The 111,449-nt window shown below is 68.9% G+C and carries 117 protein-coding genes and 1 pseudogene (1 of these 118 running past the window's edge); 60 read left to right on the forward strand and 58 right to left on the reverse strand.

The genetic code is table 11. The features are described 5' to 3' along the window. A partial coding sequence (locus NAM01S_RS22500) for a DUF6542 domain-containing protein (RefSeq protein ID WP_157107856.1) occupies window positions 1-697 on the reverse strand: 697 nt, incomplete at its 3' end. A gap of 211 nt (window positions 698-908) precedes the next feature. Next, on the reverse strand, window positions 909-2,072 hold the full coding sequence (locus NAM01S_RS22505; RefSeq protein ID WP_067788350.1) for a DNA recombination protein RmuC: 1,164 nt from the start codon (window positions 2,070-2,072) through the stop codon (window positions 909-911). A gap of 281 nt (window positions 2,073-2,353) precedes the next feature. Between NAM01S_RS22505 and NAM01S_RS22510 the strand changes: the two genes are divergently transcribed. Beyond that, window positions 2,354-3,541 (forward strand): exonuclease SbcCD subunit D, encoded by a 1,188-nt coding sequence (locus NAM01S_RS22510; RefSeq protein WP_067788352.1) that lies wholly within the window; start codon window positions 2,354-2,356, stop codon window positions 3,539-3,541. A 127-nt stretch (window positions 3,542-3,668) separates the two neighbouring features. After that, entirely contained in the window at window positions 3,669-6,818 is a 3,150-nt protein-coding gene (locus NAM01S_RS22515) for an AAA family ATPase (protein ID WP_067788353.1), read from the forward strand. Window positions 6,819-6,968: 150 nt separating this feature from the next. Here the strand turns inward: NAM01S_RS22515 and NAM01S_RS22520 are convergent, their stop codons facing one another. The 6 genes from NAM01S_RS22520 to NAM01S_RS22545 all read right to left on the reverse strand — a co-directional run bounded on the left by NAM01S_RS22520 (window position 6,969) and on the right by NAM01S_RS22545 (window position 14,150). Further along, on the reverse strand, window positions 6,969-7,289 hold the full coding sequence (locus NAM01S_RS22520) for a type II toxin-antitoxin system Phd/YefM family antitoxin (RefSeq protein WP_067788355.1): 321 nt from the start codon (window positions 7,287-7,289) through the stop codon (window positions 6,969-6,971). 159 nt (window positions 7,290-7,448) lie between these two features. Further along, window positions 7,449-8,999, reverse strand: a complete 1,551-nt coding sequence (locus NAM01S_RS22525; protein WP_084483190.1) for an MFS transporter — start codon at window positions 8,997-8,999, stop codon at window positions 7,449-7,451. Between the two features lie 279 nt (window positions 9,000-9,278). After that, complete coding sequence (locus tag NAM01S_RS22530) at window positions 9,279-9,791, reverse strand: methylated-DNA--[protein]-cysteine S-methyltransferase (protein WP_067788357.1); 513 nt, start codon at window positions 9,789-9,791, stop codon at window positions 9,279-9,281. Between the two features lie 34 nt (window positions 9,792-9,825). Further along, window positions 9,826-11,442: a DNA-3-methyladenine glycosylase 2 family protein gene (locus NAM01S_RS22535; RefSeq protein WP_067788358.1), complete on the reverse strand. Its 1,617-nt coding sequence runs from the start codon at window positions 11,440-11,442 to the stop codon at window positions 9,826-9,828. A gap of 186 nt (window positions 11,443-11,628) precedes the next feature. Next, entirely contained in the window at window positions 11,629-11,808 is a 180-nt protein-coding gene (locus tag NAM01S_RS22540; protein ID WP_067788589.1) for a YbdD/YjiX family protein, read from the reverse strand. Between the two features lie 62 nt (window positions 11,809-11,870). Next, window positions 11,871-14,150 (reverse strand): carbon starvation CstA family protein, encoded by a 2,280-nt coding sequence (locus tag NAM01S_RS22545; RefSeq protein WP_067788360.1) that lies wholly within the window; start codon window positions 14,148-14,150, stop codon window positions 11,871-11,873. Between the two features lie 274 nt (window positions 14,151-14,424). On the opposite strand from NAM01S_RS22545, the gene NAM01S_RS22550 reads away from it, so the two are divergent. Next, on the forward strand, window positions 14,425-15,714 hold the full coding sequence (locus tag NAM01S_RS22550) for an ABC transporter substrate-binding protein (RefSeq protein ID WP_067788591.1): 1,290 nt from the start codon (window positions 14,425-14,427) through the stop codon (window positions 15,712-15,714). Between the two features lie 58 nt (window positions 15,715-15,772). After that, window positions 15,773-16,738 carry a carbohydrate ABC transporter permease gene (locus tag NAM01S_RS22555; protein ID WP_067788362.1) on the forward strand — a complete coding sequence of 322 codons (966 nt, stop codon included), beginning with the start codon at window positions 15,773-15,775 and terminating at the stop codon, window positions 16,736-16,738. On the opposite strand, the gene NAM01S_RS22560 is transcribed toward NAM01S_RS22555, so the two are convergent. Beyond that, window positions 16,699-17,130 (reverse strand): hypothetical protein, encoded by a 432-nt coding sequence (locus tag NAM01S_RS22560; protein ID WP_067788364.1) that lies wholly within the window; start codon window positions 17,128-17,130, stop codon window positions 16,699-16,701. The two genes, NAM01S_RS22555 and NAM01S_RS22560, sit on opposite strands and share 40 nt — an antisense overlap. Before the next feature lie 21 nt (window positions 17,131-17,151). Here NAM01S_RS22560 and NAM01S_RS22565 point away from each other — a divergent pair, with 21 nt between their 5' ends. Next, on the forward strand, window positions 17,152-18,048 hold the full coding sequence (locus NAM01S_RS22565; protein ID WP_255284327.1) for a carbohydrate ABC transporter permease: 897 nt from the start codon (window positions 17,152-17,154) through the stop codon (window positions 18,046-18,048). A gap of 180 nt (window positions 18,049-18,228) precedes the next feature. On the opposite strand, the gene NAM01S_RS22570 is transcribed toward NAM01S_RS22565, so the two are convergent. Together NAM01S_RS22570 and NAM01S_RS22575 are read right to left on the reverse strand one after the other, a co-directional pair. Beyond that, window positions 18,229-18,648 (reverse strand): VOC family protein, encoded by a 420-nt coding sequence (locus tag NAM01S_RS22570; RefSeq protein WP_067788365.1) that lies wholly within the window; start codon window positions 18,646-18,648, stop codon window positions 18,229-18,231. Between the two features lie 10 nt (window positions 18,649-18,658). After that, window positions 18,659-19,495, reverse strand: a complete 837-nt coding sequence (locus NAM01S_RS22575; RefSeq protein WP_067788595.1) for an AraC family transcriptional regulator — start codon at window positions 19,493-19,495, stop codon at window positions 18,659-18,661. A gap of 174 nt (window positions 19,496-19,669) precedes the next feature. Between NAM01S_RS22575 and NAM01S_RS22580 the strand changes: the two genes are divergently transcribed. From NAM01S_RS22580 to NAM01S_RS22590, 3 genes are all read left to right on the forward strand, one after another. Continuing rightward, a complete protein-coding gene (locus tag NAM01S_RS22580; protein WP_067788367.1) occupies window positions 19,670-20,590 on the forward strand; it encodes a quinone oxidoreductase family protein in 921 nt (306 codons plus the stop codon). A gap of 119 nt (window positions 20,591-20,709) precedes the next feature. Beyond that, a complete protein-coding gene (ychF, locus tag NAM01S_RS22585) occupies window positions 20,710-21,789 on the forward strand; it encodes a redox-regulated ATPase YchF (RefSeq protein ID WP_067788368.1) in 1,080 nt (359 codons plus the stop codon). A gap of 379 nt (window positions 21,790-22,168) precedes the next feature. Continuing rightward, window positions 22,169-22,777, forward strand: a complete 609-nt coding sequence (locus NAM01S_RS22590; protein WP_067788370.1) for a hypothetical protein — start codon at window positions 22,169-22,171, stop codon at window positions 22,775-22,777. Window positions 22,778-22,832: 55 nt separating this feature from the next. On the opposite strand, the gene NAM01S_RS22595 is transcribed toward NAM01S_RS22590, so the two are convergent. From NAM01S_RS22595 to acpM, 3 genes are all read right to left on the reverse strand, one after another. Continuing rightward, window positions 22,833-23,063, reverse strand: a complete 231-nt coding sequence (locus tag NAM01S_RS22595) for a DUF6400 family protein (RefSeq protein WP_372511624.1) — start codon at window positions 23,061-23,063, stop codon at window positions 22,833-22,835. 176 nt (window positions 23,064-23,239) lie between these two features. Further along, complete coding sequence (locus tag NAM01S_RS22600) at window positions 23,240-23,674, reverse strand: SRPBCC family protein (protein ID WP_067788374.1); 435 nt, start codon at window positions 23,672-23,674, stop codon at window positions 23,240-23,242. Between the two features lie 47 nt (window positions 23,675-23,721). Next, window positions 23,722-24,027 carry a meromycolate extension acyl carrier protein AcpM gene (acpM, locus tag NAM01S_RS22605; protein ID WP_067788376.1) on the reverse strand — a complete coding sequence of 102 codons (306 nt, stop codon included), beginning with the start codon at window positions 24,025-24,027 and terminating at the stop codon, window positions 23,722-23,724. A gap of 135 nt (window positions 24,028-24,162) precedes the next feature. On the opposite strand from acpM, the gene NAM01S_RS22610 reads away from it, so the two are divergent. The 6 genes from NAM01S_RS22610 (at window position 24,163) to NAM01S_RS22640 (ending at window position 28,234) form a co-directional block, all read left to right on the forward strand. Then, window positions 24,163-25,131 (forward strand): MerR family transcriptional regulator, encoded by a 969-nt coding sequence (locus NAM01S_RS22610; protein ID WP_218018440.1) that lies wholly within the window; start codon window positions 24,163-24,165, stop codon window positions 25,129-25,131. Window positions 25,132-26,049: 918 nt separating this feature from the next. Further along, window positions 26,050-26,307, forward strand: coding sequence for a type II toxin-antitoxin system Phd/YefM family antitoxin (locus NAM01S_RS22620; protein ID WP_067788379.1), 258 nt, complete (start codon window positions 26,050-26,052; stop codon window positions 26,305-26,307). Next, window positions 26,300-26,569 carry a Txe/YoeB family addiction module toxin gene (locus NAM01S_RS22625; protein ID WP_067788381.1) on the forward strand — a complete coding sequence of 90 codons (270 nt, stop codon included), beginning with the start codon at window positions 26,300-26,302 and terminating at the stop codon, window positions 26,567-26,569. Before NAM01S_RS22620 ends, NAM01S_RS22625 begins: the two co-directional genes overlap by 8 nt. Window positions 26,570-26,802: 233 nt before the next feature. After that, complete coding sequence (locus tag NAM01S_RS22630) at window positions 26,803-27,207, forward strand: hypothetical protein (protein WP_067788383.1); 405 nt, start codon at window positions 26,803-26,805, stop codon at window positions 27,205-27,207. 108 nt (window positions 27,208-27,315) lie between these two features. Then, on the forward strand, window positions 27,316-27,522 hold the full coding sequence (locus NAM01S_RS22635) for a hypothetical protein (RefSeq protein WP_067788385.1): 207 nt from the start codon (window positions 27,316-27,318) through the stop codon (window positions 27,520-27,522). Between the two features lie 136 nt (window positions 27,523-27,658). Beyond that, window positions 27,659-28,234, forward strand: a complete 576-nt coding sequence (locus NAM01S_RS22640) for a dihydrofolate reductase family protein (protein ID WP_084483193.1) — start codon at window positions 27,659-27,661, stop codon at window positions 28,232-28,234. Between the two features lie 114 nt (window positions 28,235-28,348). On the opposite strand, the gene NAM01S_RS22645 is transcribed toward NAM01S_RS22640, so the two are convergent. The 3 genes from NAM01S_RS22645 to NAM01S_RS22655 all read right to left on the reverse strand — a co-directional run bounded on the left by NAM01S_RS22645 (window position 28,349) and on the right by NAM01S_RS22655 (window position 30,384). After that, complete coding sequence (locus NAM01S_RS22645; RefSeq protein WP_067788386.1) at window positions 28,349-28,531, reverse strand: DUF6011 domain-containing protein; 183 nt, start codon at window positions 28,529-28,531, stop codon at window positions 28,349-28,351. Between the two features lie 327 nt (window positions 28,532-28,858). Further along, complete coding sequence (locus NAM01S_RS22650) at window positions 28,859-29,173, reverse strand: hypothetical protein (protein ID WP_067788388.1); 315 nt, start codon at window positions 29,171-29,173, stop codon at window positions 28,859-28,861. 236 nt (window positions 29,174-29,409) lie between these two features. Then, window positions 29,410-30,384: a helix-turn-helix transcriptional regulator gene (locus tag NAM01S_RS22655; protein WP_067788390.1), complete on the reverse strand. Its 975-nt coding sequence runs from the start codon at window positions 30,382-30,384 to the stop codon at window positions 29,410-29,412. A 135-nt stretch (window positions 30,385-30,519) separates the two neighbouring features. On the opposite strand from NAM01S_RS22655, the gene NAM01S_RS22660 reads away from it, so the two are divergent. The 6 genes from NAM01S_RS22660 to NAM01S_RS22685 all read left to right on the forward strand — a co-directional run bounded on the left by NAM01S_RS22660 (window position 30,520) and on the right by NAM01S_RS22685 (window position 34,410). Next, entirely contained in the window at window positions 30,520-30,915 is a 396-nt protein-coding gene (locus NAM01S_RS22660; RefSeq protein WP_067788601.1) for a RidA family protein, read from the forward strand. A gap of 79 nt (window positions 30,916-30,994) precedes the next feature. Further along, window positions 30,995-31,471, forward strand: a complete 477-nt coding sequence (locus NAM01S_RS22665; RefSeq protein WP_067788392.1) for a DUF488 domain-containing protein — start codon at window positions 30,995-30,997, stop codon at window positions 31,469-31,471. 712 nt (window positions 31,472-32,183) lie between these two features. Beyond that, complete coding sequence (locus tag NAM01S_RS22670; RefSeq protein WP_067788394.1) at window positions 32,184-32,576, forward strand: hypothetical protein; 393 nt, start codon at window positions 32,184-32,186, stop codon at window positions 32,574-32,576. Next, entirely contained in the window at window positions 32,566-33,555 is a 990-nt protein-coding gene (locus tag NAM01S_RS22675; RefSeq protein WP_067788396.1) for a hypothetical protein, read from the forward strand. The genes NAM01S_RS22670 and NAM01S_RS22675 overlap by 11 nt, the downstream gene beginning before the upstream one ends. Beyond that, window positions 33,552-34,037, forward strand: a complete 486-nt coding sequence (locus NAM01S_RS22680) for a roadblock/LC7 domain-containing protein (protein ID WP_245910056.1) — start codon at window positions 33,552-33,554, stop codon at window positions 34,035-34,037. The genes NAM01S_RS22675 and NAM01S_RS22680 overlap by 4 nt, the downstream gene beginning before the upstream one ends. 1 nt (window position 34,038) lies before the next feature. Further along, the gene (locus NAM01S_RS22685) at window positions 34,039-34,410 is read left to right on the forward strand and encodes a hypothetical protein (protein WP_067788398.1); all 372 of its coding nucleotides are present in this window, start codon (window positions 34,039-34,041) and stop codon (window positions 34,408-34,410) included. Window positions 34,411-34,516: 106 nt separating this feature from the next. Here NAM01S_RS22685 and NAM01S_RS22690 read toward each other — a convergent pair whose 3' ends face one another. Beyond that, window positions 34,517-35,128, reverse strand: coding sequence for a class I SAM-dependent methyltransferase (locus tag NAM01S_RS22690; protein ID WP_067788604.1), 612 nt, complete (start codon window positions 35,126-35,128; stop codon window positions 34,517-34,519). A gap of 17 nt (window positions 35,129-35,145) precedes the next feature. Then, the gene (locus tag NAM01S_RS22695; protein ID WP_067788400.1) at window positions 35,146-36,192 is read right to left on the reverse strand and encodes an NAD(P)/FAD-dependent oxidoreductase; all 1,047 of its coding nucleotides are present in this window, start codon (window positions 36,190-36,192) and stop codon (window positions 35,146-35,148) included. A gap of 79 nt (window positions 36,193-36,271) precedes the next feature. Between NAM01S_RS22695 and NAM01S_RS22700 the strand changes: the two genes are divergently transcribed. Together NAM01S_RS22700 and NAM01S_RS22705 are read left to right on the forward strand one after the other, a co-directional pair. Then, entirely contained in the window at window positions 36,272-36,865 is a 594-nt protein-coding gene (locus tag NAM01S_RS22700) for a helix-turn-helix domain-containing protein (RefSeq protein ID WP_067788402.1), read from the forward strand. A 360-nt stretch (window positions 36,866-37,225) separates the two neighbouring features. Further along, window positions 37,226-38,014 carry a hypothetical protein gene (locus NAM01S_RS22705; protein WP_218018442.1) on the forward strand — a complete coding sequence of 263 codons (789 nt, stop codon included), beginning with the start codon at window positions 37,226-37,228 and terminating at the stop codon, window positions 38,012-38,014. Window positions 38,015-38,029: 15 nt separating this feature from the next. Here the strand turns inward: NAM01S_RS22705 and NAM01S_RS22710 are convergent, their stop codons facing one another. From NAM01S_RS22710 to NAM01S_RS22725, 4 genes are all read right to left on the reverse strand, one after another. Continuing rightward, window positions 38,030-38,890 carry a prolipoprotein diacylglyceryl transferase gene (locus NAM01S_RS22710; RefSeq protein WP_067788404.1) on the reverse strand — a complete coding sequence of 287 codons (861 nt, stop codon included), beginning with the start codon at window positions 38,888-38,890 and terminating at the stop codon, window positions 38,030-38,032. Continuing rightward, on the reverse strand, window positions 38,887-39,444 hold the full coding sequence (locus NAM01S_RS22715) for a hypothetical protein (RefSeq protein WP_253798383.1): 558 nt from the start codon (window positions 39,442-39,444) through the stop codon (window positions 38,887-38,889). Before NAM01S_RS22715 ends, NAM01S_RS22710 begins: the two co-directional genes overlap by 4 nt. Window positions 39,445-39,568: 124 nt before the next feature. After that, the gene (locus tag NAM01S_RS22720) at window positions 39,569-40,312 is read right to left on the reverse strand and encodes an alpha/beta fold hydrolase (RefSeq protein WP_067788408.1); all 744 of its coding nucleotides are present in this window, start codon (window positions 40,310-40,312) and stop codon (window positions 39,569-39,571) included. 9 nt (window positions 40,313-40,321) lie between these two features. Continuing rightward, the gene (locus tag NAM01S_RS22725; protein ID WP_067788410.1) at window positions 40,322-41,302 is read right to left on the reverse strand and encodes a DMT family transporter; all 981 of its coding nucleotides are present in this window, start codon (window positions 41,300-41,302) and stop codon (window positions 40,322-40,324) included. Window positions 41,303-41,364: 62 nt separating this feature from the next. On the opposite strand from NAM01S_RS22725, the gene NAM01S_RS22730 reads away from it, so the two are divergent. Then, the gene (locus NAM01S_RS22730; protein WP_253798382.1) at window positions 41,365-42,180 is read left to right on the forward strand and encodes an AraC family transcriptional regulator; all 816 of its coding nucleotides are present in this window, start codon (window positions 41,365-41,367) and stop codon (window positions 42,178-42,180) included. Window positions 42,181-42,353: 173 nt separating this feature from the next. On the opposite strand, the gene NAM01S_RS22735 is transcribed toward NAM01S_RS22730, so the two are convergent. Both NAM01S_RS22735 and NAM01S_RS22740 read right to left on the reverse strand, forming a co-directional pair. Continuing rightward, window positions 42,354-42,686: a hypothetical protein gene (locus tag NAM01S_RS22735; protein WP_143861401.1), complete on the reverse strand. Its 333-nt coding sequence runs from the start codon at window positions 42,684-42,686 to the stop codon at window positions 42,354-42,356. A 55-nt stretch (window positions 42,687-42,741) separates the two neighbouring features. Continuing rightward, the gene (locus NAM01S_RS22740) at window positions 42,742-43,224 is read right to left on the reverse strand and encodes a MarR family winged helix-turn-helix transcriptional regulator (RefSeq protein ID WP_067788414.1); all 483 of its coding nucleotides are present in this window, start codon (window positions 43,222-43,224) and stop codon (window positions 42,742-42,744) included. Between the two features lie 75 nt (window positions 43,225-43,299). On the opposite strand from NAM01S_RS22740, the gene NAM01S_RS22745 reads away from it, so the two are divergent. From NAM01S_RS22745 to NAM01S_RS22760, 4 genes are all read left to right on the forward strand, one after another. Next, entirely contained in the window at window positions 43,300-44,724 is a 1,425-nt protein-coding gene (locus NAM01S_RS22745) for an MFS transporter (RefSeq protein WP_067788416.1), read from the forward strand. A gap of 78 nt (window positions 44,725-44,802) precedes the next feature. Then, window positions 44,803-45,402, forward strand: a complete 600-nt coding sequence (locus NAM01S_RS22750; protein WP_067788418.1) for a CHAP domain-containing protein — start codon at window positions 44,803-44,805, stop codon at window positions 45,400-45,402. 227 nt (window positions 45,403-45,629) lie between these two features. Beyond that, window positions 45,630-46,766, forward strand: coding sequence for a hypothetical protein (locus tag NAM01S_RS22755; protein ID WP_067788419.1), 1,137 nt, complete (start codon window positions 45,630-45,632; stop codon window positions 46,764-46,766). Window positions 46,767-46,930: 164 nt separating this feature from the next. Further along, window positions 46,931-47,644: a DUF1906 domain-containing protein gene (locus NAM01S_RS22760; protein ID WP_067788421.1), complete on the forward strand. Its 714-nt coding sequence runs from the start codon at window positions 46,931-46,933 to the stop codon at window positions 47,642-47,644. A gap of 75 nt (window positions 47,645-47,719) precedes the next feature. Here NAM01S_RS22760 and NAM01S_RS22765 read toward each other — a convergent pair whose 3' ends face one another. Both NAM01S_RS22765 and NAM01S_RS22770 read right to left on the reverse strand, forming a co-directional pair. After that, a complete protein-coding gene (locus NAM01S_RS22765) occupies window positions 47,720-48,076 on the reverse strand; it encodes a hypothetical protein (protein WP_067788423.1) in 357 nt (118 codons plus the stop codon). Between the two features lie 117 nt (window positions 48,077-48,193). After that, entirely contained in the window at window positions 48,194-48,976 is a 783-nt protein-coding gene (locus NAM01S_RS22770) for an Rv1157c family protein (RefSeq protein ID WP_067788425.1), read from the reverse strand. Window positions 48,977-49,297: 321 nt separating this feature from the next. On the opposite strand from NAM01S_RS22770, the gene NAM01S_RS22775 reads away from it, so the two are divergent. Then, window positions 49,298-50,560, forward strand: a complete 1,263-nt coding sequence (locus NAM01S_RS22775; protein ID WP_084483195.1) for a mannosyltransferase — start codon at window positions 49,298-49,300, stop codon at window positions 50,558-50,560. A gap of 84 nt (window positions 50,561-50,644) precedes the next feature. Here NAM01S_RS22775 and NAM01S_RS22780 read toward each other — a convergent pair whose 3' ends face one another. Both NAM01S_RS22780 and NAM01S_RS35800 read right to left on the reverse strand, forming a co-directional pair. Beyond that, window positions 50,645-50,941 carry a 4a-hydroxytetrahydrobiopterin dehydratase gene (locus tag NAM01S_RS22780; RefSeq protein ID WP_067788429.1) on the reverse strand — a complete coding sequence of 99 codons (297 nt, stop codon included), beginning with the start codon at window positions 50,939-50,941 and terminating at the stop codon, window positions 50,645-50,647. Between the two features lie 49 nt (window positions 50,942-50,990). Further along, complete coding sequence (locus tag NAM01S_RS35800; protein WP_097244929.1) at window positions 50,991-51,167, reverse strand: hypothetical protein; 177 nt, start codon at window positions 51,165-51,167, stop codon at window positions 50,991-50,993. A 154-nt stretch (window positions 51,168-51,321) separates the two neighbouring features. Between NAM01S_RS35800 and typA the strand changes: the two genes are divergently transcribed. From typA to NAM01S_RS22800, 5 genes are all read left to right on the forward strand, one after another. Further along, the gene (gene typA, locus NAM01S_RS22785; RefSeq protein ID WP_067788431.1) at window positions 51,322-53,220 is read left to right on the forward strand and encodes a translational GTPase TypA; all 1,899 of its coding nucleotides are present in this window, start codon (window positions 51,322-51,324) and stop codon (window positions 53,218-53,220) included. Between the two features lie 37 nt (window positions 53,221-53,257). Further along, window positions 53,258-55,003, forward strand: coding sequence for an ABC transporter family substrate-binding protein (locus tag NAM01S_RS22790; protein ID WP_067788433.1), 1,746 nt, complete (start codon window positions 53,258-53,260; stop codon window positions 55,001-55,003). Then, entirely contained in the window at window positions 55,000-55,890 is an 891-nt protein-coding gene (gene mshB / locus NAM01S_RS22795) for an N-acetyl-1-D-myo-inositol-2-amino-2-deoxy-alpha-D-glucopyranoside deacetylase (RefSeq protein ID WP_067788611.1), read from the forward strand. The genes NAM01S_RS22790 and mshB overlap by 4 nt, the downstream gene beginning before the upstream one ends. Window positions 55,891-56,063: 173 nt before the next feature. Continuing rightward, window positions 56,064-56,222 carry a hypothetical protein gene (locus tag NAM01S_RS35805; protein WP_097245437.1) on the forward strand — a complete coding sequence of 53 codons (159 nt, stop codon included), beginning with the start codon at window positions 56,064-56,066 and terminating at the stop codon, window positions 56,220-56,222. Further along, window positions 56,219-56,701 carry a hypothetical protein gene (locus NAM01S_RS22800; protein WP_067788434.1) on the forward strand — a complete coding sequence of 161 codons (483 nt, stop codon included), beginning with the start codon at window positions 56,219-56,221 and terminating at the stop codon, window positions 56,699-56,701. The genes NAM01S_RS35805 and NAM01S_RS22800 overlap by 4 nt, the downstream gene beginning before the upstream one ends. Before the next feature lie 118 nt (window positions 56,702-56,819). On the opposite strand, the gene NAM01S_RS22805 is transcribed toward NAM01S_RS22800, so the two are convergent. From NAM01S_RS22805 to NAM01S_RS22815, 3 genes are all read right to left on the reverse strand, one after another. Further along, entirely contained in the window at window positions 56,820-57,497 is a 678-nt protein-coding gene (locus NAM01S_RS22805; protein ID WP_174554846.1) for a hypothetical protein, read from the reverse strand. 143 nt (window positions 57,498-57,640) lie between these two features. Beyond that, window positions 57,641-59,317: a PH domain-containing protein gene (locus tag NAM01S_RS36725; protein ID WP_084483212.1), complete on the reverse strand. Its 1,677-nt coding sequence runs from the start codon at window positions 59,315-59,317 to the stop codon at window positions 57,641-57,643. Between the two features lie 53 nt (window positions 59,318-59,370). After that, entirely contained in the window at window positions 59,371-59,868 is a 498-nt protein-coding gene (locus NAM01S_RS22815) for a PH domain-containing protein (RefSeq protein ID WP_084483196.1), read from the reverse strand. Window positions 59,869-60,040: 172 nt separating this feature from the next. Between NAM01S_RS22815 and NAM01S_RS22820 the strand changes: the two genes are divergently transcribed. The 6 genes from NAM01S_RS22820 to NAM01S_RS22845 all read left to right on the forward strand — a co-directional run bounded on the left by NAM01S_RS22820 (window position 60,041) and on the right by NAM01S_RS22845 (window position 68,834). After that, on the forward strand, window positions 60,041-62,635 hold the full coding sequence (locus tag NAM01S_RS22820; protein ID WP_067788439.1) for a bifunctional FO biosynthesis protein CofGH: 2,595 nt from the start codon (window positions 60,041-60,043) through the stop codon (window positions 62,633-62,635). 213 nt (window positions 62,636-62,848) lie between these two features. After that, window positions 62,849-63,169, forward strand: a complete 321-nt coding sequence (gene fdxA, locus NAM01S_RS22825) for a ferredoxin (RefSeq protein WP_011211287.1) — start codon at window positions 62,849-62,851, stop codon at window positions 63,167-63,169. 8 nt (window positions 63,170-63,177) lie between these two features. Next, the gene (gene dapC, locus NAM01S_RS22830; RefSeq protein WP_067788440.1) at window positions 63,178-64,287 is read left to right on the forward strand and encodes a succinyldiaminopimelate transaminase; all 1,110 of its coding nucleotides are present in this window, start codon (window positions 63,178-63,180) and stop codon (window positions 64,285-64,287) included. A 125-nt stretch (window positions 64,288-64,412) separates the two neighbouring features. Next, window positions 64,413-66,098: a serine/threonine-protein kinase gene (locus NAM01S_RS22835; protein WP_067788442.1), complete on the forward strand. Its 1,686-nt coding sequence runs from the start codon at window positions 64,413-64,415 to the stop codon at window positions 66,096-66,098. Window positions 66,099-66,166: 68 nt separating this feature from the next. Continuing rightward, entirely contained in the window at window positions 66,167-67,801 is a 1,635-nt protein-coding gene (gene pruA / locus NAM01S_RS22840; RefSeq protein ID WP_067788444.1) for an L-glutamate gamma-semialdehyde dehydrogenase, read from the forward strand. A gap of 64 nt (window positions 67,802-67,865) precedes the next feature. Next, entirely contained in the window at window positions 67,866-68,834 is a 969-nt protein-coding gene (locus NAM01S_RS22845; protein ID WP_067788446.1) for a proline dehydrogenase family protein, read from the forward strand. Between the two features lie 80 nt (window positions 68,835-68,914). Here the strand turns inward: NAM01S_RS22845 and NAM01S_RS22850 are convergent, their stop codons facing one another. Further along, window positions 68,915-69,784 carry an oxygenase MpaB family protein gene (locus NAM01S_RS22850; RefSeq protein WP_067788448.1) on the reverse strand — a complete coding sequence of 290 codons (870 nt, stop codon included), beginning with the start codon at window positions 69,782-69,784 and terminating at the stop codon, window positions 68,915-68,917. A gap of 220 nt (window positions 69,785-70,004) precedes the next feature. On the opposite strand from NAM01S_RS22850, the gene NAM01S_RS22855 reads away from it, so the two are divergent. Continuing rightward, window positions 70,005-70,637 (forward strand): TetR/AcrR family transcriptional regulator, encoded by a 633-nt coding sequence (locus NAM01S_RS22855; protein WP_067788450.1) that lies wholly within the window; start codon window positions 70,005-70,007, stop codon window positions 70,635-70,637. Between the two features lie 19 nt (window positions 70,638-70,656). Here NAM01S_RS22855 and NAM01S_RS22860 read toward each other — a convergent pair whose 3' ends face one another. Further along, the gene (locus tag NAM01S_RS22860; protein ID WP_245910053.1) at window positions 70,657-71,400 is read right to left on the reverse strand and encodes a hypothetical protein; all 744 of its coding nucleotides are present in this window, start codon (window positions 71,398-71,400) and stop codon (window positions 70,657-70,659) included. 122 nt (window positions 71,401-71,522) lie between these two features. Further along, window positions 71,523-72,374, reverse strand: coding sequence for an oxygenase MpaB family protein (locus NAM01S_RS22865; protein WP_067788453.1), 852 nt, complete (start codon window positions 72,372-72,374; stop codon window positions 71,523-71,525). Between the two features lie 140 nt (window positions 72,375-72,514). Between NAM01S_RS22865 and NAM01S_RS22870 the strand changes: the two genes are divergently transcribed. The 3 genes from NAM01S_RS22870 to NAM01S_RS22880 are packed head-to-tail and all read left to right on the forward strand — an operon-like array spanning window position 72,515 to window position 74,687. Next, on the forward strand, window positions 72,515-73,942 hold the full coding sequence (locus NAM01S_RS22870) for an acyl-CoA synthetase (protein ID WP_067788455.1): 1,428 nt from the start codon (window positions 72,515-72,517) through the stop codon (window positions 73,940-73,942). Between the two features lie 19 nt (window positions 73,943-73,961). Next, window positions 73,962-74,246, forward strand: coding sequence for a type II toxin-antitoxin system Phd/YefM family antitoxin (locus tag NAM01S_RS22875; RefSeq protein WP_157107858.1), 285 nt, complete (start codon window positions 73,962-73,964; stop codon window positions 74,244-74,246). Window positions 74,247-74,294: 48 nt separating this feature from the next. Next, window positions 74,295-74,687 carry a PPOX class F420-dependent oxidoreductase gene (locus tag NAM01S_RS22880; RefSeq protein WP_067788459.1) on the forward strand — a complete coding sequence of 131 codons (393 nt, stop codon included), beginning with the start codon at window positions 74,295-74,297 and terminating at the stop codon, window positions 74,685-74,687. A gap of 185 nt (window positions 74,688-74,872) precedes the next feature. Here NAM01S_RS22880 and dapD read toward each other — a convergent pair whose 3' ends face one another. Further along, window positions 74,873-75,817 carry a 2,3,4,5-tetrahydropyridine-2,6-dicarboxylate N-succinyltransferase gene (gene dapD, locus NAM01S_RS22885; RefSeq protein ID WP_067788461.1) on the reverse strand — a complete coding sequence of 315 codons (945 nt, stop codon included), beginning with the start codon at window positions 75,815-75,817 and terminating at the stop codon, window positions 74,873-74,875. Window positions 75,818-75,947: 130 nt separating this feature from the next. Here dapD and dapE point away from each other — a divergent pair, with 130 nt between their 5' ends. From dapE to NAM01S_RS22910, 5 genes are all read left to right on the forward strand, one after another. Then, window positions 75,948-77,048 carry a succinyl-diaminopimelate desuccinylase gene (dapE, locus tag NAM01S_RS22890; protein ID WP_067788463.1) on the forward strand — a complete coding sequence of 367 codons (1,101 nt, stop codon included), beginning with the start codon at window positions 75,948-75,950 and terminating at the stop codon, window positions 77,046-77,048. A 56-nt stretch (window positions 77,049-77,104) separates the two neighbouring features. Continuing rightward, window positions 77,105-77,914, forward strand: coding sequence for an LOG family protein (locus tag NAM01S_RS22895; RefSeq protein WP_067788465.1), 810 nt, complete (start codon window positions 77,105-77,107; stop codon window positions 77,912-77,914). Then, a complete protein-coding gene (locus NAM01S_RS22900) occupies window positions 77,911-78,489 on the forward strand; it encodes an LOG family protein (RefSeq protein ID WP_372507931.1) in 579 nt (192 codons plus the stop codon). Before NAM01S_RS22895 ends, NAM01S_RS22900 begins: the two co-directional genes overlap by 4 nt. A 403-nt stretch (window positions 78,490-78,892) precedes the next feature. Continuing rightward, the gene (gene folP / locus NAM01S_RS22905) at window positions 78,893-79,777 is read left to right on the forward strand and encodes a dihydropteroate synthase (protein ID WP_067788613.1); all 885 of its coding nucleotides are present in this window, start codon (window positions 78,893-78,895) and stop codon (window positions 79,775-79,777) included. After that, a complete protein-coding gene (locus tag NAM01S_RS22910; RefSeq protein ID WP_067788469.1) occupies window positions 79,774-80,712 on the forward strand; it encodes a glucosyl-3-phosphoglycerate synthase in 939 nt (312 codons plus the stop codon). Before folP ends, NAM01S_RS22910 begins: the two co-directional genes overlap by 4 nt. A gap of 95 nt (window positions 80,713-80,807) precedes the next feature. Here NAM01S_RS22910 and NAM01S_RS22915 read toward each other — a convergent pair whose 3' ends face one another. The 6 genes from NAM01S_RS22915 to sigE form a co-directional block, all read right to left on the reverse strand. Continuing rightward, window positions 80,808-81,047, reverse strand: a complete 240-nt coding sequence (locus NAM01S_RS22915; RefSeq protein ID WP_067788470.1) for a hypothetical protein — start codon at window positions 81,045-81,047, stop codon at window positions 80,808-80,810. A gap of 255 nt (window positions 81,048-81,302) precedes the next feature. After that, a complete protein-coding gene (locus NAM01S_RS22920) occupies window positions 81,303-82,160 on the reverse strand; it encodes a hypothetical protein (protein WP_067788472.1) in 858 nt (285 codons plus the stop codon). Window positions 82,161-82,285: 125 nt separating this feature from the next. Further along, window positions 82,286-82,702 carry a Sec-independent protein translocase protein TatB gene (gene tatB / locus NAM01S_RS22925; protein ID WP_067788474.1) on the reverse strand — a complete coding sequence of 139 codons (417 nt, stop codon included), beginning with the start codon at window positions 82,700-82,702 and terminating at the stop codon, window positions 82,286-82,288. Between the two features lie 33 nt (window positions 82,703-82,735). Beyond that, window positions 82,736-84,298: a trypsin-like peptidase domain-containing protein gene (locus tag NAM01S_RS22930; RefSeq protein ID WP_067788476.1), complete on the reverse strand. Its 1,563-nt coding sequence runs from the start codon at window positions 84,296-84,298 to the stop codon at window positions 82,736-82,738. A gap of 10 nt (window positions 84,299-84,308) precedes the next feature. After that, window positions 84,309-84,728 (reverse strand): hypothetical protein, encoded by a 420-nt coding sequence (locus NAM01S_RS35980; RefSeq protein ID WP_067788478.1) that lies wholly within the window; start codon window positions 84,726-84,728, stop codon window positions 84,309-84,311. Window positions 84,729-84,786: 58 nt separating this feature from the next. Then, window positions 84,787-85,404 carry an RNA polymerase sigma factor SigE gene (gene sigE, locus NAM01S_RS22940; RefSeq protein ID WP_067788615.1) on the reverse strand — a complete coding sequence of 206 codons (618 nt, stop codon included), beginning with the start codon at window positions 85,402-85,404 and terminating at the stop codon, window positions 84,787-84,789. 326 nt (window positions 85,405-85,730) lie between these two features. Between sigE and NAM01S_RS22945 the strand changes: the two genes are divergently transcribed. Then, on the forward strand, window positions 85,731-86,378 hold the full coding sequence (locus NAM01S_RS22945; RefSeq protein WP_372507957.1) for an O-methyltransferase: 648 nt from the start codon (window positions 85,731-85,733) through the stop codon (window positions 86,376-86,378). A 317-nt stretch (window positions 86,379-86,695) separates the two neighbouring features. Further along, the gene (locus NAM01S_RS22950) at window positions 86,696-86,941 is read left to right on the forward strand and encodes a hypothetical protein (protein WP_157107859.1); all 246 of its coding nucleotides are present in this window, start codon (window positions 86,696-86,698) and stop codon (window positions 86,939-86,941) included. A 407-nt stretch (window positions 86,942-87,348) separates the two neighbouring features. Here the strand turns inward: NAM01S_RS22950 and glgC are convergent, their stop codons facing one another. After that, the gene (gene glgC / locus NAM01S_RS22960; RefSeq protein WP_067788483.1) at window positions 87,349-88,563 is read right to left on the reverse strand and encodes a glucose-1-phosphate adenylyltransferase; all 1,215 of its coding nucleotides are present in this window, start codon (window positions 88,561-88,563) and stop codon (window positions 87,349-87,351) included. Window positions 88,564-88,700: 137 nt separating this feature from the next. On the opposite strand from glgC, the gene glgA reads away from it, so the two are divergent. Beyond that, window positions 88,701-89,870 (forward strand): glycogen synthase, encoded by a 1,170-nt coding sequence (gene glgA, locus NAM01S_RS22965; protein ID WP_067788616.1) that lies wholly within the window; start codon window positions 88,701-88,703, stop codon window positions 89,868-89,870. Window positions 89,871-90,102: 232 nt separating this feature from the next. Here the strand turns inward: glgA and NAM01S_RS22970 are convergent, their stop codons facing one another. The 9 genes from NAM01S_RS22970 to NAM01S_RS23005 all read right to left on the reverse strand — a co-directional run bounded on the left by NAM01S_RS22970 (window position 90,103) and on the right by NAM01S_RS23005 (window position 97,974). Then, entirely contained in the window at window positions 90,103-90,960 is an 858-nt protein-coding gene (locus NAM01S_RS22970) for a putative RNA methyltransferase (protein ID WP_253798379.1), read from the reverse strand. Then, complete coding sequence (locus NAM01S_RS34250; RefSeq protein WP_011211259.1) at window positions 90,947-91,114, reverse strand: DUF3117 domain-containing protein; 168 nt, start codon at window positions 91,112-91,114, stop codon at window positions 90,947-90,949. The genes NAM01S_RS22970 and NAM01S_RS34250 overlap by 14 nt, the downstream gene beginning before the upstream one ends. A gap of 102 nt (window positions 91,115-91,216) precedes the next feature. Further along, the gene (locus NAM01S_RS22975) at window positions 91,217-91,882 is read right to left on the reverse strand and encodes a DNA-3-methyladenine glycosylase I (protein ID WP_303755519.1); all 666 of its coding nucleotides are present in this window, start codon (window positions 91,880-91,882) and stop codon (window positions 91,217-91,219) included. Further along, complete coding sequence (locus NAM01S_RS34255) at window positions 91,849-92,298, reverse strand: DivIVA domain-containing protein (RefSeq protein WP_084483198.1); 450 nt, start codon at window positions 92,296-92,298, stop codon at window positions 91,849-91,851. The genes NAM01S_RS22975 and NAM01S_RS34255 overlap by 34 nt, the downstream gene beginning before the upstream one ends. Before the next feature lie 73 nt (window positions 92,299-92,371). Continuing rightward, complete coding sequence (locus NAM01S_RS22985; RefSeq protein ID WP_067788486.1) at window positions 92,372-93,508, reverse strand: Mrp/NBP35 family ATP-binding protein; 1,137 nt, start codon at window positions 93,506-93,508, stop codon at window positions 92,372-92,374. Between the two features lie 18 nt (window positions 93,509-93,526). After that, a complete protein-coding gene (locus tag NAM01S_RS22990) occupies window positions 93,527-94,366 on the reverse strand; it encodes a lytic transglycosylase domain-containing protein (RefSeq protein ID WP_067788488.1) in 840 nt (279 codons plus the stop codon). A gap of 121 nt (window positions 94,367-94,487) precedes the next feature. Next, window positions 94,488-95,930, reverse strand: a complete 1,443-nt coding sequence (locus NAM01S_RS22995; protein ID WP_253798377.1) for a lytic transglycosylase domain-containing protein — start codon at window positions 95,928-95,930, stop codon at window positions 94,488-94,490. A 141-nt stretch (window positions 95,931-96,071) separates the two neighbouring features. Beyond that, window positions 96,072-96,698, reverse strand: coding sequence for a DUF1003 domain-containing protein (locus tag NAM01S_RS23000; RefSeq protein ID WP_067788491.1), 627 nt, complete (start codon window positions 96,696-96,698; stop codon window positions 96,072-96,074). Further along, window positions 96,691-97,974, reverse strand: a complete 1,284-nt coding sequence (locus tag NAM01S_RS23005) for a magnesium transporter MgtE N-terminal domain-containing protein (RefSeq protein ID WP_067788493.1) — start codon at window positions 97,972-97,974, stop codon at window positions 96,691-96,693. Before NAM01S_RS23005 ends, NAM01S_RS23000 begins: the two co-directional genes overlap by 8 nt. Window positions 97,975-98,000: 26 nt before the next feature. On the opposite strand from NAM01S_RS23005, the gene NAM01S_RS23010 reads away from it, so the two are divergent. Genes NAM01S_RS23010 through NAM01S_RS23020 form a run of 3 tightly spaced genes read left to right on the forward strand, consistent with a single transcriptional unit; the run spans window position 98,001 to window position 100,044 of the window. After that, window positions 98,001-98,957 carry an HpcH/HpaI aldolase/citrate lyase family protein gene (locus tag NAM01S_RS23010; RefSeq protein WP_067788495.1) on the forward strand — a complete coding sequence of 319 codons (957 nt, stop codon included), beginning with the start codon at window positions 98,001-98,003 and terminating at the stop codon, window positions 98,955-98,957. 12 nt (window positions 98,958-98,969) lie between these two features. Next, on the forward strand, window positions 98,970-99,461 hold the full coding sequence (locus tag NAM01S_RS23015) for a YflT domain-containing protein (protein ID WP_067788497.1): 492 nt from the start codon (window positions 98,970-98,972) through the stop codon (window positions 99,459-99,461). A gap of 4 nt (window positions 99,462-99,465) precedes the next feature. Then, window positions 99,466-100,044 (forward strand): suppressor of fused domain protein, encoded by a 579-nt coding sequence (locus NAM01S_RS23020; RefSeq protein ID WP_157107860.1) that lies wholly within the window; start codon window positions 99,466-99,468, stop codon window positions 100,042-100,044. Between the two features lie 12 nt (window positions 100,045-100,056). Here NAM01S_RS23020 and NAM01S_RS34260 read toward each other — a convergent pair. Beyond that, window positions 100,057-100,728, reverse strand: a pseudogene (locus NAM01S_RS34260) (CorA family divalent cation transporter); the annotation flags it as partial. 83 nt (window positions 100,729-100,811) lie between these two features. Here NAM01S_RS34260 and NAM01S_RS23030 point away from each other — a divergent pair. The 4 genes from NAM01S_RS23030 to NAM01S_RS23045 all read left to right on the forward strand — a co-directional run bounded on the left by NAM01S_RS23030 (window position 100,812) and on the right by NAM01S_RS23045 (window position 105,253). Further along, the gene (locus NAM01S_RS23030; RefSeq protein WP_067788500.1) at window positions 100,812-101,666 is read left to right on the forward strand and encodes a PHP domain-containing protein; all 855 of its coding nucleotides are present in this window, start codon (window positions 100,812-100,814) and stop codon (window positions 101,664-101,666) included. Further along, window positions 101,663-101,929, forward strand: a complete 267-nt coding sequence (locus NAM01S_RS23035; RefSeq protein ID WP_084483199.1) for a hypothetical protein — start codon at window positions 101,663-101,665, stop codon at window positions 101,927-101,929. Before NAM01S_RS23030 ends, NAM01S_RS23035 begins: the two co-directional genes overlap by 4 nt. 49 nt (window positions 101,930-101,978) lie before the next feature. After that, window positions 101,979-103,619, forward strand: coding sequence for an FAD-dependent oxidoreductase (locus NAM01S_RS23040; RefSeq protein WP_084483200.1), 1,641 nt, complete (start codon window positions 101,979-101,981; stop codon window positions 103,617-103,619). A gap of 437 nt (window positions 103,620-104,056) precedes the next feature. Further along, the gene (locus NAM01S_RS23045; protein ID WP_067788504.1) at window positions 104,057-105,253 is read left to right on the forward strand and encodes an NAD(P)-dependent malic enzyme; all 1,197 of its coding nucleotides are present in this window, start codon (window positions 104,057-104,059) and stop codon (window positions 105,251-105,253) included. 128 nt (window positions 105,254-105,381) lie between these two features. On the opposite strand, the gene NAM01S_RS23050 is transcribed toward NAM01S_RS23045, so the two are convergent. The 5 genes from NAM01S_RS23050 to NAM01S_RS23070 form a co-directional block, all read right to left on the reverse strand. Then, window positions 105,382-105,807 carry a CBS domain-containing protein gene (locus NAM01S_RS23050; RefSeq protein WP_174554848.1) on the reverse strand — a complete coding sequence of 142 codons (426 nt, stop codon included), beginning with the start codon at window positions 105,805-105,807 and terminating at the stop codon, window positions 105,382-105,384. 219 nt (window positions 105,808-106,026) lie between these two features. After that, entirely contained in the window at window positions 106,027-106,731 is a 705-nt protein-coding gene (locus NAM01S_RS23055) for an ABC transporter permease (protein ID WP_174554849.1), read from the reverse strand. Further along, the gene (locus tag NAM01S_RS23060; protein ID WP_067788506.1) at window positions 106,728-107,390 is read right to left on the reverse strand and encodes an ABC transporter permease; all 663 of its coding nucleotides are present in this window, start codon (window positions 107,388-107,390) and stop codon (window positions 106,728-106,730) included. The genes NAM01S_RS23055 and NAM01S_RS23060 overlap by 4 nt, the downstream gene beginning before the upstream one ends. A 46-nt stretch (window positions 107,391-107,436) precedes the next feature. Continuing rightward, window positions 107,437-108,606: an ABC transporter ATP-binding protein gene (locus NAM01S_RS23065; protein ID WP_067788507.1), complete on the reverse strand. Its 1,170-nt coding sequence runs from the start codon at window positions 108,604-108,606 to the stop codon at window positions 107,437-107,439. Window positions 108,607-108,632: 26 nt separating this feature from the next. After that, a complete protein-coding gene (locus tag NAM01S_RS23070) occupies window positions 108,633-109,517 on the reverse strand; it encodes an ABC transporter substrate-binding protein (RefSeq protein WP_253798468.1) in 885 nt (294 codons plus the stop codon). Between the two features lie 225 nt (window positions 109,518-109,742). On the opposite strand from NAM01S_RS23070, the gene NAM01S_RS23075 reads away from it, so the two are divergent. Both NAM01S_RS23075 and NAM01S_RS23080 read left to right on the forward strand, forming a co-directional pair. Continuing rightward, window positions 109,743-110,639, forward strand: coding sequence for a glycine betaine ABC transporter substrate-binding protein (locus NAM01S_RS23075; protein WP_253798375.1), 897 nt, complete (start codon window positions 109,743-109,745; stop codon window positions 110,637-110,639). A 351-nt stretch (window positions 110,640-110,990) separates the two neighbouring features. Further along, window positions 110,991-111,449: the 5' portion of a PadR family transcriptional regulator gene (locus NAM01S_RS23080; RefSeq protein ID WP_067788509.1), read on the forward strand. Its footprint extends 219 nt past the window's final position; only the first 459 of its 678 coding nucleotides appear in the window; its start codon is at window positions 110,991-110,993; its stop codon lies beyond the right edge, outside the window.

Below are 111,449 nucleotides of genomic sequence, written 5' to 3' on the forward strand. Positions count from 1 at the left end.
GTCGCGCGCCGCGCGCCGCAGGTCGGCCGCGGCCGGTCGCGCCGACCCGGGGCGGGGCGTCGGCAACGGTCTTCGACGGACGGCGGCCGGGACGCGGCGGCTCGTACTTGTCGGTCACCGGATCCTCGTCCACTTCCGGCTGCGGCCTGCGCAGTCGGCGGCGCGCCGATTCCGCTGGCGCGACGTCCTCGTCGCGCTTGACGCTGCTGCGTCCCCAGCTCGAACCGCGCCGCGCCTCCTTGGAGCGCTCGGCGGCCGACTCGCGCCTGGCCACCATGATGCGCGCGCCGCCGATGGCCAGCACCAGCGCGGTGGCGAGCATCATCGTCGGGAACCGGTTCACCAGCGGGATGGCCAGGTTCAGCAGGATGTCCTTGAGGCCGGTCGAGATGCGGCCGGTCAGTTGCTGATAGGCCAGCGGGACCGCGAGGAAGAGCAGCAGCGGCGGCAACACCATCGCGGTGAACAGCCCGCGGAAGCGCACGGCGAGCACCGCGGCGACACAGCCGACGATATACAGCGTGGCGAAGCTGGCGGTGAGTTCGGCGTTGTCGCCGCTGGCATCGATCAGGAATCCCAGCAACGTGCACGCGACCGCGATCAGGACAGCCGCCCAGGCCGGGACTCCCGGCACCGAGGGCAGGACCGAACGTTGCGGCGCGGGCACCCGGGAACGCACACGTTGGGTAGCAGCCACGTTATGAACACTAACCGCCGTACCGTTCGGTGGGGTTACGGCGGGGCCGTTGCCGGGGCGACCGGATCGACTCGGCGGGCCTACCTCGGCCTTCGGACCACCCATGCGCGGGCTAATGACGGACTTCGTCCGGCTGCGTCGATCAGGGCGTACCTCCGCATTCGCTCCGGCCATGCGCGGGCTGGTGACGGACTTCGTCCTGCTGCGTCGATCAGGGCGAATCGTCGGCTTCGGCGAAGGCGACGGCCCGCGGTCGGCTGTCCACCCGCTGGATCACCGGAGCCTCCTGCTCGGCTATTTCGAGCTCGTGCAGTTTCCGCGCGGTGACCATGACTCGCGACTCGACCGAGGCGACCGCGTAATTGAACGCGTCCACCGCCTTTCCGAGTTGATTGCCGAGCCGGTCCAAATGCCGTCCGGTCATACCGAGGCGCGCCGAGAGCTCCCTGCCCAATTGCTGGACCATTGCCATATCTCGGGACACCGCCTCCTGTCGCCACCCGAACGCCACCGTCCGCAGCAGCGCGATCAGTGTCGTCGGAGTGGCCAGGATCACGTTGCGGCCGAACGCGTACTCCAGCAGCCCGGAGTCCGTGGTCAGCGCGGCATCCAGGAACGGGTCGCCGGGCACGAACAGCACGACGAACTCCGGCGCGGGATCGAAGGCCGCCCAGTACGCCTTGTCGGCCAATTGGTCGACGTGCGCGCGCAACTGCTTGGCGTGCCGCACCAGCAGGTCGGCGCGCACGTCGGGGTCCTCGGCGGTGCTCGCGTCGAGGTAGGCGTTGAACGGCACCTTGGCGTCGACGACGATGTGCCGGTCGCCGGCCAGGTGCACCACCAGGTCGGGCCGCACCGAACCGATGCGGTCCGGTCCGCCGTCGCCGCGCACCGCCCTGCTCACCTGCGTGGAGAAGTCGCAGTGTTTGGTCATCCCGGCGAGTTCCACCACGCGCTCCAACTGGATCTCGCCCCAGCGCCCGCGCACCTGCGGCGCACGCAGCGCGGCGACCAGCTGACCGGTCTGGCTGGAGAGCTGATGCGAGGTGCGCTGCATGTTCGCAACCTGTTCGCGAAGACCCGAGTACGCGTTGATGCGATGGTGCTCGACCTGCTGGATGTGCTGGTTCAGCGCGCCCACCGCCTCGCGCAGCGGTTCCACCATGGCGCCGACGGCGCTCGAATGCCTGCGCGCCGCATCCTCGTTCGCGGCCTGCAGCGACTGCCGCAGCAAACGCTCGTTGTCGGCGGCGGCCGCCAGTCTCGCCTCCGCGACCGCCGCCCGCTGCCCGGCCCGCGCACTGTGGCCCAGCCAGCCAACCCCGACCCCAGCGGCGAACACCAGCAGCAGCGCGAACAGCATCGGTGCGGTCATAGCGCAGATAGTGCCGCACGCCACCGACATCCGAGCAATCAGGCAGCGGCGGGTGCGGCTCGGGTACCGAACCAGCCGGAACGAACACGCATTCCCAGCCACCTCGAGGGCGAGTCTTACGAGCCCGTTCGCGGCCGTCTCGCGTCCGGGCGGTCGAAGCGCATGCGGCGAAGTCGCGAGTCTCGGCCGCCCGGACGCGAGACATAAGGGGCCGCGAACACGCCGCGCCTCAGGCGCGGCAAATTAGACACTGTCGGTGGGTGGCTCTACGGTTTCGGGCCATGCGGATGTTGCACACCTCGGATTGGCACATCGGGCGTACCTTTCACGGCGTCGATCTGCTTGCCGACCAGGCACGTTCGCTGGCCGCCGTCGCGGAGCTCGTGGCGGCCGAGTCGGTGGACGTGGTGGTCGTGCCGGGCGACGTGTACGACAGGTCGATTCCGAGCGCCGACGCGATCGCGGTGTGCAACCGGGGTTTCGAGGCGATCCGGGCCGCGGGTGCGCTGATCGTCGCGACCTCGGGAAATCACGATTCGCCCGCACGGCTCGGCGCTGGCGCGAGTTTCGCCGCGGCGGGTGGGCTGCACCTGCGCACTACCGTCGCCGATTCCGATCGGCCGGTCCTGCTGGCCGACGAGCACGGCGACGTGGCTTTCTACGGCATCCCGTATCTGGAGCCGGAGATCACCCGCGCCGAACTCGGTGTCCCGCAGGCTCGTTCGCACGCCGAGATCCTGGCGGCGGCCATGGGCCGGATTCGCGCCGACATCGCGACGCGGCCTGGCACGCGCACCGTGGTGCTCGCGCACGCGTTCGTGGTCGGCGGCGAGGCGACCGGTTCGGAACGCTCCATCTCGGTCGGCGGCGTGGAGACGGTGCCGCTCGGGGAGTTCGACGGCATCGATTACGTGGCGCTCGGCCACCTGCATTCGCCGCAGACGCTCTCCGAGTCGGTGCGCTACTCCGGCTCGCCGCTGCCGTACTCGTTCGCCGAGAGTTCGCATCGCAAGGCCGTGTGGATCGTCGACCTGGATGCCGACGGCCTGTCCGCCGTGCAGCGCCGCGACCTGCCGATGGTGCGCGGTCTGAGTCGCCTCACCGGAACGCTGGAGGAGCTGCTCGCCGACCCGGCGCACGAGGCGGCCGTCGACCATTACGTGTCCGCCACCCTCGTCGACCAGGCCCGTCCGATCGACGCGCTACGCAAACTGCGCGAGCGCTTCCCGCACGCCGTGCACGTGGAATGGGTGCGCCCCGACGGCAATCCGGAGCTGCGTTACCGTGAGCGGGTGCACGGCCGCCGCGACACCGAAGTAGCGCAGAGCTTCCTCACCGACGTCCGCGGTGCGCCGAGCGCGGGGGAGATGCAGTGGATCGAGCGTGCGCTGGCCGCCGCCGTAGCCGAGCCCGAGCGGGTGTCCGCGGCACCCGCGCAGCTTCCGCTCTCCGGCGAGCTGAGCGCATGATCGCCGTGAGCAGGTCGCGCGGAAGCGCGCTGAGCGGACGACGGTTGTCGGCGGTTGGTGAATTGCGTGCGGCCGCGCGCAGTGAGTGCTGCGGGGGCGCGCGGAGGGTGTGGCGCGAGGCCGCCGCATGAGGCTGCATCGGTTGGAGATGACCGCGTTCGGACCGTTCGCCGACACCACGGTCGTCGACTTCGACGCGCTCGGCGCGGACGGGCTCTTCCTCCTGCACGGGCAGACCGGCGCGGGCAAGACGACCGTCCTGGACGCGATCGCCTTCGCACTTTACGGCCGGGTGCCCGGCGCGCGCGGCGAAAGCAAGCGCCTGCATTCCGATCACGCGCCGGAACAGACGCCGCCGCAGGTCGTGCTCGAGGCGACGCTGGGCGGACGACGCTTGCGGCTCACCAGAATTCCCGAGTTCGAGCGACCCAAGCTGCGCGGCACCGGCATGCGCACCGATCCGCCCAAGGCCACGCTGACCTGGTTGGACGGGCGTGGCGAGAACCTCTCCCGCATCCCCGACATCGGCGACGAGATCATCCGCCTGCTCGGTATGAGCGCCGACCAGTTCTTCCAGGTGGTGTTGCTGCCCCAGGGCGACTTCGCGCGTTTCCTGCGCGCCGACAACGAGGATCGCGAGAAGCTGCTCGAAAAGCTCTTCGACACCGAGCGTTTCGGCACGGCCGAGCAGTGGTTGGCCGACAAGCGACGTGCCTCGGCGGCCGAATTGGAGTCACGTAGGCAGGGCATCGAACGGCTGACCGCGCAGATCCGCGGCGCGGCGGGCCTGAGCGTGACGGAGTCGGTCGGTGCGTTGGAGGCCGTTGGGTGGTCGCAGGATCTGCTCGCAACGGCCCGCACCGATCTGGCGGAGGCAACCGCGGAAGCCGAACGCTGCCAGCAGGATTCGGCCGAGCTGCGCAAGTTCGCCGACGAGCAGCGGCGGCTCGCGGACCTGCGGCGCCGGATGGAGACCGCGCGCGCCGATCTCGACAATTACGCGGCTAGCGCCGAGCGTCGTATCGCTCTGCGCGCGGAACTCGAAGCCGCCCGTCGCGCCCAGCCGGTAGCTGAGGCGATCGATGAGGCACGCGCCGCCGTCATGACCGCGCGTCGTCGTGACAACGAGGCGAGCGCCGCCGCAGCGCGATTGGCGTCCGCACTGCGTGAGCCTGCCGCAGCCGATCTCGGCGGTATCGAGCTGATTGGTTCGGAAGACGCTGAGGCGGAAGCGGATTCGGACGAGGCCCGTTCGACGATCAGATCCGACGCGGATCTGGACGCCGTAGTGCGCCGCTGGAGCGCCCAGATCGGCGCGCTCGACGAGGTGCGGGCCGACGCATCGGCAGCCGACCGGCTGCGGCGCGAAATCGATGAATTGCGAACCGAATCCACCGCGCTAACCCAGCGGATGACCGACCTGACCGGTCGACGCGAGCGTCTGCCCGCGACGATCGCCGCGGCCGAGGTCCGAGTCCGCGAGGCGACCGAGGCCGCCGCCACGCTGCCGTCGCTGACCGCCGAATGCGAACGGCTCCAGGTCGCCGCGACCGCAGCCGTCGAATTAGCTGGTCGCAGAACGGATCTGGATCGCGCACGAATCGAGTTCGAGACCGCCCGCACCGCGCACAACGACGCGAAGGAGCGGGTGCTCGATCTGCGCGAGCGCCGCCTGGCTGGCATGGCCGCGGAACTGGCGGGTCAGCTGGTCGACGGGGAGCCGTGCGCGGTGTGCGGCGCGGCGGACCATCCCGCCCCCGCCGAGCCCGCGCCGAGCGCGGTATCCAAGGAAGCCGAGGACGCGGCGGTAGCAGCCGAGCGCACCGCCGAGGAGAACCGCGACCGTGTGCACGCCCGAATCACCGGGCTGGAACGCGAGATCGAGGCGCTGACCGCTCGCGGCGGCGACACCGACCGCGTTGAGCTCGCCGCCGCGCTGCGCTCGGCGACCCACCGCTACGAAGACGCCGCCGAACTAGCGGCACTGGTCGACGGATCGACCGCCGAACTCGCCCGCCTGCGCACCGAGGAAACGCGCCTGCACGACGACCTGCGCGCGGCCGAAGCCGGGGCGAGCACCGTGGCCGCCCGCATCACGTCGTCGGTCGCCCGCCTCGCGGAACTCACCGAACGCCTGCACGCCGCCGCGGGCGCCGACGAGACCATCGACCGCCGCCGCGCCCGCCTGAACGAACTCGTCACCGCCGCCACCGAACTGCGTGGCGCGCGCGCCGCGGCGGCCGCGGCACGCGAGCAGGTCACGCTTGTCGCGGATCGCGTCGAAAGTCTCGCGCGCGCAGCGGGATTCGTTCCCGAGGGTGAACAGCGCGACAGCGGCCGTGGTGCCGATTCGGCAGACGAGGTCGCCGACCCCACGGGTAGCGCGCCCGCCCGCGACGACGTCGCGCTGCTCACCGCCTACGCGCGCGTCGTCACCGCCGCCTCGCGAACACCGCAGCGGCAGCAGGAGATCGACGCGGAACTCGTCGCCGCCGAGGAGGTCCGCGCGCACGCGGAGAAGGTGCTCGCCGAACCCGAGATCCAGGCCGCGGCGACCGCCGAACCGGGCGACTTCACCGAGCTGGAACGCGCACTCGCCGACGCGCAGACCAGGCTGAACGCGGCCGTCGCCGCGCAGGCCGAGGCCGGACGCCGCGTGCAACTGCTGGAGGAACTCGGCGGCCAGCTGTGGACCGAGGTGGATCGGATCGCGCCCCTCCAGCGCACTCACGAAGAGCTGGCCGGGCTCGCGGAAGTGGTCGCGGGCCGCGGCGAGAACAACCGGCGCATGTCGCTGCGCTCCTACGTGCTCGCCGCGCGCCTCGAGGAAGTCGCCCTCGCCGGTTCGGTGCGGTTGCGCCGAATGTCCGGTGGCCGTTACGAATTCGTACACTCCGACAAGGCGGGTCCGCGCGGCAGACGCGGCGGTCTAGGCCTCGACATCCGCGACGACTACACCGGCGCCGTCCGCCCCGCCAAAACCCTCTCCGGCGGCGAGACATTCATGGCGTCCCTCTCGCTGGCCCTCGGCCTTGCCGACACGGTCGCCGCCGAATCCGGCGGCCTCGTCCTTGACACCCTCTTCATCGACGAAGGTTTCGGCGGCCTCGACGCCGATACCCTCGACGCCGTCATGGGCGTCCTCGACGAACTCCGCGCCGGCGGCCGCGTCGTCGGCATCGTCAGCCACGTCGACGAAATGCGCCAACGCATCCCCAGCCGCCTCCATGTAATCCGCGGCCGCACCGGCTCCCACCTCCAAACCACCGTCGCCTGACCACCGCCGCCCTCGCCACGGAGCGCCGCCTCGCCCCCGACGCCGACTTCGAAACAGACGCCACGGCAATCGATTTGAACGACCACTGGGTCGTGCCGCGAGGCAGCCTCCAAGGACACAGTGGTATCGACAGATCCGAAGGTAGCGATGTCATTCGCTGTCGCCGACCGCGAACCGCCCGAGCCGGTGTGCGCGGTCGTACGGGTCGTAGTCCGAGTCGTCCACCGCCTCGGTGGATTCGGCTGCCCAGTCGTGCGCGGTGGCGGGCAGCCCTACGAAGGCGGCGAGCACCTCGTCCTGCGGCACGGCGGTCCCTCGGCGCCGGCGGTTGTGCGGGATGAGGTCCGCGACCGGGGCGCCGTCGACCATGATGGTGTACGAGCGGCCGCAGCGAACATCCCGCAGTACGTCGCCGACATTGTTGCGGAGTTCGCGCTGCGGGATCTCGGGCAGTTCGGCGGGGCCGGACACGACACCAGGTTAGCCGCATACCAGCCGACTGCCACGGAGTTTCTGGACCCGCGCTACGAGTAGCCCGAGCACTCTGCCCGGTGGCCAGCGGTCGATGACGCGCTGTCGGCGGCGGCATCGACCTGCCCAGCGTAAGTGCTGCTTTCGGTGTCCAGCGACCTACCGCCCGCCGGTGTGTTCGATGCCGCCGGGTGCGGTGTTTGCCCGGCCCTCGGCTGGTGTACCCACCGCCTTACCGCTGCTCGGAGTGTCCGCGGTCGTGCCGCCTTCGGCTGTGCCGTTGGAACGGCCGACCCGCGCGCTTCCCGGCACCGCTCCCCTCGTCCGCAGCAGAACCACTGTGAGCACCACGCCGAGTGCGGCCAAAGCGGCGGCGGTGGCGAAGGCTGTGGTGAGGCCGGTGCGGTAGGCGGTGTCGGGGGAGGTGGTGGCGCGGGCGGTGATCAGGTCGGCGAGCAGGAGGAGGGCGGTGACGCCGAGGCCGGAGCCGACGCGTTGGGCGGTGTTGACGATGCCGGCGGCGATGCCGGCGTCGGCGGTGTCCACCGAGGTGACGGCGGGTGCGGTGACGCCGACGAAGGCGGCGGGGAGGCCGATTCCGAGGAGGATCGCGCCGGGGAGGACGTCGATCGGGTAGTCGGCGTGCGCGGGGAGGCGGGCGAACCAGCCCATGGCGACGGCTTGCAGCGCGAGGCCGATCGCCAGCACGCGGGCCGGGCCGAGGCGGTCCATGAGGTAGGGGATGAAGGTACGGGAGGCCAGGATGTTGACCGCCGCGACCGGGAGCACCGCGAGACCGGAGCGGGTCGGACTGTAGCCCTGGGTGTTCTGGAGATAGAGCGCGAGCAGCGCGAAGGTGGGCACGTGCGCCGCGCCGACCAGTGCGTTCACCACCGCCGACCCGCTCACCTGACGAATGGTGAAGAGCCGCAACGGCATCAGCGGATGCGGGCTACGTGCTTCGACCACCACGAAGACAGCGAGCAGCGCCAGTCCGAGCACGAGCAGCCCGGCCGCGATCCCGCGAGTATCCGCGTCGCCGAGCGCGCCGATCGCGTAGCCGATGAGCAGCAGCGCCGTCGTGCCGGTGAGCGCGCCGGGAACGTCGAGCCTGCGCGCCCCTTCGTCGGCGCGCGCGGTGTCGGGCGGCAGCAGTCGAACACCGGCGAGCGCGACGAGCCCGACCGGAACGTTGACGAGGAAGATCGACGGCCAGCCGAACGCGTCGGTCAGCGGCCCGCCGACCGCGGTGCCGATCGCCGCGCCCGCCGCACCCATCGCACTCCACACCCCGAACGCCCGGTTCCTGGCCGCCTCCGCGGTGAAACTCGCGGTGAGCAAGGCCAATTGGGCCGGGATCAGCACCGCCGCGCCGACGCCCTGCAGGGCGCGCGCGGCGATCAACAGCGCCGCGGACTCGGCGAACCCCGCCAGCGCGGAAGCCGCGGTGAACACGATCAACCCGCCGGTGAACACCCTGCGCGGTCCGAGCAGATCGGCGGCCCGCCCGCCGAGCAGCATGAACCCGCCGAACGCCAGCAGGTACGCGTTGGTGACCCACCCGAGCCCGGCCTCGTCGAGGCCGAGATCCGCGCCGATAGCGGGCAGCGCCACGTTCAGCACGGTGGTGTCGAGAAAGACCACCAGCTCGACGACGGTGATCAGCAGAAGGACCAACCGTTCCCGGCGGTCGAAGACTTTCGCGGCCATGAGCCGTCCTCTCGCTAGAGCTTAACTCTAGTGAGATTGTCACTAGAGTCGAACTCTAGTCAAGAGCTTCGACGACTCGGACGCAGATCGTCCGCGGTCATCCCAACGGCCCGAGGTGCGCGGCGAGCGTCGACGGCGGCGACAGCAACCGCGAGTTCCAGGCCGCCACCCCATCGCACCGACTGCGGACGGTCGCGGCCGACGCCTAGAACGCCCCCTCGAACACGAAAGCGCCGACCACCCAACTGGATGACCGGCGCATACGCTCGCGCGAATCTCTCACCCCTCGTGATCGAGCAACCACCTCTTCGCGTCCAACCCCCACCGAAACCCGCCGAGCGCCCCACCGATCCGCAACACCCGATGGCACGGCACGAACAACGCCGCCGCGTTCCGCGCACACGCGTTGGCCGCGGCGCGGGTCGCCTCCGGCCGCCCGGCGATGGCGGCGAACTCGGTGTAGGTCACCGGGTCTCCGGCGGGCACCTTCCGCAGCACGTCCCATGCGTGCATGAGGAACTCCCCGGACCGCTGGCGCACCGGAACGTCGTCGATGGCGTGCACCTCCCCGCGGTGATAGGCGACGATGGCCTCGGTGACGGCGCCCAGCGAATCCTGTTGGCGCAGAACGGGTGGACGCAGCATCGGATGGATCAGCAGGCGCAGGTTCTCCGCGTCGGCGGTCCAGCCGGAGGCCAGCACCGCGCCCTCGTCGTCGGTGATCGCCGTGAACGGGCCGATGGGGGTGTCGACGACGGCGAAGTCGGCGGCGCGGGTCGTTCCGATGGTCATGATGTGCTCGCTTTCGATGGTGCGGCAGGGATGGTCATTCGGTCGTGCGTGCCGAGCGGACCGGCCGCTTGGGTGCGGCCGAGCGCCTGCTCAGCGCGGTCTTCCACAGGTGCATGGACAGATACGAGCGCCACGGCGCCCAGCGTGCGGTGTCACTCAGGTCGATGCCGAGCAGGTCCGCGCCCTGCCGGACGACCAAGTCGGTGTCGAGCAAGATGTCGGGATCGGCCAGCAGGCGCATCGTCACGTAGTCGGCGGTCCACGGCCCGACGCCATCCAGTGCCAGCAGATCCCGGCGCAGGTCCGCCGCGGTGCGACCGGCGTGCAGTTGCAGATCTCCCGCGGCGAGCGCGGCGGCGGCGCCGATGATCGAGCGGACGCGCCGCGCCGGGCCGGTCAGCACCTCGGCGCCCCGCTCGGCGATGACGGCCGGAGTCGGGAACAGCCGCGGCACGGGCCCGTCGACTGATTCGCCGAGCGCCGCCACCAGCCGCGCGGTGTGGGTGGCCGCCGCCGACACCGAGATCTGCTGCCCGATCATGGTGCGCAACAACAGTTCCGGGCCGTCCAGGCAACCCGGCACCCGGATACCTGGGGTGAACAGCAGCCGTCCACGACCGTTGTGCGCGGCGGGTTCGTCGGAGGCCGGGGCGCTGCCGATATCGGGCAGGGTGTCGGTGGCGAGGCGCCGCGCGTCGTCGGTGTCGAACGCGTCGGCATGAGCACCGAGCGGTGTCGCGCCGAGCACCTCGTCGATGCCGACCGGGTCGGCGTCCAGGTCGAGCAGGTGCCGCAGGCGCGCCACGGTCGGCGCGAGATCGCGCATGTCGTGCAGCGCGAGTTCGGCGCGCACGTGATCGTCCCGGAAGCCGATCCGCGCCGTCGCGTGGCCGTGCGGGGTGCGCAGATTCCTGGTGTAGACGCCGTCTTCCCAGGTCTCCATGCCCGGCGCGACGTGCGCGGACAGGAACCACTCCAGCCACGCGCGGTCCAGCGGCTCGCGGAACGGAAGACGAAGTGAGAGTGTGCCGTTCGCCGTCGGCGCGGGCTGTGCCGGGTCTTTGCGCGCGCGCTGCGCCTCGGTGCGCATGGTGGTCGGGCTGACCGCGAACACCTCGCGCACGGTGTCGTTGAACTGCCGGATGCTGGCGAAACCCGCCGCGAACGCGATGTCCGACATCGGCATGGCGGTGGTCTGGATGAGCAGCCGCGCGGTGTGCGCGCGGTGTGCCCTGGCCAGCGCCAGCGGTCCGGCGCCGAGCTCGGTGGTGAGCACTCGGGTGAGCTGGCGCTGGGAGTAGCCGAGCGTGGCGGCCAGCGCGGGCACCCCGCCCCGTTCGATGACGCCGTCGCCGATCAGCCGCATGGCGCGGGCGGCCAGATCGGCCCTGGTGTTCCACAGCGGCGAGCCGGGCGCCGCATCCGGCAGGCAACGGCGGCACGCACGGTATCCGGCGTGCTGCGCGGCCGCCGCCGTCGGCAGGAAGCTGACATTGGCCCGCTTCGGCGTGATGGCCGGACACGAAGGGCGACAATAGATTCCGGTGGTGCGCACCGCCGTGAAGAACTGACCGTCGAAGCGCGAGTCGCGCGTCGACACCGCCCGATAGCACTGCTCGAAGTCCAACGCCGTGATCGTCACGCAATCCACAATGGCAGCTCCCACCGCCCCGTGCTAGCGGAAATCAGCCACCACCCACCCGCCATCGCCGCCCCCTCGACAGGCCCCAGGCGCGACGCTTGTTCCCACACGCCTTCCATACGCCTCGCACAGCCGGTGCCTATGTGCGGCGCGTGGAAAGTGTGTGGCACGGGTTGTTGGATCGCGCCAGGGAGGTCAGCAGCAGCGGTTGGTGGGGCTGCGGTCGGCTTCGGCGTGGCGGTCGCGCCAGTATTGGCGCTCGGTGGGGATGGGGCAGTCCGGGTGGTTGCGTTGGAGGTGCGCGACGTAGCGCTGGTAGTCCTGGCCGCCGAGGATCGACGAGAACCACCAGACGATCGCGCGCACCGCGTCCAGCACACGCCTCGGGAGGGCCGGTCGCGCTGACCTGCCCTCCCGAGGCGCGAGCGATTCGCTCATTACGCGGGCGCTTCCGCCTTGGCCGCGCCGTGCGCGTGGGCCGCGCCGGGTGCGCGCACCTTGCCCGCCGCGATCAGCTCGTCCCATTCCTTCTGCACGGCCTTCTCCGTCGGAGTGGCGAAGAACCCGCTCGGCGCGAAGATCTTCGACGGCTCCTCCGGCGACTCGGTGGTCTCGCCGCCGCCGGAGCGCCAGGCTCGGAAGCACACCAGCGCGCCGACCACCGCGACGACCAGCACCAGCGCGGCGAACACGATCGAGAGCGTGCCCTGGATGAAGGTGTTGCGGATGACGGTGTCCACGTCCTCCGGCGTCTTCGCAGTCAGGCAGAGCTTGCCCGCCTCCTGCGCCTGCTGGCACAGGCTGTGCTGCTTCCAGTAACCCACCTTCGGGTCGGCGGAGAAGATCTTCTGCCAGGACGCGGTCATCGTCACGATCAGGTCCCAGGCCAGCGGGATGCCCGGAATCCAGGCCCACTTCGCCAGGCCCTTCTTCACGATGATGGTCATCACGACGGTCAGCGCGACGGCGGCGAGCAACTGGTTGGCGATGCCGAACAGCGGGTAGAGCGCGTTGATGCCGCCGAGCGGATCGGTGACGCCCATCAGCAGGATGGAACCCCACGCCGCGACCACCACGAACGAGCACAGCCACGCGCCGACCCGCCAGGACGGATCCTTGAACTTGCGCAGCGGTCCGCCGAAGTTGCCCAGCGCGTCCGAGGTCATGAACCGCGCGACACGGGTGCCCGCGTCGATCGTTGTCAGGATGAACAGCGCCTCGAACATGATCGCGAAGTGGTACCAGAACGACTTCATGCTCTCGCCGCCGAGGAACCGGTGGAACACCTCCGAGATGCCGACCGCCAGGGTCGGCGCGCCGCCGGTGCGCGAGATGATGGTGTTCTCGCCGACGTCCGCTGCGGCGCCGGAGAAGGTCTCCGGTGTGGCGGGCGGTCCGGCAAGGCCGAGCGAATTGGTGTACGCGGCGGCCTTTTCCGGGGTGCCGCCGGTCAGGCCGAGCGGCGCGTTCATGCCGAAGTACAGGTGCTGGTCGATGATCGAGGCGGTGATGATGGCCATCACGGCGACGAACGACTCCATCAGCATGCCGCCGTAGCCGATCATCCGCGCGTGCGATTCCTTCTCCAGCAGCTTGGGTGTGGTGCCGGAGGAGACGAGCGCGTGGAAACCGGAGAGCGCGCCGCAGGCGATGGTGATGAACAGGAACGGGAACAGGCTGCCCGCGAAGGCGGGACCGGTTCCGGTGGAGGCGAAATCGGAGATCGCGGGCGCCTTCAGCACCGGCATGGTGATCAGGATGCCGACCGCGAGCAGGCCGATGGTGCCGATCTTCATGAACGTCGACAGGTAGTCGCGCGGCGCGAGCAGCAGCCACACCGGCAGCACCGACGCGAGGAAACCGTAGGCGATCAGCAGCCAGGCGATGGTGGTCCTGGAGAGCGTGAACCAATCGGCGCCCCAATCGGTTTCGGACACCCAGCCGCCGGAGACGATGGCGAGCAGCAGCAGCGCGATGCCGATCGCGGACACCTCGCCGACCTTGCCCGGCCGCAGGAACCGCAGGTACACGCCCATGAACAGGGCGATCGGGATCGTCATCGCGATGGAGAACACGCCCCACGGGCTCTCGCCGAGCGCGTTCACCACGACCAGCGCGAGCACCGCGAGCAGGATCATCATGATCACGAGAATCGCCACGATCGCCGCGACGCCGCCGATCGCGCCGAGCTCGTCACGCGCCATCTGGCCGAGACTGCGCCCGCGCCGCTTGGTGGAGGCCCACAGCACCAGGTAGTCCTGCACCGCGCCCGCGAGGCAGACGCCGACCACGATCCAGATGGTGCCCGGCAGATAACCCATCTGCGCGGCCAGCACCGGACCGACCAGCGGACCGGCGCCCGCGATGGCGGCGAAGTGGTGCCCGTAGAGCACCCGCCGGTCCATCGGCATGAAATCCTTGCCGTTCTCCAGGATTTCGGCGGGGGTCGCGACGTCGTCGCGCGGCTTGGTGATCTTCCATTCGATGAATCGCGCGTAGAAGCGGTAGGCGATGATGTACGTACACACCGCCGCGATCACGATCCAGACCGCGTTGACGTTCTCACCGCGCGCTATGGCGAGGATGGCCCAGGCGAGGGCGCCGAGTATCGCGATCCCGGCGAAAACAGCCTTCTTGGCCGGGGTTATCGGGGACCGATCGACCACACCGACCGGTGGCAGGTCGGGATCGGTCCGCAGATATTCGATTGTCGCCATCTGCCTACTCTCCTGTGAAACGCGCAGGATCTCGTCGTGCGGGATCTTGCTGAAGCACGTGACAACGTAACCGATCGCCGATCGCCACTGCGCGGATTCCGGCCATCGATGGACGACCGTTAAATATTGTTCGTGTGTCGGCCGTCACGTCGGTTATAGCCGGACGTATGCTGCGATGCTGTTCGTCACACTCCATGTCCGCCCGAGGAGGGCTGTGCTGGATTCGACTTCGCGTTCTTCCGCAGCGCGCCCACCGGTTGTCCCCTCGCGCGGGATTCGCAGGCGCACCCTGCTCGGCTCCGCGCTCGCCGCCCCGTTGCTGGCGAACGCGTGCGGCTCCGACGACGACGCGCTGACATTCTTCTTCCAAGCCCGTCCCGAGGAGGCGCGCGTCCGGCTGCGCATCATCGACGAGTTCCGCAAGCGGCACCCGGACATCCCGGTGCGCACCATCATGTCGGGTCCTGACCCGTTGCAGCAGATGCTCACCTACTGCGCGGGCGGCAAATGCCCCGACGTGCTGATGGCGTGGGAACTGCTCTACGCGGGACTGGCCGAGCGCGGCGTGCTGCTCGACCTGAACACACTGCTCGACCGGGACCCGCGCTACGCCGAGGAACTGCGCCGCGACAGTTTCCCCACGCTGTACGACACCTTCACCTACGACGGCGGCCAGTACGCGCTGCCCGAGCAGTGGTCCGGCGTGTTCCTCTACTACAACCGCGCGATGTTCGCCGAAGCCGGGCTGACACCGCCCGCCCGCTGGAGCGACGCGTGGAGCTTCGCGGAGTTCCTGGACGCGGCGCGCGCGCTCACCCGCCGCGACGGTGACGGGCGCACCAGGCAGTGGGGTTTCGCCGACGCGTGGGTTCCGTACTTCTCGGCCGCCTGCTTCGGGATGAACAACGGCGCCGAATGGTTCACGCCGTCGGTGAATCCGACCCGCACCAATCTCGGCGACCCCCGCTTCGCGGAGGGTTTCCAGTTCTACGCCGATCTCGCGGTGCGGCACCGGGTCGCGCCGAGAGTGGCCGACCAGCAATCGGTTTCGGCTCCGGACCTGTTCCGGCGCGGACGTGCGGCCATGGCGCTCGGCGGGCACTGGCTGTACTCCGAATTCGCCGGAAACGACGGCGTTCCCATCGATCTGACCGTGCTTCCTGTCGGACCGAACGGCGGACCGGGCGCGATCACCGACGTCGGTTGCACCGGACTGTCCATCGCGGCCGACAGTCCGCGTATCGAACAGGCCTGGGAATTCGTGAAGTTCGCGACGGGTCCGGTTGGCCAGGCGATCGTGGCGGCGTCCGGTTTGTTCGTTCCGGTGTTGAAATCCGCCATCGCCACACCGGGATTCGCGGCGGCGCACCGTGAGATCCGCAATCTGGACGTGATGACCGACGGCCCAGCCAGTTCCCGTCCGTTGCCGGTGACGCCGATGTGGGGCAAGGTGTCGGCGCTGCTCGAACGCGGCGGAAACCGGGTGCTGCGGGGTGCGGCGACGGCGCAGTCCCTGGGCGGACGGCTCGCCGCGGATGTCGACGCGTTGCTGGTGGCGCCATGAGCGAACGTAATCAGCGTGCCTCGCGAATGTCGGATCCGAGCGTCGGCGAGGCGAAGGCATGAGCACTTCCGTCGACGACACGGTGGTGAAAGCGGCCGATGACGCGCCGCCGCCGCGCGCACGGGGTACGGCGCGTCCCGGTCGGCTCGCGCGGCGACGCGAACGCGCCGGATGGTTGTTCATCGCGCCGAATCTGTTGGCGGTTCTTGTCTTCCTGCTGTTCCCGCTGGGGTTCTCGCTCTATCTGAGCTTTCACTCCTGGGATCTGTTCAGCCCGCCGCGGTTCGTCGGAACGGCGAACTATCGGCGGCTCTTCACCTCCGATCCGCTGTTTCTCATCGCGCTGCGCAATACCGCGGTGTTCACCGTGCTGACGTTGCTGCCGACGGTGGTGATCGGGTTGGTCGTCGCGGCGGTGCTCAACCGGAAGGTGTTCGGAATCGGTCTCTTTCGCACGATGGCGTTCCTGCCGCTGGTGGCTTCGACGGTGGCGATGGCGGTGGTGTGGCGGTTCATCTTCACTACCGACGACGGGCTCTTGAACATCGTGCTCGGTTGGTTCGGCGTCGACCCGGTGCCGTGGTTGACCGACCCGGACTGGGCGCTGGTCTCGCTCAGCATCGTGACCGTCTGGAAGAGCGTGCCGTTTGCCACCGTCATCCTGCTCGCCGCCATGCAGGGCGTGCCGGAGACGCTGTACGAGGCAGCCAAGATCGACGGCGCGGGAGCGGTCCGCCGCTTCCGTTCGGTGACGCTGCCGCTGATCCGCGGGCCGCTGTCGTTCGTCTTCGTGATCACCGTCATCAACTCGGTGCAGGCCTTCGACCAGGCGTACGCGCTCACCGGCGGCAACGGCGGGCCGGAGACGGGCACCTATCTGCTCGGGATCATGTTGTTCCAGCACGCCTTCGGGTTCTACGAGGTGGGTTACGCCTCGGCGCTGGCCTGGGTGATCTTCGCGATCCTGTTGGTGCTGACGGTTCTTCAGTTGCGCCTGTCTCGGCGGGAGGAGGCGGAGTTGTGAACGCGTTCAGCGGGATTCGACGGATGATGGGCGGGCGTCGTCGTGGCGCGGCGGGGATCATGCACGCGGACGAGAGCCATGCGGGGACTGGTGGCGCCGGTTCGGGTGTGGACGCGGGCGCAGATGCTGGCGTGAATGGGATGGAGGTGCGCGCCGAGGGTGTGGGCGCTGGCGTGTGTGGTGATGGGCAGGCGGGCGAGCGTGATGGCGGTGCCGGCGTGGACGCGGGGCGTGCGGGTGCCGGTGATGCCGGTGCGGGTGTGAATTCGGCGGGTGCGGGATCGGGTGCTGGTGATGCCGGTGCGGGCGTCGATGCGATGCGCGCGCGCCTCGGTGGTGTACCCCGGGGAGGCGTCGGAGGTGCGGCAAGTGCGGGCGCTGTCGGTGCGCACACAGGCCAGGCCCGAGCGGGGATGGGCGAGGCGGATATGGGCCAGCAGCGTGCGCGCGGCGGTGACGTGGCGGACGGCCGCGCACAGCGGGCGGCTGTGCGCAGGCTGGTGCGCGGTGTCGGGATCTACGCCGCGCTCGTCGGTGTCGCGTGGTGCGCGCTGGCGCCGATCCTCTGGGCGTTGTCGGGTTCGCTGAAGCGCGACGGTGAGATCACCGAACCGACTGTGCTACCGGAGGATCCGCAGTGGTCGAACTTCGGCCGCGTGTTCGAGCTGTTGCCGATGGGACGGATGCTGCTCAACACCACCGTCTACGCCGTGTGCGTGACAGCGGGGCAGGTGTTCTTCTGCTCGCTGGCCGGATACGCCTTCGCGCGCTTGCGTTTTCGCGGCAGCGAGGCGTTGTTCCTCGCCTATCTGGCGACGCTGATGGTGCCGCTCACCGTTACGGTCATCCCGCAGTTCCTGCTCATGCGCGCCTTCGGGTGGGTGGACACCGCGTGGTCGATGATCGTGCCCGGCCTGTTCGGCAGCGCCTTCGGCACCTATCTGATGCGGCAATTCTTCCGCACGCTGCCAACGGAATTGGAGGAAGCGGCGATCCTCGACGGCTGCTCGACCTGGCAGGTGTACTGGCGCGTGCTGCTCCCGCACACCCGCCCGGCCCTCGTGGTCCTCGCGGTGCTCACCTGGATCACCGTGTGGAACGACTTCCTCTGGCCGCTGGTGATGATTCAGCGCAACGAACTGGCGACGGTCACCCTCGGATTGGTCCGCTTGCAGGGGCAGTACTACTCCCAGTGGCCGCTGCTGATGGCGGCCGCCGTCGTCATCCTGCTGCCCCTGCTCGCCGTCTACGCGATCGGTCAACGGGCGTTCATCCGGGGCATCAGCTTGTCCGGCCTCGGTGGGCGGTGAGATCGGTCGGCGCGTGGACCGCGGCGAGCTGCCCGAGTTGTGCAGACAATGAAATCGATGGGCGTTCAGCGAAATGGCTACCGCAGCCGCGACGAGAGGCCGGTGGCGGCGAACCAGCCACCGCCACCGGCGCGGTAATGGTGCGCGGGACCCGTCGTGCGGCACCGGTTTCCAGCGTGCTCACTCACCCCAGTAGGTGCCGAAGCTCCAGAGGTTGCCCTCGGGGTCGCGGACGGTGAACCCGCGCGATCCGTAATCCTCGTCGCGCAGCCCGCGCACCACCTCGGCCCCGGCCTTGGTGGCACGCTCGAAGAGCTCGTCGGGCTTGTCGCAGACCACATAGATCGAGTCGTTGCCGGGCTTGCGCTGCCCGAACGGGGTGTCGTCCTTGTCCGCCGAACCGAACATGATGCCGCCGCCGAGCGGCCAGCGCAGTTCGGCGTGCTCGACGATCGACGGATCGTCCTCGCGGGCGTAGACGGCCGAGACCTGGAAACCGAAGGCGTTCACCAGGAAGTCGGTCATCGCCCGTGCGTCGCGGAAGGCGAGGCAGGGCCAGATCGCGGTGCGTGTCGTGGTGTCTGTCGTGGGATTCGTCATGGCTCCAGCCTCATCCGCCGAGGCCCGGCTCGTCTTGGACGGATGGAATCTCCTCGGCCAGCCAGGTGGTCGGGCTGCATCCGGCGAGGTCGAGGAAGTCGCGGTTCAGGTGGGCTTGGTCGTAGTAGCCGCAGGTCGCGGCGACCTGGGCGATCGAAACGAACGACGGTGTGTGTTCGATCATCCGCCTGGCCCGCTCGAAACGGGTGACGCGGGCGGCGAGCTTCGGGCTCAGTCCGAACTCGGCGCCGAACTTGCGGGTCAGATGCTGGCGGGTCCAGCCGATGCGCTCGGCGAGCGGGCCGATGCTCGCGGTGCCGCCGCTGGCCACCACCGCGTTCCAGGCCCAGCTGAGCTCGGGGATGACGAGACGGTCCGGGCAGGCCAGGCGCGTCAGGATCTCGTCGCAGATCGCGAACCGCCGCGACCACGGTGCGTCGCCTTGGAGGCGTTCCCACAGCTCGTCGCCGGTCGGGCCCGCGACCTCGGCGCATTCGAGCGAGATGTTCCAGATCTCCGCGGCGGGCAGGCCGAACAGCGTCCGGCAGCCGAGCGGGGTGAGCGCGATGGCCACACCCTCCTGAGTCCCGTTGTGCGCGATGGCCGCCGAACTCGCCTGCAATCCGCTGAGGACACAGCGATAGTCGCGCGGCTCCTGGGCCGGATCGGTCTGCGCCACAACATCGATGGTCGGTCCGATGGCGACGATGAACGTCATGTGGCGCGACGGCAGGCCCCGGTGCGTGCCCGGCCGGTATCCCGTCATCCGGTAACCGAGGTAGTGATCGATGAACGCCGCCAGCGCGGGCGCGGGGCGGGCCGTCACCACCTCCGTGGTCGGCTCCATGTGGCTCACGGTACGCCCGCGCGGGCCATTCGCGTACCGATCTCGCGGCGCGCGAACGTGGCGCACGCCGCGCTCCAGGGGGCGGTGAGATCGCGCACACGGGGCGCCTCGGGTCTGTGAGTTCGGGTTGCTGCCCGGTTACCGTTACGCCTTCAGATGAGGAGTGGAGGTGTCATGCGTCGAATCCGATACGAGCGCAGTGGTGGTCCCGAGGTGCTCGAGCTGGAATCGGCCGAGACACCGACACCCGGGCCCGGCGAACTTCTGGTGAAGGTGCACGCCATCGGCGTGACCCTGCCGGTGGTGCGGAAAGTTCGCGAACAGCGCGAGCCGATCCCGCTCGGCGGCGAGATCGCGGGCGAGGTGATCGCCGTTGGCGACGGCGTCACCGACTTCGCGCCCGGCTACCGCGTCACCGGTCTGTGCTTCGGCCACGGTTACGCCGAGTACGCCCTGCTGCGCCAGGAGATGGTGTCATCGATTCCCGATGGAGCTTCCGCCATCGATGCGGTCGCGCTGGTGCGCAGTGGTCTGATCGCGCTCGGTGCGCTGGACGCCGCGAAGCCAGAGTCCGGTGAATCGGCGCTGGTCACCGCAGCGGCGAGCGGCGTAGGGCACCTCGCCGTTCAGCTGGCGCGGGTGCGCGGGGCCAAGCGGGTGGTCGCCGCCGTCTCCGACCCCGCGAAGGGCGAGTTCCTGCGCGAACTCGGCGCCGACGAGGTCGTCGTCTACGGGGAGCCGTGGGGCGAGCCCGTGGATTATGTGCTCGACGCCGTTGGTGGCGAACTGCTCGGCCCCGCCCTCGCGGCCCTCGCGCCCGGCGGCCGCCTCGTCGCCTACAGCTCGGGCGGCGGCACCATCCAGGCCTACGACCTGCTGGCCGGCGCCAAAGCGGTGATCGGCTTCCAGATGGCGCGGGTCGCGCGCGAGATGCCGGAGGTGTACGAGCACTGGCGGCAGGAGCTGTGGCAGTACTTCGCCTCCGGCCAGGTGCGTCCGGTGGTGCACGGGGAATTCGCGCTGGAAGACGCGGCCGCCGCGCACGCGCTTATCGAGGCGCGCGCCAACCACGGCAAGGTCGTGCTCGTCCCCTGACCGCACCACGACGACCGAAGGTGACCCCCAGCCCGCTCGGCCGACCGGATGTCACCTTCGATCGGCACGCGACAGGCGCGAGAAGGGCGGAGGTTCGCGGCGCGTAGACTCTCTACCTCGTGAGTCTCACCCTCGGAATCGTCGGCCTGCCCAACGTCGGAAAGTCGACGCTGTTCAACGCGCTGACCAAGAACGACGTGCTTGCCGCGAACTACCCGTTCGCGACGATCGAGCCGAACGTCGGCGTGGTCCCGCTGCCCGATCCGCGGCTGGACAAGCTGGCCGAGATCTTCGGTTCCGAGCGCATCGTGCCCGCCACCGTGTCCTTCGTCGACATCGCGGGCATCGTGAAGGGCGCGTCCGAGGGCGCGGGCCTTGGCAACAAGTTCCTCGCCAACATCCGCGAGGCCGACGCCATCTGTCAGGTGGTGCGCGTCTTCGCCGACGACGACGTGGTGCACGTCGACGGCCGGGTCGATCCCTCCGCCGACATCGAGGTCATCGAGACCGAGCTCATCCTCGCCGACCTGCAGACCCTGGAGAAGGCGGTCGTGCGGCTGGACAAGGAAGCCAAGGTCAAGAAGGACCGCAAGCCGGTCGCGGACGCGGCCAAGGCGGCCCAGGAGATCCTCAACAGCGGAAAGACCCTCTTCGCCGCCCAGGATCAGGTGGACACCGAACTGCTGAAAGAGCTTTCGCTGCTCACCATCAAGCCGTTCCTCTACGTCTTCAACGCCGACGAGTCCGTCCTCACCGACGAAGCCAAGGTCGCCGAGCTGAAGGCCTCCGTCGCCCCCGCCGACGCCGTCTTCCTCGACGCCAAGGTCGAAGCCGAACTCCTCGAGCTCGACACCGAATCCGCCATGGAACTCCTCGAATCCATCGGCCAGACCGAACCCGGCCTGCACGCCCTCGCCCGCGCCGGCTTCCACACCCTCGGCCTCCAGACCTACCTCACCGCAGGCCCCAAGGAATCCCGCGCCTGGACCATCCACCAGGGCGACACCGCCCCCAGGGCAGCCGGCGTCATCCACACCGACTTCGAACGCGGCTTCATCAAGGCCGAGATCGTCGCCTTCGACGACCTGGTCGAAGCGGGGTCCATGGCGGCCGCCAAGGCCGCGGGCAAGGTCCGCATGGAGGGCAAGGACTACATCATGTCCGACGGCGACGTCGTCGAATTCCGCTTCAACGTGTAGTCGGCCGAGATTTCAGGGCCGGGGTGCAGCGGCGGACGTGACTCCGCTGCGCACCTCGAACACCGCCCGAGAACCCGCCGAGCTACCGCCGACCACATCCCAGAGTCTTTTGGCTCGCAACAGAAATCCGGGACCCGTCGACTGACCCGAACCGTGAATGGCGGCATTGCCGCAGAGCCGCGAAGCGGACGTTCGTACAGGACGAGATCATCGAATTCGGCGAACCCGAATCGTACTTGCGCGGGTTTGGTGGGCGGTGAACGATTGATTTGGCGACGGCGGCGTTCGCGGGCCGCGCGGTGTCACATGCGCTCGGTGGACCGCGACGCTCCGGCCTCGCGACATTCACGGAGCGATCGCTCCGCCACGAGGAGGACAGATGTTCATCCAAGTGATTCAAGGCAAGGTGTCCGACGTCGACCGGTTGCGTCGGTGCATGGATCGGTGGACGACGGAACTGGAACCCGGGGCCGTCGGCTATCTCGGCACGACATACGGACTTTCCGATGACGGTACGTTCATCGCGCTGGCCCGTTTCGAGTCCGAAGAGGCGGCGCGACGCAACAGTGCGCGCCCGGAGCAGGGCGCCTGGTGGGCCGAAACCGAACGGTGCTTCGAGGGGCCGGTCACTTTCATGGACTGCCCCGAGGTGACGCAGTGGATGGGCGGCGGCTCCGACGAAGCCGGCTTCGTGCAGATCATGGAGGGCCACACGTCCGATGCGCGCCGGATGCGCGAGCTGCTGGCGCAGACCGGTGATCGTGTGCACGAACTGCGCCCGGAGATTCTTGGCGGCACCTTGTCGACCTATGGCGCCGACGGGTACGTCGAGGCGGTGTACTTCCGGTCCGAAGCGGAGGCCCGCGAACACGAGAAGATCGAGATTCCCGATGATCTGCGCCCTCTGTTCGAGGAGGAGCGCAGACTCATGGGTGATGTCACCTACTTCGACCTGCACGAGCCGATGCTGCTGTCGGCGCGGAAGTAGGGGCCGGGTTCGCCGCTTCGGTTCATGCCGTCAGGCGCAGTCCGTGGTGGTGAGATCAGTCGGCAACTCGGCGCGTCGCCCGATCCGGGAGAACCCCGGCTTGGACGAGTTCCTCGTAGATCCGCTGTTGCTCGTCGTCGAGATTGGAGTACAGCATGTCGTACGCCAGTTCTTCCTCGGCGAGCACCGCGATCGGATCCCAGTTGTCGCCGAGCGCCGCGACCACGGCGCTGCGCCGTCGGACCTCGTCCAGCGTGAGGTCGTAAGCAAAATGATGGTCGGCCATTCGGGGCATCTCCAACCAGGTTCTTTCCAAAACGAAGTGCCGACGATGCCCAACGCCGCCCTCTCGGGCAATGATCTGCATCACGTTCCCCGGCTGGAATTCATCACATTCGATTCCCGTATGCGGCCGGGCCGAGGAGTAGAACTGTCCACGTAATCGCCGACCACTCGACCGGGCTAGTGGTGGATCACCTCACCGAGCCGCGGCAAGACGCGACGTTTCCAGCTTCGCTCCGTGGCGTTGCGAATCATTTTCTGTCGACGGTCTTCGATATCGAAGCCCGTCTGCGTCAACAGCAGTCGTGTGCCACGACCCTGCGGACGCAAGGTCCAGTCGACAATCCACCGGTCGGCCTGCCGATACATCCAGCTGTAGGTCAATCGTTCACACGGCCGGGCCGCCAGCACCTCGCAGACGATCTCATCGATCGACGAGTCCGGGATGGTGAACCGGAAGCGGGTCCCGACCGAGGCGGCGAACCCGCTCGGTCGGAGCAGCCACCGCTCCAGTAGATCCGGCTCCGTCAACGCGCGCCACACAGCCTCCGGCGGCTGCGGAAAGAAGCTGCCCAGCTCGACGGCAGCGGGATTCAACCGTGGATCAGCAATCACCGAAGCACCAGCTCGACCGGGGCGAGGACTGCTCGCGGATCCTCGGTTCAATTCTCATGGCCTTCCTTGAATTTCGCTTCCATCTCCGCAGCGAGTTGCGGCTTTTCGGCCTCCATCTTCTGGACGTAGGCGACCGCGTCGCCGACGGTTCTCAGGCTCGCCAGGTCCTCGTCCGGCACCTTCACGGAGTACTTGTCCTCCAGTTGCACGGCGATCTCCACCAGTGACAGCGAGTCGATGTCCAGATCGTCGACGAAGGACTTCTCGATCACCACCTCCGCGGCATCGATGCCGGTCACCTCCTCGACGATCTCCGCGATGCCTGCGACGATTTCTTCTCGTGTGGTAGCCACGAATCACCCTCCTCGATGTAATCACTATCCGCAGAACGCCTTTCGCCTGCCGGCACGGCACCGGTTCCTGCGTGTGGGGTCGAACGGCGGTATCAGTACGCTAAAAGCTCCATTGGGGTGGAGGTTCAACAAGTTGTGACGGACAACACACAAGACGGCGTGCTGGTGAGCATCGGGGAGTTGGCGCGGAGCACCGGGCTCGCGGTACGAATAATCCGTTTCTACTGCGACGAGGGCATTCTGGAAGCCCGCAGGAGCGCGGGCGGGCATCGGATGTTCGACGCCGAGAGCGCCACTGAACGACTGCTGTTGGTGCGGCGGTTGCGTGCGCTCGGTCTCGGGCTTGGCTCGATCACCGATGTACTGCACGGGAAGTGTTCGATCGTGGAGGCTATTTCCGCCGAAAGTGCGCGGCTCGATATCGAATTCAGGTCGCTGGCATGGCGGCGGGCGTCACTGCGGGCAGTCGAGGCGACCACCCCGGCGCAGCGGGCCGAGCGGCTCGCGTTGCTGGCCGCCGCACAGGACGGTAGCGCGGCGCACGATTGCCTCGTGCGGTTCTGGCGGCGCATCCTCGCACCGATACCGTCGGGCGACGTCGACAGGTGGGTGTGCTGGAATGTCCCGGAGCCGCCTGCCGATCCGTCCGTCGACGAGGTTGTCGCGTATGCCGAGTTGGCCGCTCTCGTCGCCGATTCCGAAATGAATCGCATTGTGCGACAACAATACTGGCGGAATCGGCCGGAATTGATTCGCGACCCTCGGGGACTGTACGTCGATGTGGGGTCCGTAATGGCGGATGTGGTGCCACTGGTAGCGGAAGGCGTGCGGCCGCGCGCGGGTGGCGAACTCGATCGATTCGTCAATGCCCATGCCAGTGCGCGAGGGGAACGCGATTCCCCGCGTTATCGCGAACAATTACTGATCGGCGCAACCGATACCGACCAACGGATTCATCGTTACTGGGCTCTGACAGGGCGCTTTCTTGGAACTCGTATCACCGTGGGGCGAGCGCACAACTGGGTGTACGACGCATTGGCCCACTCCACCGGCCTTTCCGATGCGCCGGCAGCGCAGCGGCAGGGCAACGAGCCATCACGCTGAAGTCAGTGAGGTCGAGTAGGTCCGTCCGTCTGGGGGTCATCGCTGCGGCCGCTGTCCTGAGCATCGTCGGCCTTGGTTTCGATTCTGCGGGGTCTGGCCACGCGCCGAATGCCGGCGGCGGGGGCGCCCTCACCGGCTCGTTTCCGCCGCATCGCGTCGAGATCGATGACACTCCCGTGATGCTCGGCTCCGCCCGGATCGTTCTCCGGAGCGCGGTGCCGCCCTGCGCCGGGGTCGACGGGCAACCATCCTGTCTCGGCCTGAAGTTCTGAGCGCATCACGGGCCTGGTCGGTGCCGGGTCGTTGACGGAGCCGCCTTCCGAACGCCAAGGTTGGCGGGAGTCCTCGCCGGCTTCCGAGACTCGGCGCGGTCGGCGGGGCAGCCGGGTGACTTTCGACGTGCCGTCTCCCGACTCGTTGGAACCGGTCTCGGCGGACTTCAGACCTTCGAGCCTTCTGCGCAACCGTTCCACAGCATCGAACCTCGACCCGCCCGGCTCCGGCGCGGATCCCCGGCCCGGCACTTCCCGGTCCGACATGGAGCTAGCAGCCGACGAGTGCCGTCGCACCCGTCGTAGCCACGATCGCCGGCACCCCGGCCCGATCTCTGAACTTCTTCCCGATTGCGTCGACCACGTCCGAATTCTCCCTCAACCGCGACACTCGTTTCCCGCTCGGTCACACTGAGCGCCGGAGCCAGGCCTGCGCGCCGTCGCCCACGTGATGAATCAACGATAACCGGCTCTATCGCTCCGGTTCATCAGCCACTTTGCTGCGCCGCGTCATCGAGACTCCGCTGAGCCCCTGAGTCTCACAGTTGGATCTTCGCAACGCCATGCGCTGGTTCGTCCCGGAGTAAGTAACACCGTCGATCCTTCCTGTACGATATGTTGTACGTATCGAGCGAGGGGCTTTCTGATGACCGCACTACCTATCTCTACGGCACGGCAGAACCTGTTCAAGCTGGTGCAGCAGGTCAATGACGACCATGACACCGTCACGGTCGTCACCAAGAGCGGGCAGAACGCGGTGCTGGTCGCCGAATCGGATTGGAACTCGATCCAGGAGACGCTGTACGTGCTGGCTACGCACGGTGGTGTCCGGCTGCTCGAATCGGCGCAGGCGGCGCGGCGCGGCGAGGCCGAGGCTCGCGAGCTGATCGACCCAGATGTCTGATCGCAAACTGGTCTTCACCGCTTATGGGTGGGAGACCTACACCTCATGGTTGGCCCGCGACCGCACGATCTTGAAGGCGGCGAACAAGCTCATCAACGCTGCGCTTGCGGATCCCTTCGTCGGCATCGGCAAGCCCGAGCCGCTCAAGCATCAGTTGGCCGGGCACTGGTCACGGCGAATCACCCGCGAACATCGGCTGATCTACTACGTCACGGACAGTGAGCTGGTCGTGATCGGAGTCGGTGGGCACTACGACGACTGACCCTCGGCGGTGTGCGACGACGTCTGGCTGAGGATCGTCGCATTAGCGAAGCCGACGCGCTTCGAGGGCGAACCGTTTCGTGCTCGTCGATCGCTGATCGCGGTGTCAGCGGAGGCGTCAGTGCGGTGTCAGGTTGGTGTCAGTCGGGTTGGCGACAGTGTGTCCATCGAACAGAGCGGACCGGTCGAGACGGCCGGGTCGCTTGTCCAACCGATTCGAAGGAGTACACGATCATGTCTGTCACCACCGCCAACACCCTGACCGACCAGGACAAGGCCACCGTGCGTATCGCCGCGTACGGTGCGGTGTCGTTGATGGCCGCGGCCGGCGCGCCGCGCAAGGGCATCGCGCAGGGTTCCATCGTCCTGACTTCGGCGACCGGCGTGGTCGGGCACGTGCTCGCCGCGAAGTCCAGGGACATCCGCCTGACGGGCAAGTCTGTCGCCGAGCTCGCCGACCAGGTGTTCCCCGCGCTGACCGCGGCCATGAGTTTGCTCGCCGAGCAGCATCCGGGTGAGGCCGACAACTTCCGCAGCACCGTCCTGGTCGCCGTCGAGGCTGCTGTCCAGTCCGGCAAGGGCGGGCCTGCGGTGGCCGCCATGGCACGCAAGATCACCGAGGCGCTCGACGCCGCCTGAAATCTTCGGGGCGAGCCGATGAGTTTCCCGTGTAGGCCTCGTCTCTATGGGCGTACCAGCGAGGAACAGCGGCCTCGCCTCCCCGTCGAGAACCGAGAAGAGTCCGCCGTGAAGAAGACCGTCTTCACCCTCCTGAGTGCGCCGACCGCCGCTGCCCTTGTGGCCTGTGGCGACGACAGCACGACCGCAACCACCGAACCGGCGACGCCAGCCGGCAAGTATGCGGACGTGAACGGCGTGCGCCTGTCCTACGAGGTGCACGGCGAGGCCAACGGGCCGGTGTTGCCACACGAGGCGCGGAAGCCGCAGACGTAATGCGCTGCGCAAGAGCCGGATCGCGTGGTATCGAGGTGCCGCGACGGGTGTCGGTTCTGTCCAAGACGGCAGTCGTTGTTCGCACTCAGGCCAGCGACCGACGACTGGCTCCACTTCGAATTTCAGGAGGAAAACTGTGACACGCGAATTGGTCTACACGGGCTTCATGTCGCTGGACGGCGTGGTGGACTCGCCGGGCGGCAAGGTGGAGGGCCACCGCAGCGGTGGCTGGGTGATGGAGACGGAGTTCGTCCCCGAGGCGTTCTCGCTCAAAGGCGAAGAGCTCGCCGACACGACCGCCCTGATGTTCGGCCGACGCAGCTACGAGGCGTTCGCCCCGATCTGGCGCGATTCCGAGGATCACGCCGCGTACAAGGAACTTCCCAAGTACGTGGTCTCGACCAGTCTGAAAGACGACGACCTCATCGAGGGTTGGGGTCCGATCACGATCCTGCGGTCGATCGACGACATCGCCGAGCTGAAGCAGAGCGATGGTGGCGCCATCTTCATTCACGGCAGTGCCGAGCTGGCGCGGCGCCTGTCGGATGCCGATCTGATCGACCGGTACAACCTGCTGGTGTTCCCGGTGCTGCTCGGGGCAGGCAAGAGCCTGTTCAGCAGGGCGGACCGGGACAAGCAGCAACTGCGTCTGAAGGAGTCCGCGACCTACTCCAACGGAGTGACCAAGCTGATCTACGACGTCGTGCGCTGAGATCGGCCCACTCGCCGAGTAGCCGGAACGCCGAACGGGCAAGCGGCGCAAGCCTTGTCCCGTCACCCGAGGCGGGCGCCATCCTGCACCGGATGCGCCTCCTCGGTGTGATCCTCAGGCCACGATGTCGAAGAGGGTCAGCTCGCGGGCCGCGGCGGCGCGCTGCTCCGCCCGCTCACGGATCGCGCATGTCGGCCCGATGCCCTGTGCGACCGATTCCGTCGACACCAGCCAGCCGTGACAGCGGCGGCAATGCGCCACTAGTCTGATCTCGGGACGATCGTCGGTCTCGGCCATTTCGCTCTCCTTCGGCCGCTGCTGGTTCCCGCCTCGAGAGTGACATAGGGGACCGACACCTTTGGGCGACCGCGCCCATCGGATAGCGGGGAAGGGGATTCAGAAGGTTCTACGGAACCTGTTCTGCCACCGATGATTCGAGGGATTGGACTACTGTCGCCGCACAGTCGGCGACAGCGTCGGATCCGAACTCGGCCGTGGTTGCCGGGGAACTCCGGGAAGCGCGGGATCGCATCGCGCGAATTCGTGTCCGACGTCCGGCTACACCCGGACGTCGGCCGTCGGAAGTGTGCGGCGTCGGTGAATGTTCGCCGCGGATCTCTGCGGTCAGAGACGGAAGATTCGCGAACCCAAGGCCCAACCGGCGCTGGACCAGTTCGGGCCGAAGCAGGCGACCGTGCCCGGCTGGCCGACGGGCAAGTCGGCGCGGGTGGTGTATTGGCCGAGGATCGGCGGGAAGGTGGTGAAGTTGTATCCGACGCAATCGATTTCGAGTCGGTAGGTGCCCTCGCCGCCTTGGCAGACGCCGTTGTACCCCCACGGGCCGTTCATCGATCCCTGGCAGCCGGACGAGTCGGCGGAGGCGGTTCCGGCGATCGCCGCTGTCGCGGTGAGTGCCAGAAGAGGGGCGGTCAGACACATCGCTACTGCTCGTGGCGAGATCCGCACAAGGTCTCCAATCGTGTAGGCGAAGCTTTCATAGGATGTATCTGCCGTTGCGCCGCAGACCGTTACATGCGGTTTGCCGACCGCGATCCCGATGCTGATTGGCGGACAGGCGAATTCGGGCCGCGGCGGCACGCTCCGGTTTCGGGATCGTTGGCTACCGTCTCGGCGCCGAAGAGGATCGGTAGCGGCGCGGTGATGGCGACCAGCTGTCAGGCCGAGCCTTCGTAGCGGGCGGCGACGGCGGCCGCGCGGTCGCGCAGGGAGGTGCGCAACCACTGCGGGGCAAGGGCTTCCGCGTCGGCGGCGAGCTGCCACAGCGCCCATTCGGCGTGCCTCGAATCTTGGAAGGTCACCTCCAGTCGCAGCCGACCGTCCGCGTCGGCTTCTTCGGCGAGCACGGCCAGCGCGGTGCCCACCAGGTCCGCCCGCCGTGCCGGGTCCAGCAGTACCAGCGCGGTGACTTGGTCGCCGCCGGTCCGAAACCGCGTGCTGCGCTCCTGCCAGGCCTGGTCCAGGTCGACCCGGTCCGGTCGCTCTGCGGGTTCGGGGAGTTCCTCGGCGGCCAATATTCGCGACAGCCGGTAGGTGCGGTCCGCGCCGGATCTCGTGGCAAGCAAGTAGCCCAGGCCGTGTGCGGTGACCAGGCCGATCGGGTCCACGGTCCGCCACTTCGGCGGTTGATTCACGGCCGCGTAGTGGATGCGCAGCTTGTGCCCGGCGAATACCGCGCGCCGAACCTCGGTCACGACGGCGTGGGGCGCCTCCTCGGCGACCAGTCGGCGCGCGAGGAGGTCGGTCTCGGGGTCGATGAGCAATCGCTTGGCCGCACCCGCCGCGGTGGCCCGATAGCTTTCGGGTAGTGCGTCGACCACCTTGCGCATGCCCGAAGCGAGCGCCGAGCCGAGGCCGAATGCCTGTGCGCCGCGCCGTGATCCGGCGACCAGCAGGGCGAGCGCCTCGTCGTGGTTCAGTCCGGTGAGCTCGGTCTGGAAGCCGGGCAACAACGCGAAACCGCCGTGCCGACCGCGTTCGGCGTAGACCGGAACGCCTGCCGCGGACAGCGCCTCGATGTCGCGCAGCACGGTGCGGGTGGACACCTCCAGCTCGTCGGCCAGCTCGTTCGCGGTCAGCCGACCGCGCTGGCGCAGCAACAGCACCAGCGAGACCAAGCGGTCGGCGCGCATACGAAAAATTATGTCAGCAATACACGACACAAGATGTCGTGTATTGCTGAGAGGCTGACCGACATGACAAAGAAGATGGCTACCGAGCCGATGGACGTACGGACTCTCGACGAGGCGACCGGAGCTGATGGGGCAGTGCAGCGGACGGCGATCAACCCGTGGGCGTGGTCGGTGGAGATGGGGTACAACCAGGGTGAGATCGTCTCGGGGCACACCCGGACTCTGTACTGCGCCGGGCAGACCGCGATGAGCGGCGATGGCGAGCCCCAACATCCCGGTGACATGGCGGCGCAGTTGGCTTTGAGCCTCGACAACCTGGAGGCCGTTCTCGGTGCGGCAGGCATGTCCCTCGCGAACCTCGTCCGGCTCAATGTCTACACCACCGACGTCGATCTGCTTTTCCGGCACTACGGTGTGCTGGCGTCGCGGCTGGGCGCCGCCGAGGTGGCACCGGCCACCACGATGCTCGGGGTGACCCGGCTGGCGATCCCCGTCCTGATGGTGGAGCTCGAGGGAACCGCCGTCGCCTGAGGCGACGTCGCCGCCTCGGCAGGGCATCCGGCGGAACCGCACGAATAGCAGGGCAGGTGGGTGATCTCCGGTGCTCAGAATGGTGACGATCGGCGTCTACGGGTTTACCGCCGAAACCTTCGTCGCGAAACTCACCGGCGCGGGCGTGGGGTTGCTGCTCGACCTCCGCCAGCGCCGCGGTGTTCGGGGCCCGGAGTACTCCTGGGCGAACTCGGCGCGGCTGCAGAGCGCCCTCGCCGCGGCGAACATCCGCTACCGACACGTGAAGGAGCTGGCGCCGACGACCGAGCTGCGGCAACTCCAATACCGCGAGGACGACCGCCAGGGTGTTGGCAAGCGCAACCGCATCGCGCTCGCGCCCGAGTACACCGAGCGCTACACCCGTGAGATTCTCGACCCGTTCGACCTCGGCGCGCTCGTCGCGGAGCTCCCGAACGACTCGACGACCGCCCTGTTGTGCGTCGAGCGCGATCCGGAGGCGTGTCACCGCTCGCTCGTCGCCGAGCGCCTGCGCGCCGAGCACGGCTTGCCGGTTACGGATCTTCGCCCGGGCTGAAACCCCGCCTGCCATCGGCGTTCTCATCCCATTCGACGGCGTCGAAACGCGCAGCCGAGCATGCGATGCGCATTGCACTGCGAGGCAATGTGATTGGTCCCGCTCCACACCGTCGACGCCACTGGAGCGTCGGTTGCGGCCCTCGGATATGGATTCGAGTTGATCCATATCCGAGGGCCGGGGGAGCGGCGCACCTGCGTGCTTGGTGAGATTGCTATCGGTCGAGTGCGTTTCGCGGCATCCGCCGAATTCGACCGTGCGGAAACTCGACGGGCGTGGTCGTGAAGGGCGCATTCGCACTTCTGTTCGGCGCCGCGTCCTGCGCGGTCCGCGCCACCTTCGTCCGTGCGGGCGCAATTGTGCCATCGTCACGGCGAGGCCGCGTCCTTCGCGCAATGCGGGCGCCAAAGACACTGGGCCGCAACGAGGTTTGCGAGTGCGAGCGCGCGGGGATAGCTGTGTAGAGCCTACCGGTCCGAAATGAATCTCGCAGCGCGAGCCTTCCGCATTGTGGGCAACCTAATTTCGCAAAGTGAGATGACCAAAGTCCCTTAACTACCGGTAGGTTTCAAATACCGGAGGGTATTCTTTTCTCGTTTCCGGGGGAAATGCGTTGTGTGCTGAGAAATTTCCCGGCGATAGCTGTACATCGGTCGCCGGGCGTGTGTAGCGTCGGGACTCGCTAAATCCCTCACAGACAAGCGGTGGCACGGTGATCGGTATCGAGGGCTGTCTGAAACGCATCATGGACATTCCTGGCGCGCGCAGCGTGACGATGGTGGACGGCGCGAGCGGTCTGGCGATCGCCGCGGCCGGGGAGCACGACCTGGTGGACGAGCACGAAGATGCCGCGGCCACAACGGATGTGGTTCGCGCCGTGCTCGGCTGTTCGGCGCTGGCAACCGGACGCGACGGTGATGATCTCACCGAGATCATCGTGTGCGGTACCCGCGGATTTCACCTGCTGAATCTGGTGGACGGCGATTTCGACGGGCGGCTTTTCGTGCACGTCATGTGCGACGACGACACCGGGAATCTGGCCATGGCGCGATTTCAGCTGCGAGCGATTCTGGCGGAATTCGCCGAGGACGGTCATGGGCGTTGAACTCGCTGTCGAGCTGCGGCGGCTGGAAAAGGAAGGGAGTACAGGTGTGTTGCGCGCGGGCGATGGCGCGTTTCATCTCACCGGCGGCGTGATCGCCTCCGCCGATTGCCGCAGGACGACCGGGTTGGACCGGCTCGTGGTGGAGGCGGGCGTGGCGACCGCGGAGGACTGGCGGCGGGCGGGTTCCGGCGACCCGGGGCAGGTGCTGAATCGGCCGCGCCTGGAAACCCTCGCGCTGCTTTCGGTTTTCGACGCGGCGTACTTTCTGCTCGCGTCGTCCGCCGTCCCCGAGTTCCGGCCCGCTCCGCCGCACTGGCTCGCCCCGGTCTGCCACATCACGCCGCGCGCACTGGTGCAGGAATGCGCGCGGCGCGGTGATCCGGAGTCCGGGCCGTGGCCCGCGGAGCTGGTCGACCGGGCTCCGGTCGTGCCGGTGCGGCGCGTCCGGCGACGGCACGTGGTGCTCACGGCGGGCCAGGCCGAGGTGCTCGCGGCGGCCGATACCCAGCGCAGCATCACCGGTATCGCCCGCGACCTCGGCCGCACCACGTACGGCTGTCTGGAGGCGGTGCGGGAATTGACCGCGGCGGGCTTGATCAATCCGCCGAGCCCGGTGGCCGATCCCGGTAGGCACACGGCTCACTGGGGTGCGGGATTCGCGCCGTACAGCGGACCACAGGGCGTCCGCGTCGATACGCGAAATGGCAAGCACGCCAAGATGACCGGACCTGGCGTCGCCGAATTGTCCACGCACACCGGGGTGTCGGGCGCAGGGCGCGTCATCGATATCGAGGCGCCGACCGGAGAGTCCGGCGGTGCGCGAGAAGACGAGCCGCCGACACCGCTGATCAGCGATCCCACCGCCCCACCCCTACGCCGCCGGGTGCGGTCGACCCCGCTGCCGACCGCGGAACAGTGGGAGCCCGTGGACCGCGATGTGCTGGTTCGCCTGCGGGCGGCGTTGGAGGAGCTTGCGTGACCGCGCGAAAGAAACTGTTCGGCGAATGGATGGGAAGGTTTACCAAGGTGGCGATGTCCGGACCGGAACCGAACGCGGCGGTGCTTGCGGAACTGAAGATGCTGCGGGATCGGGTGCCGCAGTCGACCGGCGCGCTCGTCGCGTCCGGCGACGGATTGCTGATCGCCCACGACCTGCCCGCGCACATCGAACCCGACGGAATGGCAGCGCTGTCGGCTTCGCATCTCGCGCTGTCCTACCGGCTGAGCGCCACCGCGAACGGCGGCGGCTTCCACGAGGTCGTGGTGCGCGGCACCGAGGGGCACGTGGTGATCTACGCGGCGGGCTGGGCCTCGCTGACCGTACTGGCCGGACCCGAAGTGAACGTCGGCCGGCTCCACCTGGAGTCGCGTCCGGTGGCCCGCGCGATCGTCGATCATCTGGCGGCGCTGGCGACCAAGCCCGGAAAGGACCGGGCGGTGCACACCCATCGAAAGGAATGAAATGACGAATCTCGATCTGGCGCTCAAAGACATGATGGTGATCGACGGTGCGGTCGGCGCCGCCGTCGTCGACTACAACAGCGGCATGGCGCTCGGAATGCTCGGCAGCTCCAAGAATTTGGACCTGCAGGTCGCGGCCGCGGGCAACACCGAGGTGGTGCGCGCGAAGCTGCGGACGATGGAGCAGCTCGGCCTCAAGGAGGAGATCGAGGACATCCTCATCACCCTCTCCGGCCAGTACCACATCATTCGCCCGATGACCGGCCGCAAATCCAAAGGCCTCTTCCTCTACCTCGCACTGGACCGCGGCCGGGCCAACCTCGCGCTCGCCAGGCACCACCTGCGGGGCATCGAAGAAGACCTGGAGGTCTGACCCGTCCGCGGCGACCGTGAGGAAGTGGACGAAGCATGTCGTCCAGGTCGTTCCGCCATAGCCGGTCACGCGCAGGGCGCACCAGCTAGCCCCGAAAGTGACCGAGTCAGCGATTCTTCCGTGCCACAAGCACGGCATCGCGAAGCTCGATCTGGTGACTGCCGTGCGTCACCGTTCGAGAACTGTTCTCCGCCATCATGATTTCCCAGCGGACGGGATCCAGCTCCGCCGCCAGGTCTTCCGCCGTGACATGCACTCCGGAGGCGTGCGCCGCCGAATGCGCGTCCGACGGATGGTGTCCGACGATGAGCAGCGTGCCGCCGGGTGCGACCGCGGGTGCCAGTCGGTGCAGCAATGTTTCGGCTCCGATGACGGGGTGGGCGTAGTGGGAGCAGACCAAGTCGAAACCGTTCTCCGGCGGCATCCATTCGGTCAGATCTGCTGCGAGCCAATCGATTCGATCGGCCACCTCGGGCCCGCGGATGTCGGCACGCTCGCGGGCGCGCTCGAGAGCCGCTGTGGCGAAGTCGACGGCCGTCACCCGCCAGCCGTGCGCGGCGAGCCAAACCGCTTCCGCGCCTTCGCCGCAGCCCGCGTCAAGGGCGCGACCCGGCGGTAGTTTCGCCGCCTCGACCGTCAGGTGTGGGTTCGGCTCCACGTGCGGAGTCGACGTGCGGTAGCGGTTCTCCCAAAAGGCGTGGTCGAGTTGTTCGGACACGGTGATCCTTTCGTCGTTCAGAGGCCGTGGCGGCTGTCGCCGGAGCTCGTCTCGCACAGGCGCGCTTCGGTGTCGGTCGAGAACGGATGCCTTCGCTCCGGCCGTGCGCGGTCTCCGTTTGCGCTCGGGTAGGCCGCGACCGCGTGTCGGGTGTCCTCGGCGACCAGATCGGCGTTGATCTGTGCGCCCGCCGTGGCACCCGCGGCGGCCGCTGTTCCGACTTGGGCGGCCAGGTCGGTGACGTTGCCCGCCGCCCACACGCCGGGCACGTCGGTGCGTCCGGTCGGGTCTGCCGCGATTAACTCGCCCATCGGGTGCTCGCTGGTGCGCAGTCCGAGCGTGGCGAGGAATTCGGCCCGGGCCACCATGCGCGACCCGACCGCGACGACCTCGCGTTCGATCACCGTGCCGTCGGTGAGCCGCACGCCGGTGATGCGGTCGTCGGCGATCACCAGGCTCGCGACTTCGCCCTCGACCAGCCGGACACCGCGGGCGGTCAGCTGCACCGTCTCGTCCTGTGTCGGTGCGGTGGTGCCGATGAAGAACGTCACGTCGGCGCTCAGCTGCCGGAACAGCAGCGCCTGGTGGACCGACATCGGACCCGTGGCGAGCACGCCGATCGCCCGGTCGCGCACCTCCCAGCCGTGGCAGTACGGGCAGTGCACCACGTCGCGCCCCCAGCGTTCGCGCAGGCCGGGGATGTCGGGCAGCTCATCGACCAAGCCGGTGGCGACCAGCAATCTGCGGGCGCGGACGGTTCGGTCGTCGGCCGTCGTCACCACGAACCCGTCGCCGTCACGGCTCGCGTCGCGCACCTCGCCGGAGACGAGCTGAACGCCGAACTGGCGGACCTCCGCGCGGCCGCGTTCCAGCAGCTCCGCGGGCGGCATGCCCTCTCGCGCGAGCAGGCCGTGCACGCCGTCGGCCGGTGCGTTGCGCGGCGCGCCCGCGTCGATCACCAGCACCGAGCGGCGCGATCGGCCGAGCATGAGCGCGCCGCTCAAGCCCGCGGCGCCGCCGCCGAGTACCACCACGTCATAGCTGTCTCTCAGTTGATCGGTCACGTGACCACCTCCTGCGACGACTATGCGAGCCGCACCGTCGTACCGGCAACATTGTTTGCCACTCTGGCAAACTGGTGCCATGGACGACGACCTGGACCGAGCACTCGACGCGGTCGGTCCCCGACTGCGTGCCCTGCGGCGGGAGCGTGAAACCACGCTGGCCGATCTTTCGGCGACCACCGGGATATCCGTGAGCACCCTCTCTCGGCTGGAGTCCGGCGCGCGGCGGCCCACCCTCGAACTGTTGCTGCCTCTCGCCAAGGCGCACGGCGTCACGCTGGACGAGCTCGTCGACGCGCCGCCCACCGGCGATCCGCGCATCCACCTGCGGCCGGTCACCCACCACGGCATGACCATGGTTCCGCTGACCCGTCGCGCGGGCGGCATCCAGGCGTACAAGGTCGTCCTGCCGCCCGCCGACCCCCGCGTCGAACCTCAGCCCAAGACCCACGAAGGGTACGAATGGGTCTACGTCCTGAACGGACGCCTCCGCGTCATCCTCGGCGAGCACGATCTGATACTGGCCCCCGGCGAAGCGGCCGAATTCGACACCCACATACCCCACTGGTTCGGCGCCGCCGCCGCCGAACCAGTCGAATTCCTCAGCCTCTTCGGCAAACAGGGCGAACGCGCCCACCTCCGCGCCCGCCCGAAGTCGAAACGCGAAGAGTGAGGCGCACTGCACCGCGTCGCGCGACGCGGTGCATTGACTTCAAGGAAGCGCCGTATGAAGTCAGCTGGGCGGCAAAGGCTCTCGGCCTCGAGTGGGTGAAAGAATTGAAGAGCCCCAGGCGCGTGAATTGCTTCAGAGGCGACACTGGGGCGTTCCGCTACAGGCTACCATGCTGCGGTGGCGACCGACTACAGCGCGACACCCGTCTGGGATCTGCTTTCCGAGCCACGGCTGCTTCCGTATCTGGACGCGGCCGACCAGGACAAAGAGGCCGCACTACGCCTGTACGCGTGGACCAGCCGCACCGCCGCGGCTTCGTTCGAGATCGTCGGTCACCTCGAAGTGCTACTCCGCAACTCGTTGGACAGGCGGCTGCGCGAGCACTATCGGGAAGCCTCCGTCGGCATTCCGTGGTTTCTGATGCCGACGCCCGGCGGGGAAAGCCTGTCGGAGGCTGTCGAAACTGTGCGGGCTCGGCTCCGGCCGATGAACCAGGAGTCCAGGGATCAGATCGTCGCCGGGCTTAGTTTTGGCTTCTGGTCCGGTCTCGTCGGCAGGAAGTACGAGCAACTGTGGCGCGATTGCCTGCACCGCGCGTTTCCGAACTCGTCCGGTCAACGAAAGCAGGTCTCGTCGGCTATCGAGGGTGTGCGAAAGTTCCGCAACCGATTGGCGCACCATGATTGTCTGCTGAATGTGGACGTCCCCTTCGAGATTCGGCGGGTTCTCGAGGTCGCCGGGTACATCGACGTGGATGCCGAAGGGTGGCTCGCGAAACTCAGCCGGTTCTTTCGCCCGGTCGACCGCATGGCCTTCTATGTGCACTCGCAGATCCAAAAGGAAATCCCGCGAATCCGCCATCGACGCGACAATGTCGAGTGGACTTCGAGTTCGGCCGACCGGCTGCGTGGTTCGGCGGATTCGAACGACCGGAAGATCGCGGCTGTCATCGACCACTCGCGAACTGTCGGTTGGGTCGAGGGGGCGTACCAGATCTTCCTACTGACGCGTCCCGGAGATCCGACTCACAGATCGCTGGAGATGGCCCTTCCGCACAACGGTGCTGGGCGCGGAACGGCTTTCACCCAAAAGCAACGCTATGTTTCGCTCCACGCCCTCGAGACCGCGAAGACGACGGCAGACCTCTGACGAAACCCCGTACGCCTACGTAAGGAGTTGGTTGAAGAAGGTGCGGTAGGCGCGGAGGGTGTTGCGGAGGTCTTCGGTGTCGGGGTCCTCGGACCAGCGGGTGGTGAGGGCGCGGCGGTGTTCGGAGTAGGCCGCGGTGAGGTGGTCGATGGTGTTGGCGACGAGGTTGTCGGCGTGGGACACCGCTTCGCCGGGGTTGTCGATGAAAGAGCCTTGGACGGTGCGCCATTCGGTGCGGAGGCGCTCGATTTCGGCTTCGGTGAAGAGTGAGATGGGTTCGTCGTGCGGTGCAGTTGGTTTCCCGTTCGTGGTCTCGGCGGCGGGGGCGGTCGACTGGGTGACGCTCTTGTCGGGGGCGGAGGTTTCCTCGGCGGGCTCTGGCGAAGGGCTCGTCTCGGTGAGTGAATCGGTGGCGGTAGTGGGCGTTTCGTCCCGCGAGCTGGTCGGCGCGGCCACCTCGGCGCCGTGCGGAATCGCAGCTGTGGTGTTGTCGCGGGCTGCGCCGTCGCCGTGCACGGCCTGCGTGGTGCGAGCATCACGTGTGGCGGTCGGGTCTACCTGGACGCTGGTCGGACTGTCGCCCGACGTGTGCACGGGCCCGTCGGCGGGCGTGGAGTCGGTGGCGTCGCGCGCCCCACGGTCCGTACCCGCCGTCGAGTCGGCGTTGCCGGGCGCATCGATGTTGTTGCTCGGCGCGGAGTTGGCGCTGCGTGCCTCGAGGTTGTCGTCCGGCGAAGCGTTGGCGCCGCGTGCTTCGAGGTTGGGGTTGTGCTCGGTTGTGGCGCCGCGTGATTCGAGATCAGCGCCAGGTGTTCGGTCGCTCGGCACGATGGGTTCGGTTGTGGCGCGGCGGGTTTCGGTGCGATCGGTGTTCATGAGAGGGCGTCCTTGGTCTGGCGGGTTCGGCCGTTGAGGAGGTCGTGGAAGAGTTCGCGATAGTGCACGATGGCCGTGCGCATATCCTCGGTGGTGGTCTCGCCGTTGGTGCGGGTTGCGATGGCGTGGGCGCTGCGGTAGTGGCCGAGGGCGGGGGCGTGCTCGACGGAGAGGTCGGCCAGTTGCTGGTCGTAGCTCTCGGCGGGGTAGCCGCGATCGGACATGACGCTGGTGACCAGGCGATCGGCCTCGGAGAGCGCGGCGGCGGGATCGTCTACGAAGCGTTCCTGCACGTCGGCCCACCGAGCGGTGTACTGCTTGCGCTGGTCCTCGGAGAGGTCGCGCAGCTCGAGCCCGGCGTGGCGGAGTTCGCGTTCGCGTAGTTCGCGTTCGGCGGCGCGGCGGCCGTCCCGCTGCTCGACGGCCCGGTCGTATTCGGGCCCGAATCGTTTGCGCAAGCGGCGAGTTCGCAGCGCGGGCCAGGACAAGAGCAGTACGGCCGTGAGCGCGACGAGCACCGCCACGATCGCCACGGCCACCATTGCGGATGACACGGGTTTCTCCTTCGACGAGTCTGTCGAAGCGGAAATGCCTCGTTCCGCCGCATCCAAACCTCCGACCTTCGAACCGACCGGTTTCGAGTACTGTTCGAGTGCGGCGATTCTCAGGAATCTGCCGCTACGGCACCTCGCTCGCGATCGCGATCGCGTCCGCGGCCACGATCAGCTTGTCGGCAACGGTGTCCGGCGCGGTCAGTCCCGCCAAGTGATGACCGGAGCACTCGATGACGGGTTGGCCGGCGGCCCGGGCGGTTTCGGCATGGTCGCGATAGGTCTCGCTCATCAAGACGTAGGCTGCGGCCCCTGCCCAGACGACGTCCGGCGCGGCTTCGGTGAAGAACGCGTAGGGCAGCCGGGGGACCTCGGCGACGAACTCCGCACGCACCCGCGGATCGGGGAGAATCTCGAGCAGGGTTCCGGAAGGCAGCCATTCGTGCCATGGCGGCAGCAGGCCGTCGCGAACCATCGCGCGCAGCTGCTCGTCGAATTCCCTTGGCAGAACGTCCAACTCGGGCGCTCCGGGATGTGGCAGCTCGGCGTCCGCGTAGACGAGTCCACGGATGCGGCCGGGCAGGACGGCCGCGATCGCGGGCAGCAGCGGGCCGGCGCCGCTGTGCCCGACGAGGATCAGATCGCCCTGCTCGGGCACATCGCGGGCTACCGCATCGGCGATGTCGCGGTGGTACGGGCCCGGTCCGGTCGCGGCGGCGCGAAGGTCCGGTGCGACGGCGGGCCTGCCCGTCCTCTCCAGTGCGGCGGCGACGAGACGCCAGGTGATCGGCCCGACGAGTGGGCTGTGTACGAGGACGAGCACAGGATGATCCACGCGGTCACCACCTTGCACCGGGCCGGTTCGGTCCATGCGACGAATCTAGCTCGCCCGCAGGGAATCGGGCTCCGGCGAAACGGAATCGGCCGTGGGGCTGGCCGAAGCGGTCTCGGAATCAACTGTCGCACCGCCTTCTTCGGCGTCGCCCGGCGTCGGCGAGATTGAATCATCCTCCGCAGGACGCGTATTCAACCACGCTCCGACGAACATCAATCCCGCCCCGATTCCCTGCAACGGAGCGATGGATTCCCCGAGCAGCACCCACGCGCACGTCAACCCGAAAGCCGGGACGAGGAATATCGCGGAGGCGGCGGTGGTCGGCCCCACCTGACCGACCGCGCGGTAGTACAGCACGTACGCGAGCGCCGTCGGCAGTGCGCCGAGATACGCCTGGTTGAGCCAGAATTCGGGGCCCAACTCCGACCAACGCACGTCATCGAAAGCGGGTACCGCGAGCAGTCCGAGGGCGACGGTGCCCGCGGCGGTCGCGTAGAGGGTGACCATGGCCGCTGGTAACCGGCTCAACAGCGGCGCGCCGAGCAGCGTGTAGGCAGACCAACAGGCCGCGGCGCCGAGAAACGCCAGGTCGCCGAGCAATCGGGTGTTTCCGGTATCCGGAATGCCGAGGAAGAACACGACCCCGCCGACTACCGCGAGAACCAATCCGAGCAACTGCACCACGGACAATCGCACGCGCCCGAGCAGGATGCCCACCATGACGGTGCAGACCGGCGCGGCCATCGGCACGATCACACTGCCGTCGGCCGCGGGCGCCAAGGAGAGACCGAGGAAGAACAGCGCGTTGTAGCCGAACACGCCGACCATGCCGACGCCCGCGGCGCGCGGCACTTCGGCGGCGGGCAGCCGAGGCGCGCGCAGGACCGCGAGCAACACGAGGGTGCCGCCGAGGAACCGCAGGAACCCCGCCACCTCGTGCGGGACTTCGGCGACGGCGGCCTTGGACGACGCGAAAGCGCTGCCCCACAGGGCCATGACCAGGATCAACAGCAGACGGATACGCACGCCTCGATACTCGGCGCCGACCGCCCCCGCGTATTGAACGCTGGTGCGGGGACAATGGGGCGGTGAGCGAATGGGTCGAATATCGGCGGATGCCGGACCGGCCGGTGGAGGTGATGCGCGCCCACTTCGAGCGACACGTCTACCACCCGCACGCGCACGAGACCTACTCGTTCGGTCTCACCGACTTCGGCGCGCAGAGTTTCGACTGCCGCGGCGCCGCCTGGGTCAGCGCGACGGGCATGGTGATGGCGTTCAACCCGGACGAACCGCACAACGGGCACAGCGCCACCGAGGCGGGCTTCACCTATCGCATCGTGCACATCGGCACCGAGCTGATCACCGACTTGCTGTCCGACCTGGCCGGTCGCCCCGCGGGCCTTCCGCTGTTCGCGGAACCGGTCCTGCACGATCCGCTGCTCGTGGGCGCGCTCGGCAGGCTGTACGCGAGCTTGACCTCGCCCGCCACCGAATTGGCAAGGGACGAGGCGCTTTCCGCTTCGGTGGCGGCGCTGGTGCAGCGCGGAGCACGGACTCCCCGCACCAGAACGGTGGTCGGCGGCGGCAACGGTGCGATCGCGCGCCGGGTGCGCGAGGTCCTGGACGAGCGCTATCTGGAGACGCTGTCGATGGACGATCTCGTCACCGCGACGGGCGCCAGCCGCTTCGCCCTCTACCGCGCCTTCCGCGCGAACTACGGTCTCGCGCCTAGCGATTACCAGCGCATCCTGCGGCTGCGAGCGGCGCGACGGTTGATCGCGACGGGCCACCCCGTCGCCGAGGCGGCCGTGGCCGCGGGCTTCGCCGATCAAGCGCACCTGACCCGCTGGTTCCGTCGCTGCTACGGCATCACGCCGGGGGTGTATTCGCGCGCGGGATAAACAGGAGGGCCGTGCTCGTGCCCGGCGTTGTCCGCGCCGGCTGATCAGGCGTGTGGGTCGTGCCTGGCGTTGTTCGCGCGCTGGCTGATCAGGCCTGTGGGTCGTGCCTGACGTTGCTCGCGCGCTGGTTGATCAGGCTGCGACTCGCGTTGAGCGTTGTCCGCGCCGGCTGATCAGGCCGTAGCCCGCGCCCAGCGCCGTTTCGCCCAGCGGCGCACGGTCGGGCTGACCAGCAGCGCGGGTAGTAGCACGATCGAGCCGAGCAGCATGCCGACCAGCATCAGCCCCGCGAGTAGCTCCCCGATCGCCTGCACCGCGGCGGGCGCGGCGAACAGCGCGGCGAACGCGGCGACCGCGACGGCGGGCGGGTAGTGCCCGGCCTGGGCGAGTATCGCGGCGGCCGTGCCGAAAGCGACGGCGAAGGCGAGGCCGACGACGCCGATCAGGTAGTTGTCCCAGGCGAACCAGCTCGGGCCGTGCCGCCGGAAATGCCGAAGTTCTCCCATCGTCGGGAGCATAGTGCGCTGTTGCTGCGCCGTAACGGATTCGGTGAAGTCGGGCTCAGCGCGCCGCGGGCGGCCGCGGCCACGGGTTGTGCTCGAGGTTTTCGATGGACTCGTTGAAACGCGCGACCAGCGCGCTGAGCTGATGGATATCGGACTCCGACCACTCGGCGACCACGGCGCCGATACCGTCGCGGCTCTGGGCGCGGTCGGCGGCGAGCAGTTCCATGCCTTTGGCGCTGGCCCGGATTTTGCGTGCGATACCGCCTTCGGGGTCCGGAACCCGTTCCACCAGATCGTGTTTGAGCATGGCGCCGACCTGCCGGTTGATGGTGGAGATGTCGAGGCGGAAGGCGTCGGCGAGTTCGCGAAGGGTGAGCGGGTTGTCGATCTCCAACCTGGTCAGGATGAGAAAGGCCGACCGGTCCAGCTGAAAGCCAGGACGGCGCAGCACCGAGGCCGGGAAATGCCGGGAGAGCAGGGCGAGCTCGAAGGCGAGGCGCGTCAGCGCCGCGGGGTCGGTGGGTTCCCGGTCTGGCATGGCACTCACTATGTCGCCTGGATCACTTCGATGACAAATTGTGCAGCATACACACGATGTGTACCGTACACATCCATGTCCATTGCCGCGTCCTCGCCCGCCACGGAGGCCGATAGCCGGCGCCGACCGGCCCCCGGCCTGCTCATCGCCACGCTCGGAGCGGTCGGCGTGGTCGTCTCGCTGATGCAGACGCTGGTCATCCCGATCATTCCCGCGCTGCCGACGCTGCTCGGCACCTCCGCCTCGAACGCGTCCTGGGTGATCACCTCGACGCTGCTGGCCGGCGCGGTGTTCACGCCGATCGCGGGCCGCCTCGGCGACATGTTCGGCAAACGCCGCGTGCTGTTCGCGAATCTGCTCGCCATGATCGCCGGTTCGGTGGTCTGCGCGAGCTTCTCGTCGCTGCTGCCGGAGATCATCGGCCGCTCGCTGCAAGGCGCGGCCGTCGGCGCGATCCCGTTGGGTATCAGCATCATGCGCGACGAACTGCCGATCGAGCGGGTCGGTTCGGCGATGGCGATCATGAGCGCGACGCTCGGCGTCGGTGGTGCGGTCGGCCTGCCGGTGGCCGCCGCGATCGCGCAGAACGCGGACTGGCACATGCTGTTCTGGAGCTCCGCGGCGCTCGGCGTGCTGTGCCTGGTGCTGGTCTTCCTCTTCGTGCCGGAATCGCCGGTGCGTACCCCGGCTCGCTTCGATTTCGGTGGGGCGGTTGGACTTTCGGTGGCGCTGTTGGCGCTGCTCGTCGCGATCACCAAGGGCGCGGACTGGGGTTGGTCCAGCGCCTCGATCCTGACGCTGTTCGCGGTGTCGGTGGTGGTCTTCCTCGGCTGGGGCTGCTACGAACTCCGGCAGGCCGCGCCGCTGGTCGACCTGCGTGTCTCGGCGCGGCCGCGGGTGCTGTTCACCAACCTGGCCTCGATCGCGGTCGGCTTCTCGCTGTACGGCATGTCGCTGACCTTCCCGCAGCTGCTGATGGCGCCGGAGGAGACCGGCTACGGCTTCGGGCTTTCCATGGTGAGCGCCGGATTGGCCCTGGCCCCAACCGGTTTGGTGATGATGGCGCTCTCGCCGGTGTCGGCGCGTTTGTCGGCGGCGCGCGGACCCAAGGTGACCCTGATCCTCGGTTCGGCCGTGATCGGTGTCGGCTACCTGTGCGCGGTGCTGTTGATGAACAACGTCTGGGAGATCATGCTCGCCGCCGTGATCGTCGCGGGCGGTGTGGGTCTGGCCTACGCCGCGATGCCCGCGTTGATCATGGGCGCGGTGCCGATCACCGAGACCGCCGCCGCCAACGGGCTCAACTCGCTGATGCGCTCGATCGGCACCTCCACCTCCTCCGCGGTGATGAGCGTGGTGCTCGCGCACATGACGATGTCGCTCGGCGCGCACCTGCTGCCCTCCCGCGAGGGTTTCCATACCACCTTCTTCATCGCCATGGCGGCCGCCGTGGTGGCCATCGCGCTGACGGCCTGCATCCCGATGGGCGAGAAGGACTGAGCGGCGCGATCCGGGGAACCGTAGGCCCCGTCCGTTCGTCCTAAAGATGAATGGTCGTCGAGAGCGAGTGGGGGGCGAATGTCCGCACCGGAGAGAACCCGGGGCCGGTTGGGGCTGTTGCTGGCCCTTGGGTTGGCCGTCGTCGCGGCCGTCGCGGCGGGCACGGTCTGGTGGTGGACCAGCTCGGATCGCCCCGCCGTGGTCGGCGAGAGTCCAGCGGCCTTCCCGGCCATCGATCGTTCCGCGCTCGATCCGGCGCAGATCCGGCTGGTCGAGGTGTTGGAGCGCGAGTACGCCGAGCCGGGCGGGGGCCCGAAGTATGCCGAGGGGGTCATCGAGCCCTGGTGCGCCGACTTCGTGAGCTGGGCGATGCGGGAGGCCGGGCGTCCGCTGTCGAATCCGAACTCCGGATCGTGGCGGATTCCCGGCGTCTACACCCTCCAGGAGTACTACGAGAGCACGGACCGGTTCGCGCCCATCGGCAGCGGCTACCGCCCGCGCACCGGCGACGTGCTGCTCTACGGCCCGGCGAGTCAGTTCACCCAGCACACCAACATCGTGCTCACGGCGGCGAACGACGAGGTGACAACGATCGGCGGCAACGAGTTCGGCGAGGTGCGCATCCACCGATTCCGGGTGGCCGACGTGAACGACGTCGTCGGATATGGGCGATTCTGAAAATCATTGCCGCTCAGGGCGTCCCGTTCGGCGAGCGCGGTGCTCGGCGCGTCCCTTCCCGAGCCTTAGTATGGAGTCGGCAGCGCCCGGCAGCGCTGTCGCCGCGGACCCTGTCCTGCTACCCCCTCATCAGCAGGACAGGGTTCCCCTAACGTTCTGATCTCCGGAAACTTTCGTCGCGTACCGTGTCGGTAGTCCGTTGAAAGGTGAGGGTTTCGGAATCTCTGATGCAGCCGACCGAAGAAACGACGAACGACCCGTCCTGGATCGACTACGCCGACTTCGGCGAACGCTTCGTCACCCACGCGGTGACCGAACAACGCATCGTGGCCGCGGTCTCCTCCATGGCGGGGCGCGGCATGGCCATCGGACCCTTCAACATCGGTCCTCCCGGACTCGCCGGATTCATCGCCGAGGGCAAGGTCGGCGACCCCAAGGTTCTCCGTCACGATCCGCACGTCGTCTTCCAGGTGACGGTGCCGCTCACCCTCGCGGTCAAGGTGCGGCTCGGCGGTAGGAAGCTGCGGCTGGAGGCGGTCGTCGAAATCGACCTCACCCTGCACGCCCGCACCGCCGACCCGCTGCTGATCGTCATCGACATTCCGCCCATCACCACCCGCGACGTGAGCTTCGTGCTGCGCGCCCAGACGGTCGATTCGGCCTGGGAGTGGCTGCTCGACCCGATCGCCGGACTGGTGCAACGCGAGGTCGCCAACCGTGTCAACAGCATGCTGGCCGAACCGCAGGCCAGGAGCGGGCGGGTCTTCGACGTGGAGGCCATGGTCGCGGGCACGCCGTCGCGGCATCGCGCGCAGGAGGAGTTCGACTGGATCGGTTACGGCGAGTTCGGCCACCGATTCTTCGCCCGCATCGTGACACGGGATCGGGTCTTCGAGGTGGTGGAGAAGATGGCGGGGCGGCCGATCGAGGTCGGGCCGCTGAAGACCGGGCCGAAGGACCGCGCGACCGTCACCGTGCGTGGCGCGATCCGGCAGCCGCGCCTTGTCGATCGGGCCGAGGGGCCGGACGATCTCGTCTCGTTCGACCTGACGCTGCCGGTCGGCCTCGACATCACCGTGCGGGTCTTCAAGGAGAACCAGTACCGCGCCGATGTCGAGATTCCACTGGTGCTGATCGCGAGAGCGGCCGATCCGTTGCTGATCGTCATCGACGTGCCGCCGCCCGCGACCGAGGACATCCGGATGGACTTCAAGGCGAAGGGCGTGCGCGCGGCGACTCTCGGGGCGGTTGCCGGAATCAAGAAGCAGGTCATCGCGCAGGTGGCCGGTGTGGTGCGCGAGCAACTCGGCGACAGTTCCGGCCGCACCATCGATGTCGCGGCTCGAATCGACGGTCTCACGTAACACGTGTGACAAGTGGGAAAGCTGGGTCGAATGGGTCTAGCGGTTCGAATGTGAAATGTGGTGAAATGAGTTCACGTTCGAGGCTCCCGGCGCGCGTGTGAGCCTTGGGGAAGGTGCGCCGGGCACGCTGCCAGCCAATGGGGGTTGCGCGAAGGAGTCCTGCGATGCGTTCTTTCGACCTGTCCCGGCGCAAGCTTTTCGCCTACACCGCAGCGGCGGCCGCGCTGGGTGTCACCGGCACCGCCACCTCGGCCTCCGCGACCGGATCTCTCGGCACCCTGATCGACTATTCCGGTGGCGTGCCCTCGGCCGACGCGATTCTCGAAGCCGGACATGTCGGCGTCATTCGATACGTCTCGGATCGGCGACCCGGCGCGGAATGGATGATGGGCAAGCCGCTGCTCGCGCGCGAGGCCGAGGCACTCACCGAGGCCGGACTGAAGATCGTGTCCTGCTACCAGTTCGGCAAGGGGCCGACCGCCGACTGGCGCGGCGGACTCGAGGCGGGCAAGAAGCACGCCGAGCGCGGGCTGGAGCTGCACCTGGCCGCGGGTGGTCCGGAAAGCAGACCCATCTACGCCTCGATCGACGACAACCCGACCCCGGTCGACTTCGCGACCATGATCGCGCCGTATCTTCTCGGCTGGGAAACGGTGCTAGGCAAGCAGAACGTCGGCGTCTACGCCAACTCGCCGACCATCGATCTCGCGCGAGCGGCGGGCCTGGGTTCCTGGTACTGGCAGCACAATTGGGGCACCCCGAAGGGGTATGTGCACCCGGCGGCGCACCTGCATCAGTTCGAGATCGACAAGCGCGCCATCGACGGCGTCGGCATCGATCTCAACAACATCTTGAAGCCCGAATACGGGCAGTGGTGAGGGGGCCCGGAAAGCGCACCGCCGGACGAAGTCCGTCGAAACCCGCGCATGGCCGGAGCGAATGCGGAGGTACGCTCAGGTCTGGCAGTGGCAGACCGGGGCGACGCGCAGATCCGGTTCGTCGTCGGGCACCACGCGCAGATTCGGCCGCGTCTCCGGCGCCTCGTGATCACCCATCCAGGACAGCAGCGACCAGCGCGACAGTCCGGACAGCGCCGAGCCGAGGCTGGCGAAGGAGCCGGACGAGATCACCGACGCGAACGACCCGACCGATCCGATCGAGAGCACCGAACCGACGCTGCCGATGGAGAGGATCGAATAGGCCGACCCGATGGACAGGATCGAGCCTTCGGACCGGATGGACAGGATCGACCGGCGCGAGCGCCTGCTCCTGATCGAGCGGGGTCGTACCGTTCCTTCGACAGTCGACATGCCTTCGGTCTACCACAACGCGGACCGGGCCGGGGACGATCGCCGCGATTGCCGCGGTGTGTCGGCCGGACACGCCGAAGCCCGGCGGTCGCGAACGACCGGCCGGGCTTCGAAACATCAAGCGACGGTGAAGAAACCGAGCGTCGGCAGGAACGAGCAGGTGCGCGGCGCCGCGTCGGGCGCCTGGGTGGTGAGCGAGCCGCCGACGACCGCGACGATCCGGCCGCGGCCGGTGTTCACGATGGCGGAGAGGGTCGCGGGACCTTCCGGGTTGATCTTCGCCTCGTCGGTCAGCGCCTGCACGCCGGACTGACGGGTGTCGAGGTTCAGCCACTGCACCGTCATCGGCGGGTTCTGCTGCGCGGTCGGCGCCTTGGTGCCGAGCGCGGTGAACACGAAGCCGGTCTGACCCGCCTCCGGTCCGGGCGGGGGCAGCGTGGCCGGGCCGGGCACCGCGAGGGCCGTGCCGACCGAGTCGGCGGTCGGGCTGATGCAGCCCTTGCCGATGGTCGGGTAGAGGAACTGCGCGATGACGGGACCGTCCTCCGGCAGCTCGGGACCGCCGCCGCCGCTGCCGTCGAGGAACGTGATGATCCGTTCCAGGGTCGACTTGATCTGCGGCGGCAGATTCAGGGTGTTGAGCAGGATGCGCGCCTGATCGAGGATCGCGGACTGCGGCCCGTTGGCGATATCGGCCGGGCCTGCGATGGCGCCGACGATGGCGGGGGTGAGCGCGGCGATCGCGTCCACCGGGACGCCCTCGGGCACCATCGGAACGCTGTTCGGAACCGCGGCGGGGGCGGGCGCCGGCGCCGCTACTGCGACCGGCGCGGCGAGCGAAGCGCTCGCCGCCAGGGCGAGTGCGGTCAATGCGATCCGCGATCCTCGGGTGCGAAGCACTGGTCTAGCCGTCCTTACCTCGGGTACATCTGGGCCAACGGGTGAAAACCCATTGTTTCGGGGGTCACTCTAAGGACACGACCACCGAGTTGTACAGCCGTGGTCGTTATCACGTTGTGCTCTGGACGATCAGTGTTATCAGAAGGTAACCCGGCGGGTTGTTACACATGTGAAAGGTGATGCAAATGTTATCCCTGTTGCATGCCCGCACGGGGAAGATCAGCGCTCCGGTTAATCTAGTCGCAGCCTTCGGCATTTGTCGCCGACACACCGGACATCGGTCGCGTTTCGCGCCCGCCCCCCGACCCGAAAGCCCGCGATTTGAACCGAGACAGCGCTCGGTCGGACCAGCGTCCGGCCGCTGCCCACCTGCGACTGGCGGTGTTGCTGCTCGGTCTTTCCGTTCTGGCCAGGCTGCTGTGGATGTTGGTGTCGCCCAACGGGATGAACCTGGTCGACCTGCACGTCTACGTGGACGGTTCGGCGGCGCTGCTCACCGACCGGCTCTACGACTTCACGTATGCGGAGAAGACGCCGGATTTCCCGCTGCCGTTCACCTATCCGCCGTTCGCCGCGCTGGTCTTCTTCCCGTTGCATTTCCTGCCGTTCAAGGTGATCGCGGTGGGCTGGCTGCTGGCAACGGTGGCGGCGCTGTACGGCGTCGTGTGGATCGCGCTGGAATTGATCGTCGGCGCGCGGCGGCTGCGCGAACCCGGTTGGCGCGCGGCGGCGATCGGGTGGACGACGGTCGGCGTGTGGCTCGAACCCGTCCGCACCACGATCGACTACGGACAGGTCAACGTCTTCCTCGTGCTCGGCGCGATGCTCGCGGTGCGCAGTTCGCGCTGGTGGATCTCGGGCGGGTTGGTCGGCATCATCGCGGGCATCAAGCTGACGCCTGCGATCACCGGCCTCTACTTCGTCGCGCGGCGGCGCTGGGGGACCGCACTGTGGTCCGCGGTGGTGTTCGGCGCGACGGTCGGCATCAGCTATCTCATCAACAACCACGAGGCGACCCGCTACTTCGGCACGCTGCTCGGTGACGCGGACCGGATCGGCCCGGTCGGCTCGGTGTGGAATCAGTCGCTGCGCGGGACGCTGAGCCGCATCCTCGGTCACGACGTGGAGTCCGGGCCGGTCTGGATCGCGGCGGTGTTGGCGGTCGCGGTGCTGGCCTTCTTCGCCTGGCGAGCGCTGGAACCGGACGATCGGATGGGCACGCTGCTGATGGTGCAGCTGTTCGGGTTGCTGATCTCGCCGATCTCGTGGTCGCACCATTGGGTCTGGCTGCTGCCGACCGTGCTGTGGTTGGTCTACGGTCCGCTGCGGCGGTCGCCGGGCGCGCGAATCCTGGCGGGTTATTGGCTGGTGACGATGCTGATCGGCGTGCCGTGGGTGCTGTCGTTCGCCCAGCCGACGATCTGGGAGATCTCCCGGCCGGGTGTGCTGTCCTGGTTGGGTGCGGTGGACGTGCTCGGTGTGCTCGTCCTGTTCGCGTGGATCATCTGGTCCGGCGCGCGGCGCGAGCGTTCGGGTGTGACCGAGGCGAACGAGAGGGTGGCGGAGGGATCGGCGCGGGCGTAGTTCGGACGCCTCCCGCGGGCAGCGGTGATTCGGCACGCTCCGATCGGCTGGCGTGCGAGCATTTCGTCTTCGCGGGATTGACGGCTACTCGGACTGCGACGCGAGCAGATCGATCTCGCGGGCCAGGCCCAGATCCAGGGCGGTCAGCCCGCCAGCGGAATGGGTGGACAGCGTGAAGGTCACATTTCGCCACCGGATATCGATGTCGGGGTGATGGTTCGCGGCCTCGGCCGCGTCGGCGACCCGGCGCACCAGATCGATGCCCGCGGGAAACGAGGCGGCCTTGATGGTGCGGGTGATGCTCTTGTCGGACCGGCTCCAGTTCGGCAGTCCGGCCAGCGCGTCGGCGATCTCGGCTTCGGATAGCAGTGGAGTGCTCATATGCCGGTTGTACCCCCGTTTGCCGGAGGTGCACGGAGATCGGTGAAACTCAGGCCGCGCGAGCCTGTTTCAGCGCCTTCTTCAGATCCTTGCCGGTCAGGCCCGCGGCCTCGGCCTTCTTCATCCGCATGATGACAACGGGGCATTTGAAGCAGCGCGTCTTCTTACGACAGCACTTCTTCTTCGGTTTCAGACTCGAAACCTTCTTAGCTTTTACCTTGCCCACGACGGTTAGCTTACCCTTAGTCGAGCGCCTGAATCGGAGGGGTCGCCCGGTTGCCGGTACTGTGTAGCTGGCCGCGATGCCCGGTGAGTTTTCATTTCTCCACCTGTTTGCAGGGGTCGGCCGGCACCAACACCAACAGCAGGAGGATTCAGGCGTGTCGTCTGCACGCGATTTTCGCAACGTCGCCATCGTGGCCCACGTCGACCACGGCAAGACGACGCTGGTCGACGCCATGCTGCGCCAGTCCGGCGCCTTCGCCGAGCGGGCCGAACCGGTCGACCGGGTGATGGACTCCGGCGACCTGGAACGCGAGAAGGGCATCACCATTCTCGCCAAGAACACCGCGGTGCACCGGCACCACCCGGACGGTTCGGTCACCGTCATCAACGTCATCGACACCCCCGGCCACGCCGACTTCGGCGGTGAGGTCGAGCGTGGTCTGTCCATGGTGGACGGCGTGGTGCTGCTGGTGGACGCCTCCGAGGGCCCGCTGCCGCAGACCCGGTTCGTGCTGCGCAAGGCGCTGGCGGCGTCGCTGCCGGTGATCCTGGTCGTGAACAAGACAGACCGCCCCGACGCCCGCATCGAAGAGGTCGTCGAGGAGAGCCACGACCTGCTGCTCGATCTGGCCTCCGACCTGGACGACGCCGCCGCCGAGGCCGCCGAGCTGGCACTCGACCTGCCGGTGCTCTACGCCTCCGGCCGCGAGGGCAAGGCCTCCAAGGAGCGCCCCGAGAACGGCAGCGCGCCCGACGCGGAGAACCTGGACGCGCTGTTCGACGTGCTGATGGAGTGCATCCCCGCCCCCAAGGGTGATGCCGCGGCTCCGCTGCAAGCGCACGTCACCAACCTCGACGCCTCGGCCTTCCTCGGCCGCCTCGCGCTGGTGCGCGTGCACAACGGCGAGCTGCGCAAGGGCCAGAACGTGGCCTGGATGCACGCCGACGGCGTCAAGCAGGTCAAGATCACCGAGCTGCTCCAGACCATCGGCGTCGAGCGTCAGCCCGGTGAGGTTGCCGTCGCGGGCGACATCGTCGCCATCGCGGGCATCCCGGAGATCATGATCGGCGACACGCTCGCCGACATCGACAACCCGGTCGCGCTGCCCCGCATCACCGTCGACGAGCCCGCGATCTCGGTCACCATCGGCACCAACACCTCGCCGCTGGTCGGCCGGGTGCAGGGCCACAAGCTGACCGCCCGCATGGTGAAGTCGCGCCTGGACCAGGAGCTGGTCGGCAACGTCTCGCTGCGGGTGCTCGACATCGGCCGCCCGGACGCCTGGGAGGTGCAGGGCCGCGGTGAGCTGGCGCTGGCCATCCTGGTCGAGACCATGCGCCGCGAGGGCTTCGAGCTGACCGTCGGCAAGCCGCAGGTGGTCACCAAGCAGGTCGACGGCAAGGTGCACGAGCCGTACGAGGAGCTGACCATCGACTGCCCCGAGGAGTACCTCGGCGCGATCACCCAGCTGCTCGCCGCCCGCAAGGGCAAGATGGTCCAGATGAACAACCACGCCGCGGGATGGGTGCGGATGGAGTTCATCGTCCCCTCGCGCGGCCTGATCGGCTTCCGTACCGACTTCCTCACCGAGACCCGCGGCACCGGCATCGCCAACGCCGTCTCGCACGGCTACGCGCCGTGGGCAGGCGAGATCCGGGCGCGTCACACCGGTTCGCTGGTCTCCGACCGCGCGGGCACGGTGACCCCGTTCGCGATGATCCAGCTCGCCGACCGCGGCCAGTTCTTCGTCGAGCCGGGTGCGGACACCTACGAGGGCCACGTCGTCGGCATCAACCCGCGTGCGGAGGATCTCGACATCAACGTCACCCGCGAGAAGAAGCTGACCAATATGCGCAGCTCCACCGCGGACGTGATCGAGACCCTGGCCAAGCCGTTGCAGCTCGACCTGGAAGGCGCGATGGAGTTCTGCGCCGCCGACGAGTGCGTCGAGGTCACCCCCGAGGTGGTCCGGGTGCGCAAGGTCATCCTGGGCCAGAACGAACGGGCCCGCGAGCTGTCCAGGCGGAAGGCGCGGGACCGGGCCGCGCTGTAGAGTGCCGAACGTGAGCTCGGGGGCAAAACGACGCGCGATGCTGCGCGCACTGATGGTTCTGCTGGCGGCCTCCGCGATGGTGCTCGCCGGATGCACCGCGAACCCGCCCCCGCCCATCGAGAGCACGGACAGCCCGAAGACGACGCCCGCCAAGCCGGGCAAGAACACCGTCGTGGTGGCGATCGACGACATCGGTATCGGGTTCAACCCGCACCTGCGTTCCGATCAGTCGCCCGCCACCTCGGCGGTGAGCTCGATGGTGTTGCCGAGCCCGTTCCGTCCGGTGCCGAGTCCGTCGGTGCCCGGCGCGACGGACTGGGTGCCGGACACCGCGCTGGTGACCTCGGCCGAGGTCACCAGCCAGGAGCCGTTCACCATCACCTACACGCTGCGCAACCAGGCCAACTGGTCGGACGGAGCGCCCATCGCGGCCGAGGACTTCCGTTTCCTGTGGCAGCAGATGCTGACGCAGCCCGGTGTCGCGGATTCCGCCGCGTACCGGTTGATCTCGGATGTGAACTCCTCCGGCGGCGGCAAGACGGTCACCGTGGTGCTGACCCAGCCGTACCCCGCATGGCGCGAGCTGTTCGCGAATCTGCTTCCCTCGCATCTGATCAAGGATCAGCCGGGTGGTTTCGCCAACGGGCTCGCGGAGGGAATTCCGGTGTCCGGCGGCAACTTCGCGATCAAGTCGGTGGACCCCGGCCGCGACGAGATCCTGCTGGAACGCAACGACCGCTACTGGGGCACCCCGGCCGCGCCGGATCAGATTCTGTTGCGCCGCGGCGGAACTCCCGCGCAGCTGGCCGAGTCGCTGCGCACCGGTGACGCGCAGATGGCGCTCGTGCACGGTGGCGTCGCGACCCAGGCGCAGCTTGCCGCGATCCCCTCGGTGCGCACCGCGATCATGCTGCAGTCGCGCGAACTGCAATTCGTCTTGAACGGGCGCACAACCGAACTCGCCGATCCTCGGGTCCGGCGCGGGCTGCTCGCGCTGCTCGACCCCGCGCTGCTCGCCACCGTCGGCGCGCAGACCGGCGGATGGGTCGAACCGGTGCGCGCGCAGATACTGACGCCATCGGATCCCGGTTACGCGCCGACCGCACCGCCGCGGCCCACCGCGGACGAGGCGTTCGCGCTGCTCGCCGAGGCCGGTTTCGCGCGCGCGCCCGAGCCGCCGCCGGTGATCTCGCCCACCTCGCCCGCGCCGCAGCCGCGCCCGATCGCGAAGAACGGCAAGACCCTCGCGGTGCGGATCGGCGCGGTGACCGGTGACGCGACCGCGCTCGCGGTGGCCAATACCGCCGCCGACCAATTGCGCAGCGCCGGAATCGACGCCAGCGTCCGCAGCCTCGCGGCCGACGAGCTGTACGGCAAGGAACTCGTCGAGGGTGGCGTGGACGCGATCGTCGGCTGGGAGGTCGCCGGCGCCGATCCGGCCACCGTGCTGGCGTCCCGCTACAGCTGCCCGCCGCAGGCGCCCGGCCTCGACGACGGCGAGGCGCAGGCCGCGGTCGAGGCGGCGCGACGCGCGCCGAGCAACCTGTCCGGGGTGTGCGATCCCGTGCTGCAACCCGCGATCGACGCCGCGCTGCGCGGTATCGATGTCCCCAAGGTGCTCGCCGACGCCGAGCCCGCGCTGTGGGGACTGGCCACCGTGCTGCCGATCGTGCAGGACAACGTGGTCGCCGCCGCTGGTCCCCGGGTGGACGGCGCGTCGCTGAGCGGCGCCATCCAGGTGGGCATCTTCGGTGACGCCTCGATGTGGCGCAGGATCCCGTGACCAAGCCGGACGGGCCTGGCGGCATCGTGCTGGTGCACGCGCATCCGGACGACGAGTCCATCACCACCGGCGGCACCATCGCGCACTACCGCCGCCGCGGGGTTCCGGTCACCGTGGTGACCTGCACCCTCGGCGAGGAGGGCGAGGTGATCGGCGAGCAGTGGGCGCAGCTGACCGCGGATCACGCCGATCAGCTCGGCGGCTACCGTGTCCTCGAATTGACAAGGGCGCTGGCCGCTTTGGATGCCGCGCCGCCGCGCTTCCTGGGCGGCGCCGGCCGCTGGCGGGATTCGGGCATGGCGGGCACGCCGTCGGCCGAGCACCCCAGGGCGTTCGTGCGTTCCGGTTCGGAGGCGGTGGACGCGCTCGTCGAGATCCTGCTCGAGCTGCGGCCGCGGGTGGTGATCGGCTACGACCCGCGCGGCGGCTACGGCCACCCCGATCACATCAGGGCCCACGAGGTCGCGACCGACGCGGTGCACGCGGCGGCGGAGCGCGGCTGGGACGTGCCCAAGTTCTATTGGACGGTGACCGACGCCGACATGCTGCGGCTGCACACCGAGGCGCTGGCCCGCCGCACCGTCGAGGGTCTGCCCGGCGCGCTGCCGCGCGGATGGCGGCTGCCGGGGGCGGGGGAGTTGGCGAGCGTGCCGAGTCACACCGTCACCACCACCGTCGAGGTGTCGGACGTGCTGACCGCCAAGCGTGCGGCGTTGCGCGCGCACGCGACCCAGGTGACGGTCGCGCCCTCCGGGCGGGAGTTCGCGCTGTCCAACAACATCGCCCAGCCGGTGTTGCCCGAGGAGCACTACGTGCTGGTCCGTGGGACGCGGGGGCCGGTCGGGCCGGACGGGCGCGAGCACGACCTGTTCGCCGGGATCGTCTGAGTTCGCGATCGAGATCGTCCCTGCGCCGATCGTCGGCCGGCTCGCCGCGCGCCAACGGGTGCTCGCCGTCGCCGCGGAGCGCCGCAGCGGTACGGGCAAGTTCCCGGTGGTCGCGGACACCCCGGTCGACGGTGCGTGATCCGGGTGGAGGCCGCGGGCATAGACTCCTGGACGTGTACAACTGGGACCTCCAGAACGCCATCTCGGCCTTCGTGGACAGCCTGCGCCCCGGCGCGGAGCATCAGCACGAGCTGTACATGTCGGTGCTGTACGCCTTCGTCGACATGCAGAGCCACCTGCTGACCCTCCTCGGCTACCCGCCGGTGCCGTGACGGCGCTCGACAAGCGCGCGGACGCGCCACGTACCGATGATCGAGGGTCGATCGCCGAACCCCTGCGGCTGGCGCTGATGGCCGTGCTCACCATGAGCGGGTTGTTCACCCTCGCCTTCGAGGTCCTCTATCTGCCGGTGTACCTGGGCACCTCGCACCTGCCGCCCGCCGAGGACACCACCCTGGTTGCCGCCCCGCTGGCCGCGGTCGCCGGGTCGGGCACGTTCGCCCTACCGGTGACGGCTCTGCTCGCGGCCGGTCTGAACGTCTTGTTCATCGCGGCCATGCGCACCCTGACCGACAGCACCCGGGTGGCGTTGCTTCCGGTCATCGTCTGGACCTTCGGCTTCTTGGCGTGCACCTTCGCGGGCCCCGGCGGCGACCTCATGCTCCTCAGCGACTGGCCAACCCTGCTCCTGCTCCTCTGCGGGCTGATCCCTCCGCTGGTCTACGTCTACCTCCGCCCGGCGCCGCACTGACTTCGCAGACCCGTCGTACGCCTCGCAGAGGCTGCATCCTTTGCGAGGCGTGCAGTGTTTCTGCGAGGGCAAGGTGGTGTCCCGGTGGCGGCCACTGCGAAGTGGAGCGGTGGACCGGTCAGTCGACGCGGACCGGGAGGGTCGCGATGACGGCGTCCGCGCGGGCGCGGAGGGCGGCGGCGAGGACGGGGCCGCGGGGGTTGTGCAGGGGGCGGTGCCACCAGTGGCGGGCTTCCACGTGGGCGAGGAGGACGGTGACGTCGCGCCCGGTGGCGGATCGCTTGCGCACGTAGCCGACGAGGGTGGCGATCAGGCTGCGGTGCGGGGACGGCGGGACGGTGAGCGGGACGCCCGGATCCCATTCCTTCCATCGGGCGCTGAGGCGTTTCGTGGCGGCCGGGTCGATTTCCGCTGCGACGGCGACGATTTCGCCGCGCATGCGCAGGGCAGCGGCGAGGGCGCGTGCGGTCGCCTCGCTGACCGCCAGCAGCAGCCACGCGCCCTCGGTGAACTTCTCGCCGAGCAGCACGACGGCGGCGACGGCGGTGAGGCACGCGCCGAACCCGTTGAGCGCGGCGCGCGGCGCCCATCCCGGACCGCGCTGCCGCCTCCAGTGCTGGACGAGTCCCCACTGGCTCAGGGTGAATCCGATGAAGACGCCGATCGCGTACAGCGGAAGCAGCCGATGCGTCTCGGCGTCGACCACCAGCAGAATCGCGCCCGCCGCCACGGCGAGCGCGGTCACGCCGTACCGGAACACCGGGCGTTCGGAGCGCAGCGCGAACAGCGACGGCATCCGGCGATCCTTCGCCAGCAGCGCGAGCAACACCGGCAGCCCACCGAAACTGGTGTGTCGGAGGTGCTCCCACACACCTTTCGCACGGTTCACATAGGCGGTGGCTGTGTGAGGCGTATGCGGCTTTTGTGGCAGCGCCGAGGTCAGCGGGAGCCGAGGGCGCCGGGGGTGACGGATTCGATGAGGGGCCAAGCCTGGTCGAGGGGGACGTCGATGACGAGGTATCGCTTCTTGCCCGCAGCGGTGGCCGCGATGACGGTGGCCAGGCCGGCGCGGCGCTGCCAGAAGGATTGGCGGACGGTCCAGCCGATGACGCCGGGCGCTTCGAGGCAGTCGCGGTCGCGGTCGAGGCATCCGGCGCGGGTGATGAGCCAGGCGGGGGAGGTGTCGGTGCGGGGGAGGACGGTGTGGCCGAGGCCTCGGTAGCGGTCTTCCGCAAGGGCGATGCCGATGATCGCGGTGATGCCTGGCAGCAGCCACCACAGTGGCTGGATGGGGCCTTCGAGGGCGAAGGCGAGCACCAAGAGGGCGAGCAGGACGACGGGCGAGAGCGCCCGGAAGTAGCGCCGACGGCGCGCGGCGGGACCGTGGCGGGTGAGCCGCGCGGACATCTGCGCCAAGGGCTCACTCGCGGCCGCGTCGCACGGCGGTGCGACATCGGCCCGGAGTACGTCGGTCCTCGGTGGCGTGAGATCGGGAGTTGCGCCCAGGCCGGTTCTCGGCCGCGGGGCAGCCGGGGTGGACGAGGGTGTCGATCTGCCCTCGGCGCCGAGCGGTGTGCGGGCGGTCGGTGACTGCGGCGGAGGTCCTTCTCGTTCTGCTTCGGCGGCGGTCGGCGCGTCGGTCGCACGCGGCGCCAGCAGTTCCCCCAACGTCCGTTCTATCGCTGCCCGCGGGGCTTGGGGCAGGATCTTCTGGCGCGGATTCTCCCCGACCATGATGGCCTCGAGTTCGGCGGCGCCCGAAAGGCGAAGCAGCAGTGGCTCGTTCACCGTGGCGCCGCGGAAACGGGCCAGGTCGAGGGTGATCTGTCTGGTGGTGAACAGGCCGTGGCGCAGGTGTAGGGTGCGGCCGTTGTGCAGGACGCGGAGGCCGAAATACGTTGTCAGGTACCGCGTGCAGGCCGCCAGGCTGACCACGAGCACGATCGCGGCGAACAGGCCGAGCACGACGAGCACGATGGCGGCGACGGTCCCTTCGCCGAGGTCCTGCGCGGCATCGGATTCGAACACCACCTCGCCCAAGCCGTACTGAAATGCCGCGCCCACGATCGGCGCGATGACGGCGAACCCGGTCAGCGAGAGCGGCGCGTACCGCACCCACTCCGGCCGCCAGTGCCCGATCTCCCGCGCGGCCGGAAGAGCTTGTGCCGCTTCGTCTTCCGATACACCTACGGCGGGAGTGGCCGGTGCGGGTCGCGCGGTGTGCGCGAGCAATTCCGTGCGCAAAGCGGGCACCACCCGCGCGTCGAGCGAGTCCAGCTTGAACTTCTCTCCGCTGTCGGCCTGTTGCCCGGTGCCGATGACCACCACGGAAAGTCCGAGCGCCCGGTGCAGCAGATCGGATTCGATGTCGACGGACCTGATCCGGCTTCGCGGCACCGAAAGCTCCCTGCGCTGCACCAATCCGGTGCGCAACTCGACGTGGGTCGGGCCGATCCGATAGGTCGTGGTGAACCAGCGGGTCAGCGCGAACCCGACGATCAGCACCAGCGGAACGATGCTCCACGCGGGGTTGCCACTGCTGGTGCCGAGGATGACCGAACCGATCAGCACCGGGATGAACTTGACCACCTCGGTGACCGGATGCACCAACAGCATTCGCTTGTCCAAGCGCGCCCACGGCGGTCCGGTGCCGACGGGCGGCTGCTCGGTCACGTCGCGTCCCCGCGATGACGCGCGGCGATCTCGGTCAGCCGCGTGACGGTCTGTTCGGCGACCGGCAGATCCAGCGCCGAGATCTGCACCGCGCCCGCCGACGAGGCGGTGGTGACCGTCACCGTCGCCAGGCCGAGCAGCCGCTCCAGCGGACCGCGTTCGGTGTCTACCGTCTGCACCCGCGAGATCGGCGCGACCCGGCTCTCCTGGGTCAGCCAGCCGACCCTGGTGTACACGGCCTCGTCGGTGACCTCCCACCGGTGCACGGCGTAGCGCCACCACGGCACGACGGCGATGCTGAGCACCGCGAAGACCAGGCCGATCACCAGGGCGGCCGACTGCCAGCCGCGGTGGGTCGAGTCCACCGCGGCCCACACGAGCAGCGCGAGGACCGGCAGCGCCCACGAAAGCCCCGCCTGCACCGTCCACAGCAGTTTCGCCTTGGGGCTTGGACGCCAGGCCGGGTCGGCCATGATCGTGCGCGGCTGCGACATGGTTGTCATGGTTGCACGAACATTCGCCGCCCCGCGCCACGCCGGTGGAATAACGGTGAGGCGTGCTGAGGTTGTGAACGCTCACGACGGGCCTCGCGGAACTCGCCGTCGCGGTGAGCTGGCTACGCTCACAGACAAGCACTGGAGGGAGACAGTCCAGGATGGGTAGCGCATGATCGAGGGCGTGACCGAGCTAGCGACACCGAGCGTCCCGCCAGCCCCGCCCAGCCCGTCGGCCATGCGCCGCGCGCTGCGCAGGGCCCGAGACGGCGTGACACTGAACGTGGACGAGGCCGCGGTGCTGCTGCACGCGCGCGGCGAGGATCTGGTCGAGTTGTGTCGCAGCGCGGCGCGGGTGCGCGACGCCGGCCTGGAATCGGCGGGCAGGTCGAAGACCATCACCTACTCGCGCAACGTGTTCATTCCGCTGACCCGCTTGTGTCGGGACAAGTGTCACTACTGCACGTTCGTCACCGTGCCCGGCAAGTTGCGGGCCGAAGGCAAGGGCATGTTCCTGGAGCCCGACGAGGTGCTCGACATCGCCCGCCGCGGCGCCGCGCTCGGCTGTAAGGAGGCGCTGTTCACCCTCGGCGACCGGCCCGAGGCGCGCTGGCCGGAAGCGGCCAAGTGGCTGGACGAGCGCGGCTACGACTCCACGCTGGATTACCTGCGCGCCGTCTCGATCATGGTGCTGGAGGAGACAGGTCTGCTGCCGCACCTGAACCCCGGCGTCATGAGCTGGGAAGAGATCGCGCGGCTCAAGCCGGTGGCGCAGTCCATGGGCATGATGCTGGAGACCACCTCGACGCGGCTGTTCACCGAGAAGGGCGAATGCCACTACGGCAGCCCCGACAAGGACCCCGCGGTGCGGCTGCGCGCCATCACCGACGCCGGTCGGCTCTCGGTGCCCTACACCACCGGCATCCTGGTCGGCATCGGCGAGACGCTGACCGAGCGCGCCGAGTCGATCATGGCGATTCGCAAGCAGCACAAGGCTTTCGGGCACATCCAGGAAGTGATCATCCAGAACTTCCGCGCCAAGGACGACACCGCCATGCGCGACGCGCCCGACGCCGGTCTGGAGGAGTTCCGCGCGACCATCGCGGTGACTCGCCTGCTGCTCGGCCCGGACGTGCCGGTGCAGGCCCCGCCGAATCTGGTGTCGCTGGAGGAATGCCTCGCGCTGATCGACGCGGGCATCGACGACTGGGGCGGCGTCTCACCGGTGACCCCGGATCACGTGAATCCCGAACGGCCGTGGCCGAATCTGGACACGTTGCGCGAGATCACCGAGGCGGCGGGCTACCAGCTCGTCGAAAGGACTTCGGCGCACCCGAAATACGTGCGGGCGGGCAATCCGTGGGTGGATCCGCGGATCGGCGCGCACGTGGCCGCGCTGACCGATCCGGCGACCGGACTGGCGAATCCGGACGCGATGCCGGTCGGTCTACCGTGGCAGGAGCCGGACGAATCGTGGGACTCCGCGGGCCGGATCGACCTGAACACCGCGATCGACACCGAGGGCCGCAACACCGAGAGCCGCAGCGACTCCGCACTCGGCCAGGACGTGGTCGGCGCCTTCGGCGACTGGGACACCGTTCGCGAACAGGCGCGCGACCTGGCCGCCCCCGAGCGGCTCGACGGTGACGTGCTCGCCGCGCTGCGCGCCGCCGAACGCGATCCCGCGGCGCTCTCCGACGCCGACTACCTGGCGCTGGCCACGGCCGAGGGCGTCGATCTGGAGGCGGTCACGAAGCTGGCCGACCAGCTGCGCCGCGACACCGTAGGCGACGACGTCACCTACGTGGTGAACCGGAACATCAACTTCACCAACATCTGCTACACCGGCTGCCGGTTCTGCGCGTTCGCCCAGCGCAAGGGTGACGCCGACGCGTTCACGTTGAGCACGGACGAGGTCGCCGACCGGGCGTGGGAGGCGCACGTCGACGGCGCCACCGAGGTCTGCATGCAGGGCGGCATCGATCCGGATCTGCCGGTCACCGGCTACGCCGATCTGGTGCGCGCGGTGAAGCGGCGGGTGCCGTCGATGCACGTGCACGCTTTCAGCCCGATGGAGATCGTCAACGGGGCTTCGCGCGGCGGGCAGAGCATCCGCGACTGGCTGGTCGCGCTGAAGGAGGCCGGTCTCGACACCATTCCCGGCACCGCCGCCGAGATCCTGGACGACGAGGTGCGCTGGGTGCTCACCAAGGGCAAGCTGCCCACCTCCGCGTGGATCGAGGTGATCACCACGGCGCATCAGGTCGGGCTGCGCTCCAGCTCGACGATGATGTACGGGCACGTCGACAACCCGAAGCACTGGGTCGGCCACCTGCGGGTGATTCGCGGAATCCAGGACGAGACAGGCGGTTTCACCGAATTCGTGCTGCTGCCCTTCGTGCACCAGAGCGCGCCGCTTTACCTGGCGGGCGCGGCGCGTCCGGGTCCGACGATCCGCGACAACCGCGCCGCGCACGCGCTGGCCAGGATCATGCTGCACGGCCGGATCGACAACATCCAGACCAGCTGGGTCAAGCTCGGCACGGCGGGCACCAGGATGATGCTCAACGGCGGCGCGAACGACCTCGGCGGCACGCTGATGGAGGAGACCATCTCCCGGATGGCGGGCTCCCAGCACGGCTCCGCGAAGACGGTCGCCGAGCTCACCGAGATCGCCACCGGCATCGGCCGCCCGGCCAGGGAACGCACGACCACCTACGGGCGGGTCGATCGCAAGCCGCACGCCCTTTCGTTGTCGCTCGGGTAGACGGAATCGGCGTGCGGCCCCGGAAGCCGTGCTCGAGGACTAAGCTCGTGCTGCTGTACGTCGGAGCGCACGAGGGCAACGGCATACCGGTCGCGAGCGGGGGCGGAGCCGGTGAAGTTAGGGCAGGCTGACCAGTAGTAACGTGGGGTGGTCGGGATAGGGTTTCGCGTGGCGGACCATCCCCGCAGGTGAGGACAGACTAGGAGAGCGGCAGTGCCGTACATCATCGCTGAACCGTGCGTTGACGTGAAGGACAAGGCATGCATCGAGGAATGCCCCGTGGACTGCATCTACGAGGGTGGTCGCATGCTGTACATCCATCCGGACGAGTGCGTGGACTGTGGTGCATGTGAGCCGGTGTGCCCGGTGGAGGCGATCTTCTACGAAGACGACACGCCGGACCAGTGGAGCGGGTACGTGAACGCCAACGTCGACTTCTTCGACGAGCTGGGTTCGCCGGGCGGCGCGACCAAGGTCGGCAAGGTGGACTACGACCCGCCGTTCATCAAAGAACTTCCCCCGATGGGCGAGTGAGAGCGTAAGTGAGTTCGCGTGGCCGGGTCAGCGCTCTGCTGCCCGATTTCCCCTGGGACACCATCGCGTCGGTGAAGGCGAGAGCCGCGGCGCATCCCGACGGGATCGTCGATCTTTCGGTCGGCACCCCGGTGGACCCCGTCGCCCCGCTGATCAGGGCGGCGTTGAACTCGGTCGCGGAGGTGCCCGGCTACCCGACCACGCACGGCACGCCCGAACTGCGCGCCGCCGCGGTCGACGCGCTCAAGCGCCGGTATGGAATCACCGGTCTCGATCCGGCGGCGGTGCTACCCGTGATCGGCACCAAGGAGCTGATCGCGGGTCTGCCGCGGCTGCTCGGCCTCGGCTCCGGCGATCTTGTGGTCATTCCCGAGATCGCCTACCCGACCTACGAGGTCGGCGCGCTGCTCGCGGGCGCCCAGGTGCTGCGGGCCGACGGGCTCACCCGGCTCGGTCCGCAGTCGCCCGCGCTGATCTACCTCAATTCCCCGTCCAACCCGACCGGGCGGGTACTCGGGCTCGAACACCTCCGCAAGGTCGTGGCCTTCGCGCGGGAGCGCGGCGCGATCGTCGCTTCCGACGAGTGCTACCTGGGCCTGTCCTGGGACAGCCGCCCCTTCTCGATCCTCGATCCCGAAGTGTGCGACGGCGACCACACCGGTCTGCTCGCGGTGCACTCGCTCTCGAAGACCTCGAACCTGGCCAGCTACCGCGCCGGTTTCGTGGCGGGAGATCCCGAACTGGTCGCCGAACTTCTGGAGGTGCGCAAGCACTCGGGCATGATGGTGCCCTACCCGATCCAGGCCGCGATGACGGCCGCGCTCGGCGACGACGCGCACGAGGGCCAGCAGCGCGAACGCTACCGCGCCCGGCGCGAGCAGCTGCGAAACGCGTTGCAGAGCGCGGGTTTCCGCATCGATCACTCCGAGGCGGGGCTGTACCTGTGGTCCACGCGCGGTGAGAACTGCCGGACCACCCTGGACTGGCTGGCCGAGCGCGGCATCCTCGCCGCGCCCGGCGACTTCTACGGGCCGACGGCCGGTGAGCACGTACGGATCGCACTGACCGCGTCCGACGAACGCGTCGCCGCCGCCGCGGAACGCTTGCGCGCGAACTGATTCCGCCCGGTCGAACCGGCTCCGATGCGCTCGCCGCGGCGGTGCAGCGCACCCGGCGGTTCGCCTGAGCGTGCCGCGCTTCGTACACTCGAGGCGCTCGATCGGCTCGGCGAAAGGTTGCTGCGATGCAGGGGGTGGGGCTCGCCGTCGGCGAGGTGTTCGCCGGATACCGGATCGAGCGTGTGCTCGGTCGCGGCGGGATGGGCACCGTCTACCTGGCCGGTCATCCCCGGCTGCCGCGCCTGATCGCGCTGAAACTGCTCGACCGCGAGCTCTACGCCGACGAGGAGGCGCGGCGGCGGTTCGAACGCGAAGCGGATGTGGTTGCGCGGCTGGATCATCCGAACATCGTGTCGGTGCTCGATCGCGGCGCCGACGACGGCGTGCTGTGGATTTCCATGCAGTACGTGGACGGTGGCGACGCGTCGGCGTTCCGCGGCAGGCCGCTGGACCCGGCGCGGGCCGCGGGGATCGTCGCCCAGACCGCGGCCGCACTGGATTACGCGCACGACCGCGGCGTGCTGCATCGCGACGTCAAACCCGCCAACATCCTGTTGAGTGCCGCGCACGGCGGCGGTGACCGAGTACTGCTCAGCGATTTCGGCATCGCGCGGATGCGCGAGGACACCCATCAGCTGACCAAGACCGGCGAACTGCTCGCCACATTGGCTTACGCTGCGCCGGAACAGCTTTCGGACGAGACGGTCGACCAGCGCGCCGATCAGTACGCGCTCGGCTGCACCCTGTTCGCCTTGCTGACTGGGCGAGCGCCGTTCACCGCGACCAACCCGGGCGCGATCATCGCGGCGCACCTCACTCAGCCGGTGCCGAAAGCCAGTGCGCTCGTGCCGGGACTGCCGCCCGCGGTGGACGAGGTGATCGCCAGGGCGATGGACAAGGACCCGGCGCGCCGCTTCGCCGGCTGTGGTGATTTCGCCGAGGTGGCGGCGCGGGCGTTGGGCGGGCGCGCGGCTGCCCCGATGCTCGCGAGTCCGGTCGACGACTCGGCGCACCCGCGGCTCGCGCCGAGCCATGCGTTGCTGGATGGTTCCGCGCCGTCCCGCACGGCGCACTTCACCAACACACCAACCGACGCGCACGGCGCTGCGTCCCCGTGGGGCAGCGGTTCCGCGCCCGTCATCCAGCCGCCTCGGGCTCCGCATCCTGCCGACGCCGGCATCGCTCGCCAACCCGCGACCACCCGCCGCTGGGCGAGCGATCCGACAATGCCGCCGCGCCGACCGGGACGGCAGGTCTCCTCCGGTTGGCGGACGTTCTCCGTGCTGCTGCTCGTATCGGCACTGGTACTCGGATTGGGTGGGGTCGCGGCCGTCGGCGTCTACTGGAAGATCATCCGCCCGAACCGGCCGCAGCCGCTGCCGTGGGGCGCGCACCACTCCATCGCTGTCAAGTTTCCCGAGCTCATCCCGGCGAGCCCGGATGGGACGGGCTGGCGCGGCGCGCGCTGTCACGCGGCCGCGACGGTGGTGACTCAGCCCGGGGATCCGCTGCCGCTGCGCCAGATCGTCTGCACCGATCCGGACGGTGTCACGGCCTGGTACACCGAGTACGGGGGATTCCGCGATGTCCAGGCCTACCTGTCGGCGCACGCCACGCTGACGGGTGAACGCGAATTCAGCAGGCCGGGCGGGCTCCAGGTGTTCCGGCCGACCGATCCCGCCGCGCCGTTCGCGCTGGCCACGCACGGCTGGGTGGCCCCGATGGTTTCGTCGATCCTCGTGGAGGTCGCCTGGCCCGGACATACCTACGAGGAGGTCCGCGACCTGTGGTGGGCGCAGGCTCCGTTCTGATCGCGCTCCGACACGCTGGTGCGTGAAGAGGCTGGCGTTCGGACCTGGATTTGGGGCTAGCCTGAGATATGGACGCTGTCACGGTTGTCCCTATGCCAGGCAACGAGCCGGTGCACACGTACGCGCCGGGAAGCCGCGAGCGCGAGTCGCTGGTGGCCGAGCTGGCCGAGATCTCCGCCGAATCCGTCGACGTCCCGCTGGTCATCGGCGGCAAGCACCGGCCGGGCATCGGCGAGCGGCACGAGATCGTCGCACCGCATCGGCATCGACACGTACTGGGGACATACACCGATACCACTCATTCCGAAGCACACGGCGCCATCGAGGCCGCCATCGCCGCCGCCCCCGGGTGGCGCACCATGCCGTTCGACGATCGCGCCGCGATCTTCCTGCGCGCGGCCGATCTGCTGGCCGGGCCGTGGCGGGAGAAGCTGGCCGCCGCGACGATGCTCGGCCAGTCGAAGTCGATCGCGCAGGCCGAGATCGACGCGCCGTGCGAGCTCGTCGATTTCTGGCGGTTCAACGTGGCGTTCGCGCGCGACATCCTGGCCCAGCAGCCGCAGTCGAGTCCTGGCGTGTGGAACCGGATGGACTATCGGCCGCTGGAGGGGTTCGTCTACGCGATCACGCCGTTCAATTTCACCGCCATCGCGGGCAACCTGCCGACCGCGCCCGCGCTGATGGGCAACACGGTGGTGTGGAAGCCCTCGCCGACGCAGACGCTCGCGGCTTTCTACACCATGCGGCTGCTGGAGGCGGCGGGCCTGCCGCCCGGGGTGATCAACATGGTCACCGGCGACGGGATCCGGCTCTCGGAGGTGGCGCTGGCCGACCCGCGCCTGGCTGGCATCCACTTCACCGGTTCCACCCGCACCTTCCAGTCGCTGTGGCAGCAGGTCGGCGCGAATATCGGCCGCTACCACGGCTATCCGCGGCTGGTTGGGGAGACGGGCGGCAAGGACTTCATCGTCGCGCACCCGTCGGCCGATCCGGACGCCTTGCGTACCGCGCTGATTCGCGGCGCGTACGAGTATCAGGGCCAGAAGTGCTCGGCCGCCTCGCGCGCCTACATCGCGCGTTCGGTGTGGCGGGCCATCGGTGACGACTTCCTCACCGCGACCGCAGAGCTGAGCTACGGAGACGTGGCCGACCTTTCGAATTTCGGTGGGGCGCTGATCGATCGGCGCGCCTACGACAAGAACGTCGCGGCCATCGAACGGGCAAGGGACGCGGGCGTCACCATCCCGGTCGGCGGCACCTACGACGACAGCGAAGGCTGGTTCGTCCGCCCCACGGTGCTGCTCTCCGACGACCCGCGCGACGAGTCGTTCACCACCGAGTACTTCGGCCCGATCCTCTCGGTGCACGTCTACGACGACGCCGAACCCGGTTCGTACGCAGCGATTCTCGCCGAGGTGGAGTCGGCCGCGCCCTACGCGCTGACCGGCGCGATATTCGCCGACGATCGCAAGGCCGCCGAACAAGCCGGCGCCGCATTGCGTTTCGCGGCGGGCAACTTCTACATCAACGACAAACCCACCGGCGCCGTCGTCGGTCAGCAGCCGTTCGGCGGCGCGCGCGCCTCCGGCACCGACGACAAGGCTGGCTCACCGCTGAATCTGCTGCGCTGGACGGCGCCGCGCACCATCAAGGAGACATTCGTGCCGCCGGTACAGCACCGGTACCCGCACATGGACTCGTGAGACCGGCGGCGCCGACACGTCGGCCGGAAGAGGGAGGCGTGATGCGTGACATTCTCGAGGACCGATGAACCCGCTGCGCCCGGCCATTCTCGCGGCGGCCGCCTCGCCGCGGCTGAAGCGCGTGCTCACCGGGACCAAGGTCACCGCCGATATCGTGCGCCGGTTCGTGCCCGGTGAGTCACGGGCGGAGCTGGCGCCGGTGGTGGGTGCGCTGCTCGGCAGCGGCAGGCTGATCAGCGTCGACTATCTCGGTGAGAACACCACCGATCGGTCGCGCGCCGAAGCGACGGTCGCGGAATACCTTTCGCTGATCAACGAGCTCGCCGCCGCCGACCGGCCCATCGGGTCCGACGGGGCTGTCGTGCCCGCGGAGGTGTCGGTCAAGCTGTCCGCGCTCGGGCAGGCACTGCCGGGTGACGGTCCCGCCATCGCCACCGACAACCTGCGCACCGTGTGCACCAAGGCCGCCGAGGCTGGCGTGTGGGTCACCGTCGACGCGGAAGACCACACGACCACCGATGCCACGCTGGCCACCGTGCGCGAGTTGCGGCCGGAATTCCCTTGGCTCGGCGCGGTTCTCCAGGCTTACCTGCACCGCACCCGGGACGACTGCGCCGAATTCGCGGGTCCTGGTTCGCGAATCCGCCTGTGCAAGGGCGCGTACCGCGAGCCTGCGGCGGTGGCCTATCAGCGGAACGTCGAAGTGAGCGATTCGTACCTGCGCTGCCTGGAGATCCTCATGCGCGGTGCGGGTTACCCGATGGTGGCCACCCACGACCCGAAACTCGTGCTGGCCGCCGAGCGGATGGCCGCCGAAACAGGCCGGAGCGCAGGGACATTCGAGCACCAGATGCTGTACGGCGTGCGCGACGCCGAGCAGCTGCGGCTGGCGGCGGCCGGGCATACCGTGCGGGTGTACGTCCCGTACGGCGACGACTGGTACGGCTACCTGACCCGCAGGTTGGCCGAGCGGCCCGCCAACCTGCGGTTCTTCCTGCGTGCGTTGACGGCGGGTCGTGCGGACACGGCCTGAGGGCGTTGTCCTCGGACCCGCGCGCCGGCGGCGCTGCCAGACCGTCCTCGATTCGCCCACGGCCGGAGCGAAGGTGCGCCTCAGACCAGCGGCTTGCCCAACCTGCGCCGCCTGCGCAGATCCCACAGGTAGTAGTTCATCGGAAAGAGCCTGAGCCGCTGGGGAAGTCGGCGGTGCACCGTGCCGATCGCGCGCAGCAGCAGAGTCAGCGCGCGATCCTGGCGCGGCGTCCACCGCATGCCCATCTCGGCGCGCAGGTGCGGCGGAAGCAGGCCCGCGACGACGAACCGCTGCACCGGTGCGAACACGCGCAGCGGCGGCGCGACCATCTTCAGGTCGACGAGACCGTTGAAGTAGTCGCGGGTGCGGGCGTCGATGGTCTTGGTGGCCAGGTTCGTCGTCCAGTACTCGTCGAACGCGGCGCGGTCGGCGGGCCACATCTCCCTGCGCATCTGCAGTGAGGTGCCGAGCCGGGCGGCGTACTGGTAGAACGCGTCCGCGCTCGCCGGGTCGAGCGGGCCGTGCAGCCGTTCCTCCAGGTCAACGATGCCCCAGTACAGGCAGGCGGCCACCCACAGCTGGAGCTTGGGATCGAAGGCGTTGTACTTCACCGGGCTGTTCGCCCCGGACCGGATGCTGCGGTGCGAAGTGTTGACCGCCTCGCGGTACGCGGCGCGCTCGTCCTCGGTGCCCATCAGGGCGACGGCGAGATAGGTGAGCGTGGTGCGCAGCCGCTTCAACGGGTGCAGGGTCACCTTGCCGGAGTCCACGTTGCTCTCCAGCACGCCATAGGCCACCGGAGTCAGGCTCAGCTGCATGATCACGTTCGCGGTGCCGCCGAGGAAGGCGGCGACGCCGCTCCAATACTTCTCGATGTCGAAGTCCTCGGCGGTGCCGTAGCGGCTGCCTGGCACCGGCGCGGGCGTCGTTGCACGAAGGGGCGCGGTCATCGTCGTCCTCGTCTTTCCGTTCACCGGAGGTGAAGCGATGAGAAGGTAAGGCGGTCACCTTCTCATCTGAGGGCGGGTGCTGTCAAAGGGTGTGTCGCCGCATCCGCTCCGGCCGTGCGCGATCTGAGGGCGGACTGCCCGGCCAGGGCTCCAGGTGCAGCCGGTGAAGGTATGCGATGCTGACGTTGTCATCGTTTCGCCGGACGATAGGGTGGGAGACATGGCGAGCTTCACCAAACTGCTGCCGCTGGTGCGCAACTCCGGGCCGGAAGACCGCAACCAGGCGCGGGTGCTGGACGCCGCGCTGGTGGCCTTCCTGGATTTCGGCATCAAGCGCACGAGCATGGTGGAAGTGGCCCGGCGGTGCGGCCTCTCGCTGGCCACGCTGTACCGGCGCTTCGCCAGCAAATCCGATCTGATCGAGGCCGTCGCGCTACGCCAGACCCGCGAGTTCATCGACGAGGTGGACGGCGTGCTCCAGCGGCAGGTTGACCGGGACGCCAGCGCCGAGGATCAGATCGTCGCGCTGTTCGTCGCGTTCGTGAACGGCCTGCGCGGCAACCAGCTGGTGCACCGGCTGCTCGCCACCGAACCCGAGCTGGTGCTGCCGTTCCTCACCGTGAAGGGCGCGCCGATCATCGAACTCGGGCGCGACTACGTCGCCGAGTTCGTCACGCGTCTCCAGCAGGAGGGCAAACTTCCCGCGTACGATCCGGCACCGCTGGCCGAGATGATCGCGCGCACCGCGGTGTCGCTGGCGTTGACGCCGCAGACCGTCATCCCGTTCGGCGACGACGCCGCCCTGCGCGAGTTCGCCCGCGACCACGTGGTGGTCTCGTTCCGGGTGCGCTGAAGGGCAGGCGCACGCCGACTCAGCGCGGAACGAGCCAGACGGGCACGCCGAGCACATCGGCCACCACGCTCGGCAGCGCGCCGAGCACGTCAGCGGTCTGATCGGCGGACGTGCCCCAGGTAAGCGCCGCAACGGTGAACCCGGTTCCGTAGGAGGCCGAAGCCACCTCGGGCGCACCGAGATCCGACCATCCCCACTTGGTGCCGAGCACGCCGGGGATCCGCGCGGTGCCCCAGTCCTGCACGGTGCCGTCGGCGGCCGTGTCGCCCGCCGTGGCCATCCATCCGAAGATCGGCGAGCCGGGGTCCTGGAGTTGCTTGGCGTGCAGGAAGTCCGCGACATCGGCGCTGGTCGTTGTCGCGGTGCTCCAGTCGCCTGCGCCGGACCGGGTGTTGGTGAGGCCGTACTCGGCGGCGATGGCATCGATGGCCTGTGGGTACTTGCCTTCCATGGCGCCTGCCGCTCCGTCGTCGGAGAAGCGGATCATGCGCTCGCCCCATTCGCGATCGATGGCGGAGCCGTCGCCGTGGCGCAGGGCGTAGTCGACGAGGAAGAGCTTGGACAGGGAAAGGGCGCCGCGAATCTCGTGCTGGTTCGCGGTCCCCCACGACGCGCCGACGCTCGATCGCACGGCGATCGAGGTGCGCGACGGTGTTTCCTCTCCGTTTGGCTGAGCGTTTGCGGGCGGTGCGCCCAACGCTGTGGCGCCCAGGGCGTACACCACTCCCGCGGCGAGGAACGCGACGATCATCCGACGGATCACGATTGCCTCCCGGCGTTCGACCTCCGATGTCGTGCCTTCATTCTGGAGGCAAAGCGTACGCGGGCGCTCGGTTCCGGCGTGGCGTATTGGGGATGCTGTGTATTAACTGATATAAGCGCCCGTCAAACGAGCGGAAGCCCGAGGCGGCGGCGCAGCCGCATGTCCCAGAGGAAGGCGTTGACGGGGAAAGCCTTGACGGCTTTGGGCATCCGGCCCTCCACCGCGCCGATGGCGGTGAGCAGCCTGGCGAGGTGTCGGTCGTCGCGCTCGGTCCAGGTCATGCCCATCTGGTGGCGCAGATGCTCCGGCAGCAGGCCCGCGGTGACCCAGCGGTGCGGGCCGCCGAAGGCGAGCTGAACCGGGCGCGGGAACATCCGCAGGTTCACCAGGTCCCAGAAGTACTCGCGCAGGGGCGGATCGATGACGGTCGCCGCCAGGTGCTCGTCCCAATACCGATCGAAGGCGGCGCGGTCGGCAGGCCATTGGCCGGGGCGCATCTGCAACGTGGTGCCGAGACGTGCGGCGTTGCGGTAGAACGCGTCCGCCGTGGCGTCGTCCATCGGTCCGTGCATGCGCTCGTGCAGATCGCGTGCGCCCCAGTACAGGCAGGCCGCCACCCATAGCTGCAATCGGGAATCGAAGGCGTTGTACTTCACCGGACTGGTCGGGCCGGACCGGACGGTCTGGTGCGAGCGATCGACGGCCGCCCGGTAGGCCGCGCGTTCGTCGTCGGTGCCGAGCATCGCCACGGCGAGGTAGGTCAGCGTGGTGCGGGTGCGCTTCACCGGGTGCAGTGTGATCTTGCCGCTGTCGACCGTGCTCTCCAGCACGCCGTAGCCGACGGGCCGGGCGCTGAGCTGCATGATGACGTTCGCGGCGGCGCCGAAGAAGGCGGCGGAGCCGTCGAGGTGGCCGCGGATGTCGAAGTCGTCGTCGGACTTCGTGAGCGCGGGTGCGCGAAGGGGACTGGTCACGATCGACCCCCGTTCTCCTCGTTGAGAAGGATGTTCTATGACCTTCTCACCGTCTCTTCGGTGTGTCAACGGTCACAGCGCGTCGACGCCGAGCTGTGACGCGCTGACGGTCCGCGGCGCACACGCAGTAGGTTGGGCGAATGTCGTTCGGTCCCTCCCTGCTGCTTCGTTCCCTGAATCCGGCCGCGGTCGCTGCGGGCGCGGACATTCCGAACGCGGTCACCATCGACGGCGTGACGCTCTCGCGCAGCGATCTGCTCGGCGCGGCGACGTCGGTGGCCGAGCGCGTCGCGCGCGCCGATCGGGTCGCGGTGCTGGCTCGGCCGACCGCGCGCACCGTCCTCGCGGTGGTCGGTTGCCTGATCGCGGGCGTCACGGTGGTGCCGGTACCGCCGGATTCCGGCGCCGCCGAACTCGCGCACATCCTGGCCGATTCCGGCGCGCAGGCATGGTTGGGTGACGCGCCCGAGGGCACCGATCTGCCGGTGGTCCCGGTTCGTATGCACGCCAGGTCATGGCACACCTATCCCGAACCCGACCCGGCGACAACGGCTTTCGTGCTCTACACGTCCGGGACGACCGGTGAGCCGAAGGGTGTCGTGCTGACTCGCGGCGCGATCGCCGCCGGACTGGACGCGCTCGCCGAAGCCTGGGACTGGACCGCGAAAGACGTTCTGGTGCACGGTCTTCCGCTGTTCCATGTGCACGGGCTCATCCTCGGCGTGCTCGGCGCGCTGCGCGTCGGCAGCCCGCTGATCCACACCGGCAAGCCGACACCGCAGGCCTACGCCGAGGCGAACGGCACGCTGTACTTCGGGGTGCCGACCGTGTGGTCGCGCGTCGTCGAAAACCCCGATGCCGCACGCAAATTGGCCGGCGCTCGGCTGCTCGTCTCGGGAAGCGCGCCGCTGCCGGTGCCGGTCTTCGAGCGGCTGCGCGAGCTCACCGGTCACGCGCCGATCGAGCGCTACGGCATGAGCGAGACCATGATCACGCTGTCCACCCGCGCCGACGGCGAACGTCGCCCTGGGTGGGTCGGCACGCCGGTGCGCGGGGTGGAGACGAGGCTGCGCGACGAGACCGGAGCGCCGGTGCCGTACGACGGCGAGAGCATCGGCGGGTTGCAGGTGCGCGGGCCGATGCTGTTCGCCGGCTACCTGAACCGGCCCGATGCCACGGCCGAGAGCTGGACCGAGGACGGGTGGTTCAAGACAGGAGATGTGGCCGCCATCGACGGCGACGGGTTCCACCGCATCGTCGGCCGGGAATCCGTCGACCTGATCAAGTCCGGCGGCTACCGGATCGGCGCGGGCGAGGTCGAAACAGCGCTGCTCGGGCATCCTGCGGTGGCCGAGGCGGCGGTGGTCGGCCTGCCCGACGACGATCTCGGGCAGCGGGTGGTCGCCTTCGTCGTGTTGCGGGGCGAGGCGGACGCGTCGATCGAGAAGGAACTGATCGATCACGTCGCCGAGCAGCTTTCGGTACACAAGCGGCCGCGCGAGGTGCGCGTCGTCACGGCGCTGCCGCGCAACGCCATGGGGAAGGTGCAGAAGAAGCAGCTGGGGTGAACGATCGTTGCCGCGGTCGGTGAATTCGGAGAATCCTGATTACATGACGACGATGACTGCGGCCGAAGCAGCCCGCAACTTCTCGGCAGTCTTGGATCGTGCGGAGCGCGGCGAAACGATCACGATCGTCCGACACGGCATGGCGGTGGCGACTATCGCACCGCCGACGAGGAAGACCGGTCGGTCTTTGCGGCACTCCTTGGAGAATTCCGATGTGCCGCCCTTCGATGATGATTTCGCCGCCGACACAGCCGCAGGCCTGGCGATGGTCGACGACGACATGGCGAAGAAGCAGCTCGGCTGAGCGGTCGGGCTTGACCTCGAGTTGGCTCGAGGTTCTACCGTCGCTGACATGACCGCAACGCTGACCTCGGACCAGATCGCCTACCTGCGCAGCCAGCGGCTCGGCCGTCTCGCCACCGTGCGGCCGGACGGGGCGCCGCAGAACAACCCGGTCGGCTTCCGCTACAACGCCGAACTCGGCACCATCGACATCGCCGGCTGGAACATGGGCTCCTCCCGAAAGTTCCGCAACCTGGCCACCAACGACCGCGTGGCTTTCGTCGTCGACGACATCGCCTCGGTGCAGCCGTGGCGCGTGCGCTGCCTGGAGATCCGGGGCACCGCCGAAGCGCTGACCGACGTCGACACCTACATGTCGGGCGCCTCCGGAGAGCTGATCCGCATCCACCCGGAGCGGATCATCGCCTTCGGCATCCTCCCCGAGGCCGCCCGCACGGCCTGATTCTCCGGAGACGATGGGCCGCACGGTCTACCCCTGCGCGAATCGATCCGCACGGGACAACTGATCTCGCGCCGCCAGGGGTAACTCGTCGGGTACGCCCGAAGAGCGACCCGCTCGCACGACCGCCGGCCCGGCTCGAACAGCGCACCGCACCTGACGACCGGCGAGAGGCGCGGAGAGGCGGGCTAGTTCGCGTGGAGGTCGGCGTTGAGTTCGATGCCGGTTCCCTTGCGGTGGACGACCTCGACGGCGCCGGTCTGGGAGTTGCGGCGGAACAGCAGGTTGTTCTGGCCGCTCAGCTGGGCGGCCTTCACGATGGTGCCGTCGGGGGTGGCGACCTTGGTGCCCGCGGTCAGGTAGAGACCGGCCTCGAGCACGCAGTCGTCGCCCAGCGGGATGCCGAGGCCCGAGTTGGCGCCGAGCAGGGAGCGCTGACCGATGGAGATGACGGTGGTGCCGCCGCCCGAGAGGGTGCCCATGGTGGACGCGCCGCCGCCGATGTCGGAACCGTCGCCGACCACGACGCCCGCGGAGATCCGGCCCTCGACCATGGAGGCGCCAAGGGTGCCCGCGTTGAAGTTGACGAAGCCCTCGTGCATCACAGTGGTGCCGGAGGCCAGGTGCGCGCCGAGGCGGACTCGGTCGGCGTCGCCGATGCGCACGCCGGAGGGCACCACGTAGTCGACCATGCGCGGGAACTTGTCGATGCTGTAGACGGTCACCGGGCCGCGGGCGCGCAACTTGGCGCGGGTCGCCTCGAAGCCCTCGACGGCGGCCGGGCCGTGGTTGGTCCACACCACATTGCTGAGCAGGCCGAACTGACCGTCCAGGCTGACCTCGTGCGGCTTGACCAGCCGGTGCGAGAGCAGGTGCAGGCGCAGGTAGACGTCGTGCGCGTCGACCGGGGCGGCGGACAGGTCGGCGATGACGGTGCGCACCGCCACCACGTCGACACCGCGCGCCTCGTCGAAGCCGAGCAGCGCGGCGTATTCGGCGGGCGCCTCGTCCAGGCGCTTGGTCCCGGTGTCGCCGAACTCGCCGAGCTCCGGGTTCGGGTACCAGGTGTCCAGGACGGTTCCGTCCGCGGTCACGTTGGCGATACCGATTGCTGCTGCTCCCTGAATGCTCACGTCATGAAAGGTTACCGACCGATCGCTGCCAACGGTGCGCCACCTCCGGGCCGGGATGCCGCGACATCCAGAACCCGGACAGTCCGGTGGGCCTGCCCGGCGTTCCTACCCCGCTCGTAGGCTGAGGGGCGTGACCATCGACCTGTCTGCCGATCCCATCGCCCTCACCGCCGCGCTCGTCGACATCCCGAGCGTGTCCATGGACGAGAAGGCGATCACCGACGTCGTCGAGCGGGCGTTGCGCGAGCAGACGAAGGGCTTCGAGGTCGTGCGGCACGGGAATGTGGTGCTGGCAAGGACCCATCGGGGTCTGCCGACGCGGGTGATCCTGGCCGGGCACCTGGACACCGTGCCGATCGCGGACAACGTGCCGAGCCGGTTCGACAAGGACGAGAACGGCGAGGAGCTGCTCTACGGTTGCGGCACCGTCGACATGAAGTCCGGCGACGCGGTGTTCCTGCATCTGGCCGCGACGATCGCCGAGCCGGTGCACGACCTGACGCTGATCTTCTACGACGGCGAGGAGATCGCCGCCGAACACAACGGCCTCGGCCACGTCGAGCGCGACCTGCCCGAATGGCTCGACGGCGACCTGGCGATCCTGGGCGAGCCGTCGGGCGGCTGGGTGGAGGCGGGTTGCCAGGGCACCTTGCGCGCCCGGCTGGCGACCACGGGCGTGCGCGCGCATTCGGCGCGTTCGTGGATGGGCGACAACGCGATTCACCGCTTGGCCCCCGTGCTGCAACGGCTGGCCGCCTACCAGCCGAGGCAGGTCGACATCGATGGCTGCCTCTACCGCGAGGGCCTTTCGGCGACCAGCATGTCCGCGGGCGTCGCGGGCAACGTCATCCCGGACGCCGCCGAGATGGAACTGAACTTCCGCTTCGCGCCCGACCGCGATATCGACCAGGCCATCGACCACGTGCGCGAGGTCTTCGACGGCATCGACGCCACGATCGATCTCGTCGACGCGGCGCCGGGCGCGCTCCCCGGTCTCACCGCGCCCGCGGCCGCCGACCTGATCGCCTCGGTGAACGGCCACGGCGGCGGCGGGGTTCGGGCGAAGTACGGCTGGACCGACGTGTCCCGCTTCGCCGCCCGCGGCATCCCCGCGGTCAACTTCGGCCCCGGCGATCCCAACCTCGCGCACAAGCGCGACGAGCATCTGCCGACCGCCCAGATCACCGCGGTCGCCACCATGCTGCGCAACTACCTCACGGGCAAAGCCTGAGTCGCGCCCCCGACTCGCACCGCCCGCGCCGCGAACGGCGCGGTAGCGTGGAGCGCATGTCCACCGACGCCGCCGATCACGAGGTCGCAAGTAAGCCGAAGTCGACAGCGAAATTCCGCGGACCGATAATGTTCCGCCGCGATCGCAAACCCGGCGCCGGTACCGCCGACCGCAACCTTCTCGATCAGCGCGGGGACAGCGACTGGGTGCACACCGACCCCTGGCGGGTGCTGCGCATCCAGGCCGAGTTCGTCGAGGGTTTCGGCGCGCTGGCCGAGGTGCCGCGCGCGGTCACGGTCTTCGGTTCCGCGCGTACGCCCGTCGACCACCCGGAGTACCAGGCGGGCATGGCCATCGGCGGCGCGCTCGCAAGGGCCGGCTTCGCGGTGATCACCGGCGGCGGCCCCGGCGCGATGGAGGCCGCCAACCGCGGCGCGTGCGAGGCGGGCGGCTACTCGATCGGCCTCGGCATCGAGTTGCCGTTCGAGCAGAGCCTCAACGAGTGGGTCGATCTCGGCATCAACTTCCGCTACTTCTTCGTCCGCAAGACGATGTTCGTGAAGTATTCCGAGGCGTTCATCTGCCTGCCTGGCGGTTTCGGCACCCTCGACGAGTTGTTCGAAGCGCTCACGCTGGTGCAGACCCGCAAGATCACCCGCTTCCCGATCATCCTGTTCGGCACCAAATACTGGGCGGGACTGGTGGATTGGCTGCGCGGCTCGCTCGAAGGCTCGGGCAAGATCTCGCCGAGCGATCTCGACCTGATCCACGTCACCGATCACGTGGACGAGGTCGTCGAGATCATCACGCGGGCGGCCGCCGAACGCGCCGACATCGACACACTCGGCACGGAGGACAAGTGGTGACCGAGACTCCGCTCGAGGTCACCGTCCCCTACGCCGTCTGCGTCTACTGCTCGGCGAGCACCGCCGATTCCGGCGCGCTGGCGCTCGCCGCCCGGGTCGGCACCGAGATCGCCCGGCGGGGTTGGCAACTGGTGTCCGGCGGCGGTCACGTCTCGATGATGGGCGCGGTCGCCACCGCGGCGCGGGCGGGTGGCGCGAACACCATCGGCGTGATCCCGAAACACCTGGTGCACAAGGAAGTCGCGGACGTGGACGCCGACGAATTGGTGGTTACCGACACCATGCGCCAGCGCAAACAGGTCATGGAGGACCGCGCGGACGCTTTCCTCACGCTGCCCGGCGGAATCGGCACGCTCGAGGAGTTCTTCGAGACCTGGACCGGCGGCTATCTCGGCCAGCACACCAAGCCGGTGGTCGTGCTCGATCCGAACGGCTTCTACGACGGCCTCTTTCGGTGGATCGACGAACTCTACGAGCGAAAGTTCGTCTCCCGCTTCGCCATGGAGCGGATCACCGTGGCCACCGACCTGACCGCCGCGTTCGCGGCGCTGAAACCGGAACCGGGTCCGAGCTAGGAGAACGCGTTCGGGGGTGGACGCACCGCCGAGTTCGGGCCGCTGCCGGCGAAGAGCAACCGTCGGTCCTTCGAGCGGGCGCATCGGCGAAGACGCCGCAGAACTCGAGCCGAGCCGCGTGATGTGCGGTTCGACACCGGCGACTCGGCGCCCGGGCTGGTGGCACATCGCGCTCGTGACTGGTTCGAACGAGCTTTGCTCGGCGTCGGCATCCCGGCCCCGACGGCGCGGCGAGCGGGGCGGCGATCACACCGCGTCCGGACACGGAATTCGACGGCGCCGGGCTGGCCTGGAGCGCGCGAGCGCGCCCTATGTGCTCGCCGTCGCGCCGAAGGCCGTCCCGGCGTACGACGACTGCGCCGCGGGCCGCGTGCCGAACAGCCGAGCCGCTACAGTCGAGGGCATGTTCAGCCCGACCGCCGTACCGCCTCCGACGCTGTGCGGCAAACCGGTGGCGACGGATCGGGCGCTGGTCATGGCGATCGTGAACCGCACCCCCGACTCGTTCTACGACCGGGGAGCGACCTTCACCGACGCGGCGGCGATGGACGCGGTCGCCCGCGCCGTCGACGAAGGCGCCGATCTCGTCGACATCGGGGGAGTGAAGGCGGGGCCGGGCACCGTGGTCGACGCCGCCGAGGAGACGCTCCGGGTGGTGCCGTTCGTCGCCGCGATCCGCGCCGCCTATCCCGAGCTGCTGATCAGCGTCGACACCTGGCGATCGGAGGTGGCGCGGGCGGCGGTGGCCGAGGGCGCCGACCTGATCAACGACACCTGGGCGGGCGCCGACCCGGATCTGGTCGCGGTGGCCGCCGACCTCGGCGTCGGCATCGTGTGCAGTCACACCGGCGGCGCGGTGCCGCGTACCCGCCCGCATCGGGTCCGCTACACCGATGTGGTGAGCGAAGTCACCGACACCGTGGTCCGAGCCGCCGAGGACGCGCTCGCCGCGGGGGTGCGCAAGGATTCGATCCTGATCGATCCGACCCATGATTTCGGCAAGAACACCTATCACGGGCTCGAACTGTTGCGAGGAGTAGACGTTCTCGTAAATACCGGATGGCCGGTCTTGATGGCGCTGAGCAACAAGGATTTCATCGGGGAGACTCTTGGTGTCGGTCTCTCCGAACGGCTGGAGGGCACCTTGGCGGCGACAGCGTGGTCCGCCGCCGTCGGCGCCCGAGTCTTCCGCGTCCACGAGGTCGCCGAAACCCGGCGCGTCGTGGACATGATCGCCGCGATCCAGGGCATCCGGCCCCCCGCACGAACCCTGCGAGGACTGGTATGAAAATCCAACACCGCGAGTCCGCCTGGGCAAGCACGAATACCTGGGACACCCCCGAGTGGACGGTCGACGAGCTGGTCGACGCCAAGGGCGGGCGCACCGTGTCGGTGGTGCTGCCCGCGTTGAACGAAGAGCGCACGGTCGCCGAGGTGGTGGCCAGCATCCGGCCGCTGCTCGGCACGCTGGTCGACGAGCTGGTCGTGCTCGACTCCGGCTCCACCGACGCCACCGCCGAACGAGCCCGCGCCGCGGGCGCCGAGGTCATCACCCGCGAGCAGGCGGTGCCCGAACTGGAGCCGCTGCCCGGCAAGGGCGAGGTGCTGTGGCGCTCGCTGGCGGTCACCGGCGGCGACCTGATCGCGTTCGTCGACTCCGACCTCATCGACCCCGACCCGGCCTTCGTGCCGAAGCTGCTCGGCCCGCTGCTGCTGAACGACGACATGCACCTGGTCAAGGCCTACTACCGCCGCCCGCTGCGGCAGGGCGGCGCGGTGGACGCGCACGGCGGCGGCCGCGTCACCGAACTTGTCGCGCGCCCGCTGCTCGCCGCACTGCGCCCGGAGCTCTGCGCGGTGCTGCAACCGCTCAGCGGCGAATACGCGGGCACCCGCGAACTGCTCACCTCGGTGCCCTTCGCACCCGGCTACGGCGTCGAGATCGGCCTGCTGCTCGACACCTACGACCGCGTCGGCATGTCGGCCATCGGCCAGGTCAACCTGGGCGTGCGCACCCACCGCAACCGCCCCCTCGGCGACCTCGGCGTGATGAGCCGCCAAATCCTCGGCACCGTCCTCGGCCGCAGCGGAGTCGCCGACTCCGGCGCAGCCCTCACCCAATTCCCCCTCATCGGAGACGCGTTCACCGCGCACAGCACCGAGGTCTCGCTGACCGACCGGCCCCCGATGAACACCCTGCGCCCCTCTCGAGCCGCGGCGTAGGTCTTCGCAGACCTTCCGCACGCTTCGCGGAGGCCGCAGCTCCTGTGAAGCGTGCGCCGCTTCGCGAAGTCGGCTTGGGGCCGATGGTCGCTGTTCTAGGGCTGCGTGGGCTCGCTGCGGGGCTGCCCGCTGGTGGCCTCTGCTGCCGCCAGGTCCTCCTCGGTGCGCGAATCGGCCGTTTCCACGCAGTTCCCGCCCTTCTCGTCGGCTAGGCGGGCCTGGATCGCGGCGACTGTCAGCTGCCCCGAAGAATTCGGACGGCGCAGCACGGCGACGAGCACGCCGACGGTGACGGCGGCGAAGACGACAAGACCGACGATCACGATGGTGTTCATCGCGTCCTCCCGAAACGAGCGCCCGTATTCGCCTCGCGCGCAATCGATCCCCGAGACGCGCGGCTTTCGACCTTGGAAGACATGGGGCACTCACCTACTCGAACAAATAGTTATCTACTAGCTATCTAAACATCGAGTGGGTATCTGTTACCCGCAGGGTCGCGTGACATGCGACACACTGCGGAAATAGCCGGGCATTCCGCGCAAACCCGGCACGCGACAAGGAAAGCGGCGGTCTTCAGCTATCGATCCGCATCACCGTCGCGGGCGGGCGCCGATGGGGCGGGGGTCGGCGTCGTGCCGGTAGACGGGCGTGAGCAGATCGACGTCGACGGGCTCGCCGGTGGTTCGGTCGTAGCGCACCGCGATGAGCACCGAGAACAGGTGGTTGGCAGCGCGCTCGTGCAGGGTGGCTAGGCGGGTGGCGAGCAGCCGTACCGCGCCGAGCGATCCGGGCGGATGCAGTCCGTCGATGATCAAACACGTTCCTCGGCCGTCGGGCCGGGGCAGGCGGGCCAGATACGCGATGTCGTGTGGTTCCGGACCGCCAGGGCGGTACACGCGCCGAGCGGCCCTGTCCTCGATGCCGCGGCGCGCGTCGCCCGCCCTTGCCACCGCGCGGCGCAGCCGGGGATCGGCGGCGATGAGTTGTCGCACGCTGGGGGACAATTCGGGTCCGCCGACGACGATCAGCCCGTCCCGGTTCAGGTCCACCGGCCTGCCCGGCAGGAACCGTTCGATCGACGCGGCGAACCCCAGCTCGTGCAGCAGCTCGACAAGCCGCTGTGCCGCACCGGGATCCGGCGCGCCGAGCACCCGGCCCGCGCGCACCTCCGGGACGAGCACGGTGAGCGTCCCGTGTCCGAAGAACAGCCCTTCCGGAGCCGGGCCTTGGGTACTCACCTGATGGATGCGGGCGCGGGAAAGACCCGCCGCCGCACCGATTCTGGCGAAGGTCCACCCCTCGGCGTGAAGTTCCCGGATGACCGCCCTGCGGATCCTGGTGAGTTCGTTGATCGTCTGCTGCGCCGCCGCCACCCCGTCGGTGGCCGCCTTGAGTCTCTCGACCTTGTCCTCGATTGCGAAGACTCGCGCCACGTCATCGGCCGACATGTGCGAAGTCTAGACAGCTCGACAGCCTCGCGGGTCTAGTCTCGTTGACATCGGGTACTACCAAACAGCCCAGTCTGTTTCGGCGCCACGGCGTTTCGCGCGGACTCGCCGGGCGAAACGCCCGATCAGGTGGCGTCGGAGTCGATCGGCGGACGTTCGTTGCGCTCCAACGGTTTTTCCAGCTTGGGCATCGGATAGTCCGGCATGCCACTGCTCGTGCCGTACAGATCGTCCTTGGTGGGCACGGCCTTCTCCAGGTTGCGCAGCACCGAATCGTCGCCGTTCAGCAGGTGCTTGGTGACCATCGAGCGCGGCGTCATCCCGCGCAGCTCGTTCAGGTCGGCCAGCGGCTTGCGCAGATCCTCGAAATCAGGGCCGAGTTCGTCCTTGAGCTGCGCCGTCGCTCCGCTGGCGTAGTCGCGGACCTTGCGGAGGGAATCGATGGTCCAGCGCACGGCACCGGGCAGACGCTCCGGGCCGAGGATGACGAGGGCGGCGACGAGCAGAATCATCATCTCGGGCCAGCCGATGTTGCTGAACACGAATCCAGGCTACCTGTGCATCGGACCAGCGGTTCAGTCGGATTCCAACGTCACAGGCACGTCCACCTGCCTGCCATCGCGGATCAACTGCACGTTCACCGTCTCACCGATCTCGCGGGACTGCACCGCGACGGTCAGCTCCTCCGGTCCGGTGACCTCCCGATCGCCGACCCGCACGATCACGTCGCCCTCGACGATCCCCGCCTTCGCCGCGGGACCGTTCGGCGCGACGTCGGCCACCGCGGCGCCGCTCATCACCTCGTTGGCGACGGTCTTGGTGCGCGCCGAGATGCCGATCACGGGGTGGTTCATCTTGCCGGTCTGGATCAGGCTCTGCGCGACCTCGGTCATGGTGTCGACCGGGATGGCGAAGCCGAGGCCGACCGAGCCGCCCGTCTCGCTGCGGATGGCGGTGTTGATGCCGACGACCTGGCCGCTCATGTCCACAAGCGCGCCGCCGGAGTTGCCGGGGTTGATCGCGGCGTCGGTCTGCACGGCGTCGATCACGGCGTTCGTGTCGCTGCCCTCGCCGGACAGCTTCACCGGCCGGTGCAGCGCGCTGACGATGCCGGAGGTGACGGTCTTGCTCAGACCGAGCGGTGAACCGACGGCCAGCACGTCGTCGCCGACCTGAACGTCTTCGGACTTGCCGAGCTTGGCGACCGTGAGGTTCTTGACGTCGACCTTGAGCACGGCGAGATCGGTCTTGGGATCGCGGCCGACGATGTTCGCGGGCACCCGGCTGCCGTCGGAAAAGGTGACCTGGATCGCGGCCCGGTCGCTCTTGTCCTGGGCGGCCATCGAGATGACGTGGTTGTTGGTCACCACATAGCCCGCGCCGTCGATGACGACGCCCGAGCCGGTGGCGCCGTTGTCGCCGACGGTGACCCGGATGGAGACCACCGAGGGCAGCACCGCGTTGGCGACCTGGGCGATCTGACCGTGCGGACGCTCGATGTCGTCGCTCTGCTCCAGGGTGACCTTGCGCGAGGTCAGATTGGTGGTCTGCTCGGCGGTGAGCCTGCCGACCAGACCGCCGAGCACGCCGATGCCGAGCGCGATCGCGGCGAGCAGGGCCAGCGCCTTCGGCGCGACCCGAGACCCGAACAGCACCTCGCGCGCGCTCAGCTTGCGGGACCGAGGCAGCGGCTCCGGCTCCGGCGTCGGCACGGCGGGCGCGCCGAGGCGGGCGCCCGCGGTCGGATCACGCCAGGGGTCGGCGGGGCCTGCGGGCGCCGGAGCGTGCTCGACGGCGTCGGGATCGCGCTGGAGCAGCTCGTCGGAGCCCTCCGGCCTGCCGAACGCCTCGGCCAGCACCGCGTCGGGCGGCCGGTTCTGCAACTCGGGGCCGAGCGCGGGCGCGCCGGAATCCGCGCGCGGCGGGGTGTATTCGGCGAAGGAACCGGACGTGCCCGCAGGGCGCCGGAAGGCGCGGGCGGTGTGCGTGTCGACATGGGGCCGGACGACCGGCCGCGGACCGAGCACGGGCGCGTCCGACGGCCTCAGGTTCCCCCTGTTGGCCGCCGAATCGGAGGTGTCACTGGCGGTGGGCCGCGAGTCCGACACAGATCCGGTGTTCGTCGATTCGGTGGTCACGCGCCAAACTCTACTTGCGCCACCACGTGGTCCACCGGGTCGCGGTGAACGAATCCGGCAGAAAACCGAAAACTGCCTCGTTGCGGGCGTTCCCGGACGGACGGCCAGGATTGTTCGACGCGCCGCCTGGCAACTCGGCGAGCGGAATACGGGTCAGGCTGTCGTGCAACCCGGTGGGGACCGAGATGGGTCCGGACTGGCGCAGCGCGATCCGCGCCTGCTGCTGGGCGTCCACCTCGGCGGCGCACTCCGGGCAGACCGAAAGATGCTGGGCGGCGCGCAGATAGGCGTTCATGCGCAGCTCGCCGTCGACGTAGGCGACGATCGCCTCGCTGGCCAGATGTTCGGTGGGCGCGAAGCGCGGTGACCTGCCTGGCGTTCGTCGGTCCCCCCGCGCGGGACGACCGGACGTGCTGGACTCGCCACTCATGCGGTGCTCACCCTTCCAACGACATCCTCTGGCCCGGGCATCGCCGGGGCCCGGCGAATCACCCGATGTTCGCGTCAGCGGCCAACCGCTGCTGAGATCCATTATGCGCAAGGTGCTCGCGCAGTGCCTGGCGGCCGCGGTGGATCCGGCTGCGCACGGTGCCAAGCTTCACGCCGAGCGTAGCGCCGATCTCCTCGTACGACAGACCCTCGATGTCACACAGCACGACGGCGGCGCGGAACTCCGGCGCCAGCGCGTCCAGCGCGGATTGCAGGTCGGGATCCAGGCGCGCGTCGTGATAGGCCTGCTCGGGGCCGGGACCCTCGGCGGGCACCCGGTCGTAGTCCTCGGGCAGCGCCTCCATGCGGATGCGGTTACGACGACGCACCATGTCAAGGAACAGGTTGGTAGTGATGCGGTGCAGCCAGCCCTCGAAGGTGCCGGGCTGATAGTTCGACAGCGAGCGGAACACGCGGATGAAGGTCTCCTGGGTGAGATCCTCGGCGTCCTGCGCGTCGCCGGAAAGACGGTAGGCCAGCCGGTAGACCCGGTCGGCGTGTTCGCGGACCAGTTCGTCCCAGGACGGCATCACCGAGCGATCGCCCGTCGCGTCGAACGCGGCGGTGCCGGTCAGTTCGACATCGAAGTCCTCGGCCTGGTCGGCCTCGAACGGCATGATGTGGTCGGGGAGGGTGGCGTACTCGGAGTGCCCATGCGGAGCCGCAAACGAACCTTTGACCATGTGGATGGGGCTACCTCCTGCTCGGGACCGTAAACTCGGGACTCCCGTTCGGTCCGGATCTCGGACCGTCGCGTACGGAATACAACCGACTACCCGTATGTCGTTGTTCCCGCGTCCCGCGTATCGCGGTCGGCTGGTCTTGCGTGCCCTTACTCTTTCCTGTCCCGATATGGCGGGGATATGGAGATCCTGAGGGACTCCTGAGAAAACCGATCCGCCGAGAAAGCGTGTTGTCGGAACGCCGAGACAACGCGCGCCGCATTAGCCTCTTAGGCGTGGCATCGAACCTGGAGCGAAATCTCTCCTACGTGGAAGAATCCGTCGTGGAGGACGAGATCCTCGTCAGCGCGCGCGAGCGGGCCACCGAGCTGGGCGCGGCACCGGTGCCGCCGTCGGTCGGTGCGCTGCTGAGCATGTACGCCCAGCTGCTCGGTGCGCGCGCGGTCGTCGAGGTCGGGACCGGCGCGGGCATCAGCGGGCTGTGGCTGCTCGACGGCATGCGCGAGGACGGCACGCTGACCACGATCGATTCCGAGCCGGAGCATCAGCGCGCGGCCAAGGAGGCGTTCCGCACCGCCGACATCCCGCCCGCCCGCACAAGGCTGATCAACGGGCGCGCGCTCGACGTGCTGCCCCGCCTCGCCGACGGCGCCTACGATCTGGTCTTCATCGATGCCGCTCCACTGGAGCACCCGCAGTACGTCGCGCAGGCGGTGCGGCTACTGCGCGACGGTGGCGCCATCATCCTGCACAACGCGCTGCTCGGCGGCCGCGTCCCCGACCCGAGTCAACGCGATCCCGCCACCCAGGCGGTGCGCGCCGCGACCCGCGCCATCGCCGAGGACCCCGAACTCACCTGCGTGCTGATCCCCGTCGGCGACGGATTGCTCTGCGCCTCACGGGGTTAGGCGTACCCGCGTTCGCTCCGGCCATGCGCGTTTTGCGTACCTCTGCGGTCGCTCCGGCCATGCGCATCTTGCGTACCTCCGCGTTCGCTCCGGCCATGCGCGTTTTGCGTACCTCCGCATTCGGATTGTCGCCGTGTCCGATACGGCCGCTGACCGGATCGGAAAGCGCCTCGGCGGTAGGACGGTTGACATTCGCTGATTCGCCGCGCCGACTCCGGGTAACCGACGACCAGCCGGGGTGCGGGCGACCCCGTTCGACAGTCGTGCGAATCGTGCCGTAAAAACCCCGGCGCCGCAAGCGAATTCGGAGGTGTGCGGTGACTTGGGAACGGGCGGAGGATATCGTCCATTACGGCCATGTCGGACATGTGGTCAAGGAAAAGGGTTCACTGAATTGGGTGGTCGCCGGGTTGGGCTTTTTCGCCGCGGCGATTCTGCTCGTCGTGCTCGTGCTGCTCGTGGTGAGCAATGCCGATTTCGACACCGGGCCGGCGAAGGTGGTGCCGACCACCGGGCCGTGCGAACCGTTCTGCACCGGAACGCCGCCACCGCCCGCGCCCTGACGCCGGGCGCGCAATTCCGGTAGGGCAGCACACTATTGGCGGTTTCGGTAACCGTGGGTTCCGTGGTGTGCTTGGGTGGGCCGGGGCCGTGCGGAGGACGAGCCGATGTTCTGGAACGACGACGATGACCGATCGAGGAACCGCGCACAAGACTGGGCGGGTGCGACGGTCGTGTTCGGTGTCCTGCTCGTGCTGGCGATAATGCTCGCGATTCTGGTCAGCACCGCCGATTTCGGCGAGGGCTCGCGGTCGACGGTTCCGCGCACGCCGGGTTCCTGCCAGCCGTTTTGCACCGCCCCGCCGAGCGCGCCTTAGTCGGCGGGCCACCTGCCACAGCCCGCACACGCCGGGCGGCCTTGCTCAGCGGACACGCACTGCCGACAGCCCGCACATGGCGACAGCGGGCATTACACCCAAACGCCCTTGCCGACGGTCACTACGCCGCCGTTGCTCACCGCGAACCGATCGCGGTCGCGTTCCAGGTCGACGCCGATGATCTCGCCCTCGCCGACCACCACGTTCTTGTCCAGAATGGCGTGGCGCACCACCGCGCCCCTGCCGATGCGCACGCCGGGCATCAGCACGCTGCCCTCGACGGTGGCGCCGTCGTCGACCATCACATTCGAGCTCAGCACGGAATTGCGCACCGTCGCGGCGGACAGGATGCTGCCCGCGCCGACGATGCACTCCTGGGCAAGCCCGCCCTGGGCGAACTTGGCGGGCGGCAGGTTCTCGGCGGCGCCGCGGATCGGCCAGTGCTTGTTGTAGAGGTTGAACACCGGGTGCACCGAGACCAGATCCATGTGCGCGTCGTAGAAGGCGTCGATGGTCCCGACGTCGCGCCAGTAGCCGCGGTCGCGCTCGGTCGCGCCGGGCACCTCGTTGTCGGCGAAGTCGTACACCGCGGCCTGACCCGACGCGACCAGCGCGGGGATGATGTCGCCGCCCATGTCGTGGTCGGAATCGGAGTTGTCCGCGTCGGCGCGGATCGAGTCGACGAGCACCTTGGTCGTGAAGACGTAGTTGCCCATCGACGCGAAGGTCACGTTCGGGTCGTCCGGCGTGCCAGGCGGATGGGCGGGCTTCTCCAGGAACTGGGTGATGCGGCCCGACTCGTCGGAATCGATGCAGCCGAACGCGCTCGCCTCGCTGCGCGGCACCCGGATGCCCGCAACGGTGACGCCCGCGCCGGAATCGATGTGGTGGGAGACCATCTGCTCCGGGTCCATCCGGTACACGTGGTCGGCGCCGAATACCACGATGTAGTCGGGGTCCTCGTCGTAGATCAGGTTCAGCGACTGCATGATGGCGTCGGCGCTGCCGGTGTACCAGCGCGGGCCGAGGCGCTGCTGGGCGGGCACCGGCGTGATGTACTCGCCCGCGAAACCCGACAGCCGCCAGGTCTGCGAGATGTGCCGGTCCAGCGAATGCGACTTGTACTGGGTGAGCACGCACAGGCGAAGGAAGCCCGCGTTCACCAGATTGCTGAGCACGAAGTCGATGAGGCGATAGGCGCCGCCGAAGGGAACCGCCGGCTTGGCGCGGTCGGCGGTGAGTGGAAACAGGCGCTTGCCCTCGCCACCGGCGAGCACGATCCCGAGTACGTGCGGCTGGCTCCTCACAGTGCCCAAACTACCGTGTCGGCAGGCCGCGGGTGGCCCCTGCCGAGCCGAGCGTCTAGTTTGGATCGGTGAGTTTCGGCACGGACGGCGGGCGCTCGGCGACGGGATCCGGCGAGCCGGGGGGCTTCCAGGACCGGTTGCGCGTCGCGATGTTGACCCGCGAATACCCACCCGAGGTGTACGGCGGTGCGGGCGTACACGTGACCCAACTGACCGCCGAATTGCGGCGGCTCTGCGAGGTGACCGTGCATTGCATGGGCGCCGAGCGCACCGATGCCGTGGTGCACCAATCGGATCCGTCGCTCTACGCCGCCAACGCCGCGCTGCAGATGATGTCGGCGCAGCTGCGGATGGCCGACGCGGCGGGCGAGGTGGACGTGGTGCACTCGCACACCTGGTACACCGGCCTGGCCGGGCACCTGGCCGCCACCCTCTACGGCATCCCGCACATCCTCACCGCGCACTCCCTCGAGCCGAGGCGGCCGTGGAAGGCCGAGCAGCTCGGCGGCGGCTACCGCATCTCCTCGTGGTCGGAGCGCAACGCCATGGAGCACGCCGACGCCGTCATCGCGGTGAGCGAGGGCATGCGCCACGACGTGCTCGACGCCTACCCGGCGATCGATCCGAGCCGGGTCCACGTGGTGCACAACGGCATCGACGCGACGCTGTGGCGGCCCGGCCCGCCGGTCGAGGGCGAGCGGCAGATCCTGGATGAGCTCGGCGTGCGGACCGACCGCCCGATCGTCGCCTTCGTCGGCCGCATCACGCGGCAGAAGGGCGTCGGTCACCTGCTCGCCGCCGCGCGCGAGTTCGAGCCGGAGATTCAGCTTGTGCTGTGCGCGGGCGCGCCCGACACCAGGGAGCTGGAGGACGAGACGGCCGCGGCGGTCGCCGAGTTGCGGCGGCGGCGCGGGAACGTGCACTGGGTGCGGGAAATGCTGCCCACCGAGCAGATTCGGCAGATTCTGGCGGCGGCGACCGTGTTCGTCTGCCCGTCGGTGTACGAACCGCTCGGCATCGTGAATTTGGAGGCCATGGCCTGCGCGACCGCCGTGGTCGCCTCCGACGTCGGCGGCATCCCCGAGGTGGTCGCCGACGGCGGCAACGGCAGGCTCGTGCACTACGACGCGGGCGCGGCCGAGGAGTACGAGCGCGGCCTCGCGGCGGCGGTCAACGAGGTCGCGGGCGATCCGGTCCTCGCGGCCGAGTTCGGCGCGGCGGGACGCGCGCGGGCGATCGCGGAATTCGACTGGTCGCGAATCGCGGAGCGGACCGTCGAGGTATACGAGCAAGTCCGCAAACCCTGAACGCCGCTCGGGTTCGAGCCGGGGTCGATATGTGCGAGTACGTGCGCGAACCGCGGATCCCCGGGCGCGATCCGCTAAGGCGATGCGTGCGAGCGGGGCCGAACCGTGAATGCTCTTCCCGTGGGCGGCGCCGGGTCGATGTGTGCGAGCACATGGCTGAGTTTCGAATGCGCCGCACGTCCTCGGCCAGGTGCCGATGCGTGCGAGCACATGCGCACAATTCAGAACGGTGTCAGCGGCGGGGTCTATATGTCGACACCGTGACCGACGCGGTGACATCCATCAGATCCGGCAGCGCCGAGAGGCGCGGATCGCGCGCGTGCTCGGCGTGGTGCGCGGACGGACCCATGCCGACCACCTGCGCCACCGCCGCGCGGTCGAGCTTCATCGAATACTCCACGGCGACCCGCTCGACCTGCTCGAACAGTCCGGACATCGCCTCGGTGATGCGGCGGTCCTTGTCGGGGTCGACGGTCACCATGCCGAGCGGATCGATCAACTCGCCGAGATGACGCGCGGTCGGCGCGGCGACGACGAAGCGGCCGTCCGCGCCGAGCACCCTTGCCACCTCGGCGGGATTGCGGGGCGCGAACACCGAGAGCACTCCCGCGAGCACGCCGTCGCGGACCGGTAGACCGCGCCAGGCGTCGACGAGTACCGCGGCGGCGCGAGGATGGGCGCGTGCGCAGCGGCGCGCGGCGGGTTTGGCCACGTCGATAGCGACGCCGCGGGCGTCCGGTGCGGCGTCGAGCGCCGCGGCCAGGTAGTAGCCGGTGCCCGCGCCGATTTCCAGCAGGCTCGCGGACCGGTCGTCGACCGGGCCGACGGCGGTAGCGACCGCGTCGGCGATGGGCGCGAAATGTCCTTCACCCTGGAAAGCGGCGCGGGCGTCCAGCATGGCCGCGGTGTCGCCGGTCATCTTGGTCGACGCACCGGTCAGCAAGCTGACGTAGCCCTGTTTGGCGATGTCGAAATTGTGGCCGCGGTCGCAGCGCAGCGCCCGATCCACCGCCTCGAGCCCGAGGCGGCATTCCGGGCAGGCCAGCAGACCCGCCACCTCAGCGAGTGCCGAAGGACTAGCTGGTGACACTCTTCAATTCGTCACCGAGCGCCGCTGCCTCATCCGGCGTGAGTTCGACGACCAGACGCCCGCCACCCTCGAGTGGAACCCGCATAACGATTCCACGCCCTTCCTTGGTTGCCTCGAGGGGACCGTCCCCGGTGCGGGGCTTCATGGCCGCCATCCTCTGCTCCCTCCAGATCTGCGCGGTTTTCTGCGCACTTTCTTGGAACTACAGTTGTCACCAACCAGGTAGCTCACCGGCATTTGGCGAGCTACACCGGTCCTATTCTTCCCTATCGCCGATGTGGACGGATACCTGAGTTCGAAATGTGATCGCTCGGGCGGTGTTGTGCGGGTCACTTCCGACCCAGCAATCGGCCAGGTGATCGTCCACCATTCCCGTTGCTTGCATCAGTGCGTAGGCGGTGGTCGGTCCGACGAAACGGAACCCGCGCCGCTTCAATTCTTTTGCCAGAGCGATGGATTCGGGACTCGTCGCGGGAACGTCGGCGATGGCCTTCGGGCGTGGCCGTGGCGGCGGCGCGAACGACCAGATCAACTCGTCGAGGCCGCGGTCGAGCGCGTCAGCGGCCCGCGCGTTGGCGATGGCGGCTTCGATCTTGGCGCGGTTGCGGACGATGCCGGGATCGGCGAGCAGGCGGGCCACATCGGCGTCGCCGAACGCGGCGACCTTCTCGATGGTGAAGTCGGCGAACGCGGCACGGAAGGCCGGGCGCTTGCGCAGGATCGTGATCCAGGACAGACCCGACTGGAACGCCTCGAGGCAGACCCGCTCGAACATCGCGTCGGGGCCGCGCAGCGGCTCGCCCCATTCGAAGTCGTGGTAGTCCCGGTAGAGCTGAGAGGACTCGGCCCACGGGCAGCGGACCCTGCCGTCGGCGGCGAGCGGGGCGCTCACGGCTTTTCGGGGGTGCTCGGCGCGGGCCACGACGTCGCCTCGGCGTCGTCGGGGTGCGCTGCGGAACTGTCGTACCGCGACGCCGTGGTGTCGGTGTGCGGCGCGGCGCTCTCGTACCGCGAGACCGCCGTATCCGCACCGGCTTTGCTCAGCTGCGGTGTCTCGCCGCGCGCGTGGGCCAGTTGTAGCTGGAGTTCATCGATGCGCGCGGCGAGCCTCGCCAACGCCCAGTCGACCTCGCCCGCCTTGTAGCCGCGCACCACCTGCTGGAACCGCAGCGCGCGCACGTCCGCACCGGTGATGCCCTCGGCGGGCAACACGGTGGCCGTCGTGCCCTCGGGCAGCGGGCCCAGTTCCTCCCCGCGTCCGAAGACCGCACTCGCGAGCAGGAACAGCACCGCGGCTACCAGGCCGACGATCAGCACGTACAACAGCAGCGTGAGCATGACACGAGCTTATTCCGCCGCTCCGACATGCTCGTTCACGACCGAGCAGTTGCCGAGGCGGCGCGCTAGGGGGTTACAGGTGCCGCGTGGTGTCGATGCCGAGCGACATGCCCGCCAGTCCGCGGCGGCGCACGGCGAGCTTGTCGGCGACCTCGATCAGGGCCTTGGCCGACGCGCTGTCCGGATCGCGCAGCACGATCGGCGTGCCCTCGTCGCCCGCCTCGCGCAGCTCCTGCTCGATCGGGATCTGACCGAGCAGCGGGACGTTCGCGCCGACCGCACGGGTGAGGCTGTCGGCCACCCGCTGACCGCCGCCGGAACCGTAGAGCTCCATCCTGCTGCCGTCGGGCAGGTCGAGCCACGACATGTTCTCCACGACGCCCGCGATCCGCTGCCGGGTCTGCAACGCGATCGAGCCCGCTCGCTCGGCCACCTCGGCGGCCGCGAGCTGCGGGGTGGTGACGACCAGGATCTCCGCGTTCGGGATCAGCTGGGCGATGGAGATGGCCACGTCGCCGGTGCCGGGCGGCAGGTCGAGCAGCAGGATGTCCAGATCGCCCCAGAACACGTCGGCGAGGAACTGCTGCAGCGCACGGTGCAGCATCGGGCCGCGCCACACCACGGGCGTGTTGCCCTGGGTGAACATGGCGATCGAGATGACCTTCACGTCGTGCGCGACCGGCGGCATGATCATCCGCTCGACCTGGGTCGGGCGGGCGTCGGTGCCGAGCATGCGTGGCACCGAGTGTCCGTAGATGTCGGCGTCGAGCACGCCGACGGACAGGCCGCGCGCGGCCATGGCGGCCGCGAGGTTGACCGTCACCGACGACTTTCCGACGCCGCCCTTGCCGGACGCGACCGCGTACACGCGAGTCAGCGAGCCCGGCTGGGCGAACGGGATCACCGGATCGGCGGAGTCGCCGCGCAGCTGCTTGCGCAGGGCGGTGCGCTGCTCGTCGTTCATCACATCGAGGTCGACGGAGATGGCGCCGACGCCGGGGACGTCGGCCACCGCCTTGGTGACCCGCTGGGTGATCTCCGTGCGCAGCGGGCAGCCCGCCGTCGTGAGGTAGACCTCGACATGGACATTGCTTTCGGCGTCGATGACGACGCTTTTCACCATGCCCAGTTCGGTGATCGGTTTGCGGATCTCCGGGTCGTCGACCTTCGCGAGCGCGCCCCGCACATCCGTTTCCGTTACCACTGGCATACGGAAATTTTAGGCGTGTCAGATCCGCGGCAACTGCGCGGGCTTCGGTGCGACCCCCGTACCGTACGAATTCGCCCACGCCATGACGTTGGCGACATAGGCCATCGAGTTGTTGTAGCGCAGGATGGCGCGCGACTGCTGGGCCAGGTCGCTCATGTTCAAGCCGCCGTCGCAGAGGTACTTGCCAGCGGTCAGCGCGGCGTCGTACAGGTTCTGCGGGTCGGCGATGCCGTCGCCGTTGCCGTCGGCGGCGTAACGCTTCCAGGTCTCGGGCAGGAACTGCATCGGGCCGACCGCGCGGTCGTAGCCGCCGAGTCCGTCGAGCGCGCCGTCGTCGCTGTCGTGGATGACGTTGTTGCCCGCGAGCGAGCCGTCGAGCACCGGGCCGTAGACCGGGCTGAGCGGATTGCCGTCGACGTCGGCCTTGCCGCCGAACGCGTGGGTGGACTCGACACGCCCGATCCCAGCGAGCAGGTTCCACGGCATGTTGCACGTCGGGTTCTCCGCGTCCAGCGTGCGCTCGGCGTTCTGGTAGGCGGCGATCGCGACGCCGGGCACGCCGAGCGCTCCGGCTGGCAGGTCGGCCTTTTCCCGATCGGCCGACAGCGCAACGGTTTTCACGATCGGCGGGGCGACGGAACGCTGCTCGGCCATGGCGTGTGCGACGAACTCGACCGAGTCGGCGGGTTTGGCGGCCAGCGCGTCCTGGTCGTCGGGGATCTGCTGAACGGCGGCCTGATCGGAGTCCAGATCGGATGCGGCGGCGCAGGCCACGAATCCGGCGGGAACCAATCCGGTCAGTGCGATTACGGAGCCGCGCCTGACGGTGGCAGGCGATTGCTTGCGGTGACGCCCCACGGTGTGGTGACCCTCCTCGGTTACACAAAGGCTCGCTGACGAGCCCTTCGTGGACGAAGGAGAGGCTACCGCATTCGAGATCTTTTTGTTACTGCTTCGTGATCTGAATCGAGGTTTGGTCTCAGCCTTGCGGCGGAGCGGGCGGCAACGGGATCACGATGCCGAACGGCAGTGTGATGCCGGGCTGTTCGGTCGGGGCGGGCGCGGCGGGCACCGGCTCGGGGGTCGTGGCGACCTCCGGCTCGGGATTCGGCTGTTCGGGGGCGTTCGGCTGGGCGGGTGGCGCCGGCTGCGCCGGGTTGGGCGCGGGAGCTGGAGCGCCCTGCTCGGGCGCGGCAGGCAGGCCCTGCAATTGCGGCACACACGCCGGATTCGGCTGCGGTTCCCGGGCATCGGTCAGAGCGGGGTCCTCGGCGCGCGCTGGGTCGTTCGGATCGACCGGCTCGGCGCCGAATTGCTGGCGCGGCCCGAACGGCCGTCCCGACTCGCCGGGACGCGGCATCGGCGCGGGGACCGCGGCCTGCGCGCACGGGTTGGCGGGCGGCGGCGGTGGCGGGCAGAAGATTCCGCACGGGATCGGCGGCAGGCCGGGGATCGTGATCATCACCTGGGTCGGCGCGGGCGCCGCGGGCGCCGTCGACGGCGGCTGGTCCGCGGGCGAGGTGGTGGTCGGCAATGTCGACTGGGCCGCGCTCATATCCGGATTCGAGGCGATGATCGGCACCGAGCCGGGTGGGACCAGCTCCGGCGAGATGGTGACCTGACTCGGCTTGCCGCCCGTGCGGTAGGCCGTCGACCAACTCAACACGTTGGCCGCGTAGGACATCGAGTTGTTGTAGCGCAGCACCGCACGTAGCTCTTGCGCGGGATCGCGTAGGTCCATCCCTCCCGAGCACAGGTACTTGCCCGCGGCGAGCGAGGCGTCGAAGACGTTGTGCGGGTCGGCGACTCCGTCACCGTTGCCGTCGGCGGCGTACAGGCTCCACGTGCCAGGCAGGAACTGCATGGGGCCGATCGCACGCACGTATCCGCCGTCCGCGGCCCTGATCACCTCGTTGCCCGGCAGGGTGCCGTCGAGCGCTGGTCCGAAGATCGGGGTCACCGTCGTGCCCGCCGCGTCGGTGCGACCGCTTCCCGCGTGGCCGGACTCGATCCGCCCGATCCCGGCGAGCAGGTTCCACGACAACCCGCATCCGGGCATCGAGGACTGCATCGCCAGCTCCGCGTTCCGGTACGCGGCGAGCACGATCTCCGGAATGCCCAGTGCCCCACCGACCGCTGGCAACGTGACCTCGTGCAGCGGGACGGTGCCACCGAAAAACGGCAGTCCGTCCTTGGACGGAGTCATAGCTCGAAGTTTGCGGGGACTCTCCGGCTGGACCGGTAGTAGACCTACTGTCCGAGACAGGGTGCCTGCCGGGTCGGTGTCCGTGCCGTTGCCTGCGCCGTCACGACCGCTGGACGCGGCGAGCAGCGCCTCGGGGGCCTGCGGCGGTGTGCTCGCGGTCGTGTTGTGTGCCGCCGAGCCGGAAGCGACCAGACCAGCGACAACCAGGGCCGACATTGTTATCGGAGCGGAAACTCGCATTCGGCCACACCAATCCTCTACGTCATGGGTGCGGTGTCCGGGACATCTCGAACCGGCCCGCTCAGGACAACGTTGTCCAGGTTACCCAGGGGTCAGGATGTTGTTGAGCATTTCCGGTCAATCATCAGCAACAGGCGGCGAAACCTGAACGTGGGACTGCTTTCCACCGGAGGTTTTCTTGCGATTCGCCTTGCCGGACTTGACCTCACGCGGCGTGTTGCCTTCCGCGACCGCTGCGGCCTCGATGCGGTCGAGAACCTCACGCATCTCCTCCAATTCGCGGCGCAGATAGTCACGAGTCGCCACATCGCCCACCGCGATACGGAGCGCTGCGAGTTCGCGGGCGAGGAATTCGGTGTCCGCCTTGGTCTGTGCGGCGCGCATCCGGTCCTCTTCCAGCGCCACCCGGTCGCGGTTGTCCTGACGGTTCTGCGCCAACAGGATCAGCGGCGCCGCGTAGGCGGCCTGCGTGGAGAACGCGAGATTCAACAGGATGAACGGGTACGGATCCCAGCGCAGCGTGACGAAGAAGACGTTGAGAATGATCCAGATGATCACCACGATCGTCTGCAGCGCGAGATAGCGTCCGGTACCGAGGAATCGGGCGACCCGCTCGGAGCTGCGCGCCAATGCCTCGGCGTCCCAATCGAATCGGAAGCGCGACTCGACCGGCGTCTCCAGGCGCTGGCGCGCCGAGCTCGGGCCGACCCTGCCGACGCCGGTCCCCGGATTCTTCTCACTCATGCGCCGTGACTCCTTCGTGCTGCTCTTCCTCGCGCCAGTCCTCCGGCAGCAGATGATCGAGCACGTCGTCGACGCTGACCGCGCCGAGCAGATGGTTCTCGTCGTCCACCACCGGACCGCAGACCAGGTTGTAGGTGGCGAAGTACCTGGTCACCGCCGACAGCGGCACCTCGGCGCGCAGCGGCGCCAGATCGGAATCGATGATGCCGCCGACCAGGTGCGCCGGCGGTTCGCGCAACAGTTGCTGGATGTGCACGCAGCCGAGGTAGGGCCCGGTGGGCGTGGCGGTCGGCGGGCGGACGACGAACACCATCGAGGCGAGCGCGGGCGTCAGGTCCGGATTGCGCACCCTGGCCAGCGCCTCCGCGACCGTGGTCGAGGGCGTCAGCACCACGGGCTTGGTCGTCATCAGACCGCCCGCGGTGTCGGGGGAGTGCGCGAGCAGCCTGCGCACCGGCTCGGATTCCTCCGGATCCATCATCGCGAGCAGCGATTCGCGTTCCCCCGTCGGCAGTTCGCCGAGCAGGTCGGCCGCGTCGTCCGGGTCCATCGCCTCGAGCACGTCGGCGGCGCGGCGCACCTCGAGGTGGCCGAGCAGGTCGACCTGATCGTCGTCGGGCAGCTCCTGCACCACGTCGGCCAGTCGCTCGTCGTCCAGCGCCTCGGCCACCTCGATGCGGCGCTTCTCCGGCAGCTCGCGCAGCATGTGCGCGACGTCGGCGGGCCGTAAGCCCTCGAACTGTTCGAGCAACTGGGTGACGTCCTGGCCTGGCCTGCCGATCTCGTACGGGGTCAAGCCGGTCACCAACGTCCAGTCCACGACGTGCACCGTGCGCCGCCGCCCGATTCGCCGGTGCCCGCGCACCGCGACGCGGGAGACCCGCCAATCCCTCGTCCTGGTCAGTTCGATGCCGAGATCGACAACGAAGACGTCGACGCCGGCGAGGTCGGGCAGGGTCGGATCGTCCACCCGCACCTTGGAATCCACGATCTGCGCCAGCGCCAGCATCTCACCGGGTCGCTGCTGGAAACGACGCAGGCTGACGGTGCCGGTGTTGAGCGTGACATTGCCGGGTTCGATCGAGGTCACCCGCAACATCGGCACGAAAATCCGGCGCCTGCTCGGCAATTCGACGACCAGCCCGTGCACGCGCGGTACCTGACGGTCGTACCGGATCGCCACGACCGCGTCGCGGACCCTGCCGATAGACTCCCCGTCCGGTCCCAGCACCGCCAGGCCGGCAAGCCTGGCGACGTACACCCTGGTAGCTGCCATGCTTGCCAGACTAGACAGGAGGCTCCATGAAGCCGCGCCGATCGGTGCTCGCCGTGCCGGGCAGCAACCCCAAGATGATCGAGAAGGCCAAGGGCTTGCCGGTCGACGAAGTCTTCCTCGATCTGGAGGACGCGGTGGCGCCGGTCGCCAAGGCCGCCGCCCGCGCCAATATCGTGGCCGCGCTGAATCAGCCGGGCTGGGGCGCGCAGCTGCGCGTGGTTCGGGTCAACGACTGGACGACCGAGTGGACCTACGCCGACGTGATCACCGTGGTCGAGGGCGCGGGCCGGGTGATCGACGCGATCCTGCTGCCGAAGGTCACCGACGCGGGCCAGGTGCGGGCGCTCGATCTGCTGCTCACCCAGCTGGAGAAGGCCAACGGGTTGGAGGTCGGGCGGATCGGCATCGAGCCGCAACTGGAAAACGCGATGGGCCTGCGCAATATCGATGAGATCGCGACCGCGAGCCCGCGCGTGCAGGCGCTGGTCTTCGGCCCGGCCGACTTCATGGCCAGCATCAACATGCGCACGCTGGTCGTCGGCGAACAGCCGGAGGGATACGACACCGGCGACGCCTACCACCACATCCTGATGACCATTCTGCTCGCCGCACGCGCCCACGGCCTCCAGGCGATCGACGGTCCCTACTTGCAGATTCGCGACGTCGACGGTTTCCGCAGGGCCGCCGCACGCACCGCCGCGCTCGGCTTCGACGGCAAATGGGTGCTGCACCCCGGCCAGATCGACGCGGCCAACGAGATCTTCAGCCCGCGCCAGGCCGACTACGACCGGGCCGAGGAAATCCTGGACGCCTACGCCTTCCACACCTCCGCCGAGGGTGGCGCGCGCGGCGCCGTCATGCTCGGCGACGAGATGATCGACGAGGCGAGCGCCAAGATGGCGCAGGTGATCGCCGAGAAGGGGCGCGCCGCCGGGATGACGCGCACCACGCGTTTCACACCACCGAACGGCCGCTCGGAATAGCAGAATGGTGTCATGACGAATCCCTTGGGGAACACGAACCGCGCCCGCCAGGGGTTGCCGACCCCGCCGTCGGGCTGGCCGGTGGGCTCCTATCCGACCTACGCCGAGGCGCAGCGCGCGGTCGACTATCTGGCCGACAACCAGTTCCCGGTGCAGGACGTGACGATCGTCGGCGTCGACCTGATGCAGGTCGAACGGGTGCTCTACCGCCTGAACTGGGGCAAGGTGATCGGCGGCGGCGTGGTCTCCGGCGCGTGGCTCGGCCTCTTCCTCGGCCTGCTGCTGAGTCTGTTCACCACAAGCGGCGCGTTCGGTCCGTTGCTGGTCGGGTTGGTCGGCGGCATCATCTTCGGCGTCATCTCGACCTCGATTCCGTATGCCGCCACCAAGGGGCAGCGCGATTTCGCCTCGACCATGCAGCTGGTGGCGGGCCGTTACGACGTGCTGTGCGACCCGAAGTCGGCCGAGCAGGCGCGGGACATGCTCGCGCGGTTGGCGATCTGAACGCATGGATGTGATGGACAAGGTCCGCACCGGGGTGCTCGACCACTACGGGGTGCCCGCGAGCGGCGTGGATTCGGCCTCGGTGACGTTCCTGGGGCTGGAGCCGATCGAGATCCTGCGGATCGTCGACGGCGACGTCGTGCACTACGCGACGCTGGGCGGCTCGCGACACCCGATGGGCGATCCCGGTGACCTGCACGCCGATCCGGTGCGCGGCCCGCGCGCGGAGCTGGTGCTGACCCTGCGCTCCGGCACAGCCATGCCAGGGCTGCCCAAGGCGCTCGGCATCCTGGTCGCCACGCCCTCCGTGGAAGGCGTTGTGCTGCAAGCCGATGCGCTGCTGGATCTGGGCGAGCCGTTGTGGCAGGGCGCGGCGTTCACCGCGGCGCTGCTCGGCGACAGCGAGATTCCGCAGATTCCGCTGCCCGAACCCGCCGAGCCGGTCAGGTACCTGACGGTGACACCGCTGACCGCCACCGAGGCGGCCTGGGTGCGGGTGCGCGGCGCGCAGGCGCTGCGCGACGCGTGGGCCGAGGCGGGCATCGACGTGCGCGACCCGGGTCGCGGGGCGGCGACGCTGTAGGTCAGAGCCAGGCGCGATGGCCACCCACGCCGAGATCTTCCGCATGTCGGAGTTCTGCGCAGGCTGATCTTGGCGAGGGCCGCGCTGACCAGTTCGCTGAGCGACTCGTCGAAATCGGATATCCGCTCGGCGACCGTGACGTGGTGGTCGGCGACATCGCGCATATAGCGCCGAATCTCCTTGGGCACCGGCAGATCCGGTTTGTGGGCCAGCAGTTGCAGCGGCGCGGCGAGCGGGTTGACCGCGCGGCGCAGCTCGACCACCTCGCGCTCGAGCTGGTAGATCGACTCGATGGTGACGTGGTCGCGCGGGGTGCATTTCGTGCGGCACGTAGGACACCGTGCGCAGCACCAGGAACAGGGTGTCGTCGTAGCGTTCCAGCTTGGGCCGCTGGTGGGCCTTGACCGCGTCCTCGACGGCGAGCGGATGCAGGTCGAAGGTCGAGGCGATGTCGGCCATCTGCGTCTCGTCCGGGTCGTGCAGCCCGATCCACCCGAAGCCCGTCCCGCGCGAACGCACCTCGGCAAGCGCCTCGGTGTGGGTGAATCGGCCGGGCAGCCGGTGCCCGTCGACGTAGACGGCGCAGTCCACGACGGCGCGGGCGGTGGGAACCGGAATGCGCGGGCGCGGCATCGCCGCGCGGCCCTGCCCGCGGAAAGACGGCATGGGCGGTATGGACGGCACGACGACGATGGTAGAGGCCGCGGCCGGTCGAAGCCGTCGGCTGCCGTGCCGGTCGGCGGCCGCGCACTGTAAGACTGGAGGACGTGCGCATCGACCTGCATACCCATTCGACCGCGTCCGACGGCACGGACACCCCCGCCGAACTGGTGCGGAACGCGGCAGCCTCCGGTTTGGACGTGGTCGCGATCACCGATCACGACACCACGGCGGGATGGGCGGAGGCGGTCGACGCGCTACCGAAGGGGCTGACCCTGGTGCGCGGAATGGAGATGTCGTGCGTCGGGCTCGGCGAGGACGGCTGGCCGGTGCCGGTGCATCTGCTCGCCTACCTCTTCGATCCGGCCGACCGCGGTTTCGCCGAGGAGCGCGAGCGGCTGCGCGCCGAGCGGGTGGACCGGCTGCGCGCGATGGCCGAGCTTATGGCCGCCGACGGATTGCCCATCGACCCGGACGCGGTGCTCGCCTCCGCGGGCCCCTCGGCCGGGCGGCCGCACCTGGCGCGCGCCTTGGTCGAAGCGGGCGTGGTGCCGAGCGTGGACGCCGCCTTCACCGAACTGCTCGCGCCGCGCGGTCCGTACTACGCGGAGAAGGCCGACACACCGCTGCACCGCGCCGTCGAGATGATCGCGGGCGCGGGCGGGGTCAGCGTGCTCGCCCACACCAGGGCACGCAAGCGTGGGCGGCTGCTCGCCATCGATGACATCCGCGAACTCGCCAACCTCGGGCTTGGCGGGCTGGAGGTCGACCACCCCGACCATTCCGCGTCCGATCGCGCGGTGCTCACCGGCCTGGCCGACGAACTCGGCTTGCTCACCACCGGCTCGTCGGACTACCACGGCGCGAACAAGACCATCCGGCTCGGCGAATTCACCACCGACCCTGCGCAATTCGAGGAGCTCGCGGGCAAGGCGACGGGCGTGCCCGTGATCAAGTCGTGAGATATCTGCGTGCGATCAGCGGTGTGGTCGCCGCGGGCACGGTGTTGCTGACGCTGGTCGTGGTCGGCGCCGCGTTCATCGGTGGGCGGCGCGGTTTCCCCGGACCGGGCACGGAATCGGTAACCTGGCACCTGATCGCGTCCGCGACAGTGCTTGCGGCGCAGACGTTTTCGGATAGGTATCGGGGTTTTCTCGCCTTTTCCGGATCCGCGGTCGTTTTCTTGGTCACCGGTGTATTGCTTTGGACACAGTGGTGGGGCTGATAGTCCGGTACTGGTTGCGGTCGGGTGAATTGTGGCCGAACATTTTGTTGTGAGCGAGATCGAGACGGATGTGCTGGTTCTCGGCGGCGGCCCCGCCGGAACCTGGGCGGCCGTCTCGGCTGCCGCCGGAGGGGCGAGGGTGGTGCTCGTCGACAAGGCCCGTTGCGGAAGCAGCGGGCCTTCTGCGTTCGGGAGCACCACGGTGTGGAACATCCCGCCCGGCGCCGCCAGGGACGAGGCGGTGCGCCGATCGCATGCGGACGGCGGCCATCTCGGCGCTCCGGAGTGGATCGACCGCGTCTTCGACGAGACGCACCGGCGGATCGAACAGCTGGTGGGCTGGGGCTACCGATTCCCCGACGACCCGCGCGGCGGCTCGCCGCGAGTCCGCATGGACGGCGCGGGATACCTGCGCCGGATGCGCCGCACCGTGATCGAGGCGGGGGTGCGCATCCTCGATCACCATCCCGCCTTGCAACTGCTGCGTGACGGCGACGGCGTGATCGCGGGTGCGGCGGGCGTGCGGCAGAACGACGGTTGCCGTTCCTGGACGGTCCGCGCGGGCGCGGTGGTGGTGGCCACCGGCGGATGCGCGTTTCTCTCCGGTGGCGCTGGGACCGACGTGGCCACCGGCGACGGACTGCTGCTCGCCGCCGAGGCGGGCGCGCGGCTGTCCGGCATGGAGTTCTCCAGCGCCTATTCCCTTGGCCCAGCGCTGAATTCGCCGACTCCGGCCATGCATCCGAGTTTCGCGTCGGGACTCGCGCTGCGTTTCGCGACGCTCTACGACGAGAACGGCGACGTCGTCGCGGGCGGTCGGCACGCGGCGTTCGCGGCGATCGCCGACGGAAGGCGGGTGTTCGCCGCGCTCGACGAGGTGCCGGAGACGGTGCGCCATTGGCTCACCAGGCAGGGCGCGGTCGACCGATTCCAGCGGGTGCCGCTGCGCGCGGTGCTCGAGGGCACGGTGGGTGGAACGGGCGGCCTCGCGCTCACCGGCCCCGACTGCGCGACCACGGTGGCCGGGCTGTACGGCGCGGGTGACGCGGTGAGTCGCGAGGTGATCACCGGCGCGGTGAGCGGAACCGGCGGTCACAGCGGGGCGTGGGCCATCGCGTCCGGCGTGTGGGCGGGATCGGGCGCCGCCCGTTTCGCTCGGAAGCGGGGCCCGATCGGCTCGGTGCGTCCGGTGTCCGGCGCGGGCCTCGCCGCGCGGGCGCGCATCGATCCGCGCGCGATCGTCGGACTGGTCCAGGAGCACACCCTGCCGCTGCGCCGCAGCTATTGGCGCAGCGCGGGCAGCCTGCGCGACAGCATCGCCGAACTCGACGGCATCTGGCCGGGCGCTGCGTTCGCCCTCGGCGGCGTCGGCGCGGATCGGGTGCGCGCCAGGCAGGCCGCGGCCCTGCTCGCGGTGGCCAGATGGACCGAGCACAGCGCGCTGGCGCGCACCGAGACCCGCGGCATGCACCGGCGCACCGACCATCCCGACGGGGGAGCCGAGTGGCGGGTCCGCCTGATGTCGGGCGGGCTGGACAGCGTCTGGGTGAGCGCCGAGCGATTGCGGCGGGTACCGTCGGAGCCCGCGTCCCTCGAGGGCGGGCCGTCCGTCGTGCGCGGTCGGGTGCCGGTCGGGCTGGAGCCCGCGCCGGGTCCGGACCTCACACCTCCCGACCGCTTGGCGATGTGACAACTCACCGCCGCCCGGTGCGCGGGTGCGAGTTTCCCCTAACTTCGGGGTAATTCCAGCCGCCTACCCTCGGAATATGACGCGCAACCGGGATCCGACACACCGGTTTGGCAAGTCATCGGACCGGCTGGCAGAATGTTGCGGATTCCCCTCCTACGCCACCGCCGGGTTCGGGAATCACGGTGTTCCGAGCCGCGCAACGTACCGTCGCGCCCCGAGGATCGCCCCGCATGTTCCGTCCGGACCCACCCGTCCGGCCCCCGCTCTGCGGATCAGTGCAGCGCCACGTCTCGAGCTGATCATCGGTTCTTCGCCACACGAATTCCGACTCGAAACGTCCCGGTCAGCGCACTCGATGAGCGGTACGAATCACCTATTACGAAATACCCGGCGGTAACCGTCCCCCGGTTCAGCCCGACCCGAGCAGGAGTGAAATCGTGTCACCTGTGACTGACGCACCGAATGCGACCGCGAGTTTGTCCGAAATCACCAACGACGAAATCTTCGCTGGACACCTCGGCGGCAAGCTCTCGGTCGAGCTCTCTGCTCCGCTGGAGACGCAGCGCGACCTCTCCATCGCGTACACCCCCGGCGTCGCTCAGGTCAGCCGCGCGATCGCTCAGGACGAGACGCTCGCCAAGCGATACACCTGGACCGACCGACTGGTGGTCGTGGTCAGCGACGGCACCGCCGTCCTCGGCCTCGGCGACATCGGCCCGCGCGCGTCGCTGCCGGTGATGGAGGGCAAGGCCGCACTGTTCAAGAAGTTCGCCGGACTCGACTCCATCCCGATCGTGCTGGACACCAAGGACGTCGACGAGATCGTCGAGACCCTGATCCGGCTGCGCCCCAGCTTCGGCGCGGTCAACCTGGAGGACATCTCCGCGCCGCGCTGCTTCGAGATCGAGAAGCGCGTCATCGAGGCGCTCGACTGCCCCGTCATGCACGACGACCAGCACGGCACCGCGATCGTGGTGCTCGCCGCCCTGAACGGCGCGGCGCGTGTGCAGGGACGTGACATCAGCGGTCTGAAGGTCGTGGTGTCGGGCGCGGGCGCGGCGGGTGTCGCGTGCACCAACATCCTGCTCGCCGCCGGCGTGCGCGACGTCACCGTGCTCGACTCGAAGGGCATCGTCAGCCGCGATCGCGCGGACCTGAACGACGTGAAGTCCGACCTGGCCCAGCGCACCAACCCGCGCGGACTCAACGGCGGCGCCGCCGAGGCGCTCGCGGGCGCGGACGTGTTCCTCGGTCTCTCGGCGGGCCTGATCGCCGAGGAGCTCATCGCCTCGATGGCGCCGGAGGCGATCGTGTTCGCCATGTCCAACCCGGACCCGGAGATCCACCCCGACGTGGCGCGCAAGTACGCCGCCATCGTCGCGACCGGTCGTAGCGACTTCCCGAACCAGATCAACAACGTGCTCGCCTTCCCCGGCGTGTTCAAGGGCGCGCTGGACGCGGGCGCCCGTCGCATCACCGAGGGCATGAAGATCGCCGCCGCCAACGCCATCCTGAGCGTGGTCGCCGACGAGCTCGGCCCCGACAAGATCGTCCCCAGCCCGCTCGACCCGCGGGTCGCCCCGGCCGTCGCCGAGGCCGTCGCCGCCGCCGCGCGTGCGGAGGGCGTTGCGTAACAACTGATTACGCAAGCACAGGGCGCCCCGTTCAACGGCGAACGAGGCGCCCTGCGTCGTTTGTGCGGGGCGGGGTCGTTGTGCGCACGCGGCGTCGTCTTCCCGCGCGCGTGCGCGGCGGGCGGCGGTCAGTGCGGCACATAGACGGCCGAGATGAATTCGGCCAGCTTGCTGTCGGAGATGTTCTTTGCCAGATCGGCTTCGGAGATCATGCCGATCAGGCGCTTGTTCTCCATCACCGGCAGCCGCTTGATCTGGTTCTGCTCCATGATGTCCAGCACCTGCTGCAGCTCGGCATCGGCGTCGACCCAGCGTGGGGTGCCCTTGGCGAGATCGCCCGCGCGGACGCGGCTGGGATCGTGGCCCTCGGCGATGCACCGCACGACGATGTCGCGATCGGTCACCATGCCGACCAGCCGGTCGTTCTCGCAGATCGGCAGGGCGCCCACGTCCATGTTGCGCATCATCTGGGCGGCGCGGTCGAGCGTCTCGTCCGCGGGGATGCACTCCGCCTCGGCGTGCATGATGTCCCGTGCCTTCATCGGTGCGTTCATGCTCACGGCAATCCTCCTGTCTCGGGTTGGGTTCCCGTAGGACTCGAGGTTGCGCAGGTCTCGACACGGTTTGCCACAGTTGCGTCGAGCGCGTGCACGGCTGACGACTCCTACGGCCACTGTCATAGTGACCTAGATCACACTCCGGGTCAATAGCCGCGGACTGCGCGGACCGTCGACGACTCGCGTCCGGTCGCGAGGAACACGGCGGATCGGTGGTTACCGCGCGACTTGCCGCACCTCGACCGGAGTCGGCGTCCTGCGCAGGCGCCCGGTTCCCGGGGTCGTCGCCCAGACGACGAGTGCGAGCAGTCCGTCCAGCAGCATCGCCAGCGCGGCCACCAGCAACGCGCCAACCAGCACCCGGTCGTAGCGGTGCAGGCCGAGCCCGTCGAAGATGTAGCGGCCGAGCCCGCCGAGGTTCACGTACGCCGCGATCGTCGCGGTGGCCACCACCTGCAAGGTGGCGCCGCGCAGGCCGTTCACCAGGATCGGCATGGCGTTGGGAACTTCCACCCGGAACAGGATCTGCCGCTCGGTCATACCCATCGCCCTTGACGCGTCGACCACGTCGGCGGGCACATTGGCCACGCCCGCGTACGCACCGGCGAGCAGCGGCGGGATGCCGACGGTGAGCAGCGCGAGCAGCGGCGGAATCAGGCCGAGGCCGAGCAGCAGCACCAAGAAGGTGAGCAGACCGAGGGTCGGCAGCGCGCGCATCGCGTTGGCGAAGCCGACGAGCACCGCGGCGCCGCGCCGCCGATGGCCGATGACGAGTCCGAGCGGCACCGCGATCAGCGCGGATCCGGCGACCGCCAGCAGCGTGTACCAAAGATGTTGCGCCAGGCGGAATTCGATGCCGGTGGGTCCGCCCCAGTTGGCGCCGTCGGTGAAGTAGTGCCAGGCGTCGACGAACAGGTTCACGCGCTCGCCCCTCGCCTCGTTCGCCCGTCGGCCCTGGTCCACGGCGTCGCCCAGCGCCCGAGCAGGTAGACGAGCCGGTCGAAGACGAGCGCGAGCGCCAGCGTCACGATGATGCCCGCCACGATCTCGTCCGGGTAGTCGCGTTGATAGCCCTGGGTGAACAGTTTGCCGAGGCCGCCGACGCCGATCAGCGCGCCGACCGAGACCATCGCGATATTGGTGACCACCACCACGCGCAGGTTCGACACGAAAACCGGGATGGCCAACGGCATGTCGACGGTGAGTGTCCGCCGAAGGGGTCCGAATCCGACGGCGTCGGCGGCGTCGACAACGGCAGCGGGCACCGAGTCCAGCGCCACCGGCACCGCGATGATCAGGAGCGCGGTCGAGTAGATGGTCAGGGCGATGACGACGTTCCACGGGTCGATCGCCGAAAGGCCCACCAGCGGAGGGATTATCACGAACAGCGCGAGCGAGGGCACGGTGTAGGCCAGGCTCGCCGCCGTCACGGTGATCCGCCGCAGCCACGGGATCCGCCGGATCATCGCGCCCGCGGGGATGGCGATCACCAGGCCGAACAGCAAGGGCAGCAAGGCGAGATACAGGTGCGTCTTGGTGATCTCGAGAATCTCGGAGAAGTTGTCGATCAGATATCGCACGCGGTCTCCCGCCCGTCGACCCGACCGGTGACGCGGTCCGCGCGGCTCACGAATCGGTCCCGTCGTTGCCGGAGAGCCCCTGTTCGCGGGCTAGCCGATCGCGTTCGAGATCCTCCGCCTCGCGCTGGGCGGCGAGCTGGGCGATCACGTCGGCGGCCAGCACGCCGCCACGAACGAGACCCGATTCGTCCACGGCCACACCGATTCCGGACGGCGACGAGATCGCGGCGTCCAGCGCCTGTCGCAGGTCGCCGGTGGGGGTGAACAGCGAACCGCCCGCCGACATGCATTCCGCGAGCGGCGTGCCAGCGCGCCGTGCTTCGACGGCGGCCGCGTCGACCCAGCCGAGCGGCTTGACCGCCTCGTCCACCACGAGCACCCAGTCGCCCCGTTCCAGACGCAGCGCGCCGACCGCGCCCGCTGTCGCGGTCGGAATGTCGTGCAGCGGAACGTCATCGGCCGAGCGGAAGGAGAGACCACGATAGCCGCGATCGCGACCGACGAACTCGGCGACGAAATCCGTTGCGGGCGCGGCGAGTACGCGCTGCGGTGGATCGTACTGCTGGAGCACGCCGGAGCGGCCGAAGACCGCGAGCCGATCGCCGAGGGTGATGGCCTCATCGATGTCGTGGGTGACGAACACGATGGTCTTGTGCAATTCCGCTTGCAGCCGCCGCATTTCGCTCTGCAACTCGGCGCGCACCACCGGGTCGACGGCGCTGAACGGCTCGTCCATCAGCAGGATCGGCGGGTCGGCGGCCAGCGCCCGCGCCACCCCGACCCGCTGCTGCTGACCGCCGGAGAGCTGCGCGGGGTAGCGCTGGGCGAGCCCGCGGTCCAAGCCCACCCGGTCCAGGACCTCGAGCGCGGCCTTGCGCGCCGCCCGTCGCGAATCGCCGCGCAGCACCGGCACTGTCGCGACATTGTCGAGCACCGTGCGGTGCGGCAGCAGGCCGCCGCTCTGGATCACATAGCCGATGCCGAGGCGGAGCCGAACCGGATCCAATGCCGAGATATCTTGTCCGCCAACGGTGATGGTGCCCGTGGTGGGCTGGATCATCCGGTTGATCATCCGCATCGAGGTGGTCTTCCCGCAGCCGGACGGTCCGACGAACACGGTGAACGAGCCCGATTCGATGTGCAGATCGAGGTCGGTGACGGCGTGCGTGCCGTCCGGATAGGTCTTGCCGACGCCGCGGAATACGATTTCCGACACTGCTGTCTTCCCTTCCCCCGCGGTACTCACCCGACCGGTGTGTTCAACCCCTGCGCCGCTACCCACGCCTTGGCGGCCGCCGCCGGTTCGGTCTTGCTGCTGCCCGACACGGCCTCGTTCAGTTCGATCAGCTCCTCGGTGGTGAGCTTGGCCGAGACCGCGTTGAGCGCGGCGACCGCCTTGTCGGACTTCTTGGCGGAGTTGAACAGCGGAATCACGTTCTGCGCCGGGAAGTTGTGCTTCGGGTCCTCGAGCACCACGAGATCGTTCTCGGCGATCGCGGGGGAGGTGGTGAAGATATTGGCCGCGGTGACCTGACCCTCCAGCAGCGCGCGCACGGTGGCCGGACCGCCGCCGTCGGCGATCGGGACGAAATTGTTCGCGGCGATGTCGAGTCCGTAGTTTTCCTTCAAGCCGGGCAGACCGCCCTTCCGTTCCTGGAATTCCGCGGGCGCGCCGAACTTCACCTCGGCCGAATGCGCCGCGAGATCGGCGATGGTGCGCAGATTCCAGCGTTCGGCGGTGGCCTTGGTGACGACCACCGCGTCGGAGTCCTCGCCGGGTGCCGGTGCGGAGGTGGCCAGCTGGTCACCGAGCGCGCCGGCCAGCGCGGCCTCGACGTCGGCGGCGCTGGTCGCGGTCGCGTCCTTGTCCAAGTACTGCAACAGGTTGCCGGTGTACTCGGGGATCACCGAGATCGCGCACTGGCGCAGCGCCGGGATATAGGCCTCGCGGCTGCCGATATTGAGCCGAGTGTCCACCTGGAAGCCGTTGACCCGCAGCACCTCCGCGTACACGTGGGCGACGGTCTCGGACTCCGGGAAGTTCGCCGAGCCGACGATCAGGCCCTCGCCCGCACAGTCGCCGTCGGCGGCGAGCGGATCGGACTCGCCGCATGCCGACAGGATCATGCCGACGGCGAGGAGCGTGGCGGCGGCGAAAAGCTGGGAGGCGCGCAGCGCGAGCCGCAGCGCCGATCGCCCGGCAAGGGGGGTGATCGTGGTCTTCACGGGAGTCCTTCCGGCAGATGCGGACGGTGCGTGCGGCCGAGGCCGGACGGGCACCGGTACATTCTGGTTGTCCATACTGCCCGCAACTGGGTGTTTCTGTCGGCTGTAGTCGTCTTCGGAGAGTTGGTGTCGCCGGTGGTTCTGGCCGCGTCGAGGCGGATGCTTGCCCGGGTGCTGGTCGTCGCGGCCGCGGCGGCGGTCGTTTCCTGCGGAAACGACGAAGCCGGTCCGCCCTTCATCGTGGGTGCTGGAGACGCGGTGGAATCGCGGGTGCTCGCGGAGATCTACGCGGGTGCGCTGGCCAGGACCGGGCTGCCGGTCGCCGTGCTGCCGGAGCTCGGTGAGCGGGCCGACTATCTGGCCGCCCTGGACGCGGGCCGGGTCGCGTTGGTCGGCGAGCACACCGGCGAACTGCTGGCCCACTACGACAGCGGGTCCGCGGCGCGCACACCGTCCGATGTGGTCAAGGATCTGAATCGTTCGCTGCCGGAGGGATTGGTCGTCTCGGATCCGGCCGACGGGACCGATCTGCGACCGCGCGTCCTCGTCACGGCGGAGGCCGCGCGTCGCGACGACGTGGATTCGGTCGCCGAGCTCGCGCCGCGGTGCGCGGAGCTGCGGGCCGGGCTGGCTCCCGCGCCGGATGTGTTGCGCGTTCCCGCTGTGCCGCAGGTCGCGGGGTGCGACTTCGCGGGCGCGACGCCGTTCGACGATGCGATGGATCTGCGAAACGCGTTGCTGGACAGTTCTGTTCAAGCCGGTGTGGTCGGCGGACCGTCCGCGCTGACGGCTTCGGTCACCGAGGGGCTGACGGTGTTGACCGATGCCGACTACGCGCTGCGCGCCGAGAACGTGGTGCCGGTGTTCCGCAAAGGTCTGCTCGATGATCAGCGCGTTCGGAAGTTGAACTATGTGGCGGGGGAGCTCACGACGGACGAGCTGGTCGAGATGATTCGACGCGTGCGGGACGGGGCCGCGGCGGGGGAGGTCGCGCGGGCCTGGTTGGACCAGCACGGTTTGTAGATCCCGTCGCGCTGTGGTCGGGCGTCAGTGTGGTGCCACCCGCTGTCCGGCGCTTGTTTGTGGTTTCGGCGCGCCCCGGTCATGGCTGGGATCGGGGGTTCGCCGCGGGTTGCCGTGTGCTTCTCGTTGCCCCGAATCACGGGTTAGGGGTAGGTAGTCGCGGCAAGCCGGGTGTCGCCGATCACAGGTGCGCCGGTGTTCACACCCTTGTCGCACCAATGCTCCGGGCCGTATATTCCACGTGGAGTATTTGGTGTGGAGTATGTCGGAGCCCGCGACTATCGTTCGCGTTCAGCTCGGCGGCTCGTCTCCCGCGGCGCGGCGGGATGGATTCCAGCGGGAGGTGATCACATGGGCCAGGTGCGTCCGGCATTGACCGCATTGGCGGTCGCCGTGCTCGCGCTGCTCGAGGAGCGGCCCATGCATCCGTACGAGATGTATCAGCTGCTGCTCCGGCGGGGCGAGGACCTGCTGGTCAAGCTGCGGCCCGGCTCGCTCTATCACACCGTCGCCCGGCTGGCCGATCAGGAACTGGTGCGCGCCGAGTGCGTCGACCGGGCGGGCAACCGGCCCGAGCGCACCACCTATCGGATCACCACGTCGGGCCGGGAAGCGTTGCGCGCCAGGCTCACCGAGATCCTGCGGTATCCCGCGCCGGAGTATCCGCTGTTCCCGGTGGCGCTGGCCGAAGCGCACAACCTCCCCAAGGACGACGTGCTCACGCTGGTACGGGAACGCGTCGCGCACCTGCGGAACGATCTCGCCGATCTCGACACCATGGCCGACTGGGCCCGCACCCACGAGGTGGAG

Source organism: Nocardia amikacinitolerans NBRC 108937 (genome assembly GCF_001612615.1).
GTDB lineage: Bacteria > Actinomycetota > Actinomycetes > Mycobacteriales > Mycobacteriaceae > Nocardia > Nocardia amikacinitolerans.

What these genes read in the sequence shown, in the direction of transcription:
- NAM01S_RS22505 (WP_067788350.1), bottom strand. Translation starts at nt 2,072, where the DNA reads ATGACCGCACCGATGCTGTTCGCGCTGCTGCTGGTGTTCGCCGCTGGG.
- NAM01S_RS22510 (WP_067788352.1), top strand. Translation starts at nt 2,354, where the DNA reads ATGCGGATGTTGCACACCTCGGATTGGCACATCGGGCGTACCTTTCAC.
- NAM01S_RS22515 (WP_067788353.1), top strand. Translation starts at nt 3,669, where the DNA reads ATGAGGCTGCATCGGTTGGAGATGACCGCGTTCGGACCGTTCGCCGAC.
- NAM01S_RS22525 (WP_084483190.1), bottom strand. Translation starts at nt 8,999, where the DNA reads ATGGCCGCGAAAGTCTTCGACCGCCGGGAACGGTTGGTCCTTCTGCTG.
- NAM01S_RS22530 (WP_067788357.1), bottom strand. Translation starts at nt 9,791, where the DNA reads ATGACCATCGGAACGACCCGCGCCGCCGACTTCGCCGTCGTCGACACC.
- NAM01S_RS22545 (WP_067788360.1), bottom strand. Translation starts at nt 14,150, where the DNA reads ATGGCGACAATCGAATATCTGCGGACCGATCCCGACCTGCCACCGGTC.
- NAM01S_RS22555 (WP_067788362.1), top strand. Translation starts at nt 15,773, where the DNA reads ATGAGCACTTCCGTCGACGACACGGTGGTGAAAGCGGCCGATGACGCG.
- NAM01S_RS22565 (WP_255284327.1), top strand. Translation starts at nt 17,152, where the DNA reads ATGGGCGAGGCGGATATGGGCCAGCAGCGTGCGCGCGGCGGTGACGTG.
- NAM01S_RS22570 (WP_067788365.1), bottom strand. Translation starts at nt 18,648, where the DNA reads ATGACGAATCCCACGACAGACACCACGACACGCACCGCGATCTGGCCC.
- NAM01S_RS22575 (WP_067788595.1), bottom strand. Translation starts at nt 19,495, where the DNA reads ATGGAGCCGACCACGGAGGTGGTGACGGCCCGCCCCGCGCCCGCGCTG.
- NAM01S_RS22580 (WP_067788367.1), top strand. Translation starts at nt 19,670, where the DNA reads ATGCGTCGAATCCGATACGAGCGCAGTGGTGGTCCCGAGGTGCTCGAG.
- NAM01S_RS22590 (WP_067788370.1), top strand. Translation starts at nt 22,169, where the DNA reads ATGTTCATCCAAGTGATTCAAGGCAAGGTGTCCGACGTCGACCGGTTG.
- NAM01S_RS22595 (WP_372511624.1), bottom strand. Translation starts at nt 23,063, where the DNA reads ATGGCCGACCATCATTTTGCTTACGACCTCACGCTGGACGAGGTCCGA.
- NAM01S_RS22620 (WP_067788379.1), top strand. Translation starts at nt 26,050, where the DNA reads ATGACCGCACTACCTATCTCTACGGCACGGCAGAACCTGTTCAAGCTG.
- NAM01S_RS22625 (WP_067788381.1), top strand. Translation starts at nt 26,300, where the DNA reads ATGTCTGATCGCAAACTGGTCTTCACCGCTTATGGGTGGGAGACCTAC.
- NAM01S_RS22630 (WP_067788383.1), top strand. Translation starts at nt 26,803, where the DNA reads ATGTCTGTCACCACCGCCAACACCCTGACCGACCAGGACAAGGCCACC.
- NAM01S_RS22645 (WP_067788386.1), bottom strand. Translation starts at nt 28,531, where the DNA reads ATGGCCGAGACCGACGATCGTCCCGAGATCAGACTAGTGGCGCATTGC.
- NAM01S_RS22650 (WP_067788388.1), bottom strand. Translation starts at nt 29,173, where the DNA reads ATGTGTCTGACCGCCCCTCTTCTGGCACTCACCGCGACAGCGGCGATC.
- NAM01S_RS22655 (WP_067788390.1), bottom strand. Translation starts at nt 30,384, where the DNA reads ATGCGCGCCGACCGCTTGGTCTCGCTGGTGCTGTTGCTGCGCCAGCGC.
- NAM01S_RS22665 (WP_067788392.1), top strand. Translation starts at nt 30,995, where the DNA reads ATGGTGACGATCGGCGTCTACGGGTTTACCGCCGAAACCTTCGTCGCG.
- NAM01S_RS22675 (WP_067788396.1), top strand. Translation starts at nt 32,566, where the DNA reads ATGGGCGTTGAACTCGCTGTCGAGCTGCGGCGGCTGGAAAAGGAAGGG.
- NAM01S_RS22685 (WP_067788398.1), top strand. Translation starts at nt 34,039, where the DNA reads ATGACGAATCTCGATCTGGCGCTCAAAGACATGATGGTGATCGACGGT.
- NAM01S_RS22700 (WP_067788402.1), top strand. Translation starts at nt 36,272, where the DNA reads ATGGACGACGACCTGGACCGAGCACTCGACGCGGTCGGTCCCCGACTG.
- NAM01S_RS22710 (WP_067788404.1), bottom strand. Translation starts at nt 38,890, where the DNA reads ATGAACACCGATCGCACCGAAACCCGCCGCGCCACAACCGAACCCATC.
- NAM01S_RS22720 (WP_067788408.1), bottom strand. Translation starts at nt 40,312, where the DNA reads ATGGACCGAACCGGCCCGGTGCAAGGTGGTGACCGCGTGGATCATCCT.
- NAM01S_RS22735 (WP_143861401.1), bottom strand. Translation starts at nt 42,686, where the DNA reads ATGGGAGAACTTCGGCATTTCCGGCGGCACGGCCCGAGCTGGTTCGCC.
- NAM01S_RS22740 (WP_067788414.1), bottom strand. Translation starts at nt 43,224, where the DNA reads ATGCCAGACCGGGAACCCACCGACCCCGCGGCGCTGACGCGCCTCGCC.
- NAM01S_RS22745 (WP_067788416.1), top strand. Translation starts at nt 43,300, where the DNA reads ATGTCCATTGCCGCGTCCTCGCCCGCCACGGAGGCCGATAGCCGGCGC.
- NAM01S_RS22750 (WP_067788418.1), top strand. Translation starts at nt 44,803, where the DNA reads ATGTCCGCACCGGAGAGAACCCGGGGCCGGTTGGGGCTGTTGCTGGCC.
- NAM01S_RS22755 (WP_067788419.1), top strand. Translation starts at nt 45,630, where the DNA reads ATGCAGCCGACCGAAGAAACGACGAACGACCCGTCCTGGATCGACTAC.
- NAM01S_RS22760 (WP_067788421.1), top strand. Translation starts at nt 46,931, where the DNA reads ATGCGTTCTTTCGACCTGTCCCGGCGCAAGCTTTTCGCCTACACCGCA.
- NAM01S_RS22765 (WP_067788423.1), bottom strand. Translation starts at nt 48,076, where the DNA reads ATGTCGACTGTCGAAGGAACGGTACGACCCCGCTCGATCAGGAGCAGG.
- NAM01S_RS22780 (WP_067788429.1), bottom strand. Translation starts at nt 50,941, where the DNA reads ATGAGCACTCCACTGCTATCCGAAGCCGAGATCGCCGACGCGCTGGCC.
- NAM01S_RS22790 (WP_067788433.1), top strand. Translation starts at nt 53,258, where the DNA reads ATGCTGCGCGCACTGATGGTTCTGCTGGCGGCCTCCGCGATGGTGCTC.
- NAM01S_RS22805 (WP_174554846.1), bottom strand. Translation starts at nt 57,497, where the DNA reads ATGCCGTCGCTGTTCGCGCTGCGCTCCGAACGCCCGGTGTTCCGGTAC.
- NAM01S_RS36725 (WP_084483212.1), bottom strand. Translation starts at nt 59,317, where the DNA reads ATGCTGTTGGTGCATCCGGTCACCGAGGTGGTCAAGTTCATCCCGGTG.
- NAM01S_RS22815 (WP_084483196.1), bottom strand. Translation starts at nt 59,868, where the DNA reads ATGTCGCAGCCGCGCACGATCATGGCCGACCCGGCCTGGCGTCCAAGC.
- NAM01S_RS22820 (WP_067788439.1), top strand. Translation starts at nt 60,041, where the DNA reads ATGATCGAGGGCGTGACCGAGCTAGCGACACCGAGCGTCCCGCCAGCC.
- NAM01S_RS22835 (WP_067788442.1), top strand. Translation starts at nt 64,413, where the DNA reads ATGCAGGGGGTGGGGCTCGCCGTCGGCGAGGTGTTCGCCGGATACCGG.
- pruA (WP_067788444.1), top strand. Translation starts at nt 66,167, where the DNA reads ATGGACGCTGTCACGGTTGTCCCTATGCCAGGCAACGAGCCGGTGCAC.
- NAM01S_RS22845 (WP_067788446.1), top strand. Translation starts at nt 67,866, where the DNA reads ATGAACCCGCTGCGCCCGGCCATTCTCGCGGCGGCCGCCTCGCCGCGG.
- NAM01S_RS22850 (WP_067788448.1), bottom strand. Translation starts at nt 69,784, where the DNA reads ATGACCGCGCCCCTTCGTGCAACGACGCCCGCGCCGGTGCCAGGCAGC.
- NAM01S_RS22855 (WP_067788450.1), top strand. Translation starts at nt 70,005, where the DNA reads ATGGCGAGCTTCACCAAACTGCTGCCGCTGGTGCGCAACTCCGGGCCG.
- NAM01S_RS22870 (WP_067788455.1), top strand. Translation starts at nt 72,515, where the DNA reads ATGTCGTTCGGTCCCTCCCTGCTGCTTCGTTCCCTGAATCCGGCCGCG.
- NAM01S_RS22880 (WP_067788459.1), top strand. Translation starts at nt 74,295, where the DNA reads ATGACCGCAACGCTGACCTCGGACCAGATCGCCTACCTGCGCAGCCAG.
- NAM01S_RS22895 (WP_067788465.1), top strand. Translation starts at nt 77,105, where the DNA reads ATGTCCACCGACGCCGCCGATCACGAGGTCGCAAGTAAGCCGAAGTCG.
- folP (WP_067788613.1), top strand. Translation starts at nt 78,893, where the DNA reads ATGTTCAGCCCGACCGCCGTACCGCCTCCGACGCTGTGCGGCAAACCG.
- NAM01S_RS22910 (WP_067788469.1), top strand. Translation starts at nt 79,774, where the DNA reads ATGAAAATCCAACACCGCGAGTCCGCCTGGGCAAGCACGAATACCTGG.
- NAM01S_RS22915 (WP_067788470.1), bottom strand. Translation starts at nt 81,047, where the DNA reads ATGAACACCATCGTGATCGTCGGTCTTGTCGTCTTCGCCGCCGTCACC.
- NAM01S_RS22920 (WP_067788472.1), bottom strand. Translation starts at nt 82,160, where the DNA reads ATGTCGGCCGATGACGTGGCGCGAGTCTTCGCAATCGAGGACAAGGTC.
- NAM01S_RS35980 (WP_067788478.1), bottom strand. Translation starts at nt 84,728, where the DNA reads ATGAGTGGCGAGTCCAGCACGTCCGGTCGTCCCGCGCGGGGGGACCGA.
- sigE (WP_067788615.1), bottom strand. Translation starts at nt 85,404, where the DNA reads ATGCCGTTCGAGGCCGACCAGGCCGAGGACTTCGATGTCGAACTGACC.
- NAM01S_RS34250 (WP_011211259.1), bottom strand. Translation starts at nt 91,114, where the DNA reads ATGGCGGCCATGAAGCCCCGCACCGGGGACGGTCCCCTCGAGGCAACC.
- NAM01S_RS34255 (WP_084483198.1), bottom strand. Translation starts at nt 92,298, where the DNA reads ATGCTCACGCTGCTGTTGTACGTGCTGATCGTCGGCCTGGTAGCCGCG.
- NAM01S_RS22985 (WP_067788486.1), bottom strand. Translation starts at nt 93,508, where the DNA reads ATGCCAGTGGTAACGGAAACGGATGTGCGGGGCGCGCTCGCGAAGGTC.
- NAM01S_RS22995 (WP_253798377.1), bottom strand. Translation starts at nt 95,930, where the DNA reads ATGTCGGCCCTGGTTGTCGCTGGTCTGGTCGCTTCCGGCTCGGCGGCA.
- NAM01S_RS23000 (WP_067788491.1), bottom strand. Translation starts at nt 96,698, where the DNA reads ATGAGTGAGAAGAATCCGGGGACCGGCGTCGGCAGGGTCGGCCCGAGC.
- NAM01S_RS23005 (WP_067788493.1), bottom strand. Translation starts at nt 97,974, where the DNA reads ATGGCAGCTACCAGGGTGTACGTCGCCAGGCTTGCCGGCCTGGCGGTG.
- NAM01S_RS23010 (WP_067788495.1), top strand. Translation starts at nt 98,001, where the DNA reads ATGAAGCCGCGCCGATCGGTGCTCGCCGTGCCGGGCAGCAACCCCAAG.
- NAM01S_RS23015 (WP_067788497.1), top strand. Translation starts at nt 98,970, where the DNA reads ATGACGAATCCCTTGGGGAACACGAACCGCGCCCGCCAGGGGTTGCCG.
- NAM01S_RS23020 (WP_157107860.1), top strand. Translation starts at nt 99,466, where the DNA reads ATGGATGTGATGGACAAGGTCCGCACCGGGGTGCTCGACCACTACGGG.
- NAM01S_RS23050 (WP_174554848.1), bottom strand. Translation starts at nt 105,807, where the DNA reads ATGAACGCACCGATGAAGGCACGGGACATCATGCACGCCGAGGCGGAG.
- NAM01S_RS23070 (WP_253798468.1), bottom strand. Translation starts at nt 109,517, where the DNA reads ATGATCCTGTCGGCATGCGGCGAGTCCGATCCGCTCGCCGCCGACGGC.